Consider the following 111,108-nt stretch of genomic DNA (forward strand, 5'->3'; position numbering starts at 1 on the left):
CAGGTGGTTCGCAGCGGCGCGACGGGGATCGGCGGCGAGGATCTTCCGGTAGAGATTTGCCGCTTCGTCCAGCCGCCCACTTTGGTGATGCTGAATAGCGACCGCGAGCATTGCGCCGGCCGGATCGGCCTCGGCGTCCGCCTTTGCGTCTGCGCGAGGCTGCTTCCGGTCCATTGGCTGTCACTTTCCTGCGGCCGGGGCATCGTCCGGTGGAGTGAACCGGACCGGGTCTGCCGCAGGCTATTTGGCCCAAGTTAAGCGGCCAGGGGCAATTCGACCAGCATCGAGGACGACTGCTTCATCGGCGCCCGTTCCGAGGTCGTGGGGGGCGTCATCGTCCGCCAGGGTGCGGTGCTGGCCATGGGCGTCTATATTTCGGCCACGACCAGAATCGTCGACCGCGCGACCGGCGAGATCACGCGCGGCGATAGGCCACCTGGAAGTCCCGCCCGGTGTCGTTCCCAGGTATGGCGCAGGTGGCGATTCCGGAGTTTCCCACGTTAAGTCGCGTAACTCAGGAAACGGCCCGATGACCCCCTCAGCCCACTCTGGGAAGGGTCCGGGCCGGCATGATTTCGCCAGCTCAAATCTCCGCTAACTATCAGGTATATAACGCTTTTTCACCAGTCCGTGAGTAGCCTTCGTAATGCGGGGGTCAGGTGTTCGGGTCACCTAAGCGGCACCACTCCCCTCTGGCATAACGCCGTCATCCTGTAGGATGTGCGGGCGAATCAGGGGGCGATCATGGGTTTAGGCAATTCCGTTGCGGCGGCCGTGACGGCGGCTGTTGCCCTTTCCGGGGCGGCTCTGGCCCAGGACCACGGCCACGAGGCCGAGGCGACGCCTGCGGCCCACGGGCCCGGCTGGTCCTATCGCGGTCCGACCGGGCCCGAATACTGGAGTCGCCTGGACACGGCCTTCGCGGCCTGTGCGGCCGGCCAGCAGGAAAGCCCGATCGATCTTTCCGGCGCCGTTTCCGCCGATCTGGAGCCGCTGGACCTGCAGTGGCGTCGGCTTCCTGCCCGGGTATTCGACACCGGCCACGCGATCCAGGTCGAGGCCTCTCCCGGGTCCAACCTGACGATGGGCGGCAAGGGGTATCAGCTGCTTCAGTTCCATGTGCATCAGCCCAGTGAGCACCTGCTGAACGGGCACCGCTATCCGCTGGAGATCCATTTCGTTCACACGGCGCCGGACGGGACCCTGGGCGTCGTCGGGGTCTTCGCCGAGCCGGGCGAGAGCAATGCGGTGCTGCAGACGGTGCTGGCGGCGGTCGCATCCGCCGGGCCCGCCGATGACCGGCCCTCTCTGGATCTGACGTCACTGCTGCCCGAACAGCGCGGCTATTTCCGCTATGCAGGATCCCTGACGACGCCACCCTGCAGCGAGACCGTCGACTGGGCTGTGCTGGCCGAACCGATCACGGTGTCGGATGACCAGATCGAGGCCTTCGCCCGCCTGCACCCGGGCAACACCCGCCCGCTGCAGCCCCTGAATCGCCGGTTCCTGCTGCGCTCGGGACAGTGACCGGCAAGCCGGGGCACGGCGTCCCTTGATCATATAAGCATATCTTTATATGTCTCCGGCCAACCCCGCCCGTCCTGGGCTGCCCGGAGCGATCCCCCTTGTCCCGTTCTTCCTTCCTCTTCACCTCTGAAAGCGTTTCCGAAGGCCACCCCGACAAGGTCGCCGACCGGATCTCGGACACCGTCGTGGACCTGTTCCTGTCCAAGGATCCCTATGCCCGTGTGGCCTGTGAGACCCTGACGACGACGAACCTGGTGGTGCTGGCCGGCGAGATCCGCGGCAACGGGATCATGGACACGGACGGAAACTGGGCGCCGGGCGTCCAGGACGAGATCGAGGCCGCCGTGCGCGCTGCGGTCAAGGACATCGGCTATGAGCAGACCGGCTTCCACTGGGACCGGTTCGAATTCATCAACCGCCTGCACGGCCAGTCGGCGGACATCGCCGTCGGCGTCGACGCGGCGGGCGAGAAGGATGAGGGCGCGGGCGACCAGGGCATCATGTTCGGCTACGCCTCGAACGAGACGCCGGAGTTGATGCCTGCGACCCTGCAGTACAGCCACAACATTCTGAAACGCCTGGCCGAGGTCCGCCACGGCGGCGACACCCGCCTCGAGCCCGACGCCAAGTCCCAGGTCACCATCCAGTATGTGGACGGCAAGCCCGTTCGCGCCACCTCCATCGTCCTGTCGACCCAGCACGCCCCGGGCCTGTCGTCGGCCGACGTCGCCGAGATCGTGAAGCCCTACATCCTCGACGTGCTGCCGGAAGGCTTCACCGACGAGACCACCGTCTGGCACATCAACCCGACCGGCATCTTCGAGATCGGCGGACCGGACGGCGACGCGGGCGTGACCGGCCGCAAGATCATCGTCGACACCTACGGCGGCGCGGCTCCGCACGGCGGCGGCGCCTTCTCCGGCAAGGACCCGACCAAGGTCGACCGCTCGGCCGCCTACGCCTGCCGCTACCTGGCCAAGAATGTGGTGGCCGCCGGCCTCGCCGACCGCTGCACCATCCAGATTTCCTACGCCATCGGCGTGGCCAAGCCCCAGTCGATCCACGTCGACCTGCACGGCACCGGCAAGGGCTCGGTCACCGAGGCCGTTCTGGAGGACAAGATCCTGGGCCTGATCGGCGGCGCCACCCCCCGGGCGATCCGCGAGCACCTGGGCCTGAACAAGCCGATCTACGCCCGCACCGCCGCCTACGGTCACTTCGGCCGCACGCCGGATGCGGACGGCGGCTTCAGCTGGGAAAAGACCGACCTGATCGACCAGCTCAAGGCCCTCGCCTGATCCGGCCTGACAGGTCCCTTTCGGGATATTGACGCGGCCGGTCCTTCCACGCATGTCGCGGAAAGGACCGGCGATGGCCGTCGGTCAGGGGAATGTTGTATGATGAAAACCATGATCACGGGCGCCATGGCCGCCCTCTGCATGCTCGCCGGCGCCGCGCCCGCCTCGGCCCAGGCCGACGGCGACTACTACACGTTCGATCTGGTCAACCAGAGCGACTACACCATCCTGACCTTCAAGACCGGCGAGCCCGGCGGCACCTACAGCCAGGACTGGATGCCGACGCGCGTCCTGGAGTCCGGCGACAGTGTCGCGATGCGGTTCTACGATTCCGAAGAAGCGTGCATCTACTACGTCAAGGTCACCTTCACCGACGGCGACGCCTGGGAAGAGCGTCTGGACTTCTGCGACCTCGAGTATGTCGTCGTCACCAACGAAGGCATCTCCGGCACGAACGGCGACTGACGCCTTTCAACGGTCGTCGTCGCGGGCTAACAGGCGCGCGATGACGACCGATCCTTCTTCCCACGGCCCCGACACGCCCCTCCGCACGTTCGGGCGGATCAAGTCGCGACCGATCAAGCCGCGCCAGGCGGCCCTGTTCGACACCCTGATGCCTGTCGTGAAGGTTCCGGACCCGTCGGCCGGGCCGATCGACCCGGCGGTCCTGATGCCCGGGGCGAAAGAGGCGTGGCTGGAGATCGGCTTCGGCGGCGGCGAACATCTGGCGGCCCAGGCGGCGCGTCACCCGGCCGCCCTGATGATCGGCTGCGAGCCCTTTCTCAACGGTGTGGCCTCGGCCCTGCGGCACGTCGAGGAGGGCGGGCTGACGAACGTGCGCCTGCACGCCGACGACGCCCGCGCGGTGGTCCAGGCCCTGCCCGACGGGTCGCTGGACAGGATCATGATCCTGTTCCCCGATCCCTGGCACAAGCTGCGCCACAACAAGCGCCGCCTGATCCAGCCGGCCTTCGCCGCCGAGCTGGCCCGCAAGCTCAAGCCCGGCGGCCGGCTGCGTTTCGTCACCGACTGGAAGGACTATGCCGGATGGGCGCTGGAGCGGTTCCTGGCCACGCCGGGCCTGCGCTGGCTCGCCGACGAGGCCTCAGACTGGAAGGTCGCGCCGGAAGACCACGTCGTGACCCGCTACGAAGAGAAACGGCTCGGCGACACCGATCCGATCTTTCTGGAGTTCGAACGAACCTGATCGATCGCCGGTCGTCTGACCCCGGCTTTCTTGACCTGTGCAGGGGCTTTTGGCGCTGTTGGTCTCTTTGATCGCGACCTGGCGACTTTTTTGATCGATTTGGACCGGGTCGAAACGCCTCGCCTGACCTCAGCGGATCGGCTCAGGCCTGCCGGAACCCCAGCACGTCCTGCATGTCGTAGAGACCGGGCCGGCGCGTACGCACCCAGGCGGCGGCGGCCACGGCGCCCTTGGCGAACAGGGACCGGTCGATGGCCGAATGGCTGAGGGTCAGGACCTCATCGTCCGAGGCGAACAGGACCGTGTGTTCACCGACGATGCCGCCGCCACGGATCGAGGAGAAGCCGATGGTCCCTGCCTTCCGCTCGTCTGAAATCCCGTCATAGGGGGCGCTGCGCAGCTCGGACAGGTCGTGACCGCGACCCGATGCGGCGGCCTCCCCCAGCATCAGGGCGGTGCCCGACGGGGCGTCGATCTTCTTCCTGTGGTGGGCTTCAGTGATTTCGATGTCCCAGTCGCGAGCGTCGAGCCGCAGGGCCGCATGCTCGACCAGACCGATCAGGATATTGACGCCGAGAGAGAAGTTGCCGCTGCGGACGATGGCGACCCGTTCCGAGGCGGCCTGCAGGGCGGCTTCCTGGTCGTCCGAAAAGCCCGTCGAGCCGATGACCAGGGCCGGGCCGCCGCGTTCGGCGCAGCTCCGGGCCAGAGCGACCGAGGCCTCCGCCGTCGAGAAGTCGATGACCACGTCGCACAGGCCCAGGTCCGGGGTCTCGCCCCAGTCGAAGCGCACGGCGACCATGACGTCCTCGCGCGCATCCAGCGCCTGTGAGACCGCGCGACCCATGCGGCCGCGTGCGCCGGAAATCCCGACATGAAACAGTTCGCTCAAGACTCAGGCCCCCCGGCCACAAACCACTGACCTGGCGTCACTGCGCGTTCTCGCGTGAGGCCTTGGCCCCAGCCTCGGAACTGTCTTCAGAGCCCAGGATATCCGCCCAGAACCGCTTGGCCTTGCCGGCGAAGGAGGAGTTCCGCGGGTTCTGGCCGGCGCCGAAGGAGGCGGCCAGTTCCTGCATCAGCTCCTTCTGGCGCGCGGTCAGGTCTGTGGGGGTCTCGACGAACAGTTCGACCACCAGATCGCCCCGCTGGCGGCCGTTCAGGTGGGGCATGCCCTTGCCGCGAATACGGATGGTCTTGCCGGTCTGGGCGCCGGCGGGCACCGAAACCGGGGCCTTGCACTCGCCGTCGCAGGCCGAGGACACCAGACAGGGCGCCTCGATGTCGCCGCCCAGGGCCGCGACCGTCATCGGCACCGGCACCGTGCAGAGCAGGTCCAGATTGTCGCGCTCGAACAGGTCGTGCGGCGTCACCGACAGGAAGACATAGAGGTCGCCGCGCGGGCCGCCGCGCGTCCCGGCGTCACCCTCGCCCGACAGGCGGATGCGGGATCCATCATCCACACCGGCGGGAACCTTCAGAGACAGTTTCCGGGTCTTCCGCACCTGACCGTGGCCGTGGCAGGTCGTGCAGGTGTCCGCCGGGGACAGACGCTGGCCCTGACCACCGCAGGACGGGCAGGTCCGTTCGACCTGGAAGAAGCCATTGGCCTGGCGCACACGCCCGGCGCCCTGGCAGGTGGAGCATGTCGTCGGTTTCGCGCCGTTCTTCGCGCCCGAGCCTTCGCAGGTCTCGCACGTCGCCGTGGTGGGCACGGCGATCTCGACCTCGGCGCCCTGATAGGCCTGCTCCAGGGTGATCTCGAGATCGTAGCGCAGGTCCGAGCCGCGGCGCGGGCCGTTCGACTGGCGTCGGCCGCCGCCGCCGAACACGTCTCCGAAGGCGTCGCCGAAGACCTGGGAGAAGATGTCGTTGACGTCGTGGAAGCCCTGCTGGCCCCCGCCCCCGCCACCGTTCACGCCGGCATGGCCGAAGCGGTCATAGGCGGCGCGTTTCTGGTCGTCCGAGAGGACCGTATAGGCCTCGGAGATCTCCTTGAACCGGGCCATCGACTCTTCCGAGCCGCCGTTGCGGTCCGGATGATGCTCCATCGCCAGCTTGCGATAGGCGGACTTCAGGCCGGCGGCATCAATGGTCCGCTCGACCGACAGCACCTCGTAATAATCACGCGCCATGCGCAGACGTCCCTAAGCCGACCCCGACCATTCCGGCCACACCTTGAGTTCGAAGGCGCAAGCGGAGCGGCGACCCATGAAGGACATGGGCGCCAGGCGGCCTGATGCAAGTTTCATGAAAGTCACGGTCCTCCCCCGGATCACAGGGGAGGACCACGACGTTTAGGCGCTCTTCTTCTGGTCGTCGTCGCCCGAGACTTCCTCGAACTCCGCATCGACCACGCCGTCGTCGGCGGGCGCGTCGTCACCGGCCGAACCGGCGCTCTGGGCGTACATCGCCTCGCCCAGCTTCATCGAAGCCTGGACCAGGGTGTTGGTCTTGGTCCGGATGTCTTCCGGATCCGTGCCGTCGCGCGCCGTCTTCAGCTCGGCCAGGCCGGTCTCGATCGCCGACTTCTCGTCCGCGCCGACCTTGTCGCCGTGTTCGGCCAGGGCCTTCTCGGTCGAGTTGATCAGGCTGTCGGCGGCGTTCTGGGCCTCGACCAGATCCTTGCGGATCTTGTCGGCGGCGGCGTTGACCTCGGCTTCCTTGACCATCTTCTCGATGTCGGCGTCCGACAGGCCGCCGTTGGCCTGGATCCGGATCGACTGTTCCTTGTTGGTCGCCTTGTCCTTGGCCGAGACGTTGACGATGCCGTTGGCGTCGATGTCGAAGGCCACCTCGATCTGCGGCATGCCGCGCGGCGAGGGCGGAATGCCCATCAGGTCGAACTGACCGAGCATCTTGTTGTCCTGGGCCATCGGACGCTCGCCCTGGAAGACCCGGATGGTCACGGCCGACTGGTTGTCGTCGGCGGTGGAGAAGACCTGGCTCTTCTTGGTCGGGATGGTCGTGTTGCGTTCGATCAGCGGGGTGAAGACGCCGCCCAGGGTCTCGATGCCCAGGGTCAGGGGGGTCACGTCGAGCAGAAGGACGTCCTTGACGTCGCCCTGCAGCACGCCGGCCTGAACGGCGGCGCCGAGGGCCACGACCTCGTCAGGGTTCACACCCTTGTGCGGCTCCTTGCCGAAGAAGGCCTTCACGGCCTCCTGCACCTTGGGCATGCGGGTCATGCCGCCGACCAAGACCACTTCGTCGATGTCCGAGGCCTTCAGGCCTGCGTCCTTCAGCGCCTTGGCGCAGGGTTCGATCGTGCGCTGGATCAGGTCGTCGACCAGGGCTTCCAGCTTGGCGCGGCTCAGCTTGATGTTCAGGTGCAGAGGGCCCGAGGCGTTCATGGTGATGAACGGCAGGTTGACCTCGTACTGGGTCGTGGAGCTGAGCTCCTTCTTGGCCTTTTCAGCCTCTTCACGCAGGCGCTGCAGGGCCAACTTGTCCTGGCGCAGGTCGACGCCCTGTTCCTTCTTGAACTCGTCGGCCAGGTAGTCGGCCAGACGGACGTCGAAGTCCTCACCGCCGAGGAAGGTGTCGCCGTTGGTGGACTTCACCTCGAAGACGCCGTCGCCGATCTCGAGGACCGACACGTCGAAGGTGCCGCCGCCGAGGTCATAGACGGCGATCTTCTGGCCGTCGTTCTTGTCCAGGCCATAGGCCAGGGCCGCCGCGGTGGGCTCGTTGATGATGCGCAGGACTTCAAGGCCCGCGATCTTGCCGGCGTCCTTGGTCGCCTGACGCTGGGAGTCGTTGAAATAGGCGGGCACGGTGATGACGGCCTGGGTGACCTTGTCGCCCAGATAGGCCTCGGCGGCCTCCTTCATCTTGATCAGGGTGAAGGCCGAGATCTGCTGCGGGGAATAGTCCTTGCCGTTGGCGCGCACCCAGGCGTCGCCGTTCGGGCCCTTGACGATCTCATAGGGCACCATGCCCTTGTCCTTCGCCACGACGGGGTCGTCGAAGTTGCGGCCGATCAGGCGCTTGATGGCGAAGAAGGTGTTGGCGGGATTGGTCACCGCCTGGCGACGCGCCGGCTGTCCCACCAGGGTCTCGCCGCCGTCCTGGATCGCGACCACCGACGGGGTGGTGCGGTTGCCCTCGGCGTTCTCGATGACCTTGGGGTTCTTGCCGTCCATGACGGCCACGCAGGAATTGGTGGTGCCGAGGTCGATACCGATAATCTTGGCCATGAGCCTGTCTTTTCTCCGTCTGGCGGGCGATGCGGCGGCCTTATCAGAAAGCGCCGCGCGTGACCGCCCCCGTTTTGTTGGCGCCGTGATCGCTGAGGGCGCTCGCACGGCAGAATGGGTTCAATTGCCGGGAAACCCCACGGATCTCGGGGTCTCTCGGGCTGGTCGGGATATGGGAAAGTCGCCATGCCCCGCAAGGGCTTGATGGCTTCCGAGGTCGGAATCAGACAGAGTCAGGGGTCATCAGGTGCTTTGGAGCTTCCGCTCGGGCAATCTGCCGCCTGATTGCGGGTCACGGGCCCGCCCGTCCAGGACCCCGATATGCGCTCCCCGCCTCGCAAGCCCCGTCTTTCCGCTCCGGTTCTGGCCCTGGGTCTGGCCCTGTTCGGCCTGGCGGGAACGCAGGCGGAGGCTCAATCGACGTCGAAGCGCGTGGCTCCGGCGCCTGTGAGGGTGGCCATCCGCCAGTCGAACGACGCCTATAATCGCGATGTCCGCATCCATAACCAGACCGGCTGGTCGATGACCTATCTCTATGCCTCGTCAGGCGGGGAGTGGAGTGACGACCTGCTGGGGTCCGGCACCCTGTCGCCGGGTCAGAGCGTGGTGGTGACCATCGACGACGGTTCGGGCGCCTGCCGCTACTCTCTGCGCGCCGAGTTCGACAACGGCCAGACCCTGCAACGCAGCGGCATCAACGCCTGCCAGGTCGCGGACTACTATTTCACGCGCTAGGGATGCGGGGCATGGAGCCCTTCCCCGACCTGCCCGGATTTCAATACTGGCCCGGACGGCTCGATGAGGTCGCCCAGGCCGCCCTGCTGGCCTCCATCACGGCCGCCCTCGATATCGCGCCCCTCTACCGGCCAGTCACCCCGGGCGGAAAGCCCTTCTCTGTCCAGATGAGCAACCTCGGCCCGCTCGGCTGGGTCTCGGACAAATCGGGCTATCGCTATCAGTCGACCCACCCCGTGACCGGCAGGCCCTGGCCGCCGATCCTGACGACCCTGCTGGATCTCTGGACCGAGCTGACTGGCTGGCCCGCCCCGCCCGACGCCTGTCTGGTGAACCTCTACCGCGAGGATGCCCGTATGGGTCTGCATCAGGACCGGGACGAGGCTGACCTCGGTGCGCCTGTCCTTTCGGTCTCGCTCGGAGACACCGCCGTCTTCCGCATCGGTCCAGCGGGCAAGGGGCCCACGCGGTCGCTGAAACTCGCCTCGGGCGACGTCTGTGCCCTGTCCGGCCCCGCTCGGCTGGCCCGGCACGGCGTCGACCGGCTGCTGGCCGGATCGTCGCGGCTGATCCCGGGCGGCGGGCGCATCAACCTGACCCTGCGCCGTGCGACATAGAGCATGATCGTTTCTGGTGGACCCGCTTCGCGGGTCCGGCATGAAGCGTGAATCATGCTCTCGCCTGAATCTGGAGCCTGATTCACGGCATCAGCGGAATCGCGAAGCGATTCCACCTCAGCCGATCAGGCTCTGGACTCACGGGTCGGTGACTCGACGGAACCGTGCGGGCTGGTCAAAGTCCGCGGCGAAAATCGAGAAGGAAGCGCCGATGACCGTCCTGATCCGCCCCGAAGGCCAGACCGCCGACGATTTCCGCCTCTCCCGCCGGGCGCTGGGCGGGCTGACGGCCGGAGCCGTGTTCACCGGCTATGCCGTCGCTGCCCTGGCCCAGGAGGCCCAGCCCATCACAACGGACAGCGAGGGTCTGACGACCGACATGGTCTCCTACCCCTCCGCCGATGGCTTCGACCTGCCGGCCTATGTGGCCCGACCGGAGGGCGACGGACCCTTCCCGGTCGTGATCGTGGTCTCGGAGATCTTCGGCCTGCACGCCTATATCCAGGACGTCTGCCGCCGCCTGGCCAAGGCCGGATACGCCGCCATCGCCCCGGCCTTCTTCGTCCGCGTCGAGGACCCTGCCCCGCTCGCTGACATGCAGCGCATCCAGGCCATCGTCGGCGCCGCCGGCTACGAACAGGTCATGGGCGACATCAACGCCACAATGGAATGGGCCTCGGGCCAGCTGTGGGCCAACACCGACAAGGTCGGCATCACCGGCTTTTGCTGGGGCGGCAAGGTGGTCTGGCAGGCCGCGGCCCGGTTCGCCGCCATCGACGCCGGAGTGGCCTGGTACGGCCGCCTCGCCCCGTCGCCGACCGCCACGGCGGAACAAATCGCGTCGGGCCGGCCCTTCCCGGTCGACCTCGCCGGCGACCTCAAGGGCGTGGTCATCGGCAACTACGGCGGCCAGGACCAGGGCATCCCCAACGACAGCGTCGCCGCCATGCAGCGGGCCCTCGCCGCCGTCGGCGCGACCGAAAGCGGGATCAAACTCTATCCCGACGCCCCGCACGGCTTCCACGCCGACTATCGGGCGTCCTACCGCCCCGTTGAGGCGGCCGACGGCTGGGCCCGGCTGCTGGCCCTGTTCGAGGCGAGGCTGAAATAAAATCCTCCCCCGTCGGGGGAGGGGGACCGCGGAGCGGTGGAGGGGGCCGACCGCAGACTCTGCGTCTGAACCGGGCCCCCTCCGTCTCTGCGCTTCGCTTCGAGCCACCTCCCCCGTCGGGGGAGGATTGGGATCACGCCTTGCCGTCGAATGTCCCGCCGTTCGCATCCGGAGCCGAACCGTAGGGGTTCGCCCCTTGCGGGCCTGATCCCTTGGCCGCCACCACCACCATGGCCGGGCGCACGGTGCGGCCGAACAGTTCATAGCCGGCCTGCATGGTCTGCAGCACGCTGCCGCCCGGAACTTCCGTCGAGGGCTGTTCCATCATGGCCTGGTGCAGGTGCGGATCGAAGACGTCGCCCGGACCCGGCGCCACCCGCTTCAGCCCGTTGGTCTCGAACGCCTGCAGCAGCGACTTCTGGGTCAGCTCCAGACCGGTCACCAGACCCGCCTCGCCGGCATCCGCGTTCTTGGGCGCCGCCATCAGGGCGCGCTCCAGATTGTCGGCCACGCCCAGCAGGTCCTTCGCGAAGCGCTGGATGGCGAAGGCCCGCGCGTCGTTCATCTGGGTCTCGGTGCGCCGCCGGACATTGTCGGCCTCGGCCGCGGCCCGCATGGCGCGGTCCTTCCACTCGTCACGCTCGGCGATCAGGGTGTCCAGCGGACCCAGATCGCCGGAATCGGCGTCCAGCCCGGCCTCGGCATTGGCCAGGGCCTCATCCAGCTGGGCTTCGAGATCGTTGGGGTTCGTCGTATCGGTCACGTGTCTTGTCCGTCCAGGATTCGCCCCAGCACCCGGGCGGTGTAGTCCACCAACGGGATAATGCGGGCGTAGTTCAGTCTCGCGGGGCCGATGACGCCGATGGCGCCCAGAACCCGCTGGCGGCCCGTCATATAGGGCGCCGCGACGACAGCGGAACCCGAAAGCGAAAACAGTCGGGTCTCGGCGCCGATAAAGATGCGCACCCCCTGGGCCGCATTGACCCCGTCGAGCAGGCCGATCAGCTGTTCCTTCTGCTCCAGATCGTCGAACAGGACCCGGACCTTCTCCAGATCCTCCGCGGCGCCCGTATCCTGCAAGAGGTTGGCCCGGCCCCGCACGATCAGGGATCGCTCCCGGTCCGTTCCGCCGGACCAGGCCGCCAGACCGTCCTCCACGAGCCGGGCGGCGGCGGCGTCCAGCTCGGAACGCGCCGCAGCGAGTTCGGCCCCCATCTCCAGCCGCGCCTCGGACAGCAACCGGCCCTTCATGCGGGCCGAAAGGAAGTTCGAGGCCTCCTGCAGGATCGAGGGCGTGACCCCGGCCGCCAGGGGCATCAGCCGGTTCTCGACCGTCCCGTCGTCGGCGACCAGCACCGCAAGGGCCTGGCCGGAGCCGAGGGCCACGAACTCCACATGTTTCACGCCCGCATCGCGCACCGGCGAGGCGACGATCCCCGCCCCGCCGGCCAGACCCGACAGCAGGGCCGACGCCTCGTTCAGCGCCTCGTCGAAACCCTTGCCGCGCCCGATCAGGCGGGCGTCGATCTCGCGCCGCTCCTCGGTCCCGACATCGCCGATTTCCAGCAGTCCGTCGACGAACAGCCGCAGACCCGCATGGGTCGGGATCCGCCCCGCCGAGGTGTGGGGCGCGGCCAGCAGCCCGGCCAGGGTCAGGTCCTGCATCGTGTTGCGGATCGAGGCCGGAGACAGATGCACCCCGCCTTTCGACACGGTCCGTGACCCGACCGGCTCCCCGGTCTCCAGATAGGTCTCGACCACACTGCGGAAGATCTCCCGCGCACGCTGATCCAGGGCGGTCAGCCCGGCATAGTGGGGCGTCATCAGGGGGCTGAGCGGCGGCCTCATGCGCTCGGCCTCGCAATCGCGGAAATGTCGGGGGGATACAGGCTCACCCTTTCAGGATAAGCAGCCCGGCTCGATACGCCAACGATTACCCGCATTCAGGACTTCCACCATGCGCCCCTCCGAACGCACCCCCGACCAGCTTCGCACCGTGACCCTGGAGACCGGCGTCAACCGCTACGCCGAAGGCTCCTGCCTGGTCTCGTTCGGCCACACCAGGGTTCTGGTCACCGCGTCGATCGAGGAAAAGGTGCCGGGCTGGATGCGCAACACCGGTCAGGGCTGGGTCACGGCCGAATACGGCATGCTGCCCCGCGCCACCCACACACGCGGCAAGCGTGAAGCCACCGCCGGCAAACAGTCGGGCCGCACCCAGGAAATCCAGCGTCTGATCGGCCGCTCGCTGCGCGCCGTCGTCGATCTGAAGGCCTTGGGCGAGCGTCAGGTGCTGATCGACTGCGACGTCATCCAGGCGGACGGCGGCACCCGCACCGCCTCGATCACCGGCGCCTGGGTCGCCATGGCCACGGCCCTCGGCTATCTGCGGGCCGAGGGCGTGCTGAAGGCCGACCCAATCCTCGACCAGGTCGCGGCCATCTCATGCGGCATCTTTGACAATACGCCCGTGGCCGACCTCGACTACGAGGAGGATTCGAATGCCGAGGCTGACGGCAATTTCGTTCTGACCGGCTCGGGAACCATCGTCGAGATCCAGGCGACCGGCGAGAAGCGCGGCTTCTCGCGGCCCGAGTTCGACCGCCTGTTCGAACTGGCCGAGGCCGGTTGCAACGATCTGTTCAAGCTGCAGAAGGCCGCCGTGGACGAGGCCCTGGCCCGCCGGCGCTGAAACCGGCTCCGGCGCGTGTGAATTTATTCTTCCCGCCCCTTGCGGATGGCCGGCTGCGCCCCAGATTGCCAAACACGGTCTTTGACAATCCGGCAGGCCCCTGGTCCACCCTGTCCGTCGGTGTGTTTCGGGCGAAACGGCCACGATACGCCAACCGTTTGATTCTTCTGGGTGGACCAGATCGGATTTGTCCGTTTCGTCCGTTTCGTCAGGGTGTTTTTCGCGGACAGAACGGACTTTCCAGCGACGGAGAACAGCGTCATCGTAGCGCCTTCCAGATCGCCCGGAGACGTCGCCATGGTTCGCGTGCCCGCCGCCCTCGCCCTCGCATTGAGCCTGTCGCTCGCCGCCTGCGGCTCACCGGAGACGACGCCCGCCGCCGATCCGGCCGCGACCGCCGAACCCGCCGTCGAACAGACGCCGGTCATGCCAGTCGACGCGCCGCCGCAGGAAGAGGCCGGGGTCCCCGAGGGTGAACTCCTCGGCGCGGCCGACCGGACCTGCACCGACAGTATCGGCGAGGCCGCTGCCGCCCGGCTGGCCGAGCGTTGCACCATGGTCAGCCCGGCCACCCACCCGCCCTGCAACCCCGCCAACGCCTGCGCCCTGATCCAGGACGAGATCGACCGTGCCTGCGGCCAGTACGGCCCCGGCGAGGCCAGGCCGGCGGAGTGCGCCGCCTGACCACGGCATGAAAAAGGCCCCGCTGTTTCCAGCGGGGCCTCGTTCATTCAGCGATAGGGCCGAAACCTAGTCGCGACGCGGACGGCTGCGGCCGCGATCGCCGCCGCCTTCACGCTTCTTGCCGCCGCCGCCGGTGTCTTCGGTCAGGGGGGCTTCGCCGCGTTCGGCGCGCTCGGCGTTGATCTTGTCCGTCAGGTCTTCACCCGTGGCCTGATCGACGACCTTCATCGACAGCTTGGTCTTGCCGCGATCGTCGAAGCCGAGGAACTTGACCTTGACCTCCTGGCCCTCGGACAGGACGTCGGCCGGGTTGGCGACGCGTTCCAGCGAGATCTGGGACACGTGGACCAGGCCGTCCTTGGCGCCGAAGAAGTTCACGAAGGCGCCGAAGTCGACGACCTTCACGACCTTGCCGGAGTAGATCATGCCGGGCTCGGGCTCGGACACGATCGACGAGATCCAGTTCTTGGCGGCGTCGATCTTCTCCTGGTCCGAGGCGGCGATCTTCACCGTGCCGTCGTCCTCGATGTTGATCTTGGCGCCGGTCTTCTCGACGATCTCGCGGATGATCTTGCCGCCGGTGCCGATGATGTCGCGGATCTTGTCGACCGGGACCTTGATGGATTCGATCTTGGGCGCGTACTCGCCGAGCTCGGTGCGGGCGCCGTCGATGGCCTTGTCCATCTCGTCGAGGATGTGAAGACGGCCGGCCGAAGCCTGGGCGATGGCCTTCTTCATGATCTCTTCGGTGATGCCCGCGACCTTGATGTCCATCTGCAGCGAGGTGATGCCGTCACGGGTGCCGGCGACCTTGAAGTCCATGTCGCCGAGGTGATCTTCGTCACCCAGGATGTCCGACAGGATGGCGAACTCGCCCGACGGCTCGAGGATCAGGCCCATGGCGATACCCGAAACGGGCTTCTTCAGGGGCACGCCCGCGTCCATCAGCGCCAGCGAGGCGCCGCAGACCGAAGCCATGGAGGACGAACCGTTGGACTCGGTGATCTCCGACACGATGCGGATCGTGTAGGGGAATTCTTCCGAAGTCGGCAGCATCGGACGGATCGCCCGCCAGGCCAGCTTGCCGTGACCGATTTCCCGACGGCCCGCGCCGCCCATACGGCCGGTCTCACCGACCGAGTAGGGAGGGAAGTTGTAGTGAAGGAGGAACTTCTCCTTGTAGGTGCCGCTCAGGGCGTCGACGTACTGCTCGTCCTCGCCGGTGCCCAGGGTCGCGACCACGATGGCCTGGGTCTCGCCACGGGTGAACAGGGCCGAACCGTGGGTGCGCGGGAAAACGCCGACTTCCGAGACGATGTCACGGACCTTGTCGAGCGCACGACCGTCGACACGGTGGGCGTTGTCGATGATGTCGCGACGCAGGACGTGGGCTTCGCATTCCTTGAAGGCGACGCCGAACTTGGCGGAATCGACGCCGTCCGGGTTTTCGTCGGTCTTCACCAGGGCGGCCGAGGCCTTCTTCTTGGCGGCGCCGACGGCTTCATGGCGGGCATGCTTGCCGACATGGGTGTAGGCGGCCTTGATGTCCTCGCCGACCAGCGACTGGATCTGGGTGACCACGTCCGAGTGATCCTCGGCGGTGAAGTCGAACGGATCCTTGGCCGCGTGCTCGGCCATCTCGATGATGGCGTCGATCACCGGCTGCATGCCGCGATGCGCGAACATCAGGGCGTTCAGCATCACCTCTTCCGACAGCTCCTTGGCCTCGGATTCGACCATCATCAGGGCGTCCTTGGTGCCGGCGACGACCAGGTCGAGCTGCGAGTCGGCCAGCTGGTCGAGGGTCGGGTTCAGGACGTATTCGCCGTCGATATAGCCGACGCGCGCGGCGCCGATCGGGCCCATGAAGGGCACGCCCGACAGGGTCAGGGCGGCGGAGGTGGCGACCATGCCGACGATGTCGGGGTCGTTTTCAAGGTCGTGCTGCAGCACGGTGATGACGACCTGGGTCTCGTTCTTGAAGCCCTTGACGAAGAGCGGGCGGATCGGACGGTCGATCAGGCGGGAGACCAGCGTCTCCTTCTCCGTCGGACGGCCTTCACGCTTGAAGTAGCCGCCCGGGATCTTGCCGGCGGCGAAGGTCTTTTCCTGGTAGTTGACGGTCAGCGGGAAGAAATCCAGGCCCGGCTTGGGCGCGCGACCGTAGACGACGGTGGCCAGGACGATGGTCTCGCCATAGGTAGCCAGAACGGCGCCGTCGGCCTGGCGGGCGATACGGCCCGTTTCCAGCGTCAGCGGGCGGCCGGCCCAGTCGATCGTCTTGCGTTTGATATCGAACATGTTTTCGTCTTTCGTATCCCGGGCGGCGTATTCCGGCCGGGGTCCCATCAGTGGGTGCGGATGCGTCGGGTGTTCAGTCCTTCGATCCTAGGAGCGCCGCCCCATGGCGGTCGATCCGGGAGTGGAAGAGGACCGGTGTGGCCCTCGCGTCTGCGCCGTACGTCCGGCGGCGCGCCGGGGGTCTTAGGTACGGAAAGAGGCGCAGGCATGGCCCGCGCCTCGAAACCGGTATCGCGAACCGCGCTTAGCGGCGCAGGTTCAGCTTGGTGATCAGAGCAGTATAGCGCTCGCGATCGACCTTCACGAGGTGGTCCAGAAGGCGACGACGCTGCGAGACCATCTTGAGCAGGCCGCGGCGCGAGTGATTGTCCTTCTTGTGGGTCTTGAAGTGCTCGGTGAGGTTGGCGATGCGTTCCGAAAGGATCGCGACCTGGACCTCGGCCGAACCGGTGTCGCCGGCGGAGCGGGCGTTCTCGGCGATGACTTCGTTCTTGCGTTCAGCAGTAATCGACATCGGTATTCTCCAGGCTGGAGTCTCCTGACGGACGTCAGGAAAGATTGAAAACGCGGTCGGGTTCTAGCCGGCCGGCCCGCATCTGACCGAGAGCGACGAGGGTCTGACCCTGAAAGGCGGAAACGGTACGGGAGCCGTCCCGAAGGCGACTCTTGAGCGTCTCGACCTGTCGGGGGAGCAGAACGATCGGTCGTCCCTGACGAAGCGAGAAGGCGTCCTGGTCCGTGACGGCCAGCTCCGGGATGTCGTCCAGGGCGGTCGCAACGGGCAGTAGGCCTTCCAAGGCGGCGTCCCTATGCACCAGATCGGTCAGGAAATCCAGCGTGACGGCGTTCTCGACCGAAAACGGCCCCACCCGCTCGCGCCGAAGGGCCGAGACATGCCCCTCGGCCCCCAGCATCACCGCCAGATCGCGGGCCAGGGACCGCACATAGACGCCCTTGCCCGTGCGGATGGTCAGTTCGACATGGTCGGGGTCGGGCGCGTCGGTGACAGCGGCGTCGTGGATGGTGACCCGGCGCGACTCCAGTTCGAAGTCGGCCCCTTCTCGGGCCAGGTCATAGGCCCGCTGGCCGTCGACCTTGATGGCGCTGAACCGGGGCGGGGTCTGGTCGATCTCGCCGACGAAGGCCGGCAGGGCCGCGCGGACGGCCTCGGGCGTCGGGCGCACGTCCGAGCGGGCGATGATCTCGCCCTCGCGATCGACGCTGTCGGTCGAGACGCCCCAGTTGATCGTGAACCGATAGACCTTCTCCGCCTCCATCATGAAGGGGACGGTCTTGGTCGCCTCGCCGAGCGCGATCGGCAGGATGCCGGACGCCAGCGGGTCCAGCGTCCCGGCATGCCCGGCCTTCTGGGCGTCGAACAGGCGGCGGACCTTCGACACCGCGTCGGTCGATCCCATCTCGAACGGCTTGTCGAGGCACACCCAGCCGTTGACGACGATACCCTTCTTGCGGCGGCCCATTACGCCGGACCCGTCGCGCGTTTTGGCGTCTGGGGCCGGACCATCAGGCCTCGTCCTTGTCTTCGACCGGCGGCACGAAGGAGTCGGCGCGGACACGGGGATCGTCCAGGAGCCGGTTCAGGCGTTCGGCAGCCTCGAAGCTCTCGTCGTGACGGAAGCGCAGGTCGGGGGTGAAGCGCATGTCGATGTGGCGGCCCAGGGCCCCGCGCAGGAATTTGGCGTGGGCGTTGAGCGCCTTGATGATCTCGTCGATATGGCCGGCCGTGTCCGAGGTCTCGATCCCGGCGCCCAGCGGCTCGACGAAACAGGTGGCGTGTTTCAGGTCCGGCGACAGACGCACCTCGGTGACGGTGACCGACACGCCGATCAGGGCGGGATCGCGGATCTCGTTCTCGCGCATGACCTCGACCAGGGCGTGGCGGATCATCTCGGAGGCGCGCAGCTGGCGCTGGCTGACGGTTCCGGCCTTGGCGGCGGGCTTGGAGGATTTTCGGTTGCTCATGACGGTCGTCCTGTTCGCCGCCGGGGATCGGACCCGGCCGGAAAAAGCGAAGGCGCGGGGTCTAGTCCCGTCTGGGGCCGGTGTCCAATTGGACGCGATCCACGGCGGCAATGACCTCTGCGGCGGTGACGGAGCGCAGGGGACGGATCGGCAGGCCCGCGGCGTTGAGCACCCGGGCGGTCCAGCTGTTGCACAGATAACCGATCCAGAAATGCTCCCGGCTGGCAAAGAAGTGCGCGCCGTCGCCGTCCCGCGCTGTCGACAGGCGGGGTCGGCCCTCCGCCAGCGACAGGGAGTCCTGTACCCGGTTGCGCAGGCCGGCGAAGGCCTCGGGCGACAGCACCAGGGTCCGGCGGCTGCCGGGCGCGAACCGCCGGGCGGGGTCGCCCGTCTCCGGGTCCAGCATCACGACCGAGGCGTTGCCCGGCCGGAAGAAGGCGCGAAGCCCGTCGGGAATCCTGGACTGCATCGGCGAGGTGTCGACGAAGAATTTCGCATCGCCCCAGCCGATCAGGATCCAGTCCCCGGCCCCGACCGACCGTGACGCCTCGGCCAGCGGCCCGCCGCCGGCCTCGAGGGCCGCGCGCGGCACGGCCAGGTCGGTGTGGAAGCCATTGTTGAGGACATGGACGGCGACGCCGGCCTCGGGAGCTGCGGCCGGCCCCGGAGTGCCGGGTCGGGTCCAGGTCCAGAGGGCCGCGACCAGACCCAGCAGACCCGCCAACAGCATCGCCCCCGCGATCCGCATCAGTCGGCCTCGGCGACCGTGGCCCGGGGCGGCAGGCTCCATTCGCCCCGGTAATTGTAGGACAGGGTCACGCAGTGGCGGAAGGTTCCGTCCGGCCAGCGTCCGGCCGCGTGGATAACCATAGGTCGCCCCGCCCGGACCCTGCCGACGACCAGGAAGGTGGCCTCCGCCCCTGGACAGAGGGCCCGCGCCAGACCGCGTCCGTCGCCGTCCATGGCGATGGAATGGACAGCGCTTTCGCCGGCCCCCTCGGGGAGGACCCGTCGCGCCTCGTCGGGGCCGCCACGCGCGATGGTCGCCGAACCCCGTGCCGTGGTGGAGATGATGCGACGCACGCTGACAGCGCCGAACCACCCGCGCTCGACCTCCAGGGTCACGCCGCGCGTCAGGGCGGTCGTGACCCGGTCCGACGGGTCAAAGGCGAGATAGCGGGTGTCCGCCGCCGCCGGCGTGGCCAGGGCGATCAGGATGACGGCGGCGAACACACGGTGAAGCATGGCGTCAGTTCATACCGCGACTTGCGGCGGAAGGGAGGCGACGGCCCCTCCCCATCGCGGCGCGACAGGGAGGAGACAACCGCGCTCAGGTAGCGAGACGGCGCGCGTCGAACTGTAGCGCCCTGCTAGAGCGTGCGCTTGACCTCTTCGACGGTGAAGCACTCTATGTAGTCGCCGACCTTGATGTCCTGGAAGCCCTGGAAATGCATACCGCATTCCTGGCCCGACGGGACCTCGTTGACCTCGTCCTTGAAGCGTTTGAGCGTGGCGAGCGTGCCCAGTTCCAGGACGACGATGTCGTCGCGGATGATCCGGACCTTGGCGCCCTTGCGGACCACGCCTTCGGACACCCGGCAACCGGCGATCTTGCCAGTCTTGGAGATGTCGAAGACCTGCAGCACGGCGGCGTTGCCCAGGAAGGTCTCCCGTTGCAGCGGCGCCAGCATGCCGGACAGCACGCCCTTCATGTCGTCCAAGAGGTCGTAGATGATCGCGTAGTAACGGATCTCCACGCCCTCGCGGTCGGCGAGGTCCTTGGCCTGTTTCGAGGCGCGGACATTGAAGCCGAGGATCGGCGCCCCCGCGGACTTGGCCAGCTGGACGTCCGACTCGGTGATGCCGCCGGCGCCCGAATAGACGACGCGGGCGCGGACTTCGTCGTTGCCCATCTTCTCCAGCGAGCCCTGGATGGCTTCGCCCGAGCCCTGGACGTCGGACTTGATGACGACCGGAAGTTCCGAGATTTTTTTGGATCCAAGCTTGGACATCATGTCGACCAGGCTGACCTGGTTTATGCCGCCGGTGGCCTTCTCGCGCTTCACGCGGGCGCGATACTCGGTCAGCTCGCGGGCGCGGGCCTCGGAGTCCACGACGGCGAGCGGTTCGCCCGGCGACGGGGCTTCGTCCAGACCCAGGATCTCGACCGGAACCGAAGGCCCGGCCTCGCTCACCTGTTCGCCGCGCTCGTTGAGCAGGGCGCGAACCTTGCCCCAGGCGGAACCGGCCACCACGATGTCGCCGCGACGCAAGGTGCCGCGCTTGACCAGGACCGTGGCCACGGGGCCGCGACCCTTGTCCAGCTTGGCCTCGATGACCACGCCTTCGGGCGAGCGTTCCGGATCGGCCTTCAGGTCCATGACCTCAGCCTGCAGCAGGATGGCCTCGATCAGGCCGTCCAGGTTGGTCCTGGCCTTGGCCGAGACCTCGACGATCTGGGTGTCGCCGCCGAGGGCTTCGCCGATGATCTCGTACTGCAGAAGCTCGTTGACGACCTTCTGGGGATCGGCGTCCGGCTTGTCGATCTTGTTGACGGCCACGATGATCGGGGCGCCCGCAGCCTTGGCGTGCTGGATGCTCTCGATCGTCTGCGGCATGACGCCGTCGTCGGCCGCCACCACCAGGATGACGATGTCGGTGACATTGGCGCCGCGGGTCCGCATGGCGCTGAACGCCGCGTGGCCCGGGGTGTCGAGGAAGGTCACGGCCTCGCCCGACGGCGTCTTCACCTGATAGGCGCCGATGTGCTGGGTGATGCCGCCGGCCTCGCCCGCCGCCACGTCCGTGGTGCGCAGCGCGTCGAGCAGCGATGTCTTGCCGTGGTCGACGTGGCCCATGATGGCCACGACCGGCGCACGGGGCGTGACCGCCTCGTCGTCGATCGCGTCCGACAGGAAGCCGGCCTCGACGTCGGATTCCGAAACGCGCCGCACCGTCATGCCGAATTCGTCGGCCACCAGCTCGGCGGTGTCGGTGTCGATGACGTCGTTGATCTTCATCATCAGGCCCTGTTTCATCAGGAACTTGATGATGTCGACGCCGCGCACGGCCATCCGGTTGGACAGCTCCTGCACGGTGATGACGTCGGGGATGACGACCTCGCGCGGACGGTTCGGCGCATCGGTGGATCCACCCTTGCGCTTTTCCTTCTCGCGTTCGCGGGCGCGGCGGACCGAGGCCAGCGAACGCATCCGCTCGGCCGTGTCGCCGTCGCCGGCGACGGACTGGATGGTCAGGCGGCCTTCACGGCGCTTCGGTTCGCCGCGCGTGCGGCTGACGGCCTTGCCGGCGTCGGAGAAACGCTTGTCCCGATCGTCCTCGGGCTTCAGCGGGCGGGCAAAGCCGCCGCCGGGCGCACGGCTGGGACGCGAGACCTCGGCGGCCACGGGCGGGGCGTTCGGGGCGGGGCGACCGCCGGGACCGGTGCGCGGACCGCCGGGACGGGCCGCTCCGGCCGCCGGACGCGGGTTCAGCGCGGAATAGCGGACCGGCTCGGCCGGACGCGCGGGGGCGCCGGTCGGACGGGCGTTGGCAGGACGGTCTGCATAGGATTTCTCGCCGCCGCCCATGGCCTCTTCACGCGCCGAACGGGCGCCGAAGGCGGGACGGTCGATCGGGGCGCGGGCCGGATTCGGCGCCTTGGGCACACGCTGGCCGAAGTTGACCACCGGACGCGGCGGCGGGGCCGGACGAGCAGGCGCGACCGGCGCGGGAGCGACCGGCGCAGGTTCGGGCGCGGCAGAGACCGGAGCGACCGGCTCGGGAGCCGGAGCCACGACCGGCTTCGGCGCCAGGGGGGCGCGGGCGGCGGGCTTTCCGGTGGGCGCGGGCGCGGCGGCGGCCAGCTTTGCGGCTTCGGCACGGGCGGCCTCGGCGGCGGCGCGGGCTGCGGCGGCCTCGGCCTGGGCGGCACTGGCGGCGGCGGCGGTCGCCGCGGCCTGATCGCGCGCGGCGGCGTCGCGGCGCGCCTGTTCCGCGGCCTGGGCGGCGGCACGTTCGGCCTGGGCCTGGGTCGCCGTCTCGATGGCGCGACGACGGGCTTCCTGTTCCTCGTTGGACAGGCGACCTCCGGCGGGCTGCTGCATCTGCGGACGCGGCGAAGGCGCCTGCGGCGCCGGTGCGTCGGAACGTGGACGGGCGACATCGAAGCCGGCCGGACGCTGATGTCCGCCGACCCCCGGGGCGACCGGAGCGCCAGGACGGCGCTTGGTCTCGACCACCACCGTCTTGGTGCGGCCATGGCTGAAGCTCTGGCGCACGGTGCCGGTCGAAACCGATCCCACGGCGCGCGGCTTCAGGCTCAGCGGCGCCCGCGGTCCCGTCGTCGACGGAGTTCCGGTGGGGGCCTGCGGAGCTTGGCCGTCGTTGGTCTTGTCGTTCTCGTCGCTCATCCGGTCGCTTTACTCGTGGGCGGAGAAGTCCGCCGCGTCTTAGTCAAAAATCGTCTCGTCACCTGGAAACGCAAAAAGTCGTGCGGCGTCCGCCCCTCGAAAGAGGCCTGACCCCGCCCGTCAATCCGCCCGTTCAGGCTCGTCCTTCGGGTCCTCGTCCGACCCGTCCCCACGTGTGGAACCCGGATGATCCAGGTCCCAGGCCGCAGGCCGAAGCGATCGAAATCCCGCCAGTCGTTCGACCTCTATGGTCCAGCGATCGGCTCTGCCGCCACGCAGCAGGACCCCGTGTATCGCATTTTCCAGCCCGAGGGCCAAACTCAAATCATCCGCGCTGAAGGCGCCGCAAATCCGGGTGGTCTGATGCCGGGCCAAGGCAGCGAGCTTTCCGCGCCCATCCGCCGATCCGTCGGCAGCCTCGATCAGCCATGCGGCCTTGCCCGAGCGGATCGCCGCCGCGGATTTCTCGAAGCCGGAGATAAGCACGCCTTCGCGTCGGGCAAGACCCAACTGGTCCAGACAACGCCGGATCAGCAGGGCTTCGACCGTATCGGCCAGATCGGCCGTCGGCTTCAACGGAGCCTTGGCCGAGCGGGAGAACAGGTTTTTCTTCACGGCGGTGTCGACGGAGGCGCGTGAAGCCTCCACCCACATGCCGCGGCCGGGAAGTTTTCGCCCCAGATCGGGGGCGACGGCGCCGTCCGGGCCGGCGACGAAGCGGATCAGTCGAGATTCATCCATGGCCTGGTGGGTCACCAGGTCCCGGCGCTCTCTATCGATCGTCGCGTCGCGCAGGCTCATGGACGGCGCACCTCATCACGCGTCGCGGGTCGGCTCGAGGTCGTCTTCGACCCCGGCGTCATCGGCAGTGACCTGGATGTCGGCATCGCCCTCGGGAGCGGCGTCGAACACCGCCTCGGGATCGTACTCGCCCTCGGCGTACTCTTCCTCGTATTCCGGCTCCGGCGGCTGCGGCAGTTCCGAAGCGTCGATCCAGCCGGCGGCGACGCGGGCCTGCAGGATCAGCAGTTCGGCATCTTCCTGGGCCAGGTTGAAGCTCTCCAGCACGCCGGCGACCTTGGTCCGTTCGCCGTTCTTCATCTCGTAGCCGCCGCGGATCTCGTCGGTGGCCAGATCGGCCAGATCCTCGACGGTCTTCACGCCGCCCTCGCCCAGGGCGACGGCGATCGGCAGGGTCACGCCGGGAACGGCGAGAACCTCGTCCAGCACGCCCAGCTCGATGCGTCTGGCGTCCAGGATGGCGGACTGCTTCTCGAGATAGTCGCGGGCGCGGGCCTGAAGTTCCTCGGCGGTGTCGTCATCGAAGCCCTCGATCTCGGCGACTTCATAAGCGTCCACAAAGGCCAGATCCTCAACGGTGGCGAAGCCTTCGGTGACCAGCAGCTGGGCGATGACCTCATCGACATCCAGGGCTTCCTGGAACAGCTGGGTGCGCTCCGAGAATTCGCGCTGGCGACGCTCGGAGTCCTGCGACTCGGTGATGATGTCGATCTGCCAGCCGGTCAGCTGAGAGGCGAGACGGACGTTCTGGCCGCGACGGCCGATGGCCAGCGACAGCTGTTCGTCGGGCACGACCACTTCGACGCGGTCGGCTTCCTCGTCGAGCACGACCTTGGAGACTTCGGCGGGGGCCAGGGCGTTGACGATGAAGGTCGGCTCGTCCGGGTTCCACTGGATGATGTCGATCTTCTCGCCCTGGAGTTCGGCCACGACCGCCTGGACGCGGGAGCCGCGCATGCCGACGCAGGCGCCGACGGGGTCGATCGAAGAGTCATTCGACAGGACGGCCATCTTGGCGCGCGAGCCGGCGTCGCGGGCTGCGGCGCGGATTTCGATCACGCCGTCGTAAACTTCCGGCACTTCCTGGGCGAACAGCTTGGCCATGAAGCCCGGATGGGCGCGGCTGAGCATGATCTGCGGGCCCTTGGCCTCCGGACGGACGTCGTAGATGTAGGTGCGGATCCGGTCGCCGATGTTGAACACCTCGCGAGGGATCGACTGGTCGCGGCGCATGATGCCCTCGCCCCGACCAAGATCGACGATCGTGTTGCCGTATTCGACGCGCTTGACGGTGCCGTTGACGATCTCGCCGACGCGGTCCTTGAACTCTTCGTACTGGTTGGCGCGCTCGGCCTCGCGGACCTTCCCGGTGATGACCTGACGGGCCATCTGGGTCTGGACCCGGCCGAACTCGAACGGCGGCAGGTCCTCGACGTATTCCTTGCCGACCACGGCCTCCGGATCGCGCCTGGAGGCGTCGGTCAGGCGGACCATGGCGCTGTCGTTGAACTCCTCCAGCTCGTCTTCCGGCATCCAGTCGTCCTCGACGATGGTGACGTGACGGGTCAGGGCCAGTTCGCCCGTCTTCGGGTCGATCCGGGCGCGGATGTCGTGATGCGCGCCGTAGCGCGACTTGGCGCCCTTCTGGATTGCTTCCTCAAGGGCCTCGATCACGATCTCGCGGTCGATGTTCTTTTCCTGCGCGACCGCGTTGGCGATCTGGAGCAGTTCCAGGCGATTGGCGGAAATACCGGTCACGGCCATCAGGCGTCGTCCTCAGAGGTCTTGGTGTTTGTATCTTCCGGCGCGCCTTCCGGCAGACCGTCGTCTTCGGGTTCGCCCCGCGCGGCGCGGATGGCCGCCCCGCGCTTCAGAAGGGCGTCGTTCATGACCAGCTTGGCGTCCACCAGCCAGTCGAAGGGAATCAGGGCGGTCTCTTCCTCGCCGTCGAGGTCGATGGCGATGTTGTCGCCGTCCGTGCCGGCGACAATGCCCTTGAAGCGTTTGCGCCCCTCGATCATCCGGTCGGTCTCCAGACGCGCCTCAAGGCCTTCGAACAGGTCGAAATCCTTCAGACGGGTCAGGGGTCGGTCGATGCCGGGCGAGGAGACTTCCAGCAGATATTCGCCGGCGATCGGGTCGGCGGCGTCCAGGATCTCGGACATGGCCCGGCTCAGACGAGCGCATTCGCCGACGTCGATGTCGTTGTCCGAAGGCCGCTCGGCCATGACCTGGAGACGGCGACGCAGGGTCCCGCCCATCAGACGCACCCGCACGATGTCCAGACCGATCGATTCCGCGACGGGATCGATCAGCTCCAGGATTTCGCGGTCTTCGACGGTCTTGGCGCGCAAACGGGTCTGTGACTTCTGAAAGGGCCGCCACACCGGGGGTGGGCGGCGGGCAAAAAGAAAAGCGGTCGGCCATCCAAGGCCGCCGCTTTGAACGACGCCGTTGGACGCCGGTCTAACGATGTGGGAGCCCCTATAGCGCCGTCCCGACGAAAGGGAAAGGGCGGACGCGAACGCCCACAATCCGACTTTCGATGGGCGTCCACCCGGCGGCGGAGACCCGGCCTGCCCGTCTGCAGGGTTTGAACCCCGGTGAGGACGAATGGCCGCGCCTCTAGCGGCCGGTAGAGCCGAATCCGCCCCCGCCGCGCGCGGTGTCGTCGAGGGTTTCGACCTCGACGACTTCCGCCTGGGCCACCGCCGCGATGACCATCTGGGCGATGCGGTCTCCACGATTGATGATGAACGGTTCCTGGCCCAGGTTGATCAGGATCACGCCGACCTCGCCGCGATAGTCGCTGTCGATCGTGCCGGGCGTGTTGGGCGCGCTGATGCCGTGCTTGAGGGCAAGACCGGAGCGCGGACGGATCTGCGCCTCCCAACCCTGTTCCAGCGCGATCTTAAGACCTGTCGGCACAAGGGCCCGCGCGCCGGGTTCCAGCGCCATGGGCTCGTCCTGCGGGACCGCGGCCCTCAGGTCCATGCCCGCCGAACCGACGGTTTCATAGGCCGGAAGGGCCAGGCCCTCGGCATGGGGCAGGCGCAGGATACGAAGGGTGGTCAAGGCGAGGCTCTCAGGCTTCGGAGGAGAAATGGTCGGCGATACGATCGGCCAGCCGGGACGCCACCTCGGTCTTGGACAGACGGGGCCAGGCGTCGGCCCCGCCCCTGGTGACCAGCAGAACCGTGTTGCCGTCAGCGCCGAAAACATCGGCCGAGACGTCGTTGCCGACGATCCAGTCACAGCCCTTGCGCGACAGTTTCGACCGCGCATTCGCCTCCAGATCCGTCGTCTCGGCGGCGAAGCCGATCACGAGGGTCGGCCGGTTCGGGCCGGGCTTGGAAATGCCGGCCAGGATGTCCGGGTTCTCGATCAGGGCGAGCGTCGGGGGACCGCCGGGAGCCTTCTTGATCTTGCCGCCGGCGACCGTGTCCACCCGCCAGTCGGCCACAGCGGCGGACAGGACCGCGATATCGGCCGGCAGTGCAGCCTCCGTCGCCGCCTTCATTTCCATGGCCGTCTCGACGTCGACCCTCTTCACACCGACGGGCTTGGCCAGACCCGTCGGACCCGACACCAGCGTCACCTCGGCGCCTCGCGCGGCGAGCGCCGCAGCGATGGCATAGCCCTGTTTCCCGCTGGACCGGTTGGTGAGCCCCCGCACAGGGTCAATAGGCTCAAAGGTCGGACCCGCCGTGACCACCGCCTTGCGACCGGCGAGCGAACGCCCGTCAGGCCCGACCAGAAGGTCCGTGATGGCCTGCAGGATCGCGGCGGGCTCAGCCATCCGGCCCGGGCCGAACTCGCCACAGGCCATTTCCCCGTCGTCGGGACCGACGACCGCGACGCCGTGGAAGCCGTCGAAACCCTTGAGCCGCATGACATTGGCCTGCACCGCCGGGTGCAGCCACATCCGCACATTCATCGCCGGAGCGAGGAGCACCTTCTTGTCCGTGGCCAGAAGCGTCGTGGAGGCCAGATCGTCAGCCATGCCGTTCGCCGCCTTGGCGATCAGACCCGCCGTCGCCGGAGCCACGACCACGAGGTCAGCCCAGCGCGACAGCTCGATATGGCCCATGGTGGTCTCTTCGTCCGGATGGAACAGGCCCGTTCGCGCCGGATGGCCGGTCAGGGCCGCGAGGGAAAGGGGCGTCACGAACTCGGCGCCGCTCCCGGTCAGAATCGACTGCACCTCGCAGCCCGCCTTCTTGAGCAGCCGCACCAGTTCGAGCGCCTTGTAGGCGGCGATGCCGCCCCCGACGATCAGCAGAATCTTCCGGTTGGTCAGGGCCACGCTGGACATGACGCCCGTCTAGCCGCCGACGCGCCCGGCGTCGAGGCGGCGAAAAAGAACATTGCCGGAACAAACAACCTGTGGCTAAGTCAGTCGAGAGAATTTCATCTGGAGGGTGCTATGAGGGTTTGGATGACCATCGGCGTCGCCTTCGCGGCGATGCTGACCTTGACGGCGTGCGGCAACGGGGATTCGGCGGTCGAGTCGCGAGATCGAACGGCCGACGTGAGCGCGATCGGCCTGCCTCCGTCGACCGGGGCCGCGACCTCGGCCTCGGACTCTCCGGCCGAAAAGACGGCTGTGACCGCCAACCGCCGCGAAACCGTCGATGAGAAGGTCCAGCGCCTCTATGAGCGCAACGGCTCTGATTTCGACGCACGATCGGCTGAGGATTTCCTGGACAAGGTGACGCGCTTCACCACCCGGCCGCCGCCGGGAACGGAAACGGCGACACGGCCGAACGGCGACACCCTGCTCTATCAGCCCTCAACCAACACCTTCGCCGTTGTGGCGCGCGACGGGACGGCGCGCACCATGTTCAAGCCTGACGACGGCGCGGCCTACTGGGCGGAACAGAAGGCCGCAGCCCCGACCTTCGGCCAGCGACAATAACAGAACTGAGGGAGACCCAACGGCGACAGCCAGCGCATCTCTACCCTCGGGTACATCGCGAGGCGAGCGATCGCGAAGGCTGACTTGCGGAAGACGCCTCAGGCGTCTTCCGGCTTGCCGGTCATCTCGCGGATCATTTCGAGCGCCAATTTCTGCTGGCGGCTGGACAACTGCGGAGCCAGCCGTGCGATCTCGATCGTGTAGCGGGTCGAAGGAAAATCGTGATCGAAGGAGGCTATGCCGGTCTCACCTTCCGCCATCCCCGGTTGAGCATTCAACCCCTGGAAGAAGTATCCGACGTCCACTTTGAAGAACCGGGCGATGTCCCAGAGCTTGGACGCCGAGATGCGATTGGCGCCTTTCTCGTATTTCTGGATCTGCTGGAAGGTCAGTCCCAGCGCCCGACCCAGGTCGCTCTGATTGTAACCCAGGCTGATGCGCTTCTCGCACACCCGTCTGCCCACATGCCGGTCCACCGGGTGGGGACCATCCTCGCCGACGCCTCTAACCATTCTCGCTTTTAAGTCCTGGCTTGTAACATGATTGTAACGGGCGACCTCATGCGCTCGTCGGATCAGGCTGTCATCTGAAATCTGGGAAATGGAAATTACAGCGAGAGCTTCCGTCCGGCGTCAGCACAGCCGTGTTTTCAACCCATGATCTCAAGTCCATACGCCGCCGACTGAGGTTATCGCCTGCGCCAATTCCCAAGCGAAGCGACGGCAGGAGACAGGCCGGCCAGCACCATCAGCCAGAAGAACAGATCACCGGCCCGGCCGTAGGGCGTAATCGCGACAGGCTCGGGCAACAGGGCGTCAATAATTCCGCTTTCACCGGTATCCAGGTGCCGGCCATCGATGACACGGCCCCATGGATCGATCATCGCCGATACCCCGGTCGGAGTCGCTCGCACGACAGGCAAGCCCGTCTCGATGGCGCGATAGCTGGCCAGATTCAGATGCTGGATCGGTCCGGAGGTCGCGCCGAACCAGGCGTCATTCGAGACATTGACGATCCAACTTGGCCGTCCGCCTGCACCCGGGGTGAAACCGGGATAGAGGCTCTCATAGCAGATCAGCGGCTGGACCCTGGGCGCGTTGGGCAGGTCGATCGGCGCAGGTCGCGGGCCCGGGCTGAAATCGGCGGGCATATGCACCAGGCTGCGCACGCCGATCGCTCCCATCAGACCGCCCAACGGCAGGAACTCCCCGAACGGCACCAGCCGGTACTTGTCGTACAGAGCCGTGACCCGCAGGCCCGCAGGCCCGTCGTCGGTCAGTGAGAACAGGCTGTTGTAGTAGCGGGCCTTGCCATCCGGACCCGCCTCAGCACGGGCCAGTCCCATCAGCAGGGTCTGGCCGGGCTCGACGGCCCGGGCGATCGCGACCCCATCCGGTGATCCCGGGGCGAAGACATCATTGAAGCTGGCCGGCAGGGCCCCCTCGGGCCAGACCACCACATCCGGCCGGGCAGCGCCCGGACGCGCCGTCAGATTCACGTAGCGATCGACGATGGAGCGATAGGCTTCGGGCGACCATTTCGATTCCTGCTGCACATCGGCCTGAACGATACGGATCAGGGTGTCGGTGTCACGCACCTGGGCTCCAGCCAACCGGACGGTTCCGCCGATCACCAGGGCCGCCAACACGGCCGTTCCGGTCAGGGCCACTCCGATGCGCGCCTTGCGCGTCCCCGCTCCGGCCAGGGGCGCGAATGCGCAGACCGCGGCCACGGTCACGAAGCCTAGACCATAGACCCCCACCACCGCAGCGAACTGCGATCCCGCCGAGCCCGCAGCCCAGCTGGCTCCCGCCGGATTCCACGGGAAGCCCGTCAGGACATGGCCACGCAACCATTCCAGCAGGGCGAAGCAGGCAGGGAAAACCAGAACCCGGAGCAAGCCTTCCGGCGCGAACCGGCGATACAGCGCCGTCGCCGCGCCCCAGAAGAGGCCGATTCCGGCAGGCAGCAGGCTTGCGGCGAAAGGCGCCATCCAGGCCTGGGCCGGATCGACCAGAAACGCCTCCGCCACCCACCAGCAGCCGACGCCGAAATAGCCGAAGCCCGCGAGCCAGCCCATCCAGAAGGCGCCGCGCGCGGTTCGCGAGCGCTCAGCCAGCAACATCAGCAGCGGATAGCCCAGCAGGCCCGGCAGGAGGCCGAACGGCGGGTGCGCCAGGGCCGCCGCGATCCCGGCGACCAGGGCCAGACCTATCCGGGCCAGACGCCCGTCCAGGGCCCGGTTCAGGGCCTGATTCAGGGCGTCGCCCGATGTCCGGAGAAGCTCAGCCGTCATGCGGAAGCGTGTATGGGTCCGATACGCCCAGGCTGGCAAGGATAGAGCGCTCCTCGGCCTCCATGGTTTCCGCCTCGGCGTCATCTTCATGGTTCCGGCCGAGCAGGTGCAGCCCACCGTGCACGACCAGATGGGTCAGGTGGTTGCGCAGGGTCTTGGACTGTTCGCCGGCCTCCCGGACACAGACGCCATAGGCCAGGACGATGTCGCCCAGTGGCTGCGGGTCTGCGCCCGGCATCTCCGCCGCAGGAAACGACAGGACATTTGTCGGCCGATCCTTGCCCCGGAACCTGTGGTTCAGGTCGCGCACTGTGTGGTCGTCGGTCAGCAGAATGACGACCCCGCCGGTCTGGGTTCCGAGGGTCGCAGCGGCCGCCCGCTCAACCACGGCCTCGACATCGTCGATGGCGTCGCTCCAGTCTTTGACCTCGACCTCGACCTCGATCATCGGACCGGGTCTTCCAGGTCCGGCGCCGGCCGCCCCGCCGCCGCATCGGCGTCATAGGCGCGGACGATCCGCTCGACCATGGCGTGGCGGACCACGTCCTGGGCCTCGAACTCCAGAACGCCGACCCCCTTCACGTCGCGCAGGATGCGCAAGGCATGGGCCAGGCCGCTGTCGCGCGGGTTCAACAGGTCGATCTGCGACGGGTCCCCCGTGACCACCATCCGGGCACCCTCCCCCAGCCGGGTCAGCACCATTTTCATCTGCAGGCGCGAGGTGTTCTGGGCCTCGTCGACGATGACGAAGGCGTGGCTCAGCGTCCGGCCGCGCATGAAGGCGATGGGAGCCGCCTCGATCTCACCCTTGTCACGCCGCCGCTGCACGTCCTCGGCGCCGAGAATGTCGTTCAGGGCCTCCCAAATCGGGGCCAGATAGGGATCGACCTTCTCGTTCAGATCGCCGGGCAGAAATCCGAGCTTTTCGCCCGCCTCGACCGCCGGCCGGGTGATGACCAGGCGGTCGACCTGTCCCCGCCGAAGCAGGGATGCGCCGTAGGCGGCGGCAAGGAAGGTCTTGCCCGTCCCCGCCGGGCCGACGCCGAAGCTCAGTTCATGATTGGCCAGCGTGTCCAGATAACGCGCCTGGGCATCGGTCTTGGGCACAATGGCCCCGCGTTTGCCGATGGGCAGGGCCATGGGATCGACGCGGCGACCGCCGCCCGTCACCCCCGTCCGCGCCGAACCGATCAGGGCGCGCACATCCGCCTCGTTCACGTCCGCGCCCTTTCCGGACCGCGAGGCGAGCCCTTCGATGACCTGTTTCGCACTGGCGCGATCCCGCGTGCCGCCGTTGATGGAGACCCCGCCGCCAGGCGCCTCGATCAGCACCTTGAACGCGTCCTCGATCAGGGCGACGTGGCGGCTGTTGGGTCCGATGACGGACCGGAGGGCGTTGTCGTCCAACGCCAGGAATTCACTTTCACGCGCCAAAAAGGCTGCCTTTCAGACTGTTCTGGTTGCCCTGCTCGATCCGGACCGGAACGATCTGGCCGAGAAGCTGGTCCGCGCCGTCGACGTGCACGGATTGCAGATATGGGGATCGTCCGACGGCCTGCCCGGGATGGCGGCCCTTCCGGTCGAACAGGACATTCAACGTCCGACCGGCCTGGTGCGCATTGAAGGCGATCTGTTGCTCGATCAGCAGGGCCTGCAAGGCGGCCAGACGGCTCTTCATCACCTCGCCCGGAACCTGGCCGGGCAGGGTCGCGGCGGGGGTGCCGGGGCGGGCGGAATACATGAAGGAGAAACAGGCCGCATAGTTCACCTGCCGCACCAGATCGAGCGTATCCTCGAACTCGCGATCGGTCTCGCCGGGAAAGCCGACGATCATGTCCCCGGCAAGGGCCAGATCCGGCCGGGCCTCGCGAATGCGGCCGATCAGGTCGATGTATTTCTGACGCCCGTGCTTCCGGTTCATCAGCCGCAGGATCCGGTCCGATCCCGCCTGCACCGGCAGGTGCAGATAGGGCATCAGGGCCTCGACCTCGCCATGCGCGGCGATCAGGTCGTCGGACATATCGTTGGGGTGGCTGGTCGTATAGCGGATGCGGTCGAGGCCGGGGATTTCCGCGAGCGCCCGCACCAGTCGCGCCAGGGTCCAGAGCTTGCCGTCCGTCCCCTCGCCGTCATAAGCGTTGACGTTCTGGCCCAGCAGGGTGACCTCGCGCACGCCCTGATCCGCCAGCCCGCGCGCCTCGGCCAGGACGTCGGCGACCGGCCGTGACCATTCCGCCCCGCGCGTATAGGGGACGACGCAGAAGCTGCAGAACTTGTCGCACCCTTCCTGCACGGTCAGGAAGGCGGCATATCCCTTGACCTCGCGCAGTGACGGCCCGCCCGCGTTCAGGGCGTCGAACTTTTCATTCGGCGCGAAGTCGGCGCCGATCCGCTCGCCGCGCGACCGCGCCGTGCGGGTCAGCAGCTCCGGAAGCTGGTGATAGGCCTGGGGTCCCACGACGATGTCGACGGCGGGGGCCCGCAGCATAATCTCCTCGCCCTCGGCCTGGGCGACGCAACCCGCCACGGCGATGGTCATGCGGGCCTCGCCCCGCGCCATCTTCCGCTCGCGCAGCTGACGCATCTTGCCGAGCTCGGAATAGATCTTCTCAGCCGCCTTTTCGCGGATATGGCAGGTGTTGAGGATGACGAAGTCGGCGGCCTCGACCTCGTCGGTCGTGGCGTAGCCGAGCGGACGCAGAACATCGGCCATGCGCTCGCTGTCATAGACGTTCATCTGGCAGCCGTAGGTCTTGATGAACAACCGTTTCGGAGGCGCGCTCCCGGCGGCGGTCCCGACCTCGGACGCGATCAGGGTATCGGACATGACGGGCTTATGATCGTCCGACCGGAGGGTCGCAAGATCGCGCAACCGCTGACGTCAGGACAGCTGCCCCGGATCGACCCGGGCCGCGTTGCGCGTATAGATCAGACCCTCGCGCTTGGACGGCTCGGCGCCTTCGATGGCCTTGCCGTAGAGTTCCAGCTTGTGGCCGACCAGTTCGAAGCCGAGGCGTTCGGCGATCTCGGTCTTCAGCCGCTCGATCTCTGCGTCGAAGAACTCGATGACCTCACCGGTGCGGGTGTCGATCAGGTGGTCGTGGTGGTCGTCGCCGGCCTCTTCATAGCGGCTGCGGCCGTCGCCAAAGTCATGCTTCTCGACCACGCCCGCCTCTTCGAACAGCCGCACGGTCCGATAGACGGTGGCGATCGAGATGTGCGGATCGATGGCGGAGGCGCGGCGGTAAAGCTCCTCGACGTCGGGATGGTCCTCGGCGTTGCCCAGGACCCGGGCGATCACCCGGCGCTGTTCGGTCATTCGCATGCCGCGCTCGGCGCAGAGTTTTTCGATCCGGTCCATGGGGCGAAGATAGAGGCGGTGTCCCGTTGTGGGAAGCCGTCAAGCCAAGTTGCGAACGAGAAGCAGGGCGTCCACGGCCGGGCCGTCCGCACGCGGATAGTAACGCGGACGCCGACCCGCCGGCTCGAAGCCGGCGGCCCCGTACAGGGCGCGCGCCGGGTCGTTGTCTTCCGCCACCTCCAGGAACATCCGGACCGCACCGGCTGCGGCGGCGCGATCGGCGGCGGTGCGGACCAGACGCGCCCCCAACCCCTGGCGTCGGGCGGACGGACGCACGGCGAGCGTCAGGATCTCCGCCTCATCGGCGACGGTGCGGATCAGGATGAAACCGTCGGTCGCGCCTTCCAGCATCACCCCGGACTGACCCAGAAGCTCTGCGAAGGCCGAGGCGGACCACGGCGGGTCGAAGGCTTCCGAATGCAGATCGGCCAGCGCCTGCGACAGATCCCCGGGATCGGCCGCCGCGCTCATGCTGCCGGCACGGGTCGGGCCTGACCGGGAAGCCGCGTCGGCGGGATCGCGTCGGGCGCCCGCAGATACAGCGGTCGGGGAGGACGGGTCGTTGGGTCGAGGGCCGCCGTCAGGGTGCCAAGCGCCGCCGGGTCGGGTGCAGTCAGAGTCGACGGCTCGCCTCCGACCAGGGCCGCGCCGGAGCCGGTGATGCGCCAGGCCCGGCCGGACAGACGCGCAACGGCGTCCTCCAGCGACAGGGCTTCGGGCTCCGACGCCGGGCGCCCCGCCTCGAACAGTTGCAGATAGACCTGCCCCCGTCGCGCATCGATCACGGCCGCCGTCGCCCCCTGCCCGCCATCGGCGGACCGTGCCAGCGCTTCCAGTGTGGAGACCCCGACCACCGGCAGGTCCAGGGCCGCGCCCAGCCCCTGGGCGAAGGCGAGGCCGACCCTCAGGCCGGTGAAGGACCCCGGCCCGACGGTCACCCCGATCCGGTCGAGCGCCTCGAACCCGCCGCCTGCCTCTGCGACGGCGTCGCGCACAAAGCCGCCCAGCCGTTCGGAATGGCCCCGCGCCATGACTTCCGACCGGACGCCCAGCGCCCGACCGTCCTCGAACACCCCTGCGGTGCAGGCGTCCAGCGCCGTGTCGATGACCAGGACCCTCATCGGGCCCGTCCCGTCAGGACGACGGCGCAAGGGCTTCTGCGATCTGCGCCAGCGCCTGCCGCACACTTCGGTCGCGGATCAGCGGAAAGGCGGCGGCCAGGGCGCGGCCTTCTGTGGTCGCCGTCATGAAGCGCAGGTTGGACAGGTCGTCGATCACGGGCACCGCAGCGGACGGCCGCTCCGGAAACAGGGCGCCCGGCGTCACGCCGAGCGCCGCCGCGATGTCGTTCAGCCGCGAGGCCGAGATGCGGTTGGCCCCCGCCTCGTATTTCTGCACCTGCTGCGGACTGACCCCGAGCCTCTGGGCCAGGGCGGACTGGGACAGGCCCATGGCCAGGCGACGGGCGCCGATCCGGCGACCCACGGAAGCGTCCACGGCGTCCGGCGAACGAGGCATGAGGGCGACTCCGACGGTTCTGATGGCCGTATCGTTTCATGTCGTCGCCTGAAATGCAATCTTTTCGTTTCATTCGTCCAGCCTGGCCCGGACGGCCGCAACACGGGCGATCGCCCTTCGATCGAGGGCGGTCTCGTCCTCCAGCCCGCCCGGCCCGCCGTGCACATAGAGGCGGTCGCCGTCGGCGCGTTGATACAGACGGACAAGCCGCGTGCCGTCCGTCAGGTCGATGACGCAGCCCTGGTCCCGGCGCGGCCAGCGGCCGGGGTCGAACTCCAGCACCACGCCGGACGCGGCCCAGGGCGCGAGGTCGTCATTGGACAGTTGCATCCGCTCGATCCGACCCGCCTGCGCTGCAGAGGGCGGGCTGAAGGCGCGGCGCGGGCTTTCAACGCCGGCAGCGGACATCGTGGGCGGCGCAGCGTCCCCGGCCAGGATCAGGGCGAGGTCCTCCGGCGTCGCGTCGAGGGCGCCGGTCAGGCGGCGCTGGACGTCGGGGCGAAACAGACCGGGGCGTTTGCCGCTCTCGTAGAGGCCCCACCCCTGGCTGGTCATGCCGATCCTGGCGCCGGCCTCGGCCTGGCTCAGGCCGATCTGGCGGCGCAGGGCCGCCAGTCCCTCGCCGAGGGCGGCGGCGTCCGGGTCGGATGCGAAGCGGGCCATGCCGGATTGTGCCTCAGACGCCCGCTTCAGGCGAGACGGAAACGTTTCACCGCGCTCCGGCCGCGAGCCGGGGGACAGCGCCCCTAGATGACCTGTTCGACGCTCGTCACTTCGGGGACGTAGTGTTTCATCATCTGTTCGACCCCCGCCTTCAGGGTCATGGCCGAGGACGGGCAGCCGGCGCAGGCGCCCCGCATCCGCAGCGACAGGACACCCGTCTCTTCGTCGAAGGCGTCGAACAGGATGTCGCCGCCGTCCTGGGCCACCGCCGGTCGGATGCGGCTGTCCAGCAGGGCCTTGATCTCGGCCACGACCTCGGAATCCTCGACGCCGTCGTCAGGGCTCGCCTCGCTGTCGCGCAGAAGGGGCGCGCCCGAGACGAAATGATCCATGATGACCGACAGGATCTCGGGCTTCATCTCCGACCAGTCGCGGCCGTGCGCGGCCTTGGTGACCGAGACATGGTCGGCGCCGAAGAAGACGCCGGAAACGTCCTCAAGCGTGAACAGGGCCTCAGCCAGGGGGGAAGCCGTCGCCTGGTCGATGGTCAGGAACTCGCGCGATCCGGCCGGCGCCACATCGCGTCCGGGCAGGAACTTCAGTGCGTTCGGGTTCGGCGTCGGTTCGGTCTGGATGAACATGACGGGGAAATGCGCCTCGATTGAGCGGTTCGCAAGGGCGGCGGCAGGCGGACGGGACTCCGGAATTGGAGTCCAGATCGTCCATAGAGTCCCATCGGTCCGGCCGTCAAAACACCGTTCGAAGCGTCCGATCCGTCCGAAGCGTTCGCCCATGACGCCGTCCCCGCGCGAAAGGGACCAGTATGGGGGCGTTTCAGGGCGTGATGGACAAAAGGGCTCTCGTCAGAGCCGGACGTTGAAATCCCTGGCGGATTCGGGGGATCTGTTGATGGGTATGGGCCAGATTCCCTTCTCTCCTTGCGGGAGAAGGAAAATCTACGCCAGGTCCTCGATCTCGGCGTCGGTCAGTTCGCCGGGGACGATCGTCACCGGCAGCTTGCGGCCTCCGAAGGCGGCGCCCTGTTTCAGCACGGCCGACACCAGGGGTCCCGGGCCCCGGCTGCCCGTTCCGGCCGCCAGGACGAGGATTTTGATCTCCGGATCCTCGCCGCAGACCTTGCGGATCGCGGCCTGGGGTTCGCCCTCCTCGATCAGGAAGATCGGCTGGGCGCCCGAGCGCTCCCGGGCCTCCTCGCCCAGGCGATTGAGCAGCAGCTCGGCCTCGGCCCGCTGCTGACGCTGGATTTCCTCACGCACGCCCGCCCAGTGCTCGTCCGATCCGCCCGGGATGATGCGCAGCAGGGCGACGCGCCCGCCCGTCGACCGCGCCCGGCGCGAGGCGTAGCGCAGCGCCGCCTCGAACTCAGGGCTGTCATCGACGACGACGAGGAACTTCCGGGGCATCAAACCGATCCCGCCACCTGGCGGATCTGGCCGTTGGCGATGGTCAGTTTAGCGAAGGTCCAGCCCGTACCCGAGGCCTCGATCTCGTCCACCGCGGCGCGAACGCCTTCAACCACGGCCTGGCGCGGCCCGATCCAGGCGTCGACGGCCGCTTCCGCCGTCGCCTCGGTATCGCCCACGGCCGGGTCGGAAGCCCTGGCCACCGCGCGGGTCAGGGCGAGCTGTTCGGTCATCAGGTCCTCGATCAGCCGGCGCACGGCCAGACGGTCGAAATGATCGCCCGACGGTACGGCCCCGGCGGCGACCCGAAGACGGTCGAAGTCGAAGGCGGCCCCGACCTGGTGATACAGGCGCGCCATCCGGGGTTCGGACCAGCCGGCCTCCGTCGCCAGATCGCCGATGTCTGCCGTGGCGACCAGAGGGCGCAGCATCGACACCGTCCAGGCGAGGTCTTCGCCCACACCCATGTCGGCGAAGGTCTTCAACCGGTCGGCCAGACGGGCCTGCTCGAAGCGGGACAGGACATCGCCGCCCGCGGCCCGCAGGGCATCGGCGGCCGGACGATAGGCCTCGATCAGCCCCTGAACCGTCGCCCCTGCCCTGCCCGCACGGCGCGCCAGCCAGAAGGTCTGGCGCCGCAGGACGGTGGAGATCTCCTGATAGAGGGCGGTCTGGGTCTCGGCGGGGACCTTGAGATCCAGGGCATTGACCGCGTCCCAGGCCTCGTCGAGGCGGAAGACGCGACGGGCCGCCTCGAAGGCGATGACCAGGGCCGTCGTGTCGCAACCCGCCGCCGCCCGCAGCCGGTCGGGGAAGGTCGGACCCGTCATGTTGACGATCTCGTTGCACAGGACCGTGGCGACGATCTCGCGCCGCAGCCGGTGGCCCTGCATCTGCTTTTCGAACCGGGCCAGTGGGCCGGGGAAGTAACGGACCAGGGTCTCCTCGAAGAAGGGATCTTCGGGCGCCCGGGAGGCCACGATCTCGTCGGCCAGCTCCAGCTTGGAATAGGCCATCAGCACGGCCAGTTCGGGCCGGGTCAGGGCCAGGCCCGCCGTCTTCATCTCGGCGATACGGACGTCGCCGGGCAGACCCTCGACCTTGCGGTCCAGTTTGCCCCGCGCCGTCAGCGCCTGCATGAACCGCTGCTGGCTGTCGAGGGCGTCGCTTCCCTCGGCCTGCTGCAGGGTCAGGGCCAGGGTCTGGTCATAGTTGTGGGTCAGAACCTTCAGGCCGACCTCTTCCGTCATCGAGGCCAGCAGCGGCACGCGATCGGCCAGGGGCAGGGCGCCCTGGGCCACCGCGGCGCCGATCAGGATCTTGATGTTGACCTCATGGTCGGAGGTGTCGACCCCGGCCGAGTTGTCGATGGCGTCGGTGTTGATCCGTCCGCCGCCGGCGGCGAAGGCGATCCGGCCCGCCTGGGTCAGGCCGAGGTTGGCCCCCTCCCCCACCACCTTGACCCGCAGTTCGTCGGCGTTGATCCGGAGCGCATCGGTGCCCTTGTCGCCGACCTGGGCGTCGGTCTCGAGCGCCGACTTCACATAGGTGCCGATGCCGCCGAGATAGAGCAGTTCAGCCGGCGCCTTCAGGATGGCGCGGATCAGGCTGACCGGATCCAGGGCCTCGTCGGTGATGTCGAGTGCGGCGCGGATCTCGGGCGTCAGCTCGATCGACTTGGCCGAGCGCGAGAAGACGCCACCGCCGGTCGAGATCTTCGCCTTGTCATAGTCCTGCCAGGACGAGCGCGGCAGGGCGAACAGCCGGTTCCGCTCTTCCCACGAGGACGCGGGATCGGGGGTCGGGTCGATGAAGATGTCGCGGTGGTCGAAGGCGGCGACCAGTTTCGAGGCCTTCGACAGCAGCAGGCCGTTGCCGAAGACGTCGCCGGACATGTCGCCGACCCCGACCACGGTGAAGGGCTCGGTCTGGATGTCCTTGCCGATCTCGCGGAAGTGGCGCTTGACCGCCTCCCAGGCGCCCCGGGCCGTGATGCCCATGGCCTTGTGATCGTAGCCGACCGATCCGCCCGAGGCGAAGGCGTCGTCGAGCCAGAAGCCGTAGTCGGCCGAAACCCCGTTGGCGATGTCGGAGAAGGTCGCCGTCCCCTTGTCGGCGGCCACGACCAGATAGGGGTCGTCGCCCTCGAACGGCACGACATCGGCCGGACGAATCACATGGCCGTCGGCGGCGATATTGTCGGTGATGTCCAGGAGGCCGGACAGGAAGGTCCTGTAGGCCCGGACGGCCTCGGCCTGCTGGGCGTCGCGGTCGCCGCCGGCGCGGACGATGCCCGACAGATATTTCGGGAAGAAGCCGCCCTTGGACCCGACCGGTACGATGACGGCATTCTTGACCTGCTGGGCCTTGACCAGTCCGAGGACCTCGGTGCGGAAGTCGTCGCGACGATCGGACCAGCGCAGACCGCCGCGGGCCACGGGACCGAAACGCAGGTGGACACCCTCGATGTGCGGCGCCCAGACGAAGATCTCGCGATAGGGCTTGGGCAGGGGCAGGTCCTCGAGCTCGCGCGAGGCGATCTTGATCGAGATGTGCGGCTTGAAGCCGCCATCGGCCGCTGTCTGGTAGTAGTTGGTGCGCTTGATCGCCCCGATCAGGGCCGCCATCCGACGCAGCGCCCGGTCGTGGTCGAGCGACTTCACCTCCATCAGGAGGGCGGTGATCCTGTCATTCAGCCCGGCGACCTCGGCCGCGCGGTCATCCGCCGACCCGCCATGGGCCGGATCGAACTTGCAGGCGAAGAAGGACAGCAGGGCGCGGGCGATGGCGGGATAGTCGCGCAGAGCCTCTTCCTGAACCGCCTGGGACGGATCGAGCCCTGTCTGCTGGCGATAGCGGGCCAGGGTGCGGATCAGGGCCGCCTCACGCCAGCCGACGCCCAGTTCCAGAATCAGACGGTTGAATCCGTCGCTCTCGGTCTGGCCGGACCAGACCGCCGAGAAGCCCGCCTCGAACGGGCCCTTGACGTCGGCGAAGTCGAGGGCGGCGCCGCGCGGATCCTCCAGCAGAAACTCGTGAACGTGGATGTCAGGCGCCGTGCCGGTTTGAGCCGCCGGCTTGATGGCGTGTCCGAACTCCTCGAGCGTCTTGAGCCCCATGTCGGCCAGGATCGGCAGGACGTCGGACAGGGGCACGGCCGCGCCCCGGCGGTAGAGTTTGAAGCGAAACTGCAGGGGGGTGTCGCTGGGGGTGCGGAAGGCGCGCACCGCGACGGGTTCGCCGGCGCTCAGGTCGCCCGTCTCGTTCAGACGGTCGATTTCCTGCAGGTCGGTCACAGCCTCGGCCGCGTCGTAGCGGTCGCGATAGCCCGGGCCGAAGGCCTCGGCCCAGCGGGCGCTGAGGGCGCCGATCTCGCTGTCATCGACGTCGGCGGCGCGCAGGGCCCCTTCGAACCGGTCGACCCAGCTGCGGCCCGTCTCGATGATCTCGGCATCCAGGGCGCGGGCGTCGGGCGTCGGGTGATCGCCCGGGGTCACGCCGATGATGTAGTGGATACGCACGAGGGGCGCGTCAGACAGCTGCGGATACCAGGCCGAGAGGCGTCCGCCCCAGGCGCGGGCCAGAATCCGGCCGATCCGCTCACGCACCCCGGCGTCGAACCGCTCGCGCGGCACGAAGGCCAGGACCGAGACGAACCGGTCGAACGGGTCCTTGCGGGTGAAGGTCTTGATCCTGGGCCGGTCGAACAGGTGCAGGATGCCCAGGGCCGTGGTCAGCAGCTCGTCCTCGGTGATCTGGAAGAGCTCGTCCCGGGGATAGTTCTCCAGGATGTTCTTCAGCCGCTTCTCGTTGTGGCTGCCGGGGGCCTTGCCGGCGCGTTCCAGAACATTGGCGACCTTGCGCCGGATCAGGGGCACCTGGGACGGCGGCCGGTCATAGGCCTCGGCGGTGAACAGGCCGACGAAACGGGTCTCGCCCGAGGGACGGTCGTCGTCGCCGTACCGTTTGACCCCGACATAGTCCATGTAGGCGCGGCGGTGGACACGGCTGCGCAGATTGGCCTTGGCCACGGTGACCGGGTCCGACAGGTCGATCTGTCGCTTCATCTGGGCCGTCAGGACGGCGGGCTCCGACGTGCGACGCAGGACGGTCCGCGCCGGATCGCGGAGGACCCCGACCCCGGCGCCCGACTGGTCCAGCGGCGCCTCGGCCGCGTAGCCGCCGTCGGTGGTGCGCGGATAGTCGTAGTCGCGGGCGCCCAGGAAGACGAAGGCATCGTCGTTGAGCGAGCGCAGGAAGGCCAGGTTCTCAGCCACGACTTCCGGATCGATGCCGCCGGGGCAGGCTTCCAGATGGGCGATCGAACGCGCCATCAAGGCGTTCATGGCCGGATAGTCGGCGACGGCCGTATGGACGTCGGCCAGGGTCAGTTCCACGCCGGCCTTCAGGGCCTCGCGCCGCTCGGGCGGCAGGGGGTCGATGACGAGGACGATCAAAGATTCACGCGCGCCGCCGGCATCGGCCTTGCGCGTGCCGTCGGGCTGGCGCGCCAGATCGAGCACCGGGTGGAACAGGGCCCGGACCGAAACGCCGGTGTCGGCCAGCTCGCCCATGACGCTGTCGACCAGGAAGGGGCGGTCGTCCTGGACGATGCGCAGGACGTCATAGGGAGTGAGCCGCCCCGCAGCCGACAGGGGCTCGACCGCCACACGGGTCTCGCCGGGACTGCGCCGCTCTGCCCATCGCCAGGCCTCGGCCAGCACCGCCCCGAGATCGCCGAGCGCCAGTTCCGGCGTCTCGTCCTCGGCATAGTCCTCGCAGGCCTGGACGATGAAGGACTGAGACAGCCCGTCCAGAACGGTTCCGCCTCCCAGGGCCCCGGCGAAGGCCCGTTGCAGCGCCTCCGGGCTGGAGGGCTGGGAGGAGGTGCGGAGGTCGCCGGACATGGGCAGGGTCTCGAAAGGCGCGGCTTGGCCGCCAGGGTCTGGACCGGACGCTATCGATCGACTGTTACTGCGGCATCACCACGAGGACGCGTCCCGCCCCTGATGGCTGGATAGGCCGGTCCGCGCGGCCGGGGAAGGCCGGAAACGACAAACCCCGTCGAACGCTCTCCCGGTCCGAATCTTATCGATGTTCACTCATGCACGGGTGAAAACGCCCTTTCGCAGGTGCGAAACAAAGAAAAGGCCGCCGGACGGGCGTCCGACGGCCTCTCTTGGACCGGCGCTGGAGGGGGAACGGGCGCCGGTCGATGCCGTCGCGGCCTGGGGGAGGGGAGGGGGCCGCGACGTCTGGATGGCAGATGGGAGCGACGGAACCGGCCCGCAAGGGGTCGGGTTTCAGGGTTCTGCGGCTCCGGGGCGCGGCGGTTTGACGCGGACCGGACGCCGGGCGGGCGGTTTGTGGGCGCGGGCGTCCTCGTCCTCCTCGGCATAGGGCCGGCCGTCGCCCGACAGCAGGATGGCGATCCACATCGATCCTTTGAACTCGGCCAGGATCGCCATCGCCATGACGGCCAGCGGCGTCGACAGGAACATGCCGACCACCCCCCACAGCTTGCCCCACAGGGCCAGGGCCAGAAGCACCGCGACCGGGTCGATGTTCTGGTTGTCGCCCTGCATGCGCGGCTGGATTGCGTTGCCGACGACGAACAGGATCAGCTGCAGTCCGACCAGAAGGATCAGGGCCGGCCAGTAGGTCGGAAACTGGACGAGGGCGAACAGGGGCGGCGCCAGGCCCGCGATGGCTCCGCCCAGCACCGGGATGAAGCCGACGACGAAGATGACGAAGGTCCAGAACTCGGCATTCTGGAGGCCGACCAGCCGCATCAGGATCCAGGCGGCGACGCAGATGATGCCGCCGGTGACGGTCTGGACCCAGAGATAGCCCTCGACCCCGCCGCGCACGCGCTGGAACACCTCCGAGGCCTCCTGGCGGCTCTCGCGATTGGGGAACAGGCTGACCAGCTTGCGTCGGAAGCCTGTCTGGGCCGCCAGCAGAAAGGCCAGATAGACCATGACGAAGAAGGCGCCCGACACCACGCCCTGGACCTGGAAGGCGAGGGTGGTCAGGGTGCCGCGGATATCCAGGCCGGCGAACAGTTCCTGGGCCGTCGGGGGCGTGGTCATGCCGAACAGGCCCGCGCCGTCGGCGATGATGGCGTCGATCCTCGGCCCGATGCCGCTCGAGACCCCCGAGGCGTCCGTGAAGAAGCCGGCCGCTCCGTTCACGATGAAGGCGATGGCGGCCAGGAAGGCCAGGACCACCACCGCCAGGGCCGCCGTCCCTGCCCAGTGGCGGGGCAGGCGGGTGCGGTCCTCGATGAAGCGCTTCACCCCGTCGATCATGATCAGCAGGAAGATGGCCATCGCCAGGGGCGTCAGGATGTCCCGCAGCCAGTAGAGGGCGGCCCCGGTCGCCACGACGGCCAGGGTCACCAGGGCGTTTCGGGCCACGGTCGATGTCGGGATGGCGATCGGTACTTTCATGTCCCGAGTTGTCGGGGGCGTCGCCCCTCTGGTCAATCGCCGATTGGCCTGCGCGCCGGCCACGGCTAAGCATCGGCCAAGGAGATTTGCATGACCGACGCCGCCGCCAACCCCGGCCTGTTCCTGGGCCAGTCCACCGATGGGGAAACGCCCCAGCGCGAGATCCTGCTGTGGAACCGGGCCAACCGGCACGGGGTGATTGCGGGCGCAACCGGCACCGGCAAGACCGTCACCCTCCAGATCATGGCCCAGGGCTTTTCCGAGATGGGCGTGCCCGTCTTCTGCGCCGACGTGAAGGGAGACCTCTCCGGCATCAGCCAGGTCGGAACGCCGAACGAGAAGCTTCTTGCCCGCGCCGCCGGGATGAACCTGACCCTGATCCCGAAGGCCGCGCCGACGGTCTTCTGGGATCTGTACGGGCAGAAGGGCCATCCGGTCCGGGCGACCGTGTCCGAGATCGGGCCGTTGCTGATGGCCCGGATGCTGGACCTGAATGAGGTGCAGGAGGGCGTCCTGACCGTCGCCTTCCACGTCGCCGACAAGGAAGGCCTGCTGCTGCTCGACCTCGACGACCTCAGGTCCATGCTGGTCTATGTCGCCGAGAACGCCGCCCGCATCGGCCGCGAGGTCGGTAATGTGGCACCGGCCTCGATCGCCTCGATCCAGCGCGCCCTGCTGCAGCTGGAACAGGACGGCGGCGACGCCTTCTTCGGCGAGCCGGCGCTGAAGCTGACCGACATGATGCGGACGTCGCTGGACGGACGCGGACAGGTCAATGTGCTGGACTCGACCCGGCTGATGAACAGCCCGCGCCTGTATGGCGCCTTCCTGCTGTGGCTGATGTCGGAGCTGTTTGAGCAGCTGCCCGAGATCGGCGATCCGGAGAAGCCCCGCCTCGTCTTCTTCTTTGACGAGGCCCACCTGCTGTTCAAGGACGCCCCCAAGCCCCTGCTGGAGAAGGTCGAACAGGTCGTGCGCCTGATCCGGTCCAAGGGGGTCGGGGTCTATTTCATCACCCAGAACCCGGCCGACATTCCGGACAGCGTCCTCGCCCAGCTCGGCAACCGGATCCAGCACGCCTTGCGCGCCTATACCCCGTCCGACCAGCGCGGCCTGAAGGCGGCGTCGGACAGTTTCCGCGTCAATCCGGCCTTCGAAACGGCCGAGGCCATCCAGGCCCTGGGCACGGGCGAGGCCCTGGTCTCGACGCTCGATGAAAAGGGGGCCCCCCGCGTGGTCGCCCGCACCCTGATCCGGCCGCCGGACAGCCGTCTGGGCCCGGCGACCGATGCCGAACGCGCCGCGGTCATGGCGGCCAGCCCGGTGAAGGGCGTCTATGACACCGTCCTGGACCGGGAATCCGCCGAGGAAATCCTCGCCGCCCGCCACGCACAAACGGAGGCGGCGACGGCGCCAGCCGCCAAACCCGCGCCCCAGGGTCGGGCTCCGGCGGCTCCCAAGGCCCCTGCCGCGCCCAGGGCGCCGCGCAAGTCCAACCGCCAGACGCCGATGGAGGCCCTGACCAAGTCGGTGTTGCGCACGGCGGGCTCGACCCTGACGCGGGAACTTTTGCGCGGCATCCTCGGCGGGTTGCGCCGCTAGCTAGACCATCGAGCCCAGGCGGGCGTTGGCCAGTTCGGCGATCACGGTCGTGACCTGGGCGCCGGACCCCGTCTGGGACAGCAGTTTGGACAGGTGGGGCGACAGTTTGCGCGTGTCGACCAGGACCATGGCCCAGCCGAGGAAGAGCTGGGCCTGAACCGGCCAGCGGGCCAGAACGCGCACATTGCGATGCCGTTCGTCAGCCTCGATGTCGATCATCAAGGCGGTCAGGGCCTCGGGCTCGCCCTCGAGCACCTGGACGAAGGTTCCCGACTGATGGGCCAGGGCGCCGGTGATCCGGCGGCGACCGTTGTTGCGCACCGAGGTCGACACGACCTCGGACAGGTCCATCGGACCTTCGGCCGTGCTGACCGCGTCGCTGCGATAGACGAGGCGTTCGAGCACGCGCTCCGTGAGGGGCTGCGGCGTGCGAACGGTCGGGGATGTCATGAAAGGGATGGCCAGGCGGCGAATCCGCCGCCCATCTAGGCGCTTTCCGCCGGAAACCCTAATCGACGCGAGAATTGCGCTGGGTCAGGGACGCGGGATCAGCCGCCACATGCGCAACGGATGCCGGACCGCCCCGGCCTCAAGCCCCGCGGCGTCGCCCCGGCCCATATAGAGGTCGGCGCGGACGGGGCCGCGAATAGCCGAACCGGTGTCCAGCGCCATGACCAGGCCGGTGTAGCCGTGACGCGCGCCCGTCAGATTGCCGGCGCCGGCCGAGATCCAGACCAGATCGCCATAGGTCCAGCTGGCCGGGTCGACCGCGATGGCGCGGCGGGCAGGCAGGGGCACACCGGCCGCTCCGGCGGGATCGCCGCCGTCGTCAGGGTCCAGAGAGAAAAAGATATAGCGGGGGTTCAGGGCCGTGACCGCCCGGGCCTCGGGTCCCCGGTGCGCCGCCAGCCAGGCCCGGATCGCCTCGCCCGAGGTTCCGTTCGTCGGCAGGAGGCCGCGCTCGGCCATCGGCCGGGCGATGCCGACGAAAGGCCGACCGTTGTCGGCGGCATAGGCGGCGCGGACCTCGGATCCATCCTCGAAGGTCAGATAGCCGGAGCCCTGGATCTGAAGGAAGAACAGATCCTCGGCGCGCATCCAGGCCAGGGGCGGCGTGAGCGGCGGGCCGGCCTCGATCGCCGAACGTTCCTCCAGCACCTGACCGCGCGACCAGCCGTCGGGACGGCCGAGCACAGGGGTGTCGAACTCCCGGTCGGGGCTGCGACGCGCCTCGTATTCCGGGGCGAAATAGGCGGTCAGCAGGGGCGAACGGCCTTCGGCGGGTTGGGCTTCAACCACCGCGAAACCGGTCTCGAAGAAGGCCCGCGCCATGGACGGGGTGACCGGCCGTGACGTCCGCCGAATGTCGATGGCCCGTTCGCACTGGCGCGCAGACATCGCATCGCGCGCGACGCGACAGGTGTCGGCATAGGCCTGGAAGGCGGCGAGGTGATCTTCGTCGGCCCAGCCCGGCAGGGATTCAGGGCCCGGCAGGGTCGAGACCTGGGCGGGCGGCGGCGCGGGAACGGCGGGAACGGCAGGCGGCGCAGGCGTTTCGATCGTCGAGGACGCGCACCCCGCCAGAAGCAGGACGGTCCCTGCGAGGACCAGCCTCATGCCGAATCCCAAGGGGCGGCCGCCCCTAGGCGTTGGCGGGTTCGACGCGGGCGAGAACCCAGTTGGGGTCGGCGGCGCCCAGCGAGCGTTCGAAGGTCCAGTGCTCAGCCGTGCGGCGTTCCTCGATCCGGGGTTCGGCCGGCGCGCCCGGGGTCGCCTCGGTCTCGGGCAGGAGGATCTTCGAGCGGATTTCGGCGAGGAAGCGGACCTTGGCCACGGCGCGGTCGCCCTCGGCGGAGGCCAGTTCCAGATCGGCGCGCGGCGGGTGCAGGAACTCGACCTGTTCCGTCTCGCCCCGGATTTCGCGCGCGGCGATGCCGGTCTCGAACGAGTCCAGCACGGCGGGCGTCAGCAGGGGCTTCAGCGCGGCGCGGTCGCCCGAGGCGTAGCCGCGCACGATGGTTTCATAGGCCTGGCGGGCCCCTTCGATGAATTTGGCGGGATCGAAGGCGGGGTCACGGGCGCGCAGCGAGGCGGCGGCGGCCAGGGTCGCGGCGTCGAGCGCCGGCACGCGCGCCGGAGGCTCCCCGCCCTGGGCGGCGGGCAGGACCGGCGCCTTGGCGTCGTCCTGGGGCTGGCGACCGACTTTCTTGCCCAGCACATTATAGAGCTGGAACAGGACGACCGCGGCGATCACGGCGAAGATGACGAGCTGGAACTGTACCGGCACGGGGTATCCCTGGATGGCGTCCTGATCCCGGCCGAAAGGGCCGGGCGCGTCGGACGGGACGATTACGGTCTGATATGGGCGTGCGCAAGGCGCGACGCATCCCGGGCGAGTTGTGACATGCCGCCGCTCCCCCCGAAACTCGGGGGACGACGGTCTGTTCAAGAGCCAAGTTGCGGGACGTTCGGGCGGATGCTAGTCGCGGCGCCTCGCTTTTCCGCCATTTTGAACGGCTTCGCTTCCATGACCGACGTTTCGCCCGCCGACGCCAACGGCTCGGCCCCGACCGAACAGCCCCCGGTTCCGGGCTTCCGCATCCTGGCCCAGTTCGTTCGCGACCTGTCGTTCGAGAACCCCAGGGCGCCGGACAGCCTGCGCATGGACGGCAAGCCCCAGATCGATATGGGCGTCGAGCTGAACGCCCAGGGCCGTCCCGACGGCCTGTTCGAGGTCGACATCAAACTGTCGATCAAGGCCGCGACGGAAACCATGCGGGTGTTCCAGGTGGAGCTCCTGTACGGCGGCCTGTTCCAGCTGACCGGCATTCCCGAGGCGGACATCGAGCCGATGCTGCTGATCGAGTGCCCGCGCTACCTCTTCCCCTATGCCCGCGAGATCGTCGCGCGCGCTTCGGCGGACGGCGGCTTCTACCCGCCCTTCATGCTGGATCCGATCGACTTCGCCGGCATCTATGCGGCGCGTCAGCAGCAACAGGCCCAGCAGGGCGGCGTCGCCTAAGGCTCGGGAGCGGGCTCGATGACTTCGAGCCCGTAACCGGCCCAGAGCGACCGGTCCTTCAGCGTCGCCAGCAGGAAGGCGCGATGCGCCTCCGCCTCCTCTGGATGGATGCGCGGGGTCAGCGGTCGCGGACGGGGCTGATAGCCGCCGGCGGCGGCGTGGGCGGCGGCGGCCTGGCTCTCGCGACGGCTGGACAGGTCGAGCACCCGCTCCTTGCCGCCCCTGAGCTCCAGATAGACCTCGGCCAGCAGACGGGCGTCGATCAGGGCGCCGTGAAACGAGCGATCGGCCAGGCTGACCTTGTAGCGTTTGCACAGGGCGTCCAGCGAATTGGGCATGCCCGGCCAGCGTTTCTGGGCCAGTTGCAGGGTGTCGATCCAGCGGTTCTCGTGCAGCAGGGCCTGGCCGCAGCGGCCGCATTCATGGTCGATGAAGTTTCGGTCGAACTGGGCGTTGTGCGCGATCACCGGGGCGTCGCCGATGAAGTCCATCAGGTCGACGACGATCTCGGCGAATTTCGGCGCGTCCCGAACCTTGTCGTCGGTGATGCCGTGGACCCGGGTCGCGTCCGGCGGGATCAGCCGCTCCGGATTGACGAAACGGTGAAAGGTCCGGCCCGTCGGCAGCAGGTCCATGATCTCGATACAGCCGACCTCGATCAGGCGGTCGCCGGTGCGCGGGTCGAAGCCCGTGGTTTCGGTGTCGAGGACGATTTCGCGGGACATGGCGATTTAATGGGGTGTTTCGGCAGGGTCTGAAAGCCTTCGGACGGGCCGTTTCCAGTCCGGAGACTGAACGATCCCCACGATTTCAGCGACGCGCGCCCGGGCGGCGTCCAGGCCCCGGCCGGTGTCGATCACGAAATCCGCGCGGCGGCGTTTCTCCGCGTCGGGCAACTGGCGGGCGAGAATGGCTTCGAACCGGGCTTCGGTCATGCCGGGACGGGCCAGAACGCGGCGACGCTGGGTTTCCGCGTCCGCGGTGACCACCACGACGGCGTCCACCGCGCGGTCGCCGCCGGTCTCGAACAGCAGGGGGATGTCGAGCACCGCCAGCCTGACCCCGGCCGCCCGCGCCGCGTCGAGGTCGGCGAGGCGTCCGGCCGCGACCAGCGGATGGACGATGGCCTCAAGCCGGCGGAAGGCCGTGTCGTCGCGGCCGAGCGCCTCGGCCAGGCGAGTGCGGTCTACCGCCCCGTCCACGACCACGCCGGGAAAGGCCGCGGCGATCGGCCCGACGGCCGCCCCGCCCGTGGCGTAGAGGGCATGGACCGCGTCGTCGGCGTTCCAGATCAGGGCCCCATGATCCGCAAACATGGCGGAGGTTGTGGACTTGCCCATGCCGATCGAGCCGGTCAGGCCCAGCAGGATCACAGGGGCTCTCCGGTAGAGGGCTCTCCCAGATGGGCCAAAAGGATAGGCCTCGGGTCCAGGTCCGGCGGCGGGGTTCCGAAAATGGCCTCGAACGACGGCCCGGCCTGTCCGATCAGCATGGCCAGACCATCGACGGTCACCAGTCCCGCGGCGCGGGCGGCCTGCAGGAAGGGCGTGACCACGGGCTTGTAGGTCATGTCCATCACCGTGATGGACGGATCCAGGGCCGCGAGATCGACCTCGGGCCGGACGCTAAGCGCATTGACGATCAGGGCCGCGCCTTCAAAGGCCGACGGACCCTCGCCGACCGAGACCAAGCCTCCGAGATCGGCGGCCAGGGCCTCCGCCCGGTCGCGGGTCCGGTTGACGATCCGCACCTGGGCTCCGGCTCCCGCCAGGGTCGCTGCGGCGGCCCGCGCCGCCCCGCCGGCGCCGAGCATCACCACCCGCGAACCTGCGAGGGACAGGTTCGGCGCCTGCTGCTTCAGGGCGCGCAAGAGGCCGAGGCCGTCGGTGCTGTCGGCGAACACCTGGCCGTCCCGAAAAACGAGGATATTGGCCGATCCGCTGTCGCGCGCCGTCTCCGATGCCGTATCCGCCAGGGCGAAGGCCTGTTCCTTGAACGGGGCAGTGACATTGACGCCGCTCAGCAGACCCACTCGACCGGCTGCGACCAGGGTATCGAAGGCAGCAGGATCCTTCGGCGCGAAGGCGACATAGGCGGCATCCAGCCCGGCGGCCTCGATCCAGGCGTTGTGGATGACCGGGCTCAGGGAATGGGCGACGGGATTACCGACGATGCCGCCGACCTTCACCGCGCCTGTGATCCGGGTCCGGCTCATGTGCGGATGACTCCGGCCCGGCGCAGTTCGTCCAGCACCGGCCACAGGGGCATGCCCAGGACGGTGAAGTAGTCGCCCTCGACCCGGTCGAAGAGCTGCGAGCCCATCCCCTCCAGCCGGTAGCAGCCGACCGAACCGAGAATGCCCTCGCCCTCGGCCTCCAGATAGGCGTCGAGAAAGTCGTCGGAGAACCGCCGCATGCTCATCCGCGCCGTGTCGACGCCCGACCAGACCACAGCGCCGTTGCTGGCCAGGGCGGCTGCGGAGTTCAGATGATGGGTTCGGCCGCGCAGACCCTGCAGGCGGTCGCGCGCCGATGCCAGATTCGGTGCCTTGGAGATCATGCCCCCTTCGAAATCCAGCGTCTGGTCCGAGCCGAGCACCCAGGCCTCCGGATCCTGACGCGAGACGGCGAGCGCCTTGGCCCGGGCCAACTCCAGCGCCAGTTCGGCCGGATCGATACCCGCTAGCGAGGTCTTGATCGCGGCCTCGTCCACACCGGCATCCTCGGCGACGAACGGCACGCCGGCGTTGGTCAGCATGGCGCGACGGGCTGCGCTACGGGAGGCGAGGATCAGTCGTGTGTCGTTCACCAGGAGGTTCCCAGCCGCCGGGTGCGGCGTTCGGTCAGCAGGTTGAGGATGGCGGCCGCCGTCTCCTCGATCGACCGCCGGGTGACGTCGATGGTCGGCCAGCCCCGGCGCTCGAAGGCCCGTCGGGCCTTGATCGTTTCTTCACGCACGGCGTCCGGTTCCACATAGGACGAGGCGTGGGTCGCGTTCAGCCCGTCCAGCCGGTTCCGGCGGATCTGCACCAGCCGGTCAGGAGACACGGTCAGACCGACGATCAGGGGGTTCTTCAGCCCGACCAGCCGCTCCCCGTCCTCCTGTCCGGGCACCAGAGGCACATTGGCCGCCCGGACGCCCCGGTGCGCCAGATAGATGCAGGTGGGAGTCTTGGACGTCCGGCTGACCCCTACGAGAACCACGTCGGCGCCTTCCAGCTGTTCGGCCGTGCCCTGACCGTCGTCATGGGCCATGGCGTAGTCCAGAGCGCCGATGCGGTTGAAATAGTCGTGATCAAGCGCGTGCTGGGCGCCGACTCGCGTCGACAGGGCCGCGCCCAGATAGCGCGACAGGGCTCCGACCAGCGGATCCAGCGCCCCGATGTGCGGCATATCGAGCGCGCGGCAGCCTTCTTCCAGCTGGGCCCTGAGCTCGCGATCGACGATCGTGTGCAGAACCACGCCCGGCGCTGCCGCCACCTCGGTCAGGACCCGTTCCATCTGCTTCCCGGATCGCACGAGGGCGTAGATGTGCTCGATGGGAATGACCCCGTCGAAGCGGGCCGTCACCGCCTTGGCCATGGCGTTGAGCGTCTCGCCGGTCGAGTCCGAGACCAGATGGACGTGGAAATAAGTCGCCAGCCGTGAGGCCCCGGCGGGCCGCGCCGGGCTCACGCCGGACCCCGGCGGGGGAAAATCGGGGTCTTGAAGATGCGAATGGCGAGTTTTCCTGTGGATCGGGCGGGGCGCCGACGGGCCGGGCGGGGCGCCGATTCCTATAGCGCGGCCCTCGTCGCCCGGCGAGCGGGGACGTTGGTGGACGGGTCGGCTCGTCCGCCTGCGGATCATCCCTAGCCTTTCCATCCGCCGTATTTCGGCTGGGGAAATGCTTAACGAAAGGTAAACAGCCCACAATCCGGAACGGGAACGGTGATCCGCCCGGGTTCCCGGCCGTTAAGGGTTTGTTAAGGGTTTTGCCCGGTTTCCACAGGCTGTCATCCGCCTGTCGCGAATGCGGCCGGGGGCTCGGGACAAGGGCGTTCGGCATGGGGACCGGCGCAAATTCATCCCCGTCGTCCCGCCCCCTGCCTGCTTCCTCAAACCTTTCAAGAATTCTGATCAGGATAAGAGGAAGGACACGGGCTTGAGGGGATGCGCTCATCGCCGTAGAGCCGGGGTCATGAGCACCACGCCTTCGTTAATCCGTGTCCTCCAGGGTGAAATCCTGGACCGGCCCCCCGTCTGGTTCATGCGGCAGGCCGGTCGTTACCTGCCCGAGTATCGGGCCTTGCGCGCCCAGGCGCCGGACTTCATCGCCTTCTGCCTGAACCCGGAGATGGCGGCCGAGGCGACCTTGCAGCCGATGCGCCGGTTCGGTTTCGACGCCGCCATCGTCTTCGCCGACATCCTGCTGATCCCGCAGGCCCTGGGCCAGGACGTCTGGTTCGAGACCGGCGAGGGTCCGAAACTGGGTCTCATGCCGTCGCCGGGCCGTATGGCGGAACTGGCCGATGGCGCGGGCGAGCACCTGCATCAGGTCGGGGAGACCCTGAGCCGGGTGCGAGCCGAGCTGGAGCCTGAGCGGGCCCTGATCGGATTTGCCGGCGCGCCCTGGACCGTCGCCACCTATATGCTCGACGGTCACCACAATACGATGGGCAAGGGGGAGCGGGCGCAGGCGCGGTCCTACGCCTACTCCGATCCGGACAGGGTCGATGCGGTCCTGGATGTGCTGGTGGAGGCGACGGCCCGGTATCTGAAGATGCAGGCCGACGCCGGTGCTGACGCCCTCAAGATCTTCGAGAGCTGGGCCGAGGGCCTGCCCGACGATCTGTTCGAACGACTGGTCATGCGGCCGCACCAGAAGCTGGTCGCCCGGGTGCGGGAGCTCGGCGTTACTGTCCCCCTGATCGGCTTCCCGCGCGGGTCCGCCCTTCATGCCGAACGCTATGCGCGCGAGGTCGAGGTCCAGGGCGTTGCGCTCGATACCGCCTGTTCGCTGGAACGCGGCCGGGAAGTTCAGGCGATCAAGCCGATCCAGGGCGCCCTCGATCCCCTCCTGCTCCGCGCAGGCGGTGCGGCTCTGGACCGCAGGGTGGATGCGCTTGTCGAGGCCTGGGGCGAAGGTCCATGGATCTTCAACCTCGGCCACGGCATCCTGCCGGACGTGCCGATCGCTCACGTCGAACAGGTGCTGAAGCGCCTGGGCGCCCAGTAAGGACCGAGGAATGACCGGTAGACGGATCGCAGTCGTCCTTTTCAACCTCGGCGGACCGGATGACGCCGCCTCGGTTCGGCCCTTCCTGTTCAACCTGTTCAATGACCCGGCCATCATCGGCCTGCCCGGGTTCGCGCGGACGCCCCTGGCCAAGCTGATCTCCTCGCGTCGTGAGAAGAGCGCCCAGGCCAACTATGCGATGATGGACGCCGGCGGCGGTTCGCCCCTGAAGGCCGAGACGCGCAAACAGATGGCGGCTCTCGACGCCCGGTTGGCGACCCTCTTGCCCGGCGACGAGGTCAGGAGCTTTATCGCCATGCGCTACTGGCACCCGCTGACCGAAGAAACGGCCGTTGACGTCGCCGCCTACGGTCCCGACGAAGTGGTGCTCCTGCCCCTCTATCCGCAGTTCTCGACCACCACGACCCAGTCTTCGCTCAAGGCCTGGAAGGCGGCCTATGCGGGTTCGGGCCGGTCGCGGACGATTTGCTGTTATCCCCGGGCGACAGGCTGGATCGAGGCCCAGGCTGATGTCATCCGCACCAGGCTCGCGGAGGCCGGCCGGGATTATCCGGGTCGTCCCATGCGCGTACTCTTCTCGGCGCACGGCATTCCGGAGAAACTGGTCGCCCAGGGCGATCCCTACCAGGAGCAGATCGAGGGCACGGTGGCGGCAGTGGCCGCTGCCGCAGGACTGACAGACTGGCGTCTGTGCTACCAGAGCCGGGTCGGGCCGCTGAAATGGCTCGGGCCCTCGACGCCCGACGTCATCAAGCAGGCGGCCGCTGACGGGGTCGGGGTCGTGGTCACCCCGATTGCCTTCGTCTCCGAACATATCGAGACCCTGGTCGAGCTGGACATCGAATACGGCGAACTGGCCCATGAAGCCGGTCTGCATCCCTATCTGCGTGCGCCCGCCGTCGGCGTGGCGGGAGCCTTCATCGGCGCCCTGGCCCAGGCCGTGACCGATAGTCTGGGCCGCACCGGTACGGCGCCGTCCGGTCCCGGCTGTCAGGCCCGTTGGAAGGCCTGTCCGTTCCAGGCCGAAGGGGCCACAGCGTGACTCTCTACGATCTCGCGCGGGGCCTGCACATTCTGGCGGTCATCGCCTGGATGGCCGGTCTGCTGTTTCTGCCCCGCCTCTACGCCTATGACGCGGAGCAGACCGGCAAGACGGAGCCGCTGAAGTCCGAGATGCAGACCCTGCTGCGCCTGTGGCAGACCCGTCTTCTCCGTATCATCGTCAACCCGGCCATGGTTCTCGCCTTTGTCTTCGGCCTGTGGCTCATCCATCTGGATGTCCAGATGCGCGGGGCCGCCTTCCTGGCGGAGCCCTGGATGGTGACGAAGCTGGCGGGCGTCTTCCTGCTGGCCGGCTGGCACGGCTTCCTCGCCGGAGAGCGCCGGAAGATCGCGGCCGGGACGTCCACCAGGACCAGCCGGTTCTGGCGCATGACCAACGAGATTCCCTTCGTTCTCGCGATCGTCATGGTGCTGTCGGTCACGACCGAGTGGACCTTCTGAACCGCGACGCTTGACCCGAACGCCTGGAATGTGGTTCCGCTGACGATGAGGCGTCGTTCGCGGCGCTGCCCTTCTCTTCGCGCCGACCGATCGCCGGGCCCCTCATCGAGGATCTGGCCGCCTTCGGACCCGACGCTCCCCCTCTGGCCGCAAGGCCCTCGTCATCCTCCGACCTGATCGGGGGACCCATTCGTCCCGGCCTGACGTCCTTCGACGCCGGGCCGTGACGACGTGAATCCAGAGTTCCGACATGACCGACGTCCGCGACACCGACAACACCGCCCCCGAAACCGAAGCGCTCGAAGGGCTGACGCCCGGAACGGCGGAAGACACCTCCCAGGCGGACGGCGCCAATGACGCCGATGTGGCGGCCGACATCGGGGACGATGCCGAGAGCGCCGATGAGGAGGGAGAGTCCGTCGTCCCGTCCGGCCGGATCACGCTTCAGGAGCTCAACGACAAGACCCCGGTCGAGCTGGTCGCTTTCGCCGAACAGCTCGAGATCGAGAACGCCTCGAACCTGCGCAAGCAGGACCTTCTGTTCGCCATCCTCAAGACCCTGGCCGACGAGGAGGTCGAGATCATCGCCTCCGGGACGCTGGAGATGCTGCCGGACGGTTTCGGCTTCCTGCGTTCGCCGGACGCCAACTATCTGCCGGGCCCGGACGATATCTATGTGTCGCCGTCCCAGATCCGCCGCTTCGGCCTGCGTTCGGGCGATACGGTGCACGGCGCCGTCCGCGGCCCCCGCGAGGGCGAGCGCTATTTCGCCCTGCTCAAGGTCGACACGATCAACTACGAGGACCCGGAGACGGTTCGCACCAAGGTCAATTTCGACAACCTGACCCCGCTCTATCCCAATGAGCGGCTGACCATGGAGATCCAGGATCCGACCCTGCGGGACCGGTCTGGCCGGGTCATCGACATCGTCGCTCCGCTCGGCAAGGGCCAGCGCTGCCTGATCGTGGCCCCGCCGCGGGTCGGCAAGACGGTCATGCTGCAGAACATCGCCAAGTCGATCGAGGCCAACCACCCCGAGGTCTCGCTGATCGTCCTGCTGATCGACGAGCGTCCCGAAGAAGTCACCGACATGCAGCGCACCGTGAAGGGCGAGGTCGTGGCCTCCACCTTCGACGAGCCGGCCACCCGCCACGTCGCCGTCGCCGAGATGGTGATCGAAAAGGCCAAGCGCCTGGTCGAGCACAAGAAGGACGTCGTCATCCTGCTGGACTCGGTCACCCGTCTGGGCCGGGCCTACAACGCCACGGTCCCGTCGTCGGGCAAGGTCCTGACCGGCGGCGTCGACGCCAACGCCCTTCAGCGTCCCAAGCGCTTCTTCGGCGCGGCGCGGAATGTGGAGGAGGGCGGGTCTCTGACCATCATCGCCACCGCCCTGATCGACACCGGCTCGCGCATGGACGAGGTGATCTTCGAAGAGTTCAAGGGCACGGGTAACTCGGAAATCGTTCTGGACCGGAAGGTGGCCGACAAGCGCATCTTCCCGGCTATCGACGTGCTGAAGTCCGGCACCCGCAAGGAAGAGCTGATCACGCCGAAGGATCAGCTAACCAAGACCTATGTCCTGCGTCGCATCCTGAACCCGATGGGGCCCCAGGACGCGATCGAGTTCCTGCTCGACAAGCTGCGCCAGTCCAAGAACAACGCCGACTTCTTCCAGTCGATGAACACATAAGGTCGGGTCCTGTCGCTTCGGACGCGGTCCGAAGCGGCTTGAGGGCCGGCTGTTTTGGGTCGATGTTTCACGTGAAACACGGAGCGACGCGCGATGAAGGTGAATTTGGAAGTCGACTGCACCCCGGCCGAGGCGCGAGCCTTCCTCGGCCTGCCCGACGTGGCGCCGCTGAACGATCATCTGGTCGCCGAGATGCAGAAGCGGATGGACGCCAACATGTCCGCCATGCAGCCGGAAGAGCTGATGAAGACCTGGACCAGCTTCGGTCTTCAGGCCCAGGACCAGTTCCGGCAGCTGATGCAGGCGGCGGTCACCACGCCGAAGTGACTGCCAGTCGTCTCCTCCCTGTCGCGCAGCGATGGGGGGGTGGATGCGAGTTCTTCGCGAGCAGACGGAGCGGTTCTGGATGGCGGAAACAACCCCTCCGTCTCTTTGCTTCGCTGCGAGCCACCTCCCCATCGGCTTCGCTGACAGGGAGGAGACTGTTCCCATGACCGACACCGTCTTCGCCCTCGCCACCGCTCCGGGACGCGGTGCCATCGCCGTTTTGCGCCTTTCCGGCCCGGGTACCGATCAGGTCCTCACCGCCCTGGGCGCGCCCGGCCTCAAGCCCCGGCTCGCCTCGCTGCGGACCCTGCGCCACGGCGGTGCGGTGTTGGACCAGGCTCTTGTTCTCCGCTTCCCCGGGCCGGCCTCTTACACGGGCGAGGACTGCGCCGAACTGCATCTGCATGGCGGACGGGCGGTCATCGACGCGGTGTCTTCGGCCCTGATCGATCTCGGGCTGCGACCCGCCGACCCCGGCGAGTTCACACGCCGCGCCTTTGAGAACGGCCGTATGGACCTGGCCCAGGCGGAGGCGGTGGCTGATCTGATCGACTCCGAGACTTCGGCCCAGGCGACCCAGGCGCTCGGCCAACTCGACGGCGCCTTGAGCCAGACCTATGCGGGATTCCGACGGGATCTTCTGACGGCGCTCGCCCTCGTCGAGGCCGAGATCGACTTTCCGGACGAGGATGTGCCGGACCATCTGGCCCGGTCGGCCGGGCCTGTTCTCGACCGACTGACAGCCGACCTGGACAAGGCCCTGGACGACGCCGACCGCGGACGCCGCGTCCGGGAGGGCTATCGCATCGTCCTGATCGGCGAGACCAATGCCGGCAAGTCCGCCCTGTTCAACGCCCTGGTCGAACGTGACGCCGCCATCGTTACGGCCATCGCCGGCACGACGCGGGACGTGCTGGACGCGGATCTGGTCATCGGCGGCTATGCCGTGACCCTGTCGGATACGGCCGGCCTGCGGGAGAGCGCTGATCTGGTCGAGGCTGAGGGCGTTCGTCGCGCCCGCGCCCGGGCGGAAGCCGCAGACCTTCGGCTCTGGGTCCGCGCGCCGGGCGACCCCGATGGCGAGGCTGCAGCCTTCGCCAGACCCGACGACTTCGTGGTCTGGACCAAGGCCGACCTGGCTGTGGCCGCCGGCGAGGGGATCGCGGTCAGCGCCCTGACGGGGGAAGGTCTGCGGGCGCTTCACGATGCCCTGGCCGCGCGGCTGGCGCGCGATCTGTCGGGCGCTGATTTTCCGGCCGTAACCCGCGAACGCCACCGACGCAGGCTGTCGGAAGCGGCCTCTGCTGTCGCCGCGGCAAGAGGCCATCTGAGCGCCGCGCCGGAACTCGCAGGCGACGACCTGCGCCGTGCCGCCGACGCCCTGGGCCGGGTCACGGGTGCGATCGGTGTCGAGGACATCCTCGGCGAAGTCTTTTCGACCTTCTGCATCGGAAAGTGATCGGCCGCTGTTTCACGTGAAACAGTCCGTCGGTGGCGTTTCGACCCCTTTTCCCCTATGTCCCGCCCCATGAGCTCCCCCTCTTCCTTCGACGTCATCGTGATCGGCGGCGGCCATGCCGGCTGCGAGGCCGCGGCCGCCTCCGCGCGCGCCGGCGCGCGCACCCTGTTGCTGACGCAAAAGCTTGAGACCATCGGCGAGATGAGCTGCAATCCGGCGATCGGCGGCCTGGGCAAGGGTCATCTGGTCCGCGAGATCGACGCCCTCGACGGCCTGATGGGGCGACTCGGCGACAAGGCCGGCATCCAGTTTCGTCTGCTCAACCGTTCCAAGGGTGCCGCCGTGCGCGGGCCACGAAGCCAGATCGACCGGCGCCTGTACCGGGAGGCGATGCAGGCCGAACTCGCCGACTATCCCAACCTGACCCTGATGGCCGGGACGGCCGAGGCCCTGATCCTCGACGGCGACCGTGTGGTCGGCGTCACGACGGGGGACGGCGTTTCGCTGAAGGCCGGCGCCGTGGTCCTGACGACCGGCACCTTCCTCAATGGCGTCATTCATCGCGGAGACGAACGCATCCCGGCCGGTCGTCACGGCGAGGCCCCCTCGACCGGCATGGCGGCCGACCTCTATGGCTCGGGCCTGCAGATGGGTCGGCTCAAGACCGGGACCCCGGCCCGCCTCGATGGCCGCACCATCGCCTGGGACCGGCTGGAGATGCAGGCCGCCGACGCGGAGCCCGTGCCCTTCAGTTTCCTGACCGACCGGATCGAGGTCCCGCAGATCGCCTGTGGCATCACGCAGACGACCGAAGAGACCCATGCCATCATCGCGGCCAACCTCGGCGAGAGCGCCGTCTATGGCGGCAAGCTGACCGGAGTCGGCCCGCGCTACTGTCCCTCGATCGAGGACAAGGTCGTCCGGTTCGCCGACAAGACCTCCCATCAGGTCTTCCTCGAACCCGAGGGTCTGGACGATCCGACCGTCTATCCGAACGGCATCTCGACCTCGGTCTCGCCGGAGACCCAGATCGCCTTCCTGCGCACCATGCCCGGGCTGGAATCCGTCGAGGTGTTCCGCTTCGGCTATGCGATCGAATACGACTACGTCGATCCGCGCGAACTGACCCCCGCCCTGGAGGTCAAACGGCGTCCGGGCCTCTATCTGGCCGGTCAAATCAACGGTACGACCGGGTATGAGGAAGCGGGCGCTCAAGGGTTGATTGCCGGTCTCAACGCCGCGCGCGCCGCCGCCGGATCCCCGGAAATCGTGCTGGGGCGGGACCAGGCCTATATCGGCGTCATGATCGACGATCTGGTCACACGGGGTGTGACCGAGCCCTACCGGATGTTCACCAGCCGCGCCGAGTACCGGTTGACTCTGCGCGCCGACAATGCGGATCAACGGTTGACCCCTCTGGGTCTGGAGGCCGGAATCGTCTCGTCGGATCGTCGGCGGGCCTTTGAGATCAAGTCCGGGGCCCTGGCCGAGGCGACCACCCTGGCGCGCGAAACGAAGTTCACGCCGAAGGAGGCTCAGGCCCTGGGCATTTCCGTCAATCCCGATGGTCAGCGCCGTTCGATGCGCGACCTTCTGGCCTATCCCGGCGTCGACCTGTCGGCCTTCGCTGCGGCCTACCCGGTCATCGACGACTGGAGCCCGGCGGTGCGCGAGCAGGTCGAGATCGACGCGGGCTATGCGGGATATCTGGATCGCCAGACGGCCGATGCCGAGGCCCTGCGGCAGGAGGAGGCCCTGACCCTGCCGGCCAATCTCGACTACGCGGCGATCGGAGGGCTGTCCCACGAGGTCCGCGAGAAGCTCTCCCTGGTCCAGCCGCGCACCCTGGGCCAGGCCGGCCGGATCGAGGGCGTCACGCCCGGCGCCCTGACGGCGCTTCTTTCGCACGTCAAGAAAGCGGCGATCGCAGCCTGATGACAGCCGATGAATTTCAGAAGGCGACCGGCGCCTGGCCGGAGCGGATGGCCGATCTCGAACGGTTTCGCGTCCTGCTGAGCGAGGCCAATGAGGTCATGAACCTGGTCGGACCCGACAGTCTGCCGGACTTCTGGAACCGTCATGCCTGGGATTCCGCCCAGCTCCTCGATCTTGCGGGTTTCGCCCGGACCTGGGCGGACCTCGGTGCGGGCGCAGGGTTTCCCGGTGTGGTCCTGGCCATCCTGGTGAAGGGCCGGCCGGACGCCCATGTCTGGCTGATCGATTCCCTCCAGAAACGCTGCCGATTCCTGCAGACCATCGTTGATGAACTGGCCCTGCCGGCGACCGTGGTCTGGGGACGGGCGGAGGAGCAGGCGCTCAAGGTCGACGTCGTCACCGCCCGCGCCGTCGCCCCGATGGAAAAGCTGCTGGGTTATGCACAGCCTTACCTGTCTCGCGGTGCACAAGGTCTGTTTCTCAAGGGAGAGAAGGCCGAGACCGAGTTGCAGGACGCCGCCAAGTCTTGGCATGTCGAAGCCGAGCTTTCGGTGTCGCGCAGCGATCCGAGAGGTCGCATCGTCACTGTCCGGAGCCTTCGCCCCCGTGGAAACCAGCAACGTGGTTAGTATGACCAAGCCGTCCCCGGTGAAGCCGCCACGCATCCTCGCCGTGTCGAATCAGAAGGGCGGAGTCGGCAAGACGACGACCGCGATCAACCTCGGGACTGCGCTCGCCGCCATCGGCGAGAAGGTCCTGATCGTCGACATGGACCCCCAGGGCAATGCCAGCACCGGTCTGGGCGTTCCACGTGAAACACGCCGGATCACCATCTATGACGTGATCGTCGACGGTCGGTCCGTGCATGACGCGGCAGTGCCGACGGCCGTACCGGGATTGCACATCATTCCTGCCGACGCCGACATGTCGGGCGTCGAGATCGAACTGAGCCAGGCCGATCGCCGCTCCTATCGCCTGCGGGACGCGCTCGCGGCCCAGGCGACGGACGGCCATACCGGGTACGACTATGTCCTGATCGACTGCCCGCCGTCGCTGAACCTTCTGACCCTCAACGCCATGGCGGCCGCGGACGGCGTCCTTGTCCCGCTGCAGTGCGAGTTCTTCGCCCTGGAAGGGTTGACGCAGTTGATGAAGACGATCGAGATGGTCCGTCAATCATTGAATCCGACCCTCGAAATCCAGGGTCTGGTCCTGACCATGTACGACCGGCGCAACGCCCTGTCTGGACAGGTGGCGGCCGACGTCCGGGCCCACTTCGGCGACAAGGTCTATGACGCCGTCATCCCCCGGAACGTGCGGGTGTCGGAGGCGCCGTCCTTCGGCAAGCCGGTGTTGATCTACGACCTGAAATGCACCGGCAGCCAAGCTTACCTGAAGCTCGCCAAGGAGGTGGTCGGTCGCGAACGCCGCCGCCTCGCCGCCTGATAACGATACGGAATCAAGAGTTTGTCTGAACGTCAAAGAGGTCTGGGCCGAGGCCTGTCCGCCCTGATGGGCGAAACGGTCGCCGAGCCCGTTCCGGTCGCGCCGGGCGCGGTATTGCCCACCGGCGTCGCATCCGTGCCGATCGAGAGCCTGAAGCCGAACCCGGATCAACCGCGCAAACAGTTCACCCGGGCCGACCACGACGAACTGACCCAGTCGATCCGCGACAAGGGCGTTCTGCAGCCGATTCTGGTCCGGCAGCAGCCCGGCGAGGACGGCGTTTGGCAGATCATCGCGGGCGAACGCCGCTGGCGCGCCGCCCAGGCCGCCCGCCTGACGGAAGTGCCGATCATCGTCCGCGAAATGGACGACCTGGAGGTGCTCGAGGTCGCCATCATCGAGAACGTCCAGCGGGCGGATCTCAACCCGCTGGAAGAGGCGGCGGCCTATGGCGTGCTGATGGAGCGGTTCGGCCGCACCCAGGACGCGGTCGCCGGAATCGTCGGCAAGTCGCGGAGCCATGTCGCCAACACCCTGCGCCTGACCCAGTTGACGCCGGGCGCGCGGGAGCATGTCATGGCCGGCCGACTGTCCGCTGGCCACGCCCGCGCCCTGCTGACGGCGAAGGATCCTGACGCCCTGGCCGACCAGGTGGTGGATCAGGGCCTGAACGTCCGTCAGGCCGAGGCTCTGGCCCGCAAGTCGCAGGACGAACAGAAGCCGAAACCGACAAGGCCGGCAGGGACCCAGGGCGCCGCCTCACCCGATATCGCCGCCCTGGAACAGGATCTGACGGACGCCCTCGGGGTGAAGATTTCTCTGTCGGACCGGGGCGGGAAGGGCGAACTGACCCTGTCCTACGCCAGTCTGGAGCAGCTGGACGACCTTTGCCGGCGGTTGATGCGCGCCTGAGGCGCGTCTGTGCTAGGGTCGGGGCATGACCGACACGCCCGAAACCCCCGCAGAAGCCCTGAAACGCGTCCTCGCGGCGAAGAAGGCCTCCAGCCAGCCCGGCGGCCCGGCCTTCAAGCCCGGAAAGCATCCGGAACAGACGGTCAGCGCCCGTAACACGGCCCTGGCCAAGCCGGCCTTCCGAAAGGCCTCGAAGCGGGGGTAACGATTTTCCTTCTCCCCCTGCGGGAGAAGGTGGCTGAGCGCAGCGAAGTCGGATGAGGGGTCACGCTGATGTCAAACGTCAGGGCTCGATCCACTCACTCCAGCCGGCGGTACAACCCCTCATCCGTCAGCCTTCGGCTGCCACCTTCTCCCGCAAGGGGAGAAGGGATCAAAGGCCCAGCCGCCTTGCCCTTGCGGCGATTTCCAGCAGGAGACGTTCGGCAATCAGGTGTTCGGGCATGCCGGTCGTCTTTGTGGCGACGTCGGCGGTGTTGACGCTGTCCTGAACGACGTCGAGCTCTTCGAGACGCCAGGCGCGGGCTTGACGCAGCATCTCGTTTTCCTGTTTCCAGAAGACACCCGCGGCCTTGGCGGCCTCCTTGGCCCCCGCGCCCGCGTTCTGAAGCACATTGATGCGGCGCAGCTTGCCGAGATGGATGGAGGCGGAGCGGACGGCCATGACCGCGCTCTCCCCCTCCGCCAGGGCGCGCCTCAGCCCGCCCTGGGCCGGGGCGGGGCGTCCGCCGAAGGCCTGAAGCGCGGCATCGGACAGGGAGGCGTCGGCCTCGACGCCGAGATGGGCCTCCAGCTCATCGACATCGATGGTCCGGCCCGAGCCGGGGCCGACATAGAGGGCCAGCCGTTCGATCTCCTGGCGCATCAGGCCGCGCTCACGCGGCAGGCGGGCGACGAAGGCGGCGAGGGCGTCCGTGGTCAGGCCGACCTTGTCGACGGCCAGGGCCTCGCGAGTCATCCGGGCGATGTCGCCGGCCTCGTCCTCGTAGCAGGCAATGCCGACCGAGCCCTTGCCGGCCTCGGCCGCCTTGCGCAGGGCCGACTCGCGCCCGAGCGCCCCCGCCTCGACCACCAGCATGCAGTCGGGATTGAACAGGCCCTCGGCGTGGGTCTTCAAAGCCCCGGCAAGGAGTTTGTCGACCGAGGCCTTGTCTCCGCCCAGCCGCACCCGGACCAGACGCCGCCCGCCGATCATGCTGAGGGCGGTCAGAGCCTCTTCCAGCCGGGCCTCGTCGCCGTCGATGTCGCTGTCCGTCAGCAGGGTGACGTTGAACGGATCATTCAGGTCCGGCGTGATGGCCCGGCACAGGACCTCGGCCCGTTCGGCCACGCCGGAGCGGTCCTTGCCGTGGATGACGGCGGCGCGGATCCCGGCGTCGGGCTTCGCCAGGAAGCGGTCCACCTCGGGCCGCTTGGCCAGGATCATGGGGCGGACAGGGCCCGCATCAGGTCGATGCGGATCAACCGGGCCAGTTCGGCGGCGGCGCGGTCCTCGCCGTCCTGCTGGGCGGCGATGGCGGCATAGGGCTGGTCGGCGGCGGCATAGGTGGTGGTGACGGTCTCCGTCCCGGTCAGCGGCGCGCCGCCCGAGACCGGCGTCAGCGTCCAGGCGCCGCGCACGGTCAGCTCGTAGCGGGTCGCCGTGTCATCGATCCGGCGACCCAGAGGGCGACGGTTCTGTTGCGTCACGGTCTCGAGCCGATAGAGGGGCGCGGCATTGCGGTTCCAGCCGAGGGCGTCCTCGAGCTGTTCGCGCAGGCGGTAGCCGAGGCGGTCGTCCTGGGCCGAGACGGAAATCCGGGTCAGGGTCGGCGAGCCGCCTGCGTCGCCGTACAGGGGCGTGAACCCGCACCCGGCCAGAACCAGACCGACGGCCGCCAGCGCTGACAGGCTGCGGACCGACATGTCAGCCGGCCACCAGGTTGACGATACGGTCAGGCACGACGATCACCTTGCGGATCGATTGGGAATTGGCTTCCAGATAGGCCTGAACGGCCGGATTGGCGAGCGCCTCGGCCTCGACGGCCTTGGGATCGGCGCCGCGGGGCATGGTGATCTCGCCGCGACGCTTGCCATTGATCTGGATGGGCAGGACGACCTCGTCGTCGGCCGCGAGGGCCGGGTCGAAGACGGGCCAGGGGGCGTCCAGGACCATTCCCGTTTCACCCAGACGGGTCCAGCCTTCCTCCGCGACGTGCGGGGTGAAGGGGGCGACCAGGCGGGCCAGGGCCGACAGGGCCTCCCGCCGCGCCGCGCCGGACGCGCCGTCGTGATCCCGGATCGTGGCGACGAAGGCATAGAGCTTGGCGATGGCGGAGTTGAAGCGGAAGCCTTCGACGCCTTCGGACACGGCCTTAATGGCCTTGTGGGTTTCCTTCAGCAGCATGGCGTCTGCGGCTGCATCGCCCTCCGCGTCCGCGTCGTAGCCGTCGAACAGGGTCCAGACGCGCTGGACGAAACGGCTGGCGCCCTCGACCCCGCCGGGCGTCCACTGCACATCGCGCTCGGGCGGGCTGTCGGACAGGACGAACAGCCGACCGGCGTCGACGCCGTGCGAGTCGAGGATTTCCTGGGGCGCGACGACGTTCTTTTTCGACTTCGACATCTTCTCGATGTCGCCGATAACCAGGGTCTCGCCGGTCGAGCGCTGTTTCGCCGAGCGATTGCCGGCCTCGTTGGCCAGGTCGACATCGGTCGGCTCGACCCAGGCGCCGTCGGCGCGGCGATAGGTCTCGTGGACCACCATCCCCTGGGTGAACAGTCCGGCGAAGGGCTCCTTCACCGACAGCATGCCGGCGTCGGACAGGGCGCGGGTGATGAAACGGGCGTAGAGCAGGTGCAGGACCGCGTGTTCGACCCCGCCGATATACTGGTCGACGGCCAGCCAGCGATCGGCGGCGGCCCTGTTGATCGGCTCGGCCGCCGTCGGATCGGTGAAGCGGGCGAAATACCAGCTGGAATCGACGAAGGTGTCGAGGGTGTCGGTCTCGCGCACGGCGTCCGTGCCGCAGGACGGGCATTTGACGTGTTTCCAGGTCGGGTGCCGGTCCAGCGGGTTGCCGGGCACGTCGAAGGTGACATCGTCGGGCAGGACGACGGGCAGCTGCCCGGCGGGAACCTCGACCACGCCGCAGGATGGGCAGTGGACGATGGGGATGGGGCAACCCCAGTAGCGCTGGCGGCTGACGCCCCAGTCGCGCAGCCGGTAGATGGTCGCGCCCTTGCCGTGACCGGATGCCTCCAGCCGGGCGATGGCGGCGGCCTTGGCGGCCTCGACGTCCAGTCCGTTGAGGAAGCCGGAGTTGAAGATCCGGCCCGGACCGACATAGGCCTCGGTCCTGATCTCGACGGTGTCCACGTCGTCAGGTTTGACCACCGGGGTGACGGGCAGGTCGTATTTGCGGGCGAAGTCCAGATCGCGCTGGTCGTGGGCCGGACAGCCGAAGATGGCCCCCGAGCCATAGGTCGAGAGGACGAAGTTGGCCGCCCAGACGGGCAGGGTCCGGTCCGGATCGAACGGGTGACGGACGCGAACGCCGAGGTCCACGCCCAGCTTCTCGGCCTTTTCGATATCGGCTTCCGAGGTGCCGGTCTGGGCGCAGGCCTTCACGAAGGCCGCGACGTCCGGCCGGTGTTCGGCGATCGCCTTTGTCAGGGGATGGTCGGGGGCCAGGGCGATGAAGCTGGCGCCGAACAATGTGTCGGGGCGGGTGGTGTAGACCTCGATCGGGTCGCGAGCGTGGTTGGGTTCGCCCTCCGGCGAGCCGGGCAGGAAGTCGGGCGCCCCGGCGATGTCCCACCACAGGGTCGCGCCCTTCGACTTGCCGATCCAGTTCTCCTGCATCAGCCGGACCTTCTCGGGCCAGCGATCCAGGGTCTTGAGTCCGTCGATCAGGTCGTCGGCATAGTCGGTGATGCGCAGGAACCACTGGTTCAGCTTGCGCTTCTCGACCAGGGCCCCCGAGCGCCAGCCCCGGCCGTCGATGACCTGTTCATTGGCCAGGACGGTGTTGTCGACCGGATCCCAGTTGACCGTCCCGTCCTTGCGATAGACGAGGCCGCGCCGATACAGCTCCAGGAACCAGGCCTGCTGTTTGCCGTAGTATTCCGGGTCGCAGGTGGCGAACTCGCGCGACCAGTCCAGCGACAGGCCCAGCAGCTTCAGCTGGGCGCGCATCGAGGCGATGTTGTCGTAGGTCCAGCCCTTGGGGTGGATGCCGCGCTCCATGGCGGCGTTCTCGGCCGGCATGCCGAAGGCGTCCCAGCCCATCGGATGCAGAACGTCGAAGCCCTGGGCCCGCTTATGGCGAGCGACCACGTCGCCCATCACATAGTTGCGGGCGTGACCCATGTGGATGTTCCCCGACGGATAGGGAAACATTTCAAGGACATAGTACTTGGGACGGCCCGTATCCCGGGTGACGAAGGCATTGGCGTCAGCCCAGCGCGCCTGCTGGCGCGGTTCGGCGGTCTTGGGGTCGTAGCGGGTCGGGGTGGAAGACACGGGAATCCTGAAGCGAGAGGGCGATTACCCCCGCGCTCCAGTAGCCCGAAGGGCGATGACGCCCAAAAGAATAAGTCGTTTTAGCCGGCGTTGGACAGGTTGAGCTGGCGCGCCTTGGTCAGGATCGCGTTTTCCAGATCGGCCTCGGTCTGGCCGGACACGGGCGAGGCGGTCCACTCGCCGCCGGCGCTGCGGACTTCCTTGGTCACGGTGACGTTCAGGGCGTCGGCGCGCAGCCGGGTGTCCAGAATGAAGACGGTCGCCTTGAAACGCTCGTTCGGCGTCTGCGGGTTGACGTACCAGTCATAGTTCACGACGCCGCCCCACGGATCGGCGGTCAGAAGCGGCATGAAGCTGAGGGTGTCGAGAGTAGCGCGCCACAGATAGGCGTTCACGCCGATACCGGTCTGGGCCGTCGTGGCGCGCGGGGTGGAGCCGCCCGAGAAGGGCAGGCCGCCGCAGGCGGAAAGGAGCAGACCGCCCGTGACCAACATCGTGGTCGCCAGGACCGTCTTGCCGCGAACAAAACCCATCGAACGTCGTCTCCCTCGGGTGCTGACCTGCCGTATCCCCGTTCGGGCGGCGGACGCAAAGGCGCGCGGTCCTCGACCGTTCGCCAGGCGCGGCTCTATAACACGCTCAAAAGGGGCGATGACAAGGCAATCCGGACCGTTGCGGCCGTCCGTATGCGTCGGCCGGACGCGGATTCGGCCTGTGGCGCGATTCCCCGGTCCGGCGAACACCTTCCGGCCGCCTTCCCGTGACGCTTGCGCCACAGGAGGATGCAAGAGTCCGGGGAACCGGGTTCATCCGGCCTCGTTGCGTTGACCGGGAGGACTACCGGTGTCTAATCGGCGGGTCCTCGGCGGAAACGTCGGGTTCAGGAACAAAGGTCCGGCGACCAACGCCGGGTCGAAGGGTTGGAAATGCGTCTCTCGGCGATCCTCGCTGTCTCTTTCGGTCTCGTCGCTGTCGTGGGCGTCGCCGGCGAAGCGTCCGCGCAGTCACGCTCACGCGTGCCCGCCGTGACTCTGGCCGAGGCGTCCAACGCCCAGCGTTCGACGCCCCCGGCTGCGCCGCGCCGCGGCCTGCGCTGGAACGAGAACGGTCGCTGGGGCCTCGATTTCAACCTGAACCAGCCTGTCGGTCGCGAAGCCGAATGGGGCGATGTCGAAGCCGGTGCCTACTACCGGCTGTCGCCGCGCCTGCGCGTCGGCGCCGCCGCCGGTCTGGCGACGCCCGAACAGGACCCGGCCCGCGCCCCCGAGACCGACCGCCGCGCCCAGCCGCGCGTGCGTCTGGAAACCCTGTTCCGCTTCTAGAGCGCGAACGCCTCGGCCAGTCCGCCGATGGCGGCAAAGCCGTAAGCGCCAGATCCCTGCAGTTCGCCGGCGTTGAGAGCCGTGATCCCGCCGAGCGCAATGACACGCGTCCTGCCCTCTGAAGCGGAAGCCAGGGCCTCCAGGCCAAGAGCGGGTTTTCCCGCGGAGGCTCCGCCGGCCGGGAAGATCGGCGACAGGACCACGGCATCGAGATCACGCGCCGCCCTCGCCCGTTCCACGGAATGGACCGCTCCGGTCAGAATCCAGTCCGGCCGCCGCCCGCACAGGGCATAGGCTGCGGAAAGAGCCCGCTCGGGCAGATGAAGACCGTCGGCCCCGACCTGATCGGCCAGGTCGGTGTCCATCCCGATCAGCAGGGTCATCCCTCGCTCTCGCGTCTCGGCGCGGAGCCGTTCGGCCGTCTCAAGTGCATCGACCGCCCCGAACGACCGATAGACCACGCCTGTGCCCGCCGGCATCCGCGACGCGATCTCCCAGGGCCTGGGGGTCCGTTCCGGGTCGGTGAACAGCAGCATCGGCGGGACCCGCGACCGCACGCCCCCCCTGACAGCGTCAGCCGCGCGGGCTAAGGCCTGAGCCACGGCCCACAGCCGCGCCCCCTCTTCCGTCGTTTCCGGACACTCCATGGTCGCCTCATCCCCCGCTTCGACCGCCGCGTCCACCGCCGAGGCCTTCGCCGCCCGGCTGGCGGCGATCCGGGGGCGGATGACGGCTGCGGCGCGGGCGGCGGGCCGCGACCCCGCCGGGGTCATCCTGACCGCCGTCTCAAAGACCCAGCCGGACGAGGCCATCGATACGGCCCTGGCCTCGGGTCTGCGGGTGTTCGGCGAGAACCGGGTGCAGGAGGCGCAAGCGCGCTGGACCGATCGACGTCCTGTGCTGCCCGACCTCGAACTCCGACTGATCGGCCCGCTCCAGTCCAACAAGGCCGAGGACGCCGTCGCCCTGTTCGACGTTATCGAGACCCTCGATCGCCCCAAATTGGTCGGGGCCCTGGCCTCGGCGTCGCAGAAGATCGGCCGCTCGCCCCGCCTTCTGGTCCAGGTGAATACCGGCGAGGAGGCGCAGAAGGCCGGGGTGGCCCCCCGCGACGCCGACGCCCTGATCGCCGCCGCCCGCGCCGCGGGGCTGATCGTCGAGGGACTGATGGCCATTCCGCCGGCCGATGAGGAGCCGATCCTGCATTTCGCGCTTCTGGCCCGGATCGCCGAACGCAACGGGCTGAAGGTCATGTCGATGGGGATGAGCGCCGATTTCGAGGCCGCGATCCGGCTGGGTGCGACTCACGTGCGCATTGGATCGGCGTTGTTCGGGGAACGAAACCCGGGTTTCACGTCCTTCAGCCTCTGATTCCGCGTCAAATTCAGCCGCCGCCTTGGCGTTTGGCTCCAGCCTCGCCATTCTAGACAGATGCCCACAGCCAAGACCCTGCTCATCATCGACGACGACGACGACCTGCGCGAGGCCCTGGCCGAGCAGCTGGCGCTGCACGAGGAGTTCAAGACCGTCCAGGCCGCGACGGCCACCGAGGGTGTTCGTCTGGGCCGGGAGATCCGCGCCGACCTCATCCTGCTCGACGTCGACCTGCCCGACATGGACGGCCGCGAGGCCTGCCGCCTGTTGAGGAAGGACGGGGTCTCGACCCCCGTCATCATGCTGACGGCGCAGGATTCAGACGCCGATACGGTGCTCGGCCTCGACAGCGGGGCCAATGACTATGTGACCAAGCCCTTCCGCTTCGCCGTCCTTCTGGCCCGGATCCGCGCCCATCTGCGTAGCCATGAACAGTCCGAGGACGCGGTCTTCCAGATCGGCCCCTATTCCTTCCGACCCGCCGGCAAGGTCCTGATCGACCCCAAGGGCAAGAAGATCCGGCTGACGGAGAAGGAAACCAATATCCTGAAATACCTCTACCGCGCCGGGGCCAAGCCCGTGTCGCGCGAGGAGCTGCTGACCGAGGTCTGGGGCTACAACGCCGGGGTCACGACCCACACGCTCGAGACCCACATCTATCGCCTGCGCCAGAAGATCGAACCCGAACCCGGCCAGGCCCGCCTCCTGCTGACCGATGCGGGCGGGTATCGGCTGCAGCCATGATGCCTGGGCCGTGGGAGGAGCGCGTGCCCAAGGTGCGCATCATCCGCCGGCCAGAGGGTGAGGCGCCGGAATGGGTGCGCGATGCGTGGATTGGCCTCGATCTGCCTATTCTCGACGAAGAACCCGTTTCGACGGCTGGCTATGGCGTCATGACGGGACCCAAAAACCTCGTTGTCGACTGGCTATGGTGTCTGACAGGGCGTTCCAAAGCGGTGGCCGGATACAGAATCCGGGCCGACGTCGCCGTAGATCTTCTGGAGCAGGCCTCGCCCGAGGCTGGGCGATGGTGGCATGAGAACGCTGCCTATTCTGTCCGCCGTGGTGCTCTGTTCGTCTTCGATACGGCGGCCTGCGAGCGGCTCGACTAGACGTCCAGATCGACCGTGATCGGGCAGTGGTCCGAGGGCTGTTCCCAGGCGCGGACCGGCTCGTGGATGATCGCCGAGCGTGACACGACCGACGGGGTCAGGCCGGGCGAGGTCCAGATGTGGTCGAGGCGCAGGCCACGGGCGGACTTGCGGAAGTCCTCGGCGCGATAGCTCCACCAGGAGGCGAGCTTCTGCGGCTCGGGGTAGGCGTCCCGGACCACGTCATGGAAGCCGCCCGCCGCCTGTAGCCGGTTCAGGGTCTCGACCTCCAGCGGGGTGTGGCTGACGATCTTCGACATATAGCGGTGGTTCCAGACGTCGAACTCCGACGGTGCGATGTTGAAGTCGCCGCACATCAGCAGGCGCGACGCACGATCCTGGGCCGTGACCGTCGTGGTCAGCTGCTCGTAGAAATCCATCTTGTGATCGAATTTCGGATTCAGCTCACGGTCGGGGACGTCCCCGCCGGCCGGGATGTAGAAATTCTGGATATCGACGCCCGCGACCCGGGCCGAGACACAGCGGGCGTGACCCAGTTTGCAGGCCTGGAAGGTGTCGGAGTGTTCGATCGGCCGGCGCGAGGCGATCGCCACCCCGTGCCAGCCCTTCTGGCCGGCGATCTTCAGGTGCGGCAGGCCCATGTCGACGAAGGCGTTCCGGGGGAACTGGTCCTCCAGACACTTGATTTCCTGCAGGCACAGGACGTCGACCTCGGCCTCGGCGACGAACCGGGCGACCTGTTCGATGCGCAGGCGGACGGAGTTGATGTTCCAGGTGGCGACGCGAAGCATGGGCCTCGTCTAGCGGAAGCGCGGCCGCGCTCAAGCCGGGAGCCGCCACGCGACGAGCGAAAGCGCCAGAAAGATGCAAAAAACCCCTCGGCGGGGGAGCCGAGGGGTTGAGGTTGGTTTCTCTCTCGCCGCCGTCGGGAGGGGATGAGGTCCGAGGGCGTCGGAACGGCCGCCGCCGTCCTGTGCTCAAAGTGTCACGCCGACAGGAAATGGTCAAACGACAAAAAGAGACTATTGCCTGTGATCGTCCGAACACGGTTCACGATTCGTGAATCTGTCAGTCCAGGTCAGTTCCGGCGGGGGCGCAGGGTCGGATCGGTCAGGCGGAACAGGCTGGACGCCAGGTTCGAGGCGGGCGTCAGCGAGGTCAGCTGGGTCCGGGTACGACCGCCCTGGGCATCGGTGATGGTCCACTCCTGCAGCCGCAGAGGGCTACCCGCGAAGGCCAGGATGACCGAGCCTTCATTGGGACGGCGTTCGTCGCGGGCGGTGATGGCGAAGGCGCCGGACTGCATCCGGGTGACGCGGTCGATGCGGACGCCCTGGTCGAGGCGCACATTGCGCGCCAGGAAGGTGGACAGGGGCGTCATTCCCAGCGGCACCTGGCGGAAGACGTTCAGGCGCGGGTCGTAGCGCTTGACGTTGTCGCCGTCCGACACGACCAGCAGGCCCGCCGGGCTGGTGTATTCGAACCGCATCCGGCCCGGACGCTGCAGCCAGAAGCGGCCTTCACGACGCTGGGGGCCGCTGGTCTCGACGAAACTGCCCTGGGCCGAGGTCAGGTTCTGCAGATAGGTCTGGGCCGTGGCCAGGGTGGCGCGGTCCTCCGCCGACAGGGCGGTCTGGGCGGTCGCGGGCAGGGCGGCGAGACCGGCGATCGCGGCGAGGCCGAAGCCGAGGTCTCTGCGGGACAGGGTCATGGTCGTCTTTCTTGCTTCGTCATCCTCCGGCTCGATCGGGGGACGGGACGATTTTCGAGGCTGCCGTTGTGACAGGCGAGCGCGGCGTCGCGATGACGGGAGCTAGACCTCATTCCGGCGGCGGAATGAAGCCCTGTTCAGGCCGGAGGTTCCCGAAACCGTCAGGCCATGAACCGGCTGGCCAGCAGGCCGGACAGGTTGAACATCATATGCGCCAGGCTGCCCGGGGCGATCCGACCGGTCCTCAGTCGCAGCCAGCCCAGGGCAAGACCCAGCGGGAAGGTGTAGGCCACCTGCGAGAAGGCCTCCGGCGTCAGGCGATAGCTGTGATAGCCAAAATGGCTGACCGCCAAGAGCAGGGCCGAACCGATGACCGCAGCCTGGCCGCCGGATGGCGACAGGCGCTGGAACGCCTCGAACACCACGCCACGGAACAGGAATTCCTCGGCCAGCAGCCCGAACACGAGAAAGCCCAGCACGGCTGTCCCGGGCAGAACGGGACTGGACGCTCCTCCGAACACCGCCGCGACGGCGATGGCACCAAGGACGGTACCGATCCCGAGGCCGAGCGCGAGGCTGCGCCGCCACGGTGCGAGCCCGGCGGAACCGGCAGCGAGGAGGACAAACACAAGGCCGCAGACGACGAACGACGCCGGCCGCGCCAGAACGACATCGACCCACGGCTGACCCCATGGCGCGATGAGATGCAGAAGGCCCCGGTCGCACAGGAAAAGCATGAAGGGTGAAACAGCGCTGACGACCGCCAGCCCCACCGTGCTCCATTGCGAACGCGGCATCACGCCATCGGCGGCGGGCCGGCAAGGATGTCGCGCTTTCCGGCGTGGTTGGCGGCGGAGACGACGCCTTCCTGTTCCATCCGTTCGATCAGGGAGGCGGCGCGGTTGTAGCCGATCTGCAGCCGGCGCTGGACGTAGGAGGTCGAGGCCTTGCGGTCGCGGGTGACCACGGCCACGGCGCGGTCATAGAGGTCGTCGCCCGATCCGCCGTTTCCGCCCTCGTCGAAGGCGTTGTCGCCGTCGCCGTCCGGATCGTCGGTGATCAGGTCGAGATAGTCGGGCTCGGCCTGGCTGCGCAGGTGTTTGCAGACCTCCTCGACCTCCTGGTCCGTCACGAACGGCCCATGCAGACGGGTGATGCGGCCGCCGCCGGCCATATAGAGCATGTCGCCCTGGCCCAGCAGCTGTTCGCCGCCCTGTTCGCCGAGGATGGTGCGGCTGTCGATCTTGGAGGTGACCTGGAAGGAGATCCGGGTCGGGAAATTGGCCTTGATGGTGCCGGTGATGACGTCGACCGACGGGCGCTGGGTGGCCATGATCAGGTGGATGCCGGCGGCGCGGGCCATCTGGGCCAGGCGCTGGACCGCCCCCTCGACGTCCTTGCCGGCGACCAGCATCAGATCGGCCATCTCGTCCATGACCACGACCAGATAGGGCATGGGTTCGGGCCGGATCTTCTCGGACTCGAACACCGGACGACCCTGGTCGTCGAAGCCGGTCTGGACGGTACGCTCGAAATGCTCGCCCTTCTTCTGGGCCTCGACGGCGCGCTCGTTGTAGCTGGCGACATTGCGGACGCCGAGCTTGGACATCCGGCGATAGCGGTCCTCCATCTCGCGCACTGTCCATTTCAGGGCGACGACGGCCTTCTTGGGATCGGTGACGACGGGGGCCAGCAGGTGCGGGATGCCGTCATAGACCGACAGTTCCAGCATCTTGGGGTCGATCATGATGAAGCGGCATTCGGCAGGGCTCAGCCGGTACAGGATCGACAGGATCATGGCGTTGACCCCGACCGACTTGCCCGAGCCGGTGGTGCCTGCGATCAGCAGGTGGGGCATCCGCGCCAGGTCGGCCACATAGGGGTCGCCGCCGATGGTCTCGCCGAGCGCCAGGGGCAGGATATGCGCCGGCTTGCCGTATTCCGACGAGGCCAGCAGGTCACGCAGATAGACGGTCTCGCGCTTCAGGTTCGGCAGTTCGATGCCGATGGCGTTGCGGTTCGGCACGACGGAGATGCGGCAGGCGCGCGCGCTCATCGAGCGGGCGATGTCGTCGGACAGGGCGACGACGCGGCCGTGCTTGACCCCGGGCGCGGGAACCAGTTCGTACAGGGTGACGACGGGGCCGGGCCGGATCTGGTCGATGACCCCCTTGACCCCGAATTCGGCGAGGACGCCTTCCAGCATCCGGGCGTTCTGTTTCAGGGCCGCCTCGTCGACCATGCCCACGCGGGCCTGGGGCTTGGCCAGCATGCCGAGCGGAGGCAGGGAGAAGTCGCCTTCCGGCCGGGCGAAGTCGAACACGGCCTGGTCGTCGTCGACCGTCTTCTTCGAGGTCTTGGGGGGCCTGGGCGCAGCGACCTTGATCTCGCTCTCGGTCGTGCGCGGGGCGAGGGCCGGATAGGCCGGCGCCGGGGCGACGGGACCCGGTTCGTCCCAGGGCAGGGGGGCGTCGACGTCCGCCTCGTCGTCGAGCGGCATCTCCAGCCGGGGTGCGCGACGCGGGGCGCGGGCGGGCGCGGCCTCGGCCTCCGGTTCGGGGCGGGTCGGGCGACGGCGGGCGGTCTGGACTGCGGCCGGATCGGACCCCCGGCGCAGACCCGAGATCCAGGCGGCCCCCTCGGCGAAATCGCCGGGACGCAGGCCCACGGCGTAGCCGCAGGCCCACAGGCCGAAGGCGAGGAAGGCGATCCCGCCGATGAGGCTTCCGCCGGGCACGCCGAGGGCCCGGAAGCCCGTATCGACAAGGCCGATGACCCCGTCACCCCACAGGCCGCCGAGGCCGGCGGCCAGCGGCCAGGCGGGCGGAGCGGCCAGGGCCGAGAGGGCGGCGGACAGGCTGAGCACTCCGCCGGAAGCGGCGAGCGCCTTCAGCGGCGTGGGCTTGAGGCGCTGCTGGATCGCGTCGCCGATGGCGGCGGCGAGGCCGAAGGCGACCGTCAGGGCGGCGGCCGGCCAGGCGGCGAGGCCCAGGGACTGCATGAAGAGGTCGGCGAACAGGGCGCCGTTGGCTCCCAGCCAGTTGGTCGGGGCGGCCGATGAGGCGGCGTTCAGGCTCGGATCGGCCGGGTTCCACGACACCAGGGCGACCACCAGCAGGGTCGCCAGCAGGGCCTGAAGCACGCCGCGAAAACGCACCATGAAGGGTGCGTCCCAGATCATGAGGACGCCCTGGACGGCGCGCTGGCTGATGGCGAGGGCTGCGGACATGCAGAAGCTCCGGACGGACTTGGTGCCCAGTGTCGCAGGCCCAGGGTTAAGGGGCTGTTTACCTCGCCCGTCGGTGCGACCCCCTCGCTACTGGACGCGCGGCCCGGGCGGCGCGACAAGGCCTCATGACCTCCCCCCATACCCACGACGTCATCATCGCCGGAGCCGGCATGGCGGGGGCGACGTTCGCCCTGGCGGCGGCGCGCGGGGGGCTGAGGGTCGCCATGATCGATCCCCAGCCGTTTTCGGCCCAGCTGGCTCCCACCTTCGACGGCCGGTCGACGGCGATCGCCTGGTCGACGTTCCGGATGCTCCATGCGCTGGGCGTCGGAGAGGCCATGCGGCCGCACGCCTGCCGGATGGACCGGATTCTGGTCACCGACGGACGGCGTCCCGGCGCGGCGTCGAAGGCCGCCTCGCCGGCCTTCCTGCGCTTCGACGCCGACGAGATCGGAGACGCCAACGGCGGCGAGCCGCTCGGCTATATGGTCGAGAACCGACGCATCCGGGTGGCCCTGGCCGGGGCGGTCGAGACCTCCGACATCGATCTCCGCACGCCCGCCGCGGTCGTCGCGGTCGAACAGACCAACCCCGCCGTGCGGGTGACCCTGGCTGACGGCTCGGTCCTCACCGCCCCGGTGGTCGTCGGGGCCGAGGGGCGCGGCTCGAAGGTGCGCCAGGCGGCCGGGATCGAGACGGTCGGCTGGGGCTACGGTCAGTCCGGCGTGGTGGCCACGGTCCGGCTGGGCCGCGACCACGGCAATGTCGCCCATGAATATTTCCTGCCGGGCGGCCCGTTCGCCATCCTGCCCCTGACCGACCAGCGCGCCAGCCTTGTCTGGACCGAAACCACGAAGGCGGCCGAAGCCCTGAGGGTCTGTTCGGACGAGGCCTTCCAGTCCCACCTGTCCCGCCGTTTCGGCGAGTTTCTCGATGGGGCGACGCCGGAGGGGCCGCGCTTCGTCTATCCGCTGTCGCTGGAGCTGGCGACGACCCTGACCGCCCCGCGCACCGCCCTGATCGGCGACGCCGCCCACGGCGTGCACCCGGTCGCGGGCCAGGGCCTGAACATGGGCCTCAAGGACGCCGCCGCCCTCGCCGAGGTTCTGATCGAGGCGATGCGGCTGGGCGAGGACATCGGGTCTGTGGTGGTGCTGGACCGCTACGCCCGCTGGCGCCGGTTCGACAATGCGGCCCTGGCCGCCGGGTTCGACGGCTTCGTGCGGCTGTTTTCCAACGATCTGCCGCCGGTGCGTCTGGCCCGCGACCTCGGCATGGCCGCCGTCAACCGCATCGCCCCCCTGCGCCGCGCCTTCATGCGCGAGGCCGGCGGTGCGACGGGCGACCTGCCGAAGCTGCTGAGGGGCGAGCTGGTCTGACGTTCAGCTCTCCTCCCTGTCGCGAAGCGATGGGGAGGTGGCTGCGAGCCCTTCGCGAGCTGACGGAGGGGGCGACACGTTTTCGACAATGAGGTGGTCCGGTCTCAAGCGCCGTCTCGCCCCCTCCGTCACGACGCCAAGCGGCGTCGCGCCACCTCCCCATTCGCCAAGCGGCGAACAGGGGGGAGATCGGCTGGTCTAATCCAGCGCCCGCGCCTCTTCCGGCAGCATGATCGGCACGCCGTCGCGGATCGGGAAGGCGAGTTTCGCCCCTTTGGAGATCAGCTCGTTGGCCTCGCGATCGTAGTCGAGCCGTCCGCGCGTGATCGGGCAGACCAGGACCTCGAGAAGCCTCGGATCAACCGATGACGGCGTATGAAAAGTATCGCTCATTTTTGTAGGGGGCTACCGCTCGCGCCGCGGGCGCTTGCTGCTTGAGCCCGGTCCTCTGCTGGATCGGTGATGGCGTCGGTCTACTGCATTGATGCGGGCGTGTCGCCGTCGCCGGTCTCGGCGGCGTCAATGCGCATCAGGGCGGTGAGGACGTCGACGCGGTCGTCGAGCGCAGGACTTTCCAGAAGGGCCTGTTTCTCGGCCGGTTCGAACGGCAGGGCCATGGACAGGCTGTTGATCAGGGCCTCCTGCGGCGCCGCCTCGGCCGTCTCCCAGTCGATCTCCAGCTGACGGCGCTCGAGATAGTGTTTCAGCCCGGCCAGGAAGGCGGGGCGATCAAAGGCCTCGCCCCCGTGTGGCTCCGACAGGTCGGCCTCGAACGGGGCGAAGGCGGCGCGGACCTGGCGATAGGGGGTCTGGCTCGGCAGTTCACTGGTCACGCGGAACCGGGCGATACCGGTCAGGGTGATCAGGTAGCGGCCGTCCGAGGTCTCGGCGAAACTGGTGATCCGTCCGGCGCATCCGACCGCCGACAGGCTGGGCAGCTGGGCCGGACCGCCGGTCGGCTGGATCATCCCCAGCATCCGCTCGCCGGCCATGGCGTCGTCGATCATGTTCAGATAGCGCGGCTCGAAGATGTTCAGCGGCAGCTGACCGCGCGGCAACAGGATGGCCCCGGGCAGCGGAAAGACCGGGATCACCTGCGGCAGGTCGACGACCTTCACATAGCCTTGGGCCATCGACCGTCCTTCAGGAAAACAGAATGGAGGACAGGCGACGGCGCCCGTCCTTGGCAATGTCGGACGACAGGCCGGCGGCCTCGAACACGACCAGCAACTGCTTCCTCGCGGCCTGGTCGTTCCATTCGCGGTCGGCGGTGACGATGTCGAGCAGGCTGGTCGCCGCGCCCTTCAGGTCGCCCTCGGCCGCCTGGGCCAGGGCCAGGTCGTAGCGGGCCTGATGATCGGACGGATCGGCCCTCACCTTCGCCTCCAGCGCGGCGGTTTCGCCGGTCGGGGCGCTTGAGGACAGGGCCAGCTGGGCGCGGACCGTGACGACCGAGGGCTCGGTCGAATCCTGCGGGGCCATGGCGATGGTCTGGCGCGCCTGATCGGCGTCGCCCCCGGCCAGATAGACGCGCGCCATGCCGGCGATGGCCTTCTGGTTCTCCGGCTCCATGGTCAGGACGTGGGCGAAGGCCTGGGCCGCGCCGCCGAAATCATCGAGGCCCAGCGACTCCTCGCCGAGGGCCAGCAGCTGCTCGACGTCGGTGTTGACGCCGGCGCCGCCCGACAGTTTCTCGATGAAGGCCTTGATCTGGCTTTCCGGCACTGCGCCCTGGAAACCGTCGACCGGCTGGCCGTCGACGAAGGCATAGACCGTCGGGATCGACTGGACCCGCAGCTGGCCGGCGTAGGCGGGGTTCTTGTCGACGTCGATCTTGACCAGTTTGACTGCACCTGCGGCCGCCCGGACCTGTTTCTCAAGGGCGGGGGTCAGGGTCCGGCACGGGCCGCACCAGGTGGCCCAGAAGTCGACGATGACCGGCTGGATCTTCGACTGGGCGATGACGTCGTCCATGAAGCCGGCGTCGGAGCCGTCCTTGATCAGGTCGTCGGGGGAGGTCTGGGGATCGGCGAGGCTCATCGGATCTCTTTGCAGCGTGTGGCGGGTAACGCGGTAGGGCTCAGATGGTCGCGGGGGCGGCCGGCGGCAAGTCTGCGGAGAAGTCGATCACCAGCGGCTCGCGTCCGATCTCCGACAGGAAGCGTCGAAATGCGCCCTGCGTCAGGGCTGTCGTCGCCGTATTGGTCAGGGGGTGGAAGTTGACGACGTCGGCCTCCCACAGCCGCTTGTCGATGACGAAGTTCACGCGCCGGTCGACGTCATTGATCAGACCCAGGGCCGTCACCGAGCCGGGCTTTACCCCGAGAGTCTCGACCATCAGGGTCTCGTTGCCGAAGGACACCCGGTCGGAACCGATCGTCCGGGGCGCGGCCTTCAGGTCGATGACCGTGTCCTGACGCGCCGAGATCAGCCACAGCCGGCCCTTCTTGTCCTTGAGGAACAGGTTCTTGGTGTGGGCGCCGGGCATGGCGGCCTTGATCTCGTGACCCTCGTCGACGGTGAACACCGCCGGATGGTCGTGCGTCGTCTGTTCGATCTCGCGCTCGGCCATCCAGGCCAGCAGGGTCTCGCGATTATGCAGCGGTTGAGCGGTCATGTCCGGCCGGGCTAGGAGTGGTTCCGTTCGATACCGCCCGGAGCGTCGCCTTGGAACTGGAATGCTATCCCATGTCGGCCCGGCCGCCGGATCTGGTGCCCGGTCGCCAGTCACGGAACTGGATGGACGCCTTCGTCAGCCGGCACCCCTATCGCTGCCTGCCCCTGACCATGGCCAACACCACGGGGTGGGAGATCCTGTGTCCCTTCACCTTTACGGCGGAGTGGAACGGCGGGCCGTCGCAGTCCGACATCACCATCACGCCCGAGCGGCCCCAGCCCGAGCTGGACCATTTCGTCACCTCGCACTTCTCGCGCGGCGTTCTGACCATGCACCCCCAGTATCTGTTCCGTACGCCGCCGGGCTGGGGGATGATCTGCTCGGGCTCGCCCAATCATATGAAGGACGGGATCCAGCCCCTGGTCGGGCTGATCGAGACCGACTGGCTGCCCTTCCCCTTCACCATGAACTGGCTGTTCACCCGGCCGGGCCGCGTGAAGTTCGAGCGCGGCGAGCCCTTCTGCTTCATCAACCTGGTCGAGCACCGCAAGATGGACGCGGTCCAGCCGGTGATCCGGACGCTGGAGTCCAATCCGGTGATGAAGGGCCAGTTCGAGGCCTGGAACCGCCAGCGCACCGACTTCAACAACCGTCTGGCTTCGGGCGATCCCGATGCGGCCAAGGAGGCGTGGCAGAGGTTCTACTTCAAGGGCGAGATCCCGGAGGCCCTGGGCACGGCGCCGGAGACCCACGCCAACAAGCGCCGGCTGAAGACCCCGCGCGTGGGTTGAGGCTCAGCGGGAGGCGAGGATCGCCTCCAGCCCCTCGCGCCAGGTCGGGTGGGCCGGTCGCCAGTCCAGTTCGGCCTTGGCCCGGGCGTTCGAGATGCGTTTGCAGTCGAGGTAGAAGCGCCGCATCCCCTCCGACACCGACGGATCGGTCCAGTCGACCTCCGGCGGCTGGGGCAGGCCCATGCGCTGCGCCGCGTCGGCCATGACCACATCGACGGGCGACGGCGCGTCGTCGGTGAGGTTGTAGGCCGCGCCCGGCCGGGGGCGCTCCATCGAGGCGAACAGAGCGGCGACGGCGTCCTCGACATAGATCCGGTTGAAGATCTGGCCAGGCTTCCTGACGATCCGGGCGGTGCCGTCGCGCAGGCGATCCACCACCGACCGGCCGGGACCGTAGATGGCGGGAAGGCGGAAGATCTGAACCGTCAGCCCCATGCCGCGACCCGCGTCGAGCCAGTCCGTTTCCGCCCGGACGCGACGCGCCCCCTCCAGACTGGCGGCGTTCAGGGCGTCGTCCTCGAACACCCAGCCGCCGTTCCGGTCGCCATAGACGGCGGTCGAGGAGACATAGCCGATCCAGTCGGGACAGGCCTGCGCCTTACCCAGGGCGGGCAGGAGGACCTTCGCCCCGGGGCAGCCGTGGCCTTCAGGGGGAGCCGTTACGAGGATGGCGGAGGCCTGACCGACCGTAGCCGCCAGGGCCGTCGCATCCGCAGGATCGACGGCGGTGATTCCGTCGGCCTCAAGTCCGACCCGGCGCTCCGGGTCCCGGGAGGTCGCCGCCACGGACAGGCCCCGCGCCTTCGCTGCGGCCAGCGCGGCCCCGCCGAGATAGCCGGCGCCGAAGACGAGCAAAGAGCCTTGCGCCATCGCCGCGATCAGCCGACCCGCGCCGCGGCGGGGCCGGGAGCCGGGGCCGCTTCCGGCACCGTGCGCAGGGCCTCGGCCCGCTTGCCGTTCCAGGCGGAGACGCAGGGGATCTTCGACCGGTCGGCGCGGTCGGCGTAGCGACGGGCGATGTCGGTGACGTCCGCCATCAGCCCCTCGGCCAGGGTGATCGGCTTCAGGCCCAGGTCCCTGAACTGGTCGTTGGCGACGACCAGTTCGTTCTCGTCGGCCTCAAGGCGCGGATTGGCGACATTGTGGACCTCGGCGCCGGTCATCCCGGCAACCATGGCGGCAAGGTCGCGGACCCGGCGGCTCTCTGTCATCTGGTTCAGGATCTTGACCCGTTCGCCCTTTTCCGGCGGGTTCTTCAGCGCCAGTTCGACGCAGCGCACCGTGTCCTGGATGTGAATGAAGGCCCGGGTCTGACCGCCCGTGCCGTGCACGGTCAGGGGATAGCCGAGCGCCCCCTGCATCAGAAAGCGGTTCAGGACGGTGCCGTAGTCGCCGTCATAGTCGAACCGGTTGATCAGTCGCTCGTCCTTGCGGGTCTCCTCGGTCTGGGCCCCCCAGACGATGCCCTGGTGCAGGTCGGTGATCCGGACCCCGTCGTTCTTGGCGTAGAACTGGAACAGCAGGGCGTCCTGGGTCTTGGTCATGTGGTAGATCGAGCCCGGGTTCGGCGGGAACAGGATCTCCTGCTCGGTCGGGCCGAAATCGGTCTGGACCGTGACCTTCAGATAGCCTTCCGGAATACGCAGCCCGGCGGTGGTGTAGCCGTAGACCCCCATGGTCCCCAGGTGGGCCAGGTGGACGTCCAGCCCGCTCTCGACGATGGCCGCCAGCAGGTGGTTGGTGGCGTTCAGGTTGTTGTCGACGGTGTAGAGCTTGTGCCGCGCCGACTTCATCGAATAGGGGGCGGCCCGCTGTTCGGCGAAATGGACGACCGAATCGGGTTTCTCGTCCCGGATCAGGGCGACGAGGCGATCGAACTCCTTGCCGACCGTCATGTTGACGAAGCCGATCTCCCGGCCCGAGACTTCCTTCCACGCGGCGATGCGCTCGCCCATGGTCCGGATGGGGGTCAGGGACTGGACCTCCAGCTCATTGTCGATATTCCGGCGGCTCAGGTTGTCGACGACGATCACGTCCCAGCCGCGCGCGGACAGATGCAGCGCGGTCGGCCAACCACAGAAGCCGTCGCCGCCCAGAACCAGTACCTTCATCGTCTTCTTCCTCTACCCGGTTCCTGCCTAGCCGAAGGCGGGGGGCGGAGCAAAGCGGCGTGGTTGCCTAGAGCAGGGGCGTAATCGCCGCACGCGCCGAAGCGCCGAGGTCGGCGTGCTTCAATCCGTAGGCGACATTGGCCCGCAGGAGCCCCACGGGATCGCCGCAGTCGAAGGTCGTGCCCTCATACTCCAGGGCGTGGAAGTCCCGGACCTTCATCAGCCGGGCCATGGCGTCGGTCAGCTGGATCTCGCCGCCCGCGCCCGTCTGCTGGTCGGCCAGCAGGGGGAAGATGTCGGGCGTCAGCACATAGCGGCCCGAGATGAACAGGTTCGACGGCTCGGTCCCCAGGGGAGGCTTCTCGACCATGCCGGTCATGCGGTTGAGCCGGCCCTCGCGGCCGTCCAGGGCCACGATGCCGTATTTGTGGGTCTCGCCCTCGGGCGCCGGTTCGACCACAACGACATTGCCGCCCGTCCGTTCATGGGCGTCGATGGCCTGTTTCAGGGCCGGGGTGTCGGCCATCATCAGCATGTCGGCCAGGATGACGGCGAAGGGTTCGTCGCCGATCAGATCGCGGGCGCAGAAGACGGCGTGGCCCAGACCCAGCGGGGCCATCTGGCGCACGAAGCTCATTTCGCCGGGCCTGGGCAGGTCGGCGACGACCGACATCAGGATGTCGTCCTTGCCCTTGGCCTTCAGGATCGCCTCGACCTCATAGGCATGGTCGAAATAGTCCTCGATCGAGGTCTGGCCGCGGCCGACCACGAAGATCATGTGCTCGATGCCGGAGGCGCGGGCCTCCTCGACGATGTGCGACAGGATCGGCCGGTCGAACACGTTCAGCATGTTCTTCGGCGTCGTCTTGGCGGCGGGCAGGACGCGGGTGCCCAGACCGGCGACGGGCAGGACGGCCTTGCGGACGCGGGACGGCGATGTGGTCATGAGGCTCCCCAGACTGCGGCAGGCAGCCTAACGCACGCGTCGGCGTTTCGTAGCCCCGCTGACGGCAAAATCGCTATTCGACGGTGACGGACTTGGCGAGGTTGCGCGGCTGATCCACGTCGGCGCCCTTCACCACGGCCACATGATAGGCCAGCAGCTGGATCGGGGCGGACATCACCAGGGCGGAGATCAGGGGATCGCAGGCCGGGGCGGTGACCACGACCCGGGCGCCCGCCGGCGCGTGTTTGGCGCCTTCCGGATCGGTGATGAAGACCACCTGGCCGCCGCGCGCCATGACCTCGCTCATGTTCGAGGCCGATTTCTCGAACCAGGAATCATAGGGGGCCAGGATGATGACGGGCGTCGCCTCGTCGACCAGGGCGATGGGGCCGTGCTTCAGCTCGCCGGCGGCATAGCCCTCGGCGTGGATATAGCTGATCTCCTTGAGCTTCAGCGCGCCCTCGAGGGCCAGGGCCGACATGGGGCCGCGGCCGAGATAGAGGACGTCCCTGGCCTTGGCGATCTCGACGGCGATGTCTTTCAGCGCGTCCTCCAGGCCGATGGCCTCGGCGATCAGGCGCGGAGCCTCCAGCAGGACGCGGACCAGCCTCTGTTCCTCGACCGCGTCGATCCGGCCGCGCGCCCGGGCCGCGGCGATGGCGATGGCGATCATGACCGAGACCTGGGCGGTGAAGGCCTTGGTCGAGGCGACGCCGATCTCGGGTCCGCAATGGATCGGCCAGACGACGTCGGCCTCGCGGGCAATGGTTGATTCGGTGGCGTTGACGATGGCGGCCGTCTGCATCCCCGCCTCGGCGCAGTGGCGGAAGGCGGCCAGGGTGTCGGCGGTCTCGCCCGACTGGCTCATGGCGATGGCCAGGGCGTTGGGACGGAGCGCCGGCTGGCGATAGCGGAACTCCGAGGCGATCTCGACGTCCACGGGCAGGTCGGCCAGCTGTTCGATCAGGTACCGGCCGATCATCCCGGCGATCCAGGAGGTGCCGCAGGCGACGATCTGGATCCGGTCGATGGCGGCGAAATCCACGCCCTGGACCGTCGTGCGATCGGTCAGGGTGTCGACATAGGCGGCGATGGTGCGCTGGCACCCTTCCGGCTGGTCATGGATCTCCTTTTCCATGAAGTGCCGGTAGTTGCCCTTCTCCATCAGGACGGCCGAGGCGGGCACGATCTTGATCGGCCGGTCGACCGCCTTGCCGGAGCCGTCGAAGATCCGGACCCCGCCGTGGGTGGCGATGACGTAGTCGCCGTCTTCCAGATAGGTGATCCGGTTGGTGAACGGCCCCAGGGCCAGGCCGTCGGAGCCGATGAACATCTCCCCGTCGCCGTGACCGACGGCCAGGGGCGGACCGTTGCGGGCGGCCAGAATCACCTCATCCTCGCCCGAGATCAGGACGCACAGGGCGAAGGCGCCCGACAGCCGGTCCAGCGTCGCCTTGAAGGCCTCGAGCGGCGACAGGCCGGTCGCCAGCTCCGAATCGAGCAGGTGGGCCACCACCTCGGTGTCGGTCTGGGACGAGAAGATGCGACCGGCGGCGATCAATTCGGCCTTCAGCTCGGCGAAATTCTCGATGATGCCGTTGTGGACCACGGCGACGCGGCCGGCGATATGGGGGTGGGCGTTGGCCTCCGTGGGCGCCCCGTGGGTGGCCCAGCGGGTGTGGCCGATGCCGGTGGTGGCCTCCAGCGGGTTCGCCGCCAGGACCTTTTCCAGTTCCTTCAGCTTGCCGGGCGCGCGACGGCGCTCCAGCACCCCGTCGACCTGGGCGGCGATGCCGGCCGAGTCATAGCCCCGGTACTCCAGTCGCTTCAGGCTTTCGATCAGGCGATCCGAGACCGGCCGGATTCCGACGATGCCGATGATGCCGCACATTCCAGGTCGCTCCAGCCGCAGGGTCCCATACAGCCGAGGATGACGGCCGGGACGGTCTGCTCTAGGACGGCCTTAAGACGCCGACACCTAAAAAGGCGTTTCGGCAGGTTTCGGCGGAGGGCCGCACATGGGCGAGCGCAAATATTTCGGCACCGACGGCATTCGCGGCCGGGCCAACACCAGACCCATGACGGCCGAGATCGCCCTGCGCGTCGGTCTGGCGGCCGGGAAACTGTTCATGTCGGGCGACGACCGCCGCCATCTGGTGGTCATCGGCAAGGACACCCGCCTGTCGGGCTATATGATCGAACCCGCCCTGGTGGCCGGATTCGCCTCGGTCGGCATGGATGTGCGCACCTTCGGACCGATCCCGACGCCCGGCGTGGCCATGATGACCCGGTCGATGCGCGCAGACCTCGGCGTCATGATTTCCGCCTCGCACAACGACTACGCCGACAACGGCATCAAGCTGTTCGGTCCTGACGGCTACAAGCTCAGCGACGAGATCGAGCTCAAGATCGAGGCCATGATGGATGCGGGCCTCGACGAGGGCCTGGCCCCGTCGAACCGGCTGGGCCGGGTCAAGCGGATCGACGACGCCCCGCCCCGCTATATCGAGATCGCCAAGTCCGCCTTCCCGCGACACCTGTCGCTGGCCGGCCTGCGCATCGCCATCGACTGCGCCAACGGGGCCGGCTACCGCGTCGCGCCCACCACCCTGTTCGAACTGGGGGCCGAGGTCTGTGCCGTCGGGGTGTCACCGAACGGCACCAACATCAACGCCGACTGCGGCTCGACCCATCCGGAGACGCTCGCCGCCGCCGTCAAACAGTATCGGGCTGACATCGGGATCGCGCTGGACGGCGACGCCGACCGGCTGATCGTCTGCGACGAGACCGGCAAGGTCGTCGACGGGGACCAGATCATGGCCCTGATCGGTCGGGACTGGGCCCGGCGCGGCCTGCTCAAGGGCGGGGGCGTGGTCGCCACCGTCATGTCCAACCTCGGCCTCGAGCGCGCCCTGACCGGCGAGGGCCTGACGCTGGAGCGGACCAAGGTGGGCGACCGCTACGTCATGGAGCGGATGCGCGAGGGCGGCTTCAACCTGGGCGGGGAACAGTCCGGCCACCTGATCCTGCACGACCACGCCACCACCGGCGACGGCCTGATGGCGGCGCTTCAGGTGCTGGCCGTACTGGTCGAGAGCGGCCGGCCGATGAGCGAACTGGCCCGCCAGTTCGACCCCGTACCCCAGCTGCTCCAGAACGTGCGCTTCACCGGGGGCAAGCCGCTCGAGGATGCGAAGGTCAAGGCCGCCATCGCCGAAGCCGAGGCCGCCCTCGCCGGCCAGGGCCGTCTGCTGGTCCGCCCCTCGGGCACAGAAAAGCTGATCAGGGTCATGGCCGAGGGCGACGATGAGGCCCTGGTCAAACAGGTCGTGGCCGACGTCGCAGCGGCGGTGAAGGCCGCCGGGTGATCTGATCGCGCCGGGACTTAAGTGAAAGTTCAGGTCGCTCTGGCATGGCAGGTCCCATGCACAGCGCTGCCCCTGCCCTGGATGACTCCTCCCTGTTCCTCGCCTGGGACCGGCTGCGTCGTCCGGTCTGGATGTTCGACCCGGCCACCAGCAAGGGCGTCTACGCCAACACATCCGCCCTGGCCCTTTGGGGATCGGATACGCTCGAGGCCCTGCTCGCCCGGGATTTCTCCAACCTGTCGCCCGCCGTCAAGGCGCGCACCGACCGACTGGTCCAGGTCACCGCGGACGGCGAAACGGTCAGCGAGCGCTGGACCTTCTATCCGAACGGCCAGCCGGTCACGGTGAAGGCGACGATCTCGACCTTCGTGCTCGCGGATGATCGGCCCGTCTTGCTGTTCGAGGCTGCGCCCATCGAGGTCGGGCCGGCCGAGCGGCGCGCCGTCGAGGCGCTGCGCTATGCCCCCACCCTGATCTCCCTGTTCGACCAGGACGGCGGGGCCCTGTTCTGCAACCCCGCCGCCTTCAGCGCCTACGACAGCGAAACCCTTGCGTATGCGGAGCGGTTCGTCCGGCCCGAGGCCGGGGAAAGTCTGCGGACCCGCGCCCTGGAGGGCCACAGCGCCTTCGATGTGTGCGAAATTCTCACCACTCAGGGGAACCGCTGGCATCATCTGGTCCTGACCGCGGTGCCGGACCCGGTCACAGGCGAAATCGGCCTGCTGCTCAGCGAACAGGACGTCACCGCCCGGGTCGAGGCCGAACAGGCCCGCACCGCCGCCGAACAGAAGGCCGCCATGGCCGAGGCGCGCCGGCAGTTCCTGTCGGACATGTCGCACGAGCTGCGCACGCCGCTGAACGCGATTCTCGGCTTCGCCGAGGTGATGGTGCACGACACCCTGCCGGACCGGACGCTGCAACAGGCCGGCCGGATCCACGAGGCGGGACAGCGGCTGCTGACCCTGGTCAATGAGATGATCGTCGTGTCGGACCAGGATGTGATCGTCCCGGAGGGGCGCGCCGCCGCGACCCCGACCGTCAGGGGGACGAGGACTGCGGAGCCCGCCACCCGCGACCCCGACAGCGGACCCCTGGTCCTCTATGTCGACGACAATGAGAACAATCGCACCCTGGTGGCGACGATCCTGGCGACCCAGGGAATTCACTGCGAAACCGCCGATGACGGGCTTCAGGGCCTGACCGCAGTCGAGCAGGGCGATTTCGACCTCATCCTGATGGACATCGCCATGCCGGTCATGGACGGGGTGGAGGCCTCCCGGCGCATCCGGGCCCTGGCGGATCACAGGGGTGCGGTCCCGATCATCGCCGTCACCGCCAATACCCTGCCCGAACAGCTGGCCACCTATGCCGACGTGGGCATCGACGACTGCCTGGCCAAGCCCATCAATATGGTCGGGCTGCTGACGGCGGTCTCGGTGTGGGGTGCGGGGCGTCAGGAGACGACGCAGGACTGCGCCGCGACGGGCTAGGTTGCCGGCGCCGACCGATCATCCACGATCCGGGTCACCACATTCTCGATCCGTTTCCTGATATCCGGCACCGCGATCGTCTCCCAGAAGGCCGCGCGGGCCGGGGGGCCGAGGACGAACAGGCGCGGATCGGGGCTCCCGTCGGCGGCCAGGACCCGACCCGAGGCGTCGAGCTCCAGCCCCAGCCGCAAGGGATCCAGCCGCGCCCGGCCGCTGATCAGCAGGGGAGCTGTCACAGGGTCGGCCTCGGGCGCATGGCCCGGGCCGGTGCAGTCGATCAGCCAGCGGGCCGTCAGCGGCGGTCGCGCCGGCCCCTGACGCGGGCGCCAGTCCAGACGGACGCTTTCGGCATCGGCCGTGATCGATTTCACCCTGCCGGAGACGACGGCCAGCCGGCCGTCGGCCAACAACCCGTCGAGATGGGCGCCCACCTGCGGCGCCAGCCGGTGGCGGTGGACGTCCCACCACGGCCGCAGGTGCCGCACGACCCGGCTCCGCGTGGCGATGTCGACGCCGGTCCAGAGATCGGCGGTGATCGGGCGCAGGCCCTCCATCATCTCGCGCCAGCCGGTCTGTTCCGCGATCCGGCGCGCCGCCTTCATCCGGGCCGACAGGGCGCCGTTCAGCAGTTCGGGCGTCGGCGTTTCGGCCGGATCGGGCCTCTCACCATGGGACCGGGGCAGCAGGCCCCGACGTGACAGTGCGGTCGCCCGGCCGCGCCAGCCGCCCCCCTCGAGCGACAGCAGCATGTCGACCATGGTCAGGCCCGTGCCGACGATCAGCACCGCGTCCTCCGCCCCGATGACCTCCAGCGCGCCCGGTGCCCAGGGATCGGAGAGGATTCGGTCGGACCCGCCCGAGGCCGTCTTCGGCGCCGGATTGCCGGTGGTCAGGACGACGGCGTCGGCCTCGATGCGGCGGCCGTCCGACAGGGCGACTCCGTCGGCCTCGACGCCCGTGACCTCGCCGACCACCCGCTTGATCAGGCCGGGATGACGGGCTTCAACGCCGGCGAAGCGGGCCTGGACGTAGCGGCCGAAGACCCGGCGGGGCGCGAACCCGTCGGGGTCGGCGAATTCGGGAGCGTTCGCCTCCAGCCAGCGGACGAAATGATCCGGCTGATCCGCCAGGGCGCTCATCCGCGAGGCGCGGACATTGAGCAGATGGCCTTCGAACGGGGTCGAATAGGCGACGCCGAGGCCGAAATCCGGCGTCCGGTTGATCAGGGTTGAGGCGATCCCGGCCTCGGCCAGACGCGCCGCCAGCATGGCGCCGGAGAAGCCCCCGCCGACGACGGCCACCCTGTCGATCCGTCCCGCCACGCCGCCTCCCGCCCGTTGCCGCGGTTCTGGACCGCGCCGCGCCGGGGGTCAAACGGCGGGGATGCACGGATACGGGGTCATACCCATCAACGGACCGTCTGAATCCGCCTTTGAAATCAGGCGCCGGCCCTGACGAGAGGCCTTTGATGCATCAGGGCCGGAAATGCCATTACACTCGCCCCGTCGCGTAAAAGGACGATCGTGGCAGCCGGTCGGTCCGGTCGGTCCGGACGCTTCGGACGCTTCGGACGCTTCGGACGGTATTCTGGAGTCCGGACGCCGCGCCAACGGAAAGGAGGGTCAGATTTCCTGGTTGTAGGCGCCGACCTCGGGATGGGCGGCGAGACGGGGCTTCACCTCCTCGCGGAACAGGGCGCGCATGTCGTCCTCGGACCGCATGGATTCGACGACCACGACCATCTCGGGCTTGTTCGATGAGGCCCGGACCAGGACCCAGGAGCCGTCTTCCAGATGGACCCGCGCGCCGTTGACGGTGATGACCTCGACGATCTTGCGGCCCAGGATCGAGCCGCCCTCGGCCGCCAGCTTTTCGTATTCGGCCACGACCCTGGCGAGGACGTCGTATTTCAGCTCGTCGTCGCAATGGGGCGACATGGTCAGGCTGGTCCAGGCGTCCGGCAGGGACGACTTCAGTTCGCTGAGGGTCTTGCCGGGATTCCGGTCCAGCATCTGCAGGACGGCGGCGGCGGCGACCAGACCGTCGTCGTATCCGCGGCCGATCGGGTTCGCCAGGAAGAAGTGGCCGGATTTCTCGAACCCGGCCAGGGCGCCCAGTTCGGCGGTCTTGCGCTTGATGTAGGAGTGGCCGGTCTTCCAGTAGACGGTGGTGGCACCATTGGCCTTCAGCACCTCGTCAGTCTTGTAAAGGCCGGTCGACTTCACATCGACCACGAAGGTGGCGTCCGGGTAAAGGGCCGACAGGTCGCGGGCCAGCAAAAGTCCGATCTTGTCGGCGAAGATCTCCTCACCGGTGTTGTCCACGACGCCGCAGCGGTCGCCGTCGCCGTCGAAGCCCAGGGCCAGGTCGGCGCCGGTCTCACGAACGCGCTCCGCCATCTGCATCAGCATGGCATGGTCTTCAGGGTTCGGGTTGTATTTGGGGAAATTGTAGTCGAGGTCGCAGTCCATCTCGATGACCTCGCAGCCCATCCGACGCAGGGCCTCGGGGGCGAAGGCGCCGGCCGTGCCGTTGCCGCAGGCGCAAACAACCTTCAGCGGACGGCTGAGCTTGATCGAGCCGACCACCTCCTGGAGATATTGTTCACGGAAGTTCTCGACCCGCTCCAGACGTCCGCCGCCCCGGGCGACGCCGGTTCCGGTGAGCACGATCTCCTTCAGGCGGCCGATCTCCTCGGGACCGAAGGTGACGGGCGGGTTGGTGCCCATCTTCACACCGGTCCAGCCGTTCTCGTTGTGCGAGGCGGTGACCATGGCGACACAGGGCGCCTCCAGGGCGAACTGGCCGAAATAGGCCATGGGCGACAGGGCCAGGCCTACGTCCAGAACCTCCATCCCGCCTTCCAGCAGGCCGATGATCAGGGCGTGCTTCACGGTCGAGGAATAGGAGCGGAAATCATGACCGACGACGATACGCGGCTGGATGCCGGTCTCGTGGACATAGGTGGCCAGGGCCAGGCCCAGTGCCTGGATGCCGAGAAGGTTGATCTCCTTTTCCAGGATCCAGCGGGCGTCGTATTCCCGGAAGCCCGTCGGCTTGACCAGAGGGATGGTTTCGAATTCGAAAGTGTTCGGAACCAGGTCCTGGCGGGGCTTCAGCATGTGATGTCCTTGAAAGGCAGGAGGGTTCGGCGAGGCGGTATAGCCGCAGCCCGGAAGGCGGACAACAACGCGTGATCGATGGTATCGGTGCCTTCGGAAGCGGCGAACACGGTTCGGAGACGATGATGGGTCGAGTTTTGGTCATCGCGCTCGCACTGTCGCTGGGCGTAACCGGCGCGGTTCAGGCGCAGACGACGGAGCAGGGGCTTGCGGCCATGCAGGCGCGGCTGCAGGCGGACGAGGGCTATGCCGGCGTCTTCGGGGTGTCGCGGAACGGCCAGACCGAGGTCGGGTCCATCGCTCGATCCGACGGAGCCTGGCCGACCGATCCGTCGACGCCGGTCCGCTGGGCCTCGGTGTCCAAGATGAGCACGGCGATCCTGGTGTTCCAGCAGATCGATGCCGGGACGATCAGCCTGGACACGCCGGTCGTGACCTATCTGCCCGGCACGACCGTGGCCAACGCCGACAGGATCACCCTGCGGCAGCTCCTGGCGCACCGCTCGGGTCTGGCGGCGGAGTTGGAGACGCCAGATGGCCCGACAGCCGACGCCTTGCAGTACTGCGGGGCGGCCAGGGCCGAGCCGGGGTCGGACTTCTTCTACAACAACTGCGACACGATCGTGCTGGGCAAGGTGCTGGAGGCGGTGACCGGCCTGGCCTTTCTCGATCTGGTCAACAGCCGGATCGGCGCGCCTCTGGGCCTGACCCTGACCCTGCCCGAGGGGCCCCGGGTCGAGGCGACGATGGAGGATGGCTCGGCAGAACCCCGCATCTGGCTCTCCGCCTTCGGCCCCGCCGGCGGCCTCTACGGCACGATCGGCGACCTGCTGACGATCGACATGGCCCTGATCGAGGGCCGGCTGATCTCGGCCGCATCGCTCGATACGATGCTGACCGGCGACCCTGCCTCGGGCTATGCGGCACTCAGCGTCTGGTCCTATTCGCCCGACCTCGGAGCCTGTATCGGCACGACCCGGCTGGTCGAACGGTATGGCGAGATCGGCGGGGTTCAGATGCGCAACTTCCTCCTGCCTGACCTCAAGCTGGCTCTGGCCGTCTATTCCAACGATCACCGGACGACCTTCGGCGAGGTGTGGCAGGGGCAGGGCCTGTCGATCGACCTGATCCGGGCCGCGGCCTGCGGAGCGGCGCCCGCCGCTTGACCGGGCGGAGCCTTTCGCCCTACCCCGGAGGATCGCTTCCGGAGCCCCTGCGACCCATGCCTCGACTGATCCTCCTGCGTCACGGCCAGAGCCAGTGGAACCTCGAAAACCGCTTCACCGGCTGGGTCGATGTCGACCTGACCGCCGAGGGCGAGGCCCAGGCGCGGCGCAGCGGCGAACTGATCGCCGAGGCCGGGTTCAGGCCCGCCGTGATGTTCACCTCGGTCCTGACGCGGGCGAAACGCACCGGGGCCCTGGCCCTGTCGTCGGCGGGCCTGTCCAACATTCCCGTGGTCGAGGACTGGCGGCTCAACGAGCGGCACTACGGAGGCCTGACCGGGCTGGACAAGGCCGAGACCGCCCTGAAGCACGGCGAGGACCAGGTGAAGATCTGGCGTCGCAGCTACGACATACCGCCGCCGCCGCTGGAGGCTGGCAGCGAATGGGACTTCTCGAAGGACGCCCGCTATGCCGGACAGGCCATCCCCGACACCGAGAGCCTGAAGACAACGCTCGACCGCGTCCTGCCCTACTGGAATGCGGCCATCGCGCCGCGCCTGAAAGCCGGCGAGGATGTGCTCATCGCCGCCCACGGCAATTCGCTGCGCGCCATCGTCAAACACTTGTTCAATGTGCCGGACGACCAGATCGTCGGGGTCGAGATCCCGACCGGAAATCCGCTGGAGATCGACCTGGACGCCGACCTGAACCCGGTTTCGGCCCGTTATCTGGACGCCGCGCGCGCCACCGAACTCCCGGCGATTTCATGAGCGACGACGCCGTCCATATGCGCCGGGCCATCGACCTGGCGCTCGACCGGATGGGCGAGACCTGGCCCAATCCTGCAGTGGGCTGCGTCATCGTGAAAGACGGCAGGGTGCTGGCCGAATCCGCGACCGCTGCGGGGGGCCGCCCCCATGCCGAGGAACAGGCCGTGCCGGCCGCCGGGGCCGAGGTCGAGGGCGCGACCGCCTATGTGACTCTGGAGCCGTGCGGCGCCCGCTCCTCGGGTCGCGCCTCCTGCGCCCAGTTCCTGGCCGAGGCGAAGATCGCCCGGGTCGTGGTGGCGGCGCTGGATCCGTCGCCGTTCGCTTCGGGCCGGGGCACCGAACGGTTGCGTCAGGCGGGGCTTCAGGTCGAGACCGGCCTGATGAAGGACGAGGCGGCGGTCCTGTCCGAGGGTTTCCTGCACCGGCTGGAGACGGGCCGTCCGATGGTCCGGATCAGCGCCGACGGCAAGGGGTTCGACGCCCGCTTCGCCGCGTCGGCCCGGGCCGACCTCGTCACCGAGCTGAAACGACTGGGCGAAGCCGGCTACACCCGCCTCTGGACAGCCCCCGGTGAACTGGCCGACGCCCTCGCCGAGCAGGGCCTGTTGACGGTCTGACGGTCCGGGGTCCGCCGGAGCCGTCCGGGACAGGGTCTGTGACCCTGCTGAAATCTCGCGGAAAATCAGGGTTTCCGAAAACCTTCCTTAAACGACCCTGTCCCATCATGGGACCATGTCAGCGGTCCCGGAAGGCGTCCTTCGACGCCGCATCAGCCAGCAGGAGGTCGACGCGATCTGCGCGCGTCACGATCGTCTGTGGCAGGCGCGTCCCGGCGGCGCGCGGGCGGTCTTCGCCTGGATGGACCTTTCGGGTCTCAGCCTGAAGGGCCGCAATCTCGCCGACGCCGATTTCGCCGCCGCATCGATGATCGGGTGCGACCTGAGCGGCAGCAAGCTCGACAACGCCTCCTTCTTCGGCGCGGATATGCAGGACGCCATCCTGATCAATGCGTCGCTTCGGCGAGCCGATCTCCGCGGATCCTGCCTGCGCGGGGCGGACCTTTCCGGCGCTGACCTGTTCGAAGCGGACCTGCGCGAAGGCACGATCGCCTCCGCCGACCGCAAGGCGGGCTTCCGCGTGGTCGAGGCAAGGGGACGTGACATCACCCAGGCCCAGGGCGCCAGCCTGGTCGGCGCCAATCTGCAGAGGTCGCGACTGTCGGGGATCGCGGCCCAGTCTGCCGATTTCTCGGACGCCATCATGAAGGACTGCAAACTCGTCCGGGCGAACCTCAAACAGGCCAATTTCCGAGGTGCGGATCTCGCCGGCGCGGACATGTCCGGGGCCGATCTGACGGGGGCCGACCTGCGAGACGCCATCCTGGTCGGGGTGATTTCGTCGTCGTGGCGCACGGACGGCGCGAATCTGGATGGCGCATTGACAGACAACGGGTCGACCGGAGAGCCGGTGGCCCAGCTCCCGGCGGCCGAGATGCTGCATGAACACGCCACCTGGTGCGAGAGCGAAGGCACGGAAGGCCAGCCGTCGGTGTTCGACGATGTCGATCTGCGCGGCCTGGGCTCGATCACCGGCCTCAATTTGACCGCCCTGTCGGCCAGGCGTGCGGTCTTCTACGGCCTGGACATGGAAGGGGTGCAGCTTCAAGGCGCGCATCTGGAGGGAGCGGACCTTCGTTCGGCCAATCTGCGTCGGGCGGACCTGCGCGGGGCGCGGATGGTCGGGGCGCGGCTGAACGGGGCGGACCTGCGGGAGGCGCAGCTCGGGCCGCTGATCCTCGGGCCGGACCGTTTGCTCCCGGTCGACCTCACAAGGGCCGTGCTGCGCTCGGTCGATTTTTCCGGAGCGGATCTGCGACGCTGCGTTCTGATCGGCGCGGATCTGACCCGGGCCGGACTGCATGGCGCCCAGACCCGCCATGCCGACTTTACAGACGCGATCCTCGCAGGAGTCCGCGGACTTCAGCGGGAGGGGGAACCAGCATGACGATGGTAAGACGACGCCTTGGACAAGGCGATTTCGACATGTTCGCCGCCGCTCACGAGCGGTTCGTGACCGGCAAGCCCGGCGGGCGCAAATTGTCCCTGAAGTTCGTCGATCTGACGGGGATTTCCATGGCCCACCGGATCCTCGACGACGCCGACTTTTCCGGCTCGGTCCTCGAGAACTGCAACATGGCCGGGGCCCGACTGGAAAGGGCGATCCTCTTCGGTTGCGACCTGCGGGGCGCCGATCTGACCCGCGCCTGCCTGAGGCGGGCCGATATCCGGGGCGCCTGCCTGCAGGGCTCCGACCTTTCGGAGGCCGACCTGACCCAGGCGGACTTCCGCGAAGGCGTGATCGCTGTCCCGCACGAGACCAAGGGTCTCGCCTCGGCTCGCCACGAGACCCGCCTGGGTGTTGCGGATGGAGCCCGGTTCGCGGGAGCGACCCTGGACGGGTCGCGCTTTGACGGCGTCAGCGCCTGCAAGGCCGATTTCACCGACTGCTCCATGCGGGGCGCGCGACTGACCGGCGCCAATCTGAAGGATGCGGATCTGTCCGGCGCCCTGCTCGAAGGCGCCGATGTCGGAGGCGCCAATCTGGCGGGCGCGCGCCTGTGCGGCGCTATCCTGTCCGGCGTGGCCATGGACAGGGCGAAGCTGGACCGGACAGACACGACCGGCGCAATCCGGGAGCCCGACGCGGCGACCATCGCCCGGGCCGAAGACCTCTACCAGATGGCGCTGGACGCCAATGCCTGGGCCGAGAGTGGCGGTGTGCTGGGCGGCCCGGCTATCCTCGACGGCGAGGACCTTCGCCCCCTCGGCGACCGGCTGAAGGGCCTGACGTTGTCGGCCATGAGCGCCAAGGGGGCCTGTCTGGCGGGGCTCGATCTGCGAGGAGCCCAGTTGCAGGGCGCGAATTTCGAGAAGGCGGATCTACGCGGCGCTCTTCTGGGCAAGGCAGACCTGCGCGGCGCCCGCTTCGGCGAGGCGCTGATGACCAAGATCGATCTGACTGCCGCCAATCTCGGCCCCCTGCCCCTGGGACCGAACCGCAGCGTTCCGTCGAGTTTCGGCGGCGCGCGCATGCGATACGCCGAACTGGCTCGCGCTGATCTGTCCAGGGCCAACCTGACGGGCGCCGACATGTCTGGCGCCAATCTGACAGGCGCAAATCTGGACAGCGCGAACCTGACCGACGCCTGTCTTGATCGTGTGACGGGCCTGCGCGCGCCCGCGGTCGCGGCCTGATCAAAAAGGGCGGCCCGAAGGACCGCCCTTTCCATTCAATCACGAGGTGAAGCGGTTCAGGCCGCCTCGCCTTCGATCAGCGTCGCCGACGCCGACGGCGTAGCGATTTCGATGCGCCGGGGCTTCAGGGCCTCGGGCAGTTCGCGTTTCAGGCTGATGGACAGCAGTCCGTTGTCGAGCCCGGCTTCTGTCACAAGGACATAGTCGGCCAGCTGGAAGCGGCGCTCGAAATCGCGCTCGGCAAGGCCGCGATGCAGATAGGTGCGGTTCGCCGCCGCATCGTCATTGGCGGTCTTGCGACCGGTGACGGTGAGCAGGTTCTCCTTGACCTCGATGTTCAGCTCGTCGGGCCTGAAGCCGGCGACAGCGATCTCGATCCGGTAGGCGTTTTCACCTGTCGTCTCGATGTTGTAGGGCGGCCAGCCGGTTTCCTGGCTCGTGCGCGCCGCGCTTTCGAGGAGGCCGGCGAGGCGGTCGAAGCCCACGGCGGAACGATAGAGGGGGGTGAAGTCGATGGTACGCATGTCGATCTCCTGATCATCAGCAAGATTGAACCGTCCCTGCCTCCCAAATCCTGGAAAGCGCCCGGGACGGCGTTGGGGATCAGCCCTGACGGTCCCTGATGGGCCCCGCCTGGTCTGCAAGAGCCCGGGATCGGCGCTCTCGGAAGAACAGGTGGGAAGCCTGAATGCGGCGTCAAGACCCCGACGATTGCAGGATCGTCACTTGCCCGTTTCCGGCTCGTCCCTAAGGTGCCGCAACCTCAGTTTCAGGAGACAATCATGCGCGCGTCGAAACTCCTTCTCACTACGACGATCGGACTTCTGTCGGTGGGCGCAGCCGCTGCCCAGAGCCTGCCGGTTTCCGGCGAGACTCCCGCGCAGCGCGTCGCCCGACGCGAAGCCATGCCGCCGCCGGTCCTTCAGGAGGACGAGGCCTTGCAGGCCGCGATCGGCTCGGATGCGCGTCCTGCCGCCGATGTCGCGCGCGACGCCTATCGCCATCCGTTCGAGACCCTGACCTTCTGGGGATTGACGCCGGGGTCGACCGTGGTCGAGATCGAACCCGGCCGGGGCGGCTGGTGGAGCGCGATCCTGCAGCCCTACGCCGCCGCGACGGGCGGGACCTATGTCGCCGTCAACCGCCCGCTCGAGGGTATGGGGGTCGCGGACGGTTCGGCCGACATGATCGTCGTGGCCCGTGCCTTCCACAATTGGCACCGCTCCAGCCCGCAGCGCACGGGTCCGTATCTGCAGGCCTTTTTCAAGGCCCTGAAGCCGGGCGGGATCCTGGCTGTGGAACAGCATCGCGCGGCCGAGGGGCTGAACGCGGATGCGACCGCACCCTTCGGCTATATCCCTGAATCCTACGTGATCCACGCCGCCCAGGCCGCCGGCTTCGTCCTGGAGGGGCGGAGCGAACTGAACGCCAACCCGCGGGACGATCACGACCATCCGTTCGGCGTCTGGACCCTGCCGCCGGTGCGGACCAGCGCCGCGCGTCAGGGTGTCGCCACGGACCGCGCCACGCCCCTGACGGCGGCGGAACGCGCCGAGTACGACGCCATTGGCGAGAGTGACCGGATGACGCTGCGCTTCCGCAAGCCGGCCTGAAAGACAAGGCTTTGACGGCATTGGCGAACCTCTCTATCCCAAGCCGGTCCGGGGCGGCGTGGCCCTCCGGGCTTCGGCTGTCGGGGGAGTTTTGATGCGGGATCGGGCGCGGATCGGGCGAACGGAGCCGTCGCGTCGGGCCATGCTCGCCGGGGCCGGCGTCCTTCTGATATCTGGCCTGGCGGCCTGCGGCCGCAGGGACGAAACGTCCAAAGATCAGGCCGCACCGTCAGGCCCACCGGAAGGCTCGCTCGAGTGGGCGATCCAGGGGCCGTGGCGCGCTGCCGACCGGCCCCGCGACGTCTACCGCCATCCCTTGGAAACCCTGCGCTTTTTCGGACTGCAGCCGTCGATGCATCTGGTCGAGTTCTGGCCCGGCAGCGGCTGGTACACGGAGATCCTTGCCCCCTATCTGAACAAGGGCGGCGGGGAGTACTACGGCGCGGGTTTCGTTACAGGCGAGGGTGCCAACCCGGCCCAGGCGCAGCTGGTCGCGAATTTCGAGCGCCGCTTCAGCTCGGATCGCAGGCTCTACGGCGATGTGAAGTTCAGCGCCTTCGGCTCGGCGACCGGTCCGGTCGCGCCGGCCGGGACCGCCGACATGGTCCTTTTCATGAGGAACATCCACGCCTGGATGGCGGCCGGGATCGCCGAAAAGGCCTTCGCCGACGCCTATGCGGCCCTCAAGCCCGGCGGGGTCCTCGGCATCGAACAGCATCGCCTGGCCCCGGATCAGGATCAGGATCCCGCCGCCGCGAACGGATATGTCCAGGAGGCGTTCGTCAAACAGCTGGGCGCCGAGGCGGGATTCATCTTCGTCGCCGCCTCTGAAATCAACGCCAATCCGGAAGACACCAAGGATCATCCGTTCGGTGTCGAGACCCTGCCCCCGCGTTTGCTGACGGCGGCCCAGGGCGAGGCTCCGGATCCGACCTTCGATACCGCCAAATACCGCGCGATCGGCGAGAGCGATCGCATGACCTTGAAGTTCAGGAAACCCGAGTGAACCGCGCCGCCGCCTTTGCCGCCAATGCGCCCCTGATGGGCGTGCCTGGAGCCGCTGCTCCTCCGGGAGGAATCGGCGAGTGGTTCCGGGGCGCCGGCGGTCTGCGCCTGCGCGCCGCCTTCTGGACCCCGTCCACGCTGGTCGCTCCAACGCCGCGCGGCACCGTGGTGCTGAGCCCGGGCCGGACCGAACCGATCGAGAAATATTTCGAGGTCATCGGCAATTTCCTCGCACGCGGCTGGTGTGTCCTCGCCCACGACTGGCGCGGTCAGGGCCTTTCGGCCCGTTTGCTTCCCGATCGTCTGAAGGGTCACGCCCGGGCCGTCGAGGAGTTCCAGGACGACTACGCCCGTCTTCTGGATACGTTCGAGGCACGCGCGCCCAAACCCTGGATCATGGTCGGCCACTCCATGGGCGGGGCGTTGAACCTGCTGTGCCTCGAAGCGGGAGAGAGCCGCTTCGCAGGGGCGGTCCTGTCCAGCCCCATGCTGCGCATCAAGACCGGCAAGCGGTCAATGTGGTCGGTGAAACTGGCGGTGCGCTGGAACGTGCGGCACGGCAAGGCCGGAGACTTCGTCCTGGATGACGCGGACGACCCGTTCGACCATACGTTTGAAAAGGACGCCCTGACGTCCGATGAGACCCGTTACGAACTGTGGCGTCAGCAGCTCTATGCCTGCCCGCACCTTGCGGTCGGCGGACCCACCTGGGGCTGGCTGGCCTTCGGTATCGACGCCGGCGAGCGGTCGCTGAAGCCCAAGGCGCTGAAGTCGGTCCAGATTCCCTGCACCATTGTGCAATCGGGCGATGATGACCGGGTCTGGAAACAGACCAACCGCTGGGCCGCAAAACGGCTGGGGCGCGGGCGCTATGTGGAGGTCGATCACGCCAAGCACGAGGTCATCATGGAGACCGACGACCTGCGCGCGATCTTCCTGAACGAGTTCGACGCGATGGCGGATTATGTCTCGCCGATCAACGAACCGGCACTCGCGAAGACGGAAGCCGACGCAGTCGCCTGAGCGCCTGCGTCGGTTCCATGCCTTACATCGGGCGGGTGACGCTGGCGCCGATGTTGGCGATCACCTCGCGGGCGTCGAAGGCATTGGCGTCGCCGGCAGGCTTGGCGCCGCGACCCATCACGATCTCGGTGGTCGCTTCGTAGCGATCGATCTGGCGAACGTCGAAGTCGTCGCGGCCCCAGAAGGGATCGTTCCACCGGCTCCAGCCGCGCGGGCCGAAATAGCGCCACGACGGGCCCCAGAACGGGCTGTAGCGGTTGAAGAACGGGTCGCCCATCGTCTCGAAGCGGGTATCCCGATCGGTGGCGCGGTTGACGGTCGAGAACCAGTCGTAGCCGTTCTCAACAGTCAGTTCTGCGGACCGAAGCAACAGGCCCATCTCGACCTGTTCGCGAGCGGTCACGGAGTTACCCGAGAAGCTGACGCGATAGCGATCTGTTTCCAGTCTTTGCTCGGCATAGCCGCCACGCTGGCCGTTGAAGCCGGCCGGGGCGTAGGCGGTGGAGGTGGCGCAGGCGGCCAGAGCCAGGGCCGAGGCGGCGACAACCAGAAGGGATTTGAGCGACAATGTCATTGGAAGCTCCGAACCGTTAAGCGAAAAATCTGCCAGTTCACCTGAACGGCGCATGAGCAGCGACGTTCCACCATAGTGCAAGCTCCTATAATCGCGAGACAATCAAGACCGCGGCAATCAGAAGCAGGATACCGACAAAGACGCCGAAACCACGCCGGAATTGAGGCTCGCTCATCCGCAGGGCCAGAACGGCTCCGCCGAGACCGTAGGCGCTCATCGTCACGACGTCCATTCCGATGACAGCGGCCGCGAACAGGGCCAGTTGCGGCGCTGCGGGACGGTCTATGTCGAGGAAGGGGGGCAGAACGGCAGTGAAGAACAGCACAGCCTTCGGATTGGCGATCTGCACAAGGAAGCCGTCGACGAAGGCGGGGCGTCGCAGCTGGGTCCGGCCCTCCGTCGAGACGTCGGAAGCCGCAGGCCTGAGCGCCCCCCGGATGGAGGATAGGCCCAGCCAGGCGACGTAGAGGGCCCCGGCGATCGCGATCCAGCGAAACACCTCCGGAAACGCCGTTACAAGGGCACCGAGGCCGAGCGCCGCCGCGCCGAACCAGACCAGGGTGGCGAGGTTCATCCCGGCCACGGCGATCAGCACCGCCTTTTTTCCGCGCTCCATGCCGGTCGCGATGGAGAAAAGATTCGCCGGTCCCGGCGTCACGGCCATGACGGCCATCACGCCCAGGAAGACGAGATAGAGATGGGGATCGACCGGCAGGGTGCTCACGTCGACAGGCAGACCACCTGGGCGACCCGCAGATCGCGACGCAGGTCGTCGGCGACCCGGCCGTAGTTGTCGACTGTGATGGGCTCGCTTTCCAGCCGTTCGTCCGGTTGCTGTTCGCCCCGGATGGCGGGACCCAGGGTGTCAGGCGCGGTTGTGTAGAGTCGTCCCCGGCGCGGTGCCTCGGCGATGGTCAGGGCCACCACCCGACCCCGTCGGTCCAGTACGGGGGCGCCGGACAGCCCCGCAAGAGTGCCTTCCAGCCCCGAGGTGCGTCCGACCTCTGCCCAGGCCAGGACCGGCTCTTCACGGGCCCCCCGGCCCCGGACCTTCAGGGTTTCCCGGCCCAGAAGGCGCGAGGCGACCTCTCCCGGCCGGCCCTGCGGGAACCCGGGATGGAAGGCGCGCTGACCGACGTGCAGCGGCGTGCTGGTCGTGACCGGCAGGGCAGGCGGGCCGCCTGCGGTGATCAGAAGGGCGATGTCGGCCCTAGGCGACAGCCGCACATCGGCCGCGACCGCACGGCCGCCGCCGACGACCAGCGCCGGCCTGCGGCATCCGTCGACGACATGGCGCGCGGTCAGCCATCGCCCGCGTCCGGCGATAGAAAAGGCGGTGCCGGCGACGGGCTGGAACGGCGCATCGGGCGCGGTCACCGTCACGGACGGATCGAAGGGCGTCACGGGTCCGAGCAGGGCGCCCTCCATCTCGTCGGGCGGCGGCGGGGCCGGGGGCGCATCGGCATTCTCGCGCCGGCTCAGCGAACCCAGCACAAGGACGAAGACCACGCTGGAATAGATCAGCCAGTCCGGTGGACGGGGAAAACGCATTCCCGCCGGCTCAGCCCGTCAGGGCGGCGGCGAGGATCAGGGCGGTGGCCAGCTTGGCGGAGACCAGCAGGACGGCGGCCGAGATCTCTCCTTCCTGGATCCGTTGCGGCAGACCGGTCAGGACCAGATCGACGATGCGGAAGGCCAGGAGCTGGAGCACCAGGGTCGCAAGACCCCACAGGGCGATGTCCGCGACCGAGGTCGAAACCGACATCGACACGGCCAGCGGAATGGCCAGGCCCAGCAGAACGCCGCCGAAGGCGACGCCGGCCGCTGCGTTTCCCTCTCGGATCAGGGTGATCTCTTTCCACGGCGTCAAGAGGGCATAGACCACCGCTCCCGCGGCCAGAAGGCCGAAGGTCACCATCAGATGGACGACCAGCACGGGGAAGCCGCTGGCGAAGGCCTGAACTTCCGGGCTCGACAGGGTGTCTGACAGGGACGACGGGGCCATGGCGGGCGGGAACAATCTCACAGTGAAGCCGCCGGGCGTCGACGGAACGAAAGCAAAACTGCTTGCCCGATTGCAGCCCCGATCCGCAAGGACGCGGCGGACACACTGGATGACCAATGATTGCAGGGCCGCGATTTCAGCGGCAAAGGCAGGGCATGACCGACCCTGTTCTGCCGACCGTCCTTGTCGTCGCCGTCGCCCTGATCGACGTGGACGGCCGGGTGCTGATTGCACGGAGGCCCGAGGGCAAGGCCCTGGCCGGTCTGTGGGAGTTCCCGGGAGGCAAGGTCGAGCCCGGCGAACGGCCCGAGGCGGCCCTGATCCGCGAACTGAACGAGGAACTGGGCATCGACGTCCAGGAGGCCTGCCTCGCCCCGTTCGTTTTCGCCAGCCACGCTTACGAATCGTTTCACCTCTTGATGCCATTGTATCTGTGCCGGCGCTGGTCCGGCGTGGTCGTCAAGCGCGAGCACGCCGCCCTGGCCTGGGTGAAGCCGAACAAGCTGTCGGACTATCCCATGCCGCCCGCCGACGCCCCCCTGGTCGCCTGGTTGCGCGATCTTCTCTAGGTTTCGCCCAACGGAGGGCCGAATGACGCGCCTGATCCGCCGGTTCCTGAAAAGCGACAGCGGCGCCACCGCCATCGAGTACGGATTGATCGTGGCGATGATCTTCCTGGTTATCGTCGGCTCCGTCTCCCTGTTCGCGGGCAAGGCCACGGGCACCTTCGACAAGGTTTCGACCGCTGTGAGCGCTGCGACCAGCTGACGCGGTAACCCGGCGGAGCCGTCGGGCGACTGCGAGAGGCGTGGCGGTGACGGCCTGAGGTCGCTAAGGCTGCGCGCCTGATGATCGTGAGCCCGATGCTGCGCCTTCTCGCCCTTCTCGCCTCAGTCCTGCTGTCGACCGCCCCGGTCATGGCCCAGACCCCGGGCGTCAGCCGCGCGTCCGCCGTGGTTCAGCCCGGCCCGCAGCGCACAGTCCGGATCGAAGCCGAGCTTGTTCCGATGAGTCAGTGGGCCGCGCCGGGCTCGACGGCCATCGTCGCCGTGCGTCAGGAAATCGAGCCCGGATGGCACACCTACTGGCGCAATCCGGGCGACTCCGGGGGACCCACCACCCTCGACTGGACCTTGCCGGCCGGCGTTTCCGCAGGCGACATCGTCTGGCCGACGCCCGGACGTCTGCGGCTCCAGGACCTGATGAACTACGGCTATTCCGGCGAGGTGCTGCTGCTGGTTCCGATCGAGGTTCCGGCGGACGCCCGGCCAGGCTCCATTCTGCCCTTGATTGTCCGTGCCCTGTTCCTGGTCTGCAGCGACGAGATGTGCGTGCCGGACGAGCTGACGCTGCGGTTCGACCTCCCGATCCGCAAGGGCGCCGCGCCCCTGGACGCCCGCTTCGGTGCGGCGATCCAGACCGTCGTCGAGACAGCGCCCCGACCCGCGGGCATCCTCGCCCGCACTGCGCTCGAGGGTCGCACCTTGAGCCTGACCGCCACCGGCGGGCCCCTGGCGGGGCTTGAACCCGGCCGGGCCTGGTTCTTCCCGTTCGAGAGCGGCCGGATCGACCATTCCGCGCCCCAGCCGGGCGAACGGGGTCCTGACGGGGTGACCCTGAAGATCGCCATCGGCGGCGCCCTGCCGGCAGAAGGGCTGACCGGTCCGATCGGCGGCATCCTCGTCACCGACGACGGCGCATGGGAGATCGAGGCGAAGCCTGGACCGGCCTTGCCCGGGGCAGGCGGCGGCGGGGCGCTTGACCTGTCCGAACAGCCGGCGGGCGGTGAGGCGGCATCCTGGAGCGGCTTCCTGCAGGCGGCGGCCTTCGCCCTTCTGGGCGGGCTGATTCTCAACCTGATGCCCTGTGTCTTCCCGATCCTGGCCATGAAGGCGGCCGCCCTCGCCGCCGGGGCTCATGCGCCCGCAGAGGCGCGTCGCGATGGTCTGGCCTTCCTGGGCGGCGTGCTGACCACTTTTCTCGTTCTCGCTGGAATCCTTCTCGTCCTGAGGGCCGGCGGGCAGGCCGTCGGTTGGGGCTTCCAGCTTCAGTCGCCGGGAGTCGTGGCCGGGCTTGCCCTGCTGATGGTCGCCGTGGGCCTGAACCTGTCGGGAGTCTTTGATGTCGGCGGCGGATTGCAGGCCGCTGGTTCCGGCTCCCTGTCTCGTCTGCCCGGAGGCACCGGCGCCTTCATCACCGGTGTGCTGGCGGTCGTGGTGGCGGCGCCCTGCACCGCGCCCTTCATGGCCTTCGCCCTCGGGGCCGCACTGCTCCTGCCCTGGCCGATGGCGCTGATGGTCTTCCTGATGCTGGGTCTGGGTCTGGCCCTGCCCTATCTGGTCGTCAGCCTGTCGCCGCGTCTGCTGGCGAGCCTGCCTCGCCCGGGCCCCTGGATGGATCGCCTGAAGGGCCTGCTGGCCTTTCCGATGTATGGGGCCGGCCTCTGGCTGGTCTGGGTCTTCGCGCGGCAGGCGGGGGAAGAGGCGCTGGGCGTCCTGTTTCTCGCCCTCCTGTTCCTCGCCCTCGGCCTCTGGCTGACCGGGATCAATCAGGCCCGTCGCGCGCAGGGCGGGACCGCTGTGATCAGCGCCGTGACCGCCACCTTGGCCGTATTCGCCGCCATCGGCCTGACCGGTGTCGCCGTCATCCAGGCGCGGGCGGAAGGCCGAGACACGGCAACCTCGTCCGGCCCGTTGGCTTCCCAGCCCTGGTCGGTCGAGGCCGTGGCGGCGGCCCAGGCCGAAGGTCGGCCGGTTCTGGTCAATTTCACCGCCGACTGGTGCGTCACCTGCAAGATCAATGAGCGAACCTCGCTGAGCTCGCCCAGGGTCGCGGCGGCTCTTGCGGCGTCGAACGCCGTCTATCTGGTCGGCGACTGGACCCGCCGGGATGATGCGATCACCCGTGAACTTGAGCGCCGGCGACGGTCCGGCGTTCCGCTGTATCTGGTCTACACGCCCGGCTCGGCCGAGCCCCTGATCCTGCCGCAGCTGCTCACCGAAGGCCTCGTGATCGACGCCCTGCAGACCGCGGCCCCCTGAGAGAGCCCCGGCAGGCCGAGCCGTTCCCGATTCCTGCGCCCAGTCCTGCGGATCTTCGAGGACCTGTCCGCAAGGCGCCCGAACGGCCTCAGGACGTCGGCAGGCCGCTCTGGGCGTCGGGCTGCGGCGGCGTCGTGATGACCTCGACGTTGTCGTTCAGCAGATAGGCCAGTTCCGACAGGGCCGTGGCGCGGGCCGCGTCGTCGACGGCGGCCTCGACCGCGGCCACCTTGACCAGGATGTCTTCGGAGATGCCGCGCAGAATGCACTTCAGGTCGCCGTCGGTGCCGCGCTCCTTGAGGATCAGGTGGGCCTGCATGTCGAGGGCGGCCAGTTCTTCGGCGCGGTCGCGGAAGGCGGCGAAGTCGGCCGGCACGCCATTCCAGCGCTCGACGACGGTCTTCAGCGCCCCGGCGCGACTGACGATGTCAGCGAACAGGGGCTCGGATGCGACCGAGATCGGGGCCCCCGCGACGGCGACCGGCTCTGCGGCGGCCAGGGCCACATTGGGGTCGCTGAGCAGGAGGGCGGCGGCGATGGCGATGCCACAGGACATGGTGAACGACCTTTTCGCGAATCGGCGATTGAACCGGTCTACGCCCCACCCGTAAACGAGACCTTGATTAAGGGGACATGAGCCGAATGACCGACTGGACCGCCTTCGACGCCGCCGCCGCGCGGGACGCCGATGCCCGCATCATCGACCAGTTCGCGGCCGATCCGGATCGCCTGGCCCGGATGTCGGTCGAGGGGGCGGGGCTGTATCTCGATCTGTCCAAGCAGAGCTGGACCAGAGACGGGTTCGAGGTCTGTCTCGACCTGGCCCGCTCGGCCGGGGTTGAAACGGCGCGAGGCCGGCTGTTCGACGGCGAGGCGATCAACGTCACCGAAGGCCGCGCCGTCTTGCATCCGGCCCTGCGCGCGGTCAGGGGCTCCGATTTCCACGCGCTGGGTGAAGCCGTCTCGGCCGAGGTCGACGCCGTCCGCGCCGACATGGCCGCCTATGCGACCGCCGTCCGCTCGGGCACCGAGACGGGCGCGACCGGCAAGGCCTTCAAGGCCATCGTCCACATCGGCATCGGCGGCTCGGATCTCGGGCCTCGCGTGGTCTGGGACGCGCTTCGTCCGCTGAACCCCCGGATCGACCTGCGTTTCGTCGCCAACATCGACCCCCGCGATATGGCCGAGGCTCTCACCGGACTCGATCCGGAAACCACCCTGGTCGTCGTCGTGTCCAAGACCTTCACGACCCAGGAAACCCTCGCCAATGCCGAGGCGGCCAGGGCCTGGCTCGCCGCTGGTCTGCCCGAAGCCGGCCGGGACAGGCATTTCATCGGCGTCACCGCCGCGCCCGACAAGGCCAGCGCCTTTGGGTGCGCCCGTACCTTTGCCTTCCGCGACTGGGTCGGGGGACGTTACTCCCTTTGGTCGGCGGTCAGCCTGAGCTGCGTTATCGCTCTGGGTCCGGATGTCTTCGAGGCCATGCTGGCCGGGGCCGCCGCCATGGACGATCATTTCGTCTCCGCCCCGCTGGAACGGAACGCTCCCGTCTTGATGGCCCTGGCCCAGATCTGGAATGTCGACGGCCTGAACCGGCCCGCTCGCACTGTGGCGCCCTACGCCCACGCCCTGCGTCGCCTGCCGTCCTTCCTGCAACAGCTGGAGATGGAGTCGAACGGCAAGCGGGTCCATCGCGACGGCTCGCCCGTGACACGGCAGACCTGTCCCGTGGTCTTCGGCGAGCCCGGGACCAACGGCCAGCACGCCTTCTTCCAGCAGATCCACCAGGGGCCCCAGGTCGTCCCGGCCGAGTTCGTGATCGTGGCGAAGACGCAGGCCGACACGCCGGAAAGTCCCCTCTGGTCCAACGCCCTGGCCCAGGGTCAGGCCCTTATGCTGGGCAAGACGACAGAGGCGGCGCGGGCTGAACTTCTGGCCTCGGGTGCGGACGCCGCCGAGGCGGACCGGCTGGCGACGCACAAGACCTTTCCCGGCAACCGGCCTTCGACCGCCATCGTCATGGACCGTCTGACGCCGGAGACCCTGGGCGCCCTCCTGGCCCTCTACGAGCACAAGACCTTCGTTGAGGGGGTGATCTGGGACATCAACTCCTTCGACCAGTGGGGGGTGGAGCTGGGCAAGGTGTTGGCCAGGGCGATCCTGAAGGACGTCGCGGACGGCGGCCCGTCGGCGTCTCTCGATGCCTCGACGGCCGCCTTGCTGACCCGCCTGATGTAGAAACGGGCCCCGAAGGGCCCGCTTCCGATTTCAGTAGTTGCGCCAGCGGCGGTCATCGCGCCGGTCGTCCCGGCGATCGTCGCGCCGATCCGAACGCCAGTCACGACGGTTGTCCCGTCGGTCGTCGCGACGATCCCAGCCGCGCTCGCGGCTGTTGATGCCGTGCTCGCGCTCCCAATGGCCGCGATTGCGCCAGCAGCGCCCATCGCGCCAGTAGTCGCAGTCCTCGCGATAGCCGCCGCCGTAGGAGTACCCGGGCGAATAGGAATAGCCGTAGCTGCCGCCATAGGAGCGGTATCCCCGCCGGTCGTCATCGCTGGCTGCAGCGGCGCCCAGGGCGGCCCCGGCGAGGGCACCGCCGGCCACATAGCGATCGTCGCCGTCGCCGATCACCGCGCCCGCGATTCCGCCGACAACGGCGCCGACCAGCAGACCGGCGACCACATCGCCGTCGTCGTCCCGGTCATGACGGTCGTGACCGCGTCCATAGTTCTGGGCGGCGGCCGGCATGGCGGCGGCGCTCAATGTCAGGGCGGCGGCGCCCACGGCGATCATTCGAAACATCTTCATCATCTCACCCTCCAAGACCGTCACCGAAACCTGCTCCCGCGATCCGGGCGACCGCGACTGACGAAACCTATTGCTGCGCTTGTGAACCTGAACGATCGAGCCGAAATCCCGTTCATCTGGCGTTCATCGCGGCTGCGTGCCTTGACGGTCCCGACCCCGGCGCCTACTTGCACCTCGCGTTAGCACTCGCGAGGCCCGGCTGCCAAAACGGCCGACGCCCAGGGGGCTACGAGGAAACCTTAGAAGTCTCATCGGAGAATACACAGATGGCGTTTCGTCCTCTCGGCGACCGCGTGCTGGTCAAGCGCGTGGAAGAAGAATCCAAGACCAAGGGCGGGATCATCATCCCCGACACCGCCAAGGAAAAGCCCCAGGAAGGCGAAGTCGTCTCGGTCGGCCCCGGCCTGCGTGACGAGACCGGCAAGGTCAACGCCCTCGAACTGAAGGCCGGCGACCGCATCCTGTTCGGCAAGTGGTCGGGCACCGAGGTCAAGCTCGAAGGCGAAGACCTTATCATCATGAAGGAATCCGACGTCCTGGGCGTGCTTTCCTAAGCACCCGACGTCCACCTTCTCCATCACATACGTATAGAAACAGGAGCTGCCCTCAATGGCTGCCAAGATCGTACAGTTCAACACCGATGCGCGCGACAAGATGCTGCGCGGCGTCAACATCCTCGCCAATGCCGTCAAGGTGACCCTGGGTCCCAAGGGCCGCAACGTCGTGATCCAGAAGTCCTTCGGCGCCCCGCGCTCGACCAAGGACGGCGTCTCGGTCGCCAAAGAGATCGAGCTGGAAGACGCCTTCGAGAACATGGGCGCCCAGATGATCCGCGAAGTCGCTTCGAAGACGAACGACAAGGCGGGTGACGGCACCACCACCGCGACCGTCCTGGCGCAATCGATCGTGCAGGAAGGCCTCAAGGCCGTCGCCGCCGGCATGAACCCGATGGACCTGAAGCGCGGCATCGACAAGGCCGTCACGGCCGTCCTCGCCGACATCAAGGCCTCGGCCAAGAAGGTCGAGAACAACTCCGAGATTGCCCAGGTCGGCACCATCTCCGCCAACGGCGACGCCGAAGTCGGCGAGATGATTGCGAAAGCAATGGAGAAAGTCGGTAATGAAGGAGTCATTACTGTCGAAGAAGCGAAGACTGCGGAGACTGAACTCGACGTCGTCGAGGGCATGCAGTTTGATCGGGGTTACTTGAGCCCCTACTTCATCACCAACGCCGACAAGATGGAGGTCCAGCTCGAGGATCCCCTCATCCTGCTGTTCGAGAAGAAGCTGTCGTCGCTTCAGGCCATGCTCCCGATCCTGGAAGCCGTGGTCCAGTCGGGCCGTCCGCTGCTGATCATCGCCGAGGACATCGAGGGCGAGGCCCTGGCCACGCTCGTCGTCAACAAGCTGCGCGGCGGCCTGCGCGTAGCCGCCGTC

110 protein-coding genes and 1 pseudogene (1 of these 111 only partly in view) are annotated in these 111,108 nt (G+C 68.1%); 46 read left to right on the forward strand and 65 right to left on the reverse strand.

Annotation, left to right across the window (positions count from 1 at the left end):
- Positions 1-264: 264 nt before the first annotated feature.
- From Q0044_RS04505 to trmB, 5 genes and pseudogenes are all read left to right on the forward strand, one after another.
- A pseudogene (locus Q0044_RS04505) lies at positions 265-435 on the forward strand (DapH/DapD/GlmU-related protein); the annotation flags it as partial.
- 309 nt (positions 436-744) lie between these two features.
- Entirely contained in the window at positions 745-1,527 is a 783-nt protein-coding gene (locus Q0044_RS04510; RefSeq protein ID WP_298160152.1) for a carbonic anhydrase, read from the forward strand.
- Between the two features lie 98 nt (positions 1,528-1,625).
- Positions 1,626-2,825: a methionine adenosyltransferase gene (gene metK, locus Q0044_RS04515; protein ID WP_298160155.1), complete on the forward strand. Its 1,200-nt coding sequence runs from the start codon at positions 1,626-1,628 to the stop codon at positions 2,823-2,825.
- 102 nt (positions 2,826-2,927) lie between these two features.
- Positions 2,928-3,290, forward strand: a complete 363-nt coding sequence (locus Q0044_RS04520) for a hypothetical protein (protein ID WP_298160158.1) — start codon at positions 2,928-2,930, stop codon at positions 3,288-3,290.
- A 40-nt stretch (positions 3,291-3,330) separates the two neighbouring features.
- Positions 3,331-4,032, forward strand: coding sequence for a tRNA (guanosine(46)-N7)-methyltransferase TrmB (gene trmB / locus Q0044_RS04525; protein WP_298160159.1), 702 nt, complete (start codon positions 3,331-3,333; stop codon positions 4,030-4,032).
- A gap of 142 nt (positions 4,033-4,174) precedes the next feature.
- Here the strand turns inward: trmB and dapB are convergent, their stop codons facing one another.
- From dapB to dnaK, 3 genes are all read right to left on the reverse strand, one after another.
- Positions 4,175-4,924: a 4-hydroxy-tetrahydrodipicolinate reductase gene (gene dapB / locus Q0044_RS04530; RefSeq protein ID WP_298160161.1), complete on the reverse strand. Its 750-nt coding sequence runs from the start codon at positions 4,922-4,924 to the stop codon at positions 4,175-4,177.
- A 37-nt stretch (positions 4,925-4,961) separates the two neighbouring features.
- Positions 4,962-6,167, reverse strand: a complete 1,206-nt coding sequence (gene dnaJ, locus Q0044_RS04535) for a molecular chaperone DnaJ (protein ID WP_298160164.1) — start codon at positions 6,165-6,167, stop codon at positions 4,962-4,964.
- A 162-nt stretch (positions 6,168-6,329) separates the two neighbouring features.
- A complete protein-coding gene (gene dnaK / locus Q0044_RS04540; protein WP_298160168.1) occupies positions 6,330-8,231 on the reverse strand; it encodes a molecular chaperone DnaK in 1,902 nt (633 codons plus the stop codon).
- A 321-nt stretch (positions 8,232-8,552) separates the two neighbouring features.
- Here dnaK and Q0044_RS04545 point away from each other — a divergent pair, with 321 nt between their 5' ends.
- The 3 genes from Q0044_RS04545 (at position 8,553) to Q0044_RS04555 (ending at position 10,694) form a co-directional block, all read left to right on the forward strand.
- Entirely contained in the window at positions 8,553-8,966 is a 414-nt protein-coding gene (locus tag Q0044_RS04545; RefSeq protein ID WP_298160171.1) for a hypothetical protein, read from the forward strand.
- Between the two features lie 11 nt (positions 8,967-8,977).
- On the forward strand, positions 8,978-9,583 hold the full coding sequence (locus Q0044_RS04550; RefSeq protein WP_298160173.1) for an alpha-ketoglutarate-dependent dioxygenase AlkB family protein: 606 nt from the start codon (positions 8,978-8,980) through the stop codon (positions 9,581-9,583).
- A gap of 211 nt (positions 9,584-9,794) precedes the next feature.
- A complete protein-coding gene (locus Q0044_RS04555) occupies positions 9,795-10,694 on the forward strand; it encodes a dienelactone hydrolase family protein (protein ID WP_298160176.1) in 900 nt (299 codons plus the stop codon).
- 133 nt (positions 10,695-10,827) lie between these two features.
- On the opposite strand, the gene grpE is transcribed toward Q0044_RS04555, so the two are convergent.
- The gene (gene grpE, locus Q0044_RS04560) at positions 10,828-11,457 is read right to left on the reverse strand and encodes a nucleotide exchange factor GrpE (RefSeq protein WP_298160179.1); all 630 of its coding nucleotides are present in this window, start codon (positions 11,455-11,457) and stop codon (positions 10,828-10,830) included.
- Positions 11,454-12,518 (reverse strand): heat-inducible transcriptional repressor HrcA, encoded by a 1,065-nt coding sequence (hrcA, locus tag Q0044_RS04565; RefSeq protein ID WP_298160410.1) that lies wholly within the window; start codon positions 12,516-12,518, stop codon positions 11,454-11,456. Before hrcA ends, grpE begins: the two co-directional genes overlap by 4 nt.
- Positions 12,519-12,651: 133 nt before the next feature.
- Between hrcA and rph the strand changes: the two genes are divergently transcribed.
- Both rph and Q0044_RS04575 read left to right on the forward strand, forming a co-directional pair.
- Positions 12,652-13,386 carry a ribonuclease PH gene (gene rph / locus Q0044_RS04570; RefSeq protein ID WP_298160182.1) on the forward strand — a complete coding sequence of 245 codons (735 nt, stop codon included), beginning with the start codon at positions 12,652-12,654 and terminating at the stop codon, positions 13,384-13,386.
- 297 nt (positions 13,387-13,683) lie between these two features.
- Positions 13,684-14,070 (forward strand): hypothetical protein, encoded by a 387-nt coding sequence (locus Q0044_RS04575; protein WP_298160185.1) that lies wholly within the window; start codon positions 13,684-13,686, stop codon positions 14,068-14,070.
- 66 nt (positions 14,071-14,136) lie between these two features.
- Here the strand turns inward: Q0044_RS04575 and pnp are convergent, their stop codons facing one another.
- From pnp to coaBC, 12 genes are all read right to left on the reverse strand, one after another.
- Positions 14,137-16,371, reverse strand: coding sequence for a polyribonucleotide nucleotidyltransferase (gene pnp / locus Q0044_RS04580; RefSeq protein WP_298160188.1), 2,235 nt, complete (start codon positions 16,369-16,371; stop codon positions 14,137-14,139).
- A 244-nt stretch (positions 16,372-16,615) separates the two neighbouring features.
- On the reverse strand, positions 16,616-16,885 hold the full coding sequence (gene rpsO, locus Q0044_RS04585; protein WP_209321855.1) for a 30S ribosomal protein S15: 270 nt from the start codon (positions 16,883-16,885) through the stop codon (positions 16,616-16,618).
- 34 nt (positions 16,886-16,919) lie between these two features.
- Entirely contained in the window at positions 16,920-17,852 is a 933-nt protein-coding gene (truB, locus tag Q0044_RS04590; protein ID WP_298160195.1) for a tRNA pseudouridine(55) synthase TruB, read from the reverse strand.
- A 43-nt stretch (positions 17,853-17,895) separates the two neighbouring features.
- Complete coding sequence (gene rbfA, locus Q0044_RS04595; protein WP_298160197.1) at positions 17,896-18,354, reverse strand: 30S ribosome-binding factor RbfA; 459 nt, start codon at positions 18,352-18,354, stop codon at positions 17,896-17,898.
- 61 nt (positions 18,355-18,415) lie between these two features.
- Complete coding sequence (locus Q0044_RS04600; protein WP_298160200.1) at positions 18,416-19,102, reverse strand: DUF2459 domain-containing protein; 687 nt, start codon at positions 19,100-19,102, stop codon at positions 18,416-18,418.
- Positions 19,102-19,599, reverse strand: coding sequence for a hypothetical protein (locus tag Q0044_RS04605; RefSeq protein WP_298160203.1), 498 nt, complete (start codon positions 19,597-19,599; stop codon positions 19,102-19,104). The genes Q0044_RS04600 and Q0044_RS04605 overlap by 1 nt, the downstream gene beginning before the upstream one ends.
- 125 nt (positions 19,600-19,724) lie before the next feature.
- Positions 19,725-22,766 (reverse strand): translation initiation factor IF-2, encoded by a 3,042-nt coding sequence (gene infB / locus Q0044_RS04610; RefSeq protein WP_298160205.1) that lies wholly within the window; start codon positions 22,764-22,766, stop codon positions 19,725-19,727.
- Between the two features lie 120 nt (positions 22,767-22,886).
- Positions 22,887-23,567 carry an RNA-binding protein gene (locus Q0044_RS04615; RefSeq protein ID WP_298160208.1) on the reverse strand — a complete coding sequence of 227 codons (681 nt, stop codon included), beginning with the start codon at positions 23,565-23,567 and terminating at the stop codon, positions 22,887-22,889.
- Positions 23,568-23,582: 15 nt separating this feature from the next.
- Positions 23,583-25,331: a transcription termination factor NusA gene (nusA, locus tag Q0044_RS04620; protein ID WP_298160211.1), complete on the reverse strand. Its 1,749-nt coding sequence runs from the start codon at positions 25,329-25,331 to the stop codon at positions 23,583-23,585.
- Positions 25,331-26,101 (reverse strand): ribosome maturation factor RimP, encoded by a 771-nt coding sequence (gene rimP / locus Q0044_RS04625; RefSeq protein WP_366941101.1) that lies wholly within the window; start codon positions 26,099-26,101, stop codon positions 25,331-25,333. Before rimP ends, nusA begins: the two co-directional genes overlap by 1 nt.
- A gap of 91 nt (positions 26,102-26,192) precedes the next feature.
- Positions 26,193-26,642, reverse strand: a complete 450-nt coding sequence (gene dut, locus Q0044_RS04630) for a dUTP diphosphatase (protein WP_298160216.1) — start codon at positions 26,640-26,642, stop codon at positions 26,193-26,195.
- Positions 26,643-26,652: 10 nt separating this feature from the next.
- Entirely contained in the window at positions 26,653-27,882 is a 1,230-nt protein-coding gene (coaBC, locus tag Q0044_RS04635) for a bifunctional phosphopantothenoylcysteine decarboxylase/phosphopantothenate--cysteine ligase CoaBC (RefSeq protein ID WP_298160218.1), read from the reverse strand.
- 123 nt (positions 27,883-28,005) lie between these two features.
- On the opposite strand from coaBC, the gene Q0044_RS04640 reads away from it, so the two are divergent.
- The gene (locus tag Q0044_RS04640) at positions 28,006-28,485 is read left to right on the forward strand and encodes an S-type pyocin family protein (RefSeq protein ID WP_298160221.1); all 480 of its coding nucleotides are present in this window, start codon (positions 28,006-28,008) and stop codon (positions 28,483-28,485) included.
- A 98-nt stretch (positions 28,486-28,583) separates the two neighbouring features.
- Here the strand turns inward: Q0044_RS04640 and Q0044_RS04645 are convergent, their stop codons facing one another.
- From Q0044_RS04645 to Q0044_RS04710, 14 genes are all read right to left on the reverse strand, one after another.
- Positions 28,584-28,997, reverse strand: coding sequence for a helix-turn-helix domain-containing protein (locus Q0044_RS04645; protein ID WP_298160223.1), 414 nt, complete (start codon positions 28,995-28,997; stop codon positions 28,584-28,586).
- A 176-nt stretch (positions 28,998-29,173) separates the two neighbouring features.
- On the reverse strand, positions 29,174-30,781 hold the full coding sequence (gene lnt / locus Q0044_RS04650; RefSeq protein WP_298160225.1) for an apolipoprotein N-acyltransferase: 1,608 nt from the start codon (positions 30,779-30,781) through the stop codon (positions 29,174-29,176).
- A complete protein-coding gene (ybeY, locus tag Q0044_RS04655) occupies positions 30,771-31,229 on the reverse strand; it encodes an rRNA maturation RNase YbeY (protein ID WP_298160228.1) in 459 nt (152 codons plus the stop codon). The genes lnt and ybeY overlap by 11 nt, the downstream gene beginning before the upstream one ends.
- Positions 31,226-32,215 (reverse strand): PhoH family protein, encoded by a 990-nt coding sequence (locus Q0044_RS04660; RefSeq protein WP_298160231.1) that lies wholly within the window; start codon positions 32,213-32,215, stop codon positions 31,226-31,228. The genes ybeY and Q0044_RS04660 overlap by 4 nt, the downstream gene beginning before the upstream one ends.
- Entirely contained in the window at positions 32,205-33,608 is a 1,404-nt protein-coding gene (gene miaB, locus Q0044_RS04665) for a tRNA (N6-isopentenyl adenosine(37)-C2)-methylthiotransferase MiaB (protein WP_298160233.1), read from the reverse strand. Before miaB ends, Q0044_RS04660 begins: the two co-directional genes overlap by 11 nt.
- Positions 33,609-33,662: 54 nt before the next feature.
- Positions 33,663-34,142 (reverse strand): Fur family transcriptional regulator, encoded by a 480-nt coding sequence (locus tag Q0044_RS04670; RefSeq protein ID WP_298160236.1) that lies wholly within the window; start codon positions 34,140-34,142, stop codon positions 33,663-33,665.
- Between the two features lie 39 nt (positions 34,143-34,181).
- The gene (locus Q0044_RS04675) at positions 34,182-34,613 is read right to left on the reverse strand and encodes a GNAT family N-acetyltransferase (protein WP_298160239.1); all 432 of its coding nucleotides are present in this window, start codon (positions 34,611-34,613) and stop codon (positions 34,182-34,184) included.
- Positions 34,610-35,263: a tRNA (adenosine(37)-N6)-threonylcarbamoyltransferase complex dimerization subunit type 1 TsaB gene (tsaB, locus tag Q0044_RS04680; RefSeq protein ID WP_298160242.1), complete on the reverse strand. Its 654-nt coding sequence runs from the start codon at positions 35,261-35,263 to the stop codon at positions 34,610-34,612. The genes Q0044_RS04675 and tsaB overlap by 4 nt, the downstream gene beginning before the upstream one ends.
- A gap of 13 nt (positions 35,264-35,276) precedes the next feature.
- The gene (relB, locus tag Q0044_RS04685) at positions 35,277-35,660 is read right to left on the reverse strand and encodes a type II toxin-antitoxin system RelB family anti-toxin (protein WP_298160245.1); all 384 of its coding nucleotides are present in this window, start codon (positions 35,658-35,660) and stop codon (positions 35,277-35,279) included.
- 69 nt (positions 35,661-35,729) lie between these two features.
- The gene (locus Q0044_RS04690; protein ID WP_298160248.1) at positions 35,730-36,323 is read right to left on the reverse strand and encodes a helix-turn-helix domain-containing protein; all 594 of its coding nucleotides are present in this window, start codon (positions 36,321-36,323) and stop codon (positions 35,730-35,732) included.
- 83 nt (positions 36,324-36,406) lie between these two features.
- Positions 36,407-36,964, reverse strand: a complete 558-nt coding sequence (locus tag Q0044_RS04695) for a NifU family protein (protein ID WP_298160251.1) — start codon at positions 36,962-36,964, stop codon at positions 36,407-36,409.
- 315 nt (positions 36,965-37,279) lie between these two features.
- Positions 37,280-37,747, reverse strand: coding sequence for a universal stress protein (locus Q0044_RS04700; protein ID WP_298160253.1), 468 nt, complete (start codon positions 37,745-37,747; stop codon positions 37,280-37,282).
- On the reverse strand, positions 37,747-42,654 hold the full coding sequence (locus Q0044_RS04705; RefSeq protein ID WP_298160256.1) for an NAD-glutamate dehydrogenase: 4,908 nt from the start codon (positions 42,652-42,654) through the stop codon (positions 37,747-37,749). Before Q0044_RS04705 ends, Q0044_RS04700 begins: the two co-directional genes overlap by 1 nt.
- Positions 42,655-43,050: 396 nt before the next feature.
- Positions 43,051-44,199: an AI-2E family transporter gene (locus Q0044_RS04710; protein ID WP_298160259.1), complete on the reverse strand. Its 1,149-nt coding sequence runs from the start codon at positions 44,197-44,199 to the stop codon at positions 43,051-43,053.
- Positions 44,200-44,289: 90 nt separating this feature from the next.
- On the opposite strand from Q0044_RS04710, the gene Q0044_RS04715 reads away from it, so the two are divergent.
- A complete protein-coding gene (locus Q0044_RS04715; protein WP_298160262.1) occupies positions 44,290-45,801 on the forward strand; it encodes a helicase HerA-like domain-containing protein in 1,512 nt (503 codons plus the stop codon).
- Here Q0044_RS04715 and Q0044_RS04720 read toward each other — a convergent pair whose 3' ends face one another.
- The 3 genes from Q0044_RS04720 to timA form a co-directional block, all read right to left on the reverse strand.
- The gene (locus tag Q0044_RS04720; RefSeq protein WP_298160265.1) at positions 45,802-46,251 is read right to left on the reverse strand and encodes a BLUF domain-containing protein; all 450 of its coding nucleotides are present in this window, start codon (positions 46,249-46,251) and stop codon (positions 45,802-45,804) included.
- 84 nt (positions 46,252-46,335) lie between these two features.
- Entirely contained in the window at positions 46,336-47,418 is a 1,083-nt protein-coding gene (locus tag Q0044_RS04725) for an MltA domain-containing protein (protein WP_298160268.1), read from the reverse strand.
- A 25-nt stretch (positions 47,419-47,443) separates the two neighbouring features.
- A complete protein-coding gene (gene timA, locus Q0044_RS04730; protein WP_298160270.1) occupies positions 47,444-48,088 on the reverse strand; it encodes a TIM44-related membrane protein TimA in 645 nt (214 codons plus the stop codon).
- Positions 48,089-48,328: 240 nt separating this feature from the next.
- Between timA and secB the strand changes: the two genes are divergently transcribed.
- Entirely contained in the window at positions 48,329-48,823 is a 495-nt protein-coding gene (gene secB, locus Q0044_RS04735; RefSeq protein ID WP_298160273.1) for a protein-export chaperone SecB, read from the forward strand.
- Here the strand turns inward: secB and dnaQ are convergent.
- Genes dnaQ through Q0044_RS04760 form a run of 5 tightly spaced genes read right to left on the reverse strand, consistent with a single transcriptional unit; the run spans position 48,820 to position 52,497 of the window.
- Complete coding sequence (gene dnaQ / locus Q0044_RS04740) at positions 48,820-49,548, reverse strand: DNA polymerase III subunit epsilon (RefSeq protein WP_298160276.1); 729 nt, start codon at positions 49,546-49,548, stop codon at positions 48,820-48,822. The genes secB and dnaQ overlap by 4 nt on opposite strands.
- Positions 49,549-49,554: 6 nt before the next feature.
- The gene (gene coaE / locus Q0044_RS04745) at positions 49,555-50,196 is read right to left on the reverse strand and encodes a dephospho-CoA kinase (RefSeq protein ID WP_298160279.1); all 642 of its coding nucleotides are present in this window, start codon (positions 50,194-50,196) and stop codon (positions 49,555-49,557) included.
- The gene (locus Q0044_RS04750) at positions 50,193-51,038 is read right to left on the reverse strand and encodes a shikimate dehydrogenase family protein (RefSeq protein WP_298160282.1); all 846 of its coding nucleotides are present in this window, start codon (positions 51,036-51,038) and stop codon (positions 50,193-50,195) included. The genes coaE and Q0044_RS04750 overlap by 4 nt, the downstream gene beginning before the upstream one ends.
- Complete coding sequence (locus tag Q0044_RS04755; protein WP_298160285.1) at positions 51,035-51,631, reverse strand: Maf family protein; 597 nt, start codon at positions 51,629-51,631, stop codon at positions 51,035-51,037. Before Q0044_RS04755 ends, Q0044_RS04750 begins: the two co-directional genes overlap by 4 nt.
- Entirely contained in the window at positions 51,628-52,497 is an 870-nt protein-coding gene (locus tag Q0044_RS04760) for a pyruvate, water dikinase regulatory protein (RefSeq protein ID WP_298160287.1), read from the reverse strand. Before Q0044_RS04760 ends, Q0044_RS04755 begins: the two co-directional genes overlap by 4 nt.
- Before the next feature lie 505 nt (positions 52,498-53,002).
- On the opposite strand from Q0044_RS04760, the gene hemE reads away from it, so the two are divergent.
- The 11 genes from hemE to Q0044_RS04815 all read left to right on the forward strand — a co-directional run bounded on the left by hemE (position 53,003) and on the right by Q0044_RS04815 (position 63,541).
- Positions 53,003-54,040: a uroporphyrinogen decarboxylase gene (hemE, locus tag Q0044_RS04765; protein ID WP_298160289.1), complete on the forward strand. Its 1,038-nt coding sequence runs from the start codon at positions 53,003-53,005 to the stop codon at positions 54,038-54,040.
- Positions 54,041-54,050: 10 nt separating this feature from the next.
- Positions 54,051-55,103: a ferrochelatase gene (hemH, locus tag Q0044_RS04770; protein WP_298160292.1), complete on the forward strand. Its 1,053-nt coding sequence runs from the start codon at positions 54,051-54,053 to the stop codon at positions 55,101-55,103.
- Positions 55,100-55,564, forward strand: coding sequence for a CopD family protein (locus Q0044_RS04775; protein WP_298160295.1), 465 nt, complete (start codon positions 55,100-55,102; stop codon positions 55,562-55,564). The genes hemH and Q0044_RS04775 overlap by 4 nt, the downstream gene beginning before the upstream one ends.
- A 250-nt stretch (positions 55,565-55,814) precedes the next feature.
- Entirely contained in the window at positions 55,815-57,257 is a 1,443-nt protein-coding gene (rho, locus tag Q0044_RS04780; protein ID WP_298160297.1) for a transcription termination factor Rho, read from the forward strand.
- Between the two features lie 93 nt (positions 57,258-57,350).
- Entirely contained in the window at positions 57,351-57,584 is a 234-nt protein-coding gene (locus Q0044_RS04785) for a DUF6489 family protein (protein WP_298160300.1), read from the forward strand.
- A 163-nt stretch (positions 57,585-57,747) separates the two neighbouring features.
- On the forward strand, positions 57,748-59,043 hold the full coding sequence (gene mnmE, locus Q0044_RS04790) for a tRNA uridine-5-carboxymethylaminomethyl(34) synthesis GTPase MnmE (protein ID WP_298160304.1): 1,296 nt from the start codon (positions 57,748-57,750) through the stop codon (positions 59,041-59,043).
- 69 nt (positions 59,044-59,112) lie between these two features.
- Entirely contained in the window at positions 59,113-60,978 is a 1,866-nt protein-coding gene (gene mnmG / locus Q0044_RS04795) for a tRNA uridine-5-carboxymethylaminomethyl(34) synthesis enzyme MnmG (RefSeq protein ID WP_298160306.1), read from the forward strand.
- Positions 60,978-61,607 (forward strand): 16S rRNA (guanine(527)-N(7))-methyltransferase RsmG, encoded by a 630-nt coding sequence (rsmG, locus tag Q0044_RS04800; RefSeq protein WP_298160308.1) that lies wholly within the window; start codon positions 60,978-60,980, stop codon positions 61,605-61,607. The genes mnmG and rsmG overlap by 1 nt, the downstream gene beginning before the upstream one ends.
- Before the next feature lies 1 nt (position 61,608).
- Positions 61,609-62,424 (forward strand): ParA family protein, encoded by an 816-nt coding sequence (locus tag Q0044_RS04805; protein ID WP_298160310.1) that lies wholly within the window; start codon positions 61,609-61,611, stop codon positions 62,422-62,424.
- Positions 62,425-62,445: 21 nt separating this feature from the next.
- A complete protein-coding gene (locus Q0044_RS04810) occupies positions 62,446-63,336 on the forward strand; it encodes a ParB/RepB/Spo0J family partition protein (RefSeq protein WP_298160312.1) in 891 nt (296 codons plus the stop codon).
- 25 nt (positions 63,337-63,361) lie between these two features.
- On the forward strand, positions 63,362-63,541 hold the full coding sequence (locus Q0044_RS04815) for a hypothetical protein (RefSeq protein WP_298160315.1): 180 nt from the start codon (positions 63,362-63,364) through the stop codon (positions 63,539-63,541).
- Between the two features lie 168 nt (positions 63,542-63,709).
- Here the strand turns inward: Q0044_RS04815 and holA are convergent, their stop codons facing one another.
- From holA to Q0044_RS04835, 4 genes are all read right to left on the reverse strand, one after another.
- Positions 63,710-64,762 (reverse strand): DNA polymerase III subunit delta, encoded by a 1,053-nt coding sequence (gene holA / locus Q0044_RS04820; RefSeq protein WP_298160318.1) that lies wholly within the window; start codon positions 64,760-64,762, stop codon positions 63,710-63,712.
- Positions 64,759-65,241 (reverse strand): LPS assembly lipoprotein LptE, encoded by a 483-nt coding sequence (lptE, locus tag Q0044_RS04825; protein ID WP_298160320.1) that lies wholly within the window; start codon positions 65,239-65,241, stop codon positions 64,759-64,761. Before lptE ends, holA begins: the two co-directional genes overlap by 4 nt.
- Before the next feature lies 1 nt (position 65,242).
- Positions 65,243-67,840 carry a leucine--tRNA ligase gene (gene leuS, locus Q0044_RS04830; RefSeq protein ID WP_298160323.1) on the reverse strand — a complete coding sequence of 866 codons (2,598 nt, stop codon included), beginning with the start codon at positions 67,838-67,840 and terminating at the stop codon, positions 65,243-65,245.
- 80 nt (positions 67,841-67,920) lie between these two features.
- The gene (locus Q0044_RS04835) at positions 67,921-68,373 is read right to left on the reverse strand and encodes a DUF3576 domain-containing protein (protein ID WP_298160326.1); all 453 of its coding nucleotides are present in this window, start codon (positions 68,371-68,373) and stop codon (positions 67,921-67,923) included.
- 393 nt (positions 68,374-68,766) lie between these two features.
- On the opposite strand from Q0044_RS04835, the gene Q0044_RS04840 reads away from it, so the two are divergent.
- Positions 68,767-69,162, forward strand: a complete 396-nt coding sequence (locus Q0044_RS04840) for an NtrZ family periplasmic regulatory protein (protein WP_298160328.1) — start codon at positions 68,767-68,769, stop codon at positions 69,160-69,162.
- Here the strand turns inward: Q0044_RS04840 and Q0044_RS04845 are convergent.
- Positions 69,159-69,698 carry a thiamine phosphate synthase gene (locus tag Q0044_RS04845; RefSeq protein WP_298160331.1) on the reverse strand — a complete coding sequence of 180 codons (540 nt, stop codon included), beginning with the start codon at positions 69,696-69,698 and terminating at the stop codon, positions 69,159-69,161. The two genes, Q0044_RS04840 and Q0044_RS04845, sit on opposite strands and share 4 nt — an antisense overlap.
- Positions 69,699-69,807: 109 nt before the next feature.
- Here Q0044_RS04845 and Q0044_RS04850 point away from each other — a divergent pair, with 109 nt between their 5' ends.
- Genes Q0044_RS04850 through Q0044_RS04860 form a run of 3 tightly spaced genes read left to right on the forward strand, consistent with a single transcriptional unit; the run spans position 69,808 to position 71,648 of the window.
- A complete protein-coding gene (locus Q0044_RS04850; protein ID WP_298160333.1) occupies positions 69,808-70,533 on the forward strand; it encodes a YggS family pyridoxal phosphate-dependent enzyme in 726 nt (241 codons plus the stop codon).
- A 60-nt stretch (positions 70,534-70,593) separates the two neighbouring features.
- Positions 70,594-71,280: a response regulator transcription factor gene (locus Q0044_RS04855; RefSeq protein WP_298160335.1), complete on the forward strand. Its 687-nt coding sequence runs from the start codon at positions 70,594-70,596 to the stop codon at positions 71,278-71,280.
- Positions 71,281-71,303: 23 nt separating this feature from the next.
- A complete protein-coding gene (locus tag Q0044_RS04860) occupies positions 71,304-71,648 on the forward strand; it encodes a hypothetical protein (RefSeq protein ID WP_298160338.1) in 345 nt (114 codons plus the stop codon).
- Here Q0044_RS04860 and xth read toward each other — a convergent pair.
- The 4 genes from xth to Q0044_RS04880 form a co-directional block, all read right to left on the reverse strand.
- Entirely contained in the window at positions 71,645-72,439 is a 795-nt protein-coding gene (gene xth, locus Q0044_RS04865) for an exodeoxyribonuclease III (protein WP_298160341.1), read from the reverse strand. The genes Q0044_RS04860 and xth overlap by 4 nt on opposite strands.
- Positions 72,440-72,726: 287 nt before the next feature.
- Entirely contained in the window at positions 72,727-73,359 is a 633-nt protein-coding gene (locus Q0044_RS04870) for a LolA family protein (RefSeq protein ID WP_298160342.1), read from the reverse strand.
- A 161-nt stretch (positions 73,360-73,520) separates the two neighbouring features.
- Entirely contained in the window at positions 73,521-74,156 is a 636-nt protein-coding gene (locus tag Q0044_RS04875; protein WP_298160344.1) for a CPBP family intramembrane glutamic endopeptidase, read from the reverse strand.
- Positions 74,156-76,588, reverse strand: a complete 2,433-nt coding sequence (locus Q0044_RS04880; RefSeq protein ID WP_298160346.1) for an FtsK/SpoIIIE family DNA translocase — start codon at positions 76,586-76,588, stop codon at positions 74,156-74,158. Before Q0044_RS04880 ends, Q0044_RS04875 begins: the two co-directional genes overlap by 1 nt.
- Before the next feature lie 125 nt (positions 76,589-76,713).
- Here Q0044_RS04880 and Q0044_RS04885 point away from each other — a divergent pair, with 125 nt between their 5' ends.
- Positions 76,714-77,967 carry a UbiH/UbiF/VisC/COQ6 family ubiquinone biosynthesis hydroxylase gene (locus Q0044_RS04885; RefSeq protein WP_298160347.1) on the forward strand — a complete coding sequence of 418 codons (1,254 nt, stop codon included), beginning with the start codon at positions 76,714-76,716 and terminating at the stop codon, positions 77,965-77,967.
- A gap of 198 nt (positions 77,968-78,165) precedes the next feature.
- On the opposite strand, the gene Q0044_RS04890 is transcribed toward Q0044_RS04885, so the two are convergent.
- The 4 genes from Q0044_RS04890 to Q0044_RS04905 form a co-directional block, all read right to left on the reverse strand.
- Entirely contained in the window at positions 78,166-78,360 is a 195-nt protein-coding gene (locus Q0044_RS04890; RefSeq protein WP_298160349.1) for a Trm112 family protein, read from the reverse strand.
- An 80-nt stretch (positions 78,361-78,440) separates the two neighbouring features.
- Entirely contained in the window at positions 78,441-79,100 is a 660-nt protein-coding gene (locus tag Q0044_RS04895) for an LON peptidase substrate-binding domain-containing protein (protein ID WP_298160350.1), read from the reverse strand.
- Between the two features lie 10 nt (positions 79,101-79,110).
- A complete protein-coding gene (gene trxA / locus Q0044_RS04900; protein ID WP_298160352.1) occupies positions 79,111-80,007 on the reverse strand; it encodes a thioredoxin in 897 nt (298 codons plus the stop codon).
- A 40-nt stretch (positions 80,008-80,047) separates the two neighbouring features.
- Entirely contained in the window at positions 80,048-80,584 is a 537-nt protein-coding gene (locus Q0044_RS04905; RefSeq protein WP_298160354.1) for a prolyl-tRNA synthetase associated domain-containing protein, read from the reverse strand.
- Positions 80,585-80,634: 50 nt separating this feature from the next.
- Between Q0044_RS04905 and Q0044_RS04910 the strand changes: the two genes are divergently transcribed.
- Positions 80,635-81,375, forward strand: coding sequence for a DUF6065 family protein (locus Q0044_RS04910; RefSeq protein WP_298160355.1), 741 nt, complete (start codon positions 80,635-80,637; stop codon positions 81,373-81,375).
- A gap of 3 nt (positions 81,376-81,378) precedes the next feature.
- Here the strand turns inward: Q0044_RS04910 and Q0044_RS04915 are convergent, their stop codons facing one another.
- The 4 genes from Q0044_RS04915 to glmS all read right to left on the reverse strand — a co-directional run bounded on the left by Q0044_RS04915 (position 81,379) and on the right by glmS (position 86,323).
- Complete coding sequence (locus tag Q0044_RS04915) at positions 81,379-82,245, reverse strand: NAD-dependent epimerase/dehydratase family protein (RefSeq protein ID WP_298160357.1); 867 nt, start codon at positions 82,243-82,245, stop codon at positions 81,379-81,381.
- 8 nt (positions 82,246-82,253) lie between these two features.
- Complete coding sequence (locus tag Q0044_RS04920; RefSeq protein WP_298160359.1) at positions 82,254-83,486, reverse strand: NAD-dependent epimerase/dehydratase family protein; 1,233 nt, start codon at positions 83,484-83,486, stop codon at positions 82,254-82,256.
- A gap of 67 nt (positions 83,487-83,553) precedes the next feature.
- Positions 83,554-84,432 (reverse strand): UTP--glucose-1-phosphate uridylyltransferase, encoded by an 879-nt coding sequence (locus tag Q0044_RS04925; protein ID WP_298160361.1) that lies wholly within the window; start codon positions 84,430-84,432, stop codon positions 83,554-83,556.
- Between the two features lie 73 nt (positions 84,433-84,505).
- Positions 84,506-86,323 (reverse strand): glutamine--fructose-6-phosphate transaminase (isomerizing), encoded by a 1,818-nt coding sequence (gene glmS / locus Q0044_RS04930; RefSeq protein WP_298160363.1) that lies wholly within the window; start codon positions 86,321-86,323, stop codon positions 84,506-84,508.
- 127 nt (positions 86,324-86,450) lie between these two features.
- On the opposite strand from glmS, the gene glmM reads away from it, so the two are divergent.
- The gene (glmM, locus tag Q0044_RS04935) at positions 86,451-87,800 is read left to right on the forward strand and encodes a phosphoglucosamine mutase (RefSeq protein WP_298160365.1); all 1,350 of its coding nucleotides are present in this window, start codon (positions 86,451-86,453) and stop codon (positions 87,798-87,800) included.
- A gap of 56 nt (positions 87,801-87,856) precedes the next feature.
- Positions 87,857-89,290, forward strand: coding sequence for a response regulator (locus Q0044_RS04940; RefSeq protein WP_298160367.1), 1,434 nt, complete (start codon positions 87,857-87,859; stop codon positions 89,288-89,290).
- On the opposite strand, the gene Q0044_RS04945 is transcribed toward Q0044_RS04940, so the two are convergent.
- Together Q0044_RS04945 and Q0044_RS04950 are read right to left on the reverse strand one after the other, a co-directional pair.
- Positions 89,287-90,612 (reverse strand): FAD/NAD(P)-binding protein, encoded by a 1,326-nt coding sequence (locus Q0044_RS04945; RefSeq protein WP_298160369.1) that lies wholly within the window; start codon positions 90,610-90,612, stop codon positions 89,287-89,289. The genes Q0044_RS04940 and Q0044_RS04945 overlap by 4 nt on opposite strands.
- Positions 90,613-90,912: 300 nt before the next feature.
- Positions 90,913-92,412: a phosphomannomutase/phosphoglucomutase gene (locus Q0044_RS04950; RefSeq protein WP_298160370.1), complete on the reverse strand. Its 1,500-nt coding sequence runs from the start codon at positions 92,410-92,412 to the stop codon at positions 90,913-90,915.
- A 71-nt stretch (positions 92,413-92,483) separates the two neighbouring features.
- Between Q0044_RS04950 and Q0044_RS04955 the strand changes: the two genes are divergently transcribed.
- The 5 genes from Q0044_RS04955 to Q0044_RS04975 all read left to right on the forward strand — a co-directional run bounded on the left by Q0044_RS04955 (position 92,484) and on the right by Q0044_RS04975 (position 97,602).
- Positions 92,484-93,578: a serine hydrolase domain-containing protein gene (locus Q0044_RS04955; protein ID WP_298160372.1), complete on the forward strand. Its 1,095-nt coding sequence runs from the start codon at positions 92,484-92,486 to the stop codon at positions 93,576-93,578.
- A 56-nt stretch (positions 93,579-93,634) separates the two neighbouring features.
- Positions 93,635-94,348 carry a 2,3-diphosphoglycerate-dependent phosphoglycerate mutase gene (gene gpmA / locus Q0044_RS04960; protein ID WP_298160374.1) on the forward strand — a complete coding sequence of 238 codons (714 nt, stop codon included), beginning with the start codon at positions 93,635-93,637 and terminating at the stop codon, positions 94,346-94,348.
- The gene (locus Q0044_RS04965) at positions 94,345-94,965 is read left to right on the forward strand and encodes a bifunctional diaminohydroxyphosphoribosylaminopyrimidine deaminase/5-amino-6-(5-phosphoribosylamino)uracil reductase RibD (RefSeq protein ID WP_298160376.1); all 621 of its coding nucleotides are present in this window, start codon (positions 94,345-94,347) and stop codon (positions 94,963-94,965) included. The genes gpmA and Q0044_RS04965 overlap by 4 nt, the downstream gene beginning before the upstream one ends.
- Before the next feature lie 115 nt (positions 94,966-95,080).
- Entirely contained in the window at positions 95,081-96,352 is a 1,272-nt protein-coding gene (locus Q0044_RS04970) for a pentapeptide repeat-containing protein (RefSeq protein WP_298160377.1), read from the forward strand.
- Between the two features lie 38 nt (positions 96,353-96,390).
- The gene (locus tag Q0044_RS04975; RefSeq protein ID WP_298160378.1) at positions 96,391-97,602 is read left to right on the forward strand and encodes a pentapeptide repeat-containing protein; all 1,212 of its coding nucleotides are present in this window, start codon (positions 96,391-96,393) and stop codon (positions 97,600-97,602) included.
- Positions 97,603-97,658: 56 nt separating this feature from the next.
- Here Q0044_RS04975 and Q0044_RS04980 read toward each other — a convergent pair whose 3' ends face one another.
- Positions 97,659-98,126 carry an Hsp20 family protein gene (locus tag Q0044_RS04980; RefSeq protein WP_298160379.1) on the reverse strand — a complete coding sequence of 156 codons (468 nt, stop codon included), beginning with the start codon at positions 98,124-98,126 and terminating at the stop codon, positions 97,659-97,661.
- A gap of 258 nt (positions 98,127-98,384) precedes the next feature.
- On the opposite strand from Q0044_RS04980, the gene Q0044_RS04985 reads away from it, so the two are divergent.
- From Q0044_RS04985 to Q0044_RS04995, 3 genes are all read left to right on the forward strand, one after another.
- Positions 98,385-99,215 (forward strand): class I SAM-dependent methyltransferase, encoded by an 831-nt coding sequence (locus Q0044_RS04985; protein WP_298160380.1) that lies wholly within the window; start codon positions 98,385-98,387, stop codon positions 99,213-99,215.
- A gap of 94 nt (positions 99,216-99,309) precedes the next feature.
- Positions 99,310-100,221 (forward strand): class I SAM-dependent methyltransferase, encoded by a 912-nt coding sequence (locus tag Q0044_RS04990; protein ID WP_298160381.1) that lies wholly within the window; start codon positions 99,310-99,312, stop codon positions 100,219-100,221.
- Complete coding sequence (locus Q0044_RS04995; RefSeq protein WP_298160382.1) at positions 100,218-101,243, forward strand: alpha/beta hydrolase; 1,026 nt, start codon at positions 100,218-100,220, stop codon at positions 101,241-101,243. Before Q0044_RS04990 ends, Q0044_RS04995 begins: the two co-directional genes overlap by 4 nt.
- 22 nt (positions 101,244-101,265) lie before the next feature.
- Here Q0044_RS04995 and Q0044_RS05000 read toward each other — a convergent pair whose 3' ends face one another.
- The 4 genes from Q0044_RS05000 to Q0044_RS05015 all read right to left on the reverse strand — a co-directional run bounded on the left by Q0044_RS05000 (position 101,266) and on the right by Q0044_RS05015 (position 103,822).
- Complete coding sequence (locus tag Q0044_RS05000) at positions 101,266-101,817, reverse strand: CC0125/CC1285 family lipoprotein (RefSeq protein WP_298160383.1); 552 nt, start codon at positions 101,815-101,817, stop codon at positions 101,266-101,268.
- 85 nt (positions 101,818-101,902) lie between these two features.
- The gene (locus tag Q0044_RS05005; RefSeq protein WP_298160384.1) at positions 101,903-102,541 is read right to left on the reverse strand and encodes a LysE family translocator; all 639 of its coding nucleotides are present in this window, start codon (positions 102,539-102,541) and stop codon (positions 101,903-101,905) included.
- Entirely contained in the window at positions 102,538-103,368 is an 831-nt protein-coding gene (locus Q0044_RS05010; protein ID WP_298160385.1) for a S1 family peptidase, read from the reverse strand. The genes Q0044_RS05005 and Q0044_RS05010 overlap by 4 nt, the downstream gene beginning before the upstream one ends.
- Before the next feature lie 10 nt (positions 103,369-103,378).
- Complete coding sequence (locus Q0044_RS05015) at positions 103,379-103,822, reverse strand: DUF350 domain-containing protein (protein WP_298160386.1); 444 nt, start codon at positions 103,820-103,822, stop codon at positions 103,379-103,381.
- Positions 103,823-103,977: 155 nt separating this feature from the next.
- On the opposite strand from Q0044_RS05015, the gene Q0044_RS05020 reads away from it, so the two are divergent.
- From Q0044_RS05020 to Q0044_RS05030, 3 genes are all read left to right on the forward strand, one after another.
- Positions 103,978-104,391, forward strand: a complete 414-nt coding sequence (locus tag Q0044_RS05020) for a (deoxy)nucleoside triphosphate pyrophosphohydrolase (RefSeq protein WP_298160387.1) — start codon at positions 103,978-103,980, stop codon at positions 104,389-104,391.
- Between the two features lie 22 nt (positions 104,392-104,413).
- Positions 104,414-104,590: a Flp family type IVb pilin gene (locus Q0044_RS05025; protein WP_298160388.1), complete on the forward strand. Its 177-nt coding sequence runs from the start codon at positions 104,414-104,416 to the stop codon at positions 104,588-104,590.
- An 80-nt stretch (positions 104,591-104,670) separates the two neighbouring features.
- Complete coding sequence (locus Q0044_RS05030; RefSeq protein ID WP_298160389.1) at positions 104,671-106,863, forward strand: protein-disulfide reductase DsbD family protein; 2,193 nt, start codon at positions 104,671-104,673, stop codon at positions 106,861-106,863.
- A gap of 88 nt (positions 106,864-106,951) precedes the next feature.
- Here the strand turns inward: Q0044_RS05030 and Q0044_RS05035 are convergent, their stop codons facing one another.
- Positions 106,952-107,419: a hypothetical protein gene (locus Q0044_RS05035; protein ID WP_298160390.1), complete on the reverse strand. Its 468-nt coding sequence runs from the start codon at positions 107,417-107,419 to the stop codon at positions 106,952-106,954.
- 77 nt (positions 107,420-107,496) lie between these two features.
- Between Q0044_RS05035 and pgi the strand changes: the two genes are divergently transcribed.
- A complete protein-coding gene (gene pgi / locus Q0044_RS05040) occupies positions 107,497-109,101 on the forward strand; it encodes a glucose-6-phosphate isomerase (protein ID WP_298160391.1) in 1,605 nt (534 codons plus the stop codon).
- Between the two features lie 30 nt (positions 109,102-109,131).
- On the opposite strand, the gene Q0044_RS05045 is transcribed toward pgi, so the two are convergent.
- The gene (locus tag Q0044_RS05045) at positions 109,132-109,671 is read right to left on the reverse strand and encodes a hypothetical protein (protein WP_298160392.1); all 540 of its coding nucleotides are present in this window, start codon (positions 109,669-109,671) and stop codon (positions 109,132-109,134) included.
- A 266-nt stretch (positions 109,672-109,937) separates the two neighbouring features.
- Between Q0044_RS05045 and groES the strand changes: the two genes are divergently transcribed.
- Both groES and groL read left to right on the forward strand, forming a co-directional pair.
- Positions 109,938-110,225 carry a co-chaperone GroES gene (groES, locus tag Q0044_RS05050; RefSeq protein ID WP_298160393.1) on the forward strand — a complete coding sequence of 96 codons (288 nt, stop codon included), beginning with the start codon at positions 109,938-109,940 and terminating at the stop codon, positions 110,223-110,225.
- 55 nt (positions 110,226-110,280) lie between these two features.
- Positions 110,281-111,108 carry the 5' portion of a chaperonin GroEL gene (gene groL, locus Q0044_RS05055; protein ID WP_298160395.1) on the forward strand. Its footprint extends 825 nt past the window's final position, so only the first 828 of its 1,653 coding nucleotides appear in the window; its start codon is at positions 110,281-110,283; the stop codon falls past the right edge of the window.

The sequence above is a fragment of the Brevundimonas sp. genome, assembly GCF_027484365.1.
Lineage (GTDB): Bacteria > Pseudomonadota > Alphaproteobacteria > Caulobacterales > Caulobacteraceae > Brevundimonas.

What these genes read in the sequence shown, in the direction of transcription:
- dnaK (WP_298160168.1), bottom strand. Translation starts at nt 8,231, where the DNA reads ATGGCCAAGATTATCGGTATCGACCTCGGCACCACCAATTCCTGCGTG.
- Q0044_RS05010 (WP_298160385.1), bottom strand. Translation starts at nt 103,368, where the DNA reads ATGCGTTTTCCCCGTCCACCGGACTGGCTGATCTATTCCAGCGTGGTC.
- trmB (WP_298160159.1), top strand. Translation starts at nt 3,331, where the DNA reads ATGACGACCGATCCTTCTTCCCACGGCCCCGACACGCCCCTCCGCACG.
- rpsO (WP_209321855.1), bottom strand. Translation starts at nt 16,885, where the DNA reads ATGTCGATTACTGCTGAACGCAAGAACGAAGTCATCGCCGAGAACGCC.
- Q0044_RS04815 (WP_298160315.1), top strand. Translation starts at nt 63,362, where the DNA reads ATGACCGACACGCCCGAAACCCCCGCAGAAGCCCTGAAACGCGTCCTC.
- xth (WP_298160341.1), bottom strand. Translation starts at nt 72,439, where the DNA reads ATGCTTCGCGTCGCCACCTGGAACATCAACTCCGTCCGCCTGCGCATC.
- Q0044_RS04510 (WP_298160152.1), top strand. Translation starts at nt 745, where the DNA reads ATGGGTTTAGGCAATTCCGTTGCGGCGGCCGTGACGGCGGCTGTTGCC.
- tsaB (WP_298160242.1), bottom strand. Translation starts at nt 35,263, where the DNA reads ATGAGGGTCCTGGTCATCGACACGGCGCTGGACGCCTGCACCGCAGGG.
- Q0044_RS04785 (WP_298160300.1), top strand. Translation starts at nt 57,351, where the DNA reads ATGAAGGTGAATTTGGAAGTCGACTGCACCCCGGCCGAGGCGCGAGCC.
- glmS (WP_298160363.1), bottom strand. Translation starts at nt 86,323, where the DNA reads ATGTGCGGCATCATCGGCATCGTCGGAATCCGGCCGGTCTCGGATCGC.
- gpmA (WP_298160374.1), top strand. Translation starts at nt 93,635, where the DNA reads ATGCCTCGACTGATCCTCCTGCGTCACGGCCAGAGCCAGTGGAACCTC.
- Q0044_RS04670 (WP_298160236.1), bottom strand. Translation starts at nt 34,142, where the DNA reads ATGGACCGGATCGAAAAACTCTGCGCCGAGCGCGGCATGCGAATGACC.
- Q0044_RS04675 (WP_298160239.1), bottom strand. Translation starts at nt 34,613, where the DNA reads ATGAGCGCGGCGGCCGATCCCGGGGATCTGTCGCAGGCGCTGGCCGAT.
- Q0044_RS04980 (WP_298160379.1), bottom strand. Translation starts at nt 98,126, where the DNA reads ATGCGTACCATCGACTTCACCCCCCTCTATCGTTCCGCCGTGGGCTTC.
- miaB (WP_298160233.1), bottom strand. Translation starts at nt 33,608, where the DNA reads ATGTCCGATACCCTGATCGCGTCCGAGGTCGGGACCGCCGCCGGGAGC.
- Q0044_RS04890 (WP_298160349.1), bottom strand. Translation starts at nt 78,360, where the DNA reads ATGAGCGATACTTTTCATACGCCGTCATCGGTTGATCCGAGGCTTCTC.
- Q0044_RS05020 (WP_298160387.1), top strand. Translation starts at nt 103,978, where the DNA reads ATGACCGACCCTGTTCTGCCGACCGTCCTTGTCGTCGCCGTCGCCCTG.
- Q0044_RS04905 (WP_298160354.1), bottom strand. Translation starts at nt 80,584, where the DNA reads ATGACCGCTCAACCGCTGCATAATCGCGAGACCCTGCTGGCCTGGATG.
- truB (WP_298160195.1), bottom strand. Translation starts at nt 17,852, where the DNA reads ATGGGCCGCCGCAAGAAGGGTATCGTCGTCAACGGCTGGGTGTGCCTC.
- Q0044_RS04840 (WP_298160328.1), top strand. Translation starts at nt 68,767, where the DNA reads ATGCGTCTCTCGGCGATCCTCGCTGTCTCTTTCGGTCTCGTCGCTGTC.
- rbfA (WP_298160197.1), bottom strand. Translation starts at nt 18,354, where the DNA reads ATGAGCAACCGAAAATCCTCCAAGCCCGCCGCCAAGGCCGGAACCGTC.
- Q0044_RS04725 (WP_298160268.1), bottom strand. Translation starts at nt 47,418, where the DNA reads ATGAGGCTGGTCCTCGCAGGGACCGTCCTGCTTCTGGCGGGGTGCGCG.
- Q0044_RS04555 (WP_298160176.1), top strand. Translation starts at nt 9,795, where the DNA reads ATGACCGTCCTGATCCGCCCCGAAGGCCAGACCGCCGACGATTTCCGC.
- Q0044_RS04875 (WP_298160344.1), bottom strand. Translation starts at nt 74,156, where the DNA reads ATGCCGCGTTCGCAATGGAGCACGGTGGGGCTGGCGGTCGTCAGCGCT.
- holA (WP_298160318.1), bottom strand. Translation starts at nt 64,762, where the DNA reads ATGATCCTGGCCAAGCGGCCCGAGGTGGACCGCTTCCTGGCGAAGCCC.
- Q0044_RS04880 (WP_298160346.1), bottom strand. Translation starts at nt 76,588, where the DNA reads ATGTCCGCAGCCCTCGCCATCAGCCAGCGCGCCGTCCAGGGCGTCCTC.
- rsmG (WP_298160308.1), top strand. Translation starts at nt 60,978, where the DNA reads ATGACAGCCGATGAATTTCAGAAGGCGACCGGCGCCTGGCCGGAGCGG.
- trxA (WP_298160352.1), bottom strand. Translation starts at nt 80,007, where the DNA reads ATGAGCCTCGCCGATCCCCAGACCTCCCCCGACGACCTGATCAAGGAC.
- Q0044_RS05000 (WP_298160383.1), bottom strand. Translation starts at nt 101,817, where the DNA reads ATGACATTGTCGCTCAAATCCCTTCTGGTTGTCGCCGCCTCGGCCCTG.
- hrcA (WP_298160410.1), bottom strand. Translation starts at nt 12,518, where the DNA reads ATGACGCCCCACTATGCCGGGCTGACCGCCCTGGATCAGCGTGCGCGG.
- lnt (WP_298160225.1), bottom strand. Translation starts at nt 30,781, where the DNA reads ATGACGGCTGAGCTTCTCCGGACATCGGGCGACGCCCTGAATCAGGCC.
- Q0044_RS05045 (WP_298160392.1), bottom strand. Translation starts at nt 109,671, where the DNA reads ATGAAGATGTTTCGAATGATCGCCGTGGGCGCCGCCGCCCTGACATTG.
- groES (WP_298160393.1), top strand. Translation starts at nt 109,938, where the DNA reads ATGGCGTTTCGTCCTCTCGGCGACCGCGTGCTGGTCAAGCGCGTGGAA.
- Q0044_RS04855 (WP_298160335.1), top strand. Translation starts at nt 70,594, where the DNA reads ATGCCCACAGCCAAGACCCTGCTCATCATCGACGACGACGACGACCTG.
- pgi (WP_298160391.1), top strand. Translation starts at nt 107,497, where the DNA reads ATGAGCCGAATGACCGACTGGACCGCCTTCGACGCCGCCGCCGCGCGG.
- Q0044_RS04520 (WP_298160158.1), top strand. Translation starts at nt 2,928, where the DNA reads ATGAAAACCATGATCACGGGCGCCATGGCCGCCCTCTGCATGCTCGCC.
- secB (WP_298160273.1), top strand. Translation starts at nt 48,329, where the DNA reads ATGACCGACGTTTCGCCCGCCGACGCCAACGGCTCGGCCCCGACCGAA.
- Q0044_RS04600 (WP_298160200.1), bottom strand. Translation starts at nt 19,102, where the DNA reads ATGCGGATCGCGGGGGCGATGCTGTTGGCGGGTCTGCTGGGTCTGGTC.
- Q0044_RS04705 (WP_298160256.1), bottom strand. Translation starts at nt 42,654, where the DNA reads ATGTCCGGCGACCTCCGCACCTCCTCCCAGCCCTCCAGCCCGGAGGCG.
- relB (WP_298160245.1), bottom strand. Translation starts at nt 35,660, where the DNA reads ATGCCTCGTTCGCCGGACGCCGTGGACGCTTCCGTGGGTCGCCGGATC.
- Q0044_RS05015 (WP_298160386.1), bottom strand. Translation starts at nt 103,822, where the DNA reads ATGGCCCCGTCGTCCCTGTCAGACACCCTGTCGAGCCCGGAAGTTCAG.
- Q0044_RS04870 (WP_298160342.1), bottom strand. Translation starts at nt 73,359, where the DNA reads ATGACCCTGTCCCGCAGAGACCTCGGCTTCGGCCTCGCCGCGATCGCC.
- Q0044_RS04950 (WP_298160370.1), bottom strand. Translation starts at nt 92,412, where the DNA reads ATGCTGAAGCCCCGCCAGGACCTGGTTCCGAACACTTTCGAATTCGAA.
- infB (WP_298160205.1), bottom strand. Translation starts at nt 22,766, where the DNA reads ATGAGCGACGAGAACGACAAGACCAACGACGGCCAAGCTCCGCAGGCC.
- Q0044_RS04895 (WP_298160350.1), bottom strand. Translation starts at nt 79,100, where the DNA reads ATGGCCCAAGGCTATGTGAAGGTCGTCGACCTGCCGCAGGTGATCCCG.
- Q0044_RS04605 (WP_298160203.1), bottom strand. Translation starts at nt 19,599, where the DNA reads ATGCTTCACCGTGTGTTCGCCGCCGTCATCCTGATCGCCCTGGCCACG.
- Q0044_RS04985 (WP_298160380.1), top strand. Translation starts at nt 98,385, where the DNA reads ATGCGCGCGTCGAAACTCCTTCTCACTACGACGATCGGACTTCTGTCG.
- Q0044_RS05025 (WP_298160388.1), top strand. Translation starts at nt 104,414, where the DNA reads ATGACGCGCCTGATCCGCCGGTTCCTGAAAAGCGACAGCGGCGCCACC.
- Q0044_RS04970 (WP_298160377.1), top strand. Translation starts at nt 95,081, where the DNA reads ATGTCAGCGGTCCCGGAAGGCGTCCTTCGACGCCGCATCAGCCAGCAG.
- pnp (WP_298160188.1), bottom strand. Translation starts at nt 16,371, where the DNA reads ATGTTCGATATCAAACGCAAGACGATCGACTGGGCCGGCCGCCCGCTG.
- dnaJ (WP_298160164.1), bottom strand. Translation starts at nt 6,167, where the DNA reads ATGGCGCGTGATTATTACGAGGTGCTGTCGGTCGAGCGGACCATTGAT.
- ybeY (WP_298160228.1), bottom strand. Translation starts at nt 31,229, where the DNA reads ATGATCGAGGTCGAGGTCGAGGTCAAAGACTGGAGCGACGCCATCGAC.
- Q0044_RS04885 (WP_298160347.1), top strand. Translation starts at nt 76,714, where the DNA reads ATGACCTCCCCCCATACCCACGACGTCATCATCGCCGGAGCCGGCATG.
- Q0044_RS04915 (WP_298160357.1), bottom strand. Translation starts at nt 82,245, where the DNA reads ATGGCGCAAGGCTCTTTGCTCGTCTTCGGCGCCGGCTATCTCGGCGGG.
- Q0044_RS04695 (WP_298160251.1), bottom strand. Translation starts at nt 36,964, where the DNA reads ATGTTCATCCAGACCGAACCGACGCCGAACCCGAACGCACTGAAGTTC.
- rph (WP_298160182.1), top strand. Translation starts at nt 12,652, where the DNA reads ATGCGCCCCTCCGAACGCACCCCCGACCAGCTTCGCACCGTGACCCTG.
- Q0044_RS04805 (WP_298160310.1), top strand. Translation starts at nt 61,609, where the DNA reads ATGACCAAGCCGTCCCCGGTGAAGCCGCCACGCATCCTCGCCGTGTCG.
- Q0044_RS04845 (WP_298160331.1), bottom strand. Translation starts at nt 69,698, where the DNA reads ATGCTGCTGTTCACCGACCCGGAACGGACCCCCAGGCCCTGGGAGATC.
- Q0044_RS04965 (WP_298160376.1), top strand. Translation starts at nt 94,345, where the DNA reads ATGAGCGACGACGCCGTCCATATGCGCCGGGCCATCGACCTGGCGCTC.
- Q0044_RS04575 (WP_298160185.1), top strand. Translation starts at nt 13,684, where the DNA reads ATGGTTCGCGTGCCCGCCGCCCTCGCCCTCGCATTGAGCCTGTCGCTC.
- rho (WP_298160297.1), top strand. Translation starts at nt 55,815, where the DNA reads ATGACCGACGTCCGCGACACCGACAACACCGCCCCCGAAACCGAAGCG.
- glmM (WP_298160365.1), top strand. Translation starts at nt 86,451, where the DNA reads ATGGGCGAGCGCAAATATTTCGGCACCGACGGCATTCGCGGCCGGGCC.
- nusA (WP_298160211.1), bottom strand. Translation starts at nt 25,331, where the DNA reads ATGGCCGTGACCGGTATTTCCGCCAATCGCCTGGAACTGCTCCAGATC.
- hemH (WP_298160292.1), top strand. Translation starts at nt 54,051, where the DNA reads ATGACCGGTAGACGGATCGCAGTCGTCCTTTTCAACCTCGGCGGACCG.
- Q0044_RS04975 (WP_298160378.1), top strand. Translation starts at nt 96,391, where the DNA reads ATGTTCGCCGCCGCTCACGAGCGGTTCGTGACCGGCAAGCCCGGCGGG.
- Q0044_RS04700 (WP_298160253.1), bottom strand. Translation starts at nt 37,747, where the DNA reads ATGCCCCGGAAGTTCCTCGTCGTCGTCGATGACAGCCCTGAGTTCGAG.
- Q0044_RS04640 (WP_298160221.1), top strand. Translation starts at nt 28,006, where the DNA reads ATGACCATCGGCGTCGCCTTCGCGGCGATGCTGACCTTGACGGCGTGC.
- Q0044_RS04720 (WP_298160265.1), bottom strand. Translation starts at nt 46,251, where the DNA reads ATGACATCCCCGACCGTTCGCACGCCGCAGCCCCTCACGGAGCGCGTG.
- Q0044_RS04990 (WP_298160381.1), top strand. Translation starts at nt 99,310, where the DNA reads ATGCGGGATCGGGCGCGGATCGGGCGAACGGAGCCGTCGCGTCGGGCC.
- Q0044_RS04550 (WP_298160173.1), top strand. Translation starts at nt 8,978, where the DNA reads ATGGAGCCCTTCCCCGACCTGCCCGGATTTCAATACTGGCCCGGACGG.
- Q0044_RS04615 (WP_298160208.1), bottom strand. Translation starts at nt 23,567, where the DNA reads ATGAGCCTGCGCGACGCGACGATCGATAGAGAGCGCCGGGACCTGGTG.
- mnmE (WP_298160304.1), top strand. Translation starts at nt 57,748, where the DNA reads ATGACCGACACCGTCTTCGCCCTCGCCACCGCTCCGGGACGCGGTGCC.
- Q0044_RS04750 (WP_298160282.1), bottom strand. Translation starts at nt 51,038, where the DNA reads ATGAGCCGGACCCGGATCACAGGCGCGGTGAAGGTCGGCGGCATCGTC.
- Q0044_RS04940 (WP_298160367.1), top strand. Translation starts at nt 87,857, where the DNA reads ATGCACAGCGCTGCCCCTGCCCTGGATGACTCCTCCCTGTTCCTCGCC.
- dnaQ (WP_298160276.1), bottom strand. Translation starts at nt 49,548, where the DNA reads ATGTCCCGCGAAATCGTCCTCGACACCGAAACCACGGGCTTCGACCCG.
- Q0044_RS04545 (WP_298160171.1), top strand. Translation starts at nt 8,553, where the DNA reads ATGCGCTCCCCGCCTCGCAAGCCCCGTCTTTCCGCTCCGGTTCTGGCC.
- Q0044_RS04920 (WP_298160359.1), bottom strand. Translation starts at nt 83,486, where the DNA reads ATGAAGGTACTGGTTCTGGGCGGCGACGGCTTCTGTGGTTGGCCGACC.
- Q0044_RS04645 (WP_298160223.1), bottom strand. Translation starts at nt 28,997, where the DNA reads ATGGTTAGAGGCGTCGGCGAGGATGGTCCCCACCCGGTGGACCGGCAT.
- Q0044_RS04925 (WP_298160361.1), bottom strand. Translation starts at nt 84,432, where the DNA reads ATGACCACATCGCCGTCCCGCGTCCGCAAGGCCGTCCTGCCCGTCGCC.
- Q0044_RS04710 (WP_298160259.1), bottom strand. Translation starts at nt 44,199, where the DNA reads ATGAAAGTACCGATCGCCATCCCGACATCGACCGTGGCCCGAAACGCC.
- Q0044_RS05035 (WP_298160390.1), bottom strand. Translation starts at nt 107,419, where the DNA reads ATGTCCTGTGGCATCGCCATCGCCGCCGCCCTCCTGCTCAGCGACCCC.
- Q0044_RS04715 (WP_298160262.1), top strand. Translation starts at nt 44,290, where the DNA reads ATGACCGACGCCGCCGCCAACCCCGGCCTGTTCCTGGGCCAGTCCACC.
- coaBC (WP_298160218.1), bottom strand. Translation starts at nt 27,882, where the DNA reads ATGTCCAGCGTGGCCCTGACCAACCGGAAGATTCTGCTGATCGTCGGG.
- lptE (WP_298160320.1), bottom strand. Translation starts at nt 65,241, where the DNA reads ATGTCGGTCCGCAGCCTGTCAGCGCTGGCGGCCGTCGGTCTGGTTCTG.
- Q0044_RS04690 (WP_298160248.1), bottom strand. Translation starts at nt 36,323, where the DNA reads ATGGCCCGCTTCGCATCCGACCCGGACGCCGCCGCCCTCGGCGAGGGA.
- Q0044_RS04850 (WP_298160333.1), top strand. Translation starts at nt 69,808, where the DNA reads ATGGTCGCCTCATCCCCCGCTTCGACCGCCGCGTCCACCGCCGAGGCC.
- mnmG (WP_298160306.1), top strand. Translation starts at nt 59,113, where the DNA reads ATGAGCTCCCCCTCTTCCTTCGACGTCATCGTGATCGGCGGCGGCCAT.
- hemE (WP_298160289.1), top strand. Translation starts at nt 53,003, where the DNA reads ATGAGCACCACGCCTTCGTTAATCCGTGTCCTCCAGGGTGAAATCCTG.
- Q0044_RS04835 (WP_298160326.1), bottom strand. Translation starts at nt 68,373, where the DNA reads ATGGGTTTTGTTCGCGGCAAGACGGTCCTGGCGACCACGATGTTGGTC.
- Q0044_RS05030 (WP_298160389.1), top strand. Translation starts at nt 104,671, where the DNA reads ATGATCGTGAGCCCGATGCTGCGCCTTCTCGCCCTTCTCGCCTCAGTC.